Below are 82935 nucleotides of genomic sequence, written 5' to 3' on the forward strand. Positions count from 1 at the left end.
AAAAGAAATTTAGAAATGAAAACAGTTATAAAATGCAACGCAGACATAAAGCCCAGGCCTTTTAAATAAGGCTTTGGATTTTTGTTTTGCTTAAAACCGTTTTACTCACATAGACCAAATGGAAAAAGAAACAAGCGCTGGCTTTTGGGGTTATTAATCGAAAAACACCTTATTTCCCTGTATAATAAAAATTTGTGAAACTACTCTACATACAACATGAGAAGGAGGTATGATTGATGGAATGGACACTTGCCGGATTATTTGTCATATCGGCTCTACTACTAATTGTTTCTATTCTAAAATCAACTCGTGCAGCAAAGGCTCAACACAATCAAATCGATCAGATTCATATTTCAATAATGGAAGAAATCAATGCTCTTCAATCTTCTATCCGAAACATTGAGCTTGACCAGGAAGTGTTCATGAAGGAAGCAGGAATCCACATGTCTTCTGAAGAAAAACTTTTCATGCGTGAAGTGCTTGACTTATATGACCGCAAATATTCGATTGATAGTATTGCGGAAATGAAAAATGTTTCTTCAAGTACTATTCAGGAAATGCTTGCTCCTTATCAAGCCATGAAGGATGAAGGGAGAAAAGTTGCCAATGAGAATTAACTTATTGAGCAGCTTTGCTGCCGGAATGTTACTTACTACTGCCATTTGCTCAACTGTTTACTTTACTGCCGACACTCCGAAGGCTTCGGGTAAAACCGTAAAAGTTGAATTATCCGATGCCGAGATAAAAAACAAGCTGGAAACGAAAGGCTATGTCGTGCAAACGAAAGCGGAATACGACCAGGCCGTTGCGGATGCTAAGGCAGCAGCCCCAAAGCAACCGGCACCACCAGAAAACAAATCCACTGACAAACCTGTCACCAAAGTGATTATTAATGTTACGGATGGCATGACCAGTATCAATGTTGGAAGGATGCTGGTTGAAGCAGGAATTGTCAAGGATGCCTTTGCTTTCTCAAAGGATATCGAGAAGAAAGGGTTAATGAACAAGCTGCGACCCGGAGTTTTTGTCGTGGACACTTCCATGTCTTACGAACAAGTTATTTCAACGATATTCAAATAATGAACAATCATCATGCTGCAGCAATTGGCTGCAGCATTTTTTTACCACTTCACTTTTGCATCTTATTTGCTCCTGATACACCCACTGTTTTTTATATACTTCCTTTCAAAAATCCTTCCAGTCTCAAAAAAATGAGCCCGAAAATAAAGAACTGTCAAAATTTATTGACAACTAGATGCGTATACATTAATTTGAAAGAAATTAGGAAAGCGTTTTCAATTGGGTGTGATGCATGATTTTCTAAAAGGGGGAGAAAAAATGATACAAAGTATTAAAAAAGATTTTAACATGATGGCCATGCTATTGATTCCAATCGGAGTTGCCATCAACATTGTCGGATTTCAATTGACGAATGCGTTGAGACTACCAATCTTCCTTGACACGATTGGCACAATTCTCATCGGTGTCATTGCCGGACCATGGGTTGCCCTTATCGCCGGACTTGTCACAAACCTTATTAACGGAATCTTTGATCCAACTTTCATCCCATATGCATTGACGTCGATTGCTATCGGTGTAGGGGTTGGGTATTTATCGAAAATCGGTATGTTCAAAACGATTCCTAAAACCATTCTTTCCGGTATCATTATTACACTCATCGCAACAATTGTTTCTGCGCCGATTACTGTTTTGGCTTTTGGCGGCGTAACAGGAAACTCATCATCCCTGATTACGGCGGCATTCCTGGCTACAGGCCAAACGTTATGGACAGCTGTCTTCTCTTCTTCCATCATTACGGAGGTCGCCGATAAAATCATTTCAGTTTTGATTGTCTATTTCATCGTCAAGAAAATGTCTAACCGTTATTTATCGAAAATGAATTACGGGCACCTATATTTGTAAAAAAAATCAATCATCTAGGCCACTCCATCTCCCACAGATTGGCAGTCTGCTAGATAATACAGGATTAAACTAGAATCTGTCTTCCCCTTCCCCTTTGATTCCAAGGAATGGAAGGGGTACTTTTTTCTAAGAGGTGGTTGTGATGAACAAAAACTTTATTTTGAATCTCCATCCAATGACAAAGCTCTACTTTACGTTCTTTGTCATTGCGGCAGTCCTCATCTACCCTAGTTATCTGTTTGGATATGCAGTGTTTCCAGGGTTATTGATCGTCGCCGCTATTGCTGGGACACATATCTTCAAGGAGTTTATTGGGATAATTCTTAAAGCGCTTGTTATCCTGCTCATTCTCGTATTTCTCATGCAGCTCTTCTTTTACCCTGGCGAGACGGTAATTGGTGAATGGGGAATTTTTCAATGGACAAAAGAAGGCTTCGACCATGGCCTGTTTCTGACCTCGAAAATACTGGCGATTGGCTCCGCCTTCATTCTGTTTTTTAGAATTACCGAAGTGAAAGATTTCGTGAAGGCGCTTGAAGATATCGGATTGCCGCCGATGGGTGCATATATCGTTATGTCAACGTTACAAATCATCCCTGAGATGAAACGCCAGGCAAATACGATTATGGAAGCACAAAAGACACGCGGGGTAGAAACGGAAGGTTCAATGCTTGTCAGAGCAAAAGCATTCATTCCAATCTTTGCCCCACTTATCCTCTCCTCCATCGCGAGCACCGAAGAAAGAGCGATAACACTGGAATCACGGGCATTTTCGGCTCCTGTGAAAAAAACAAGCTTGCATAAGCTTTCGAAAGGACCGGCAGATCGGAAATTGCCTTTTGCATTTCTCCTCATCTGGGTTGGATTAATCATCTGGAGAGTGGTAACATGAATCCCATTATTGAACTTAAAAATGTATCGTACCGTTACCCGGTTGGTGATCACCAAGTTTTACAAAATATTTCCTTTAAGGTCGAAAAAGGCCAGTTTACCGCAATTATCGGTAACAACGGCTCGGGTAAAACAACCTTATGCAACACCATAAGGGGCTTCATCCCTCATTTTTATAGGGGAGAAATTGAAGGTGACGTTGTAGTTGATGGAAAAAACATAACCGATTACCAGTTAGGCCAGCTTGGGGAGAAAATTGGCTACGTATTCCAAAATCCATTTATTCAAATTTCCGGGGTAAAGGATACCGTCTTTGATGAAGTTGCATACGGCCTTGAAAACCTTGGGGTAGAGGAAAAGGAAATTCTTAGGCGTGTGGAGGAAATCCTGAAATTGGTGAAAATCGAGCATCTTCGGGATAAAAAGCCCTTTGAACTATCAGGGGGGCAACGCCAGCGTGTTGCGCTTGCCTCGATTATCGTCATGGATCCCGACATTTTAGTCATTGATGAGCCGACTTCACAGCTTGATCCAATTGGGACAGAGTACGTCTTTGACATCATCCGGCTAATGAAGGAAAAAGGGAAGACCATTGTGCTTGTCGAGCATAAAATGGATTTGATTGCCGAATATGCCGATACGATTATCGTTTTACACGATGGGGAAATTGTCCTGCAAGGGCCAGCACGGGAAGTATTCGCTAACCCGGATTTTTCGAAATACAACATCCAATACCCGCATGTAACGGAAGTTGCCCTGCAATTAAAAGAAGCAGGAATACCGTTAAAATTCGTTCCGATTCGTGTTGAAGAACTTGCGGAAAGCATAGATTGGGAGCCGGTGAAGGAGGTTACTCCATGACTGACGTGAGAATGCAAAACGTGAGCTTTACTTATCCGGACGGAACGAAGGCCTTGGAACATCTGACATTGACCATCCATGCGGGCCAAAGGGTGGCGATTATCGGACAAAATGGTGCAGGAAAAACAACCGCCGTAAAGCTTATGAATGGGCTTTTGAAGCCGACTGAAGGTACCGTTCATGTCGGTGAATGGAATACGAAGGACTATACGACAGCCCAAGTATCACGCAAAGTGGGGTATGTGTTTCAGAACCCCGATGATCAAATATTTCATAATGATGTAGAATCGGAAGTTCGGTTCGGTCCAAAAAACATGGGATTTGCCGATGATCGGGTCGAACAATTGACAGAATGGGCACTAAAACTATGCGGGATATACGACCTAAAAGGAGAAAATCCTTATAATCTTCCCTATTCAACAAGAAAATTCGTTACAATTGCTTCGGTGCTGGCGATGGACACGGACGTGATTATTCTGGACGAGCCGACAGCCGGGCAGGATAAGATTGGCTTGCAACGATTAAAAGATATTCTTGAAAATTTACAAGAAAAACGGAAAACAGTCGTAACAATTACCCATGATATGGAGTTTGTAACGGAACACTTCTCAAGAATCATCGTGATGGCGAATCGCCGGCTTGTAGCCGACCAGGCTTCAGAACAAATTTTTTATAATCAGGCAGTTTTGGATGAGAGCATGCTAAAGCCACCAGCTGTTACAAATATGGCTAAATTACTGGGCTTGCAAGAAGGTATTTTAACAAAACAGCAACTGCTCGCTGCGATTAAGGAACGGCTTCGTTCATGGGAGTTCGGCCTGGCTGATAATAAACCCTAAGTTTTTATATATTGCATTCGCGCCTTAAAGAGAGATTGGATAACCTCCAATCTCTTTTATTTTTTTTGAATGTCGATCAAAGGGAGCTTTCGATCTTGGAACCGAAAATTGCATGAAAAAGATGGCTATTTCAAATACTATCCCGTAGGATTCCTTCAAAAATACTGTTAGCAACTAAACATCTAGGAGGCTTTCAATGGAAACAGGTTATAAAGGGACCAACAAGTTGATTACGGGAATTGTGTTTGGGGTAATTACATTTTGGCTGTTTGCCCAAGCAATGGTTAACGTCGTTCCGGCGGTTCAAAAGGATTTGGGCATTTCATTGGGTATGCTTAATGTAGGCATTAGTCTGACGGCGTTATTCTCGGGGATGTTTATCGTTGCAGCTGGCGGTCTTGCCGATAAGGTTGGCCGGAAGAAAATTACCAATTTGGGATTAGTATTAAGCGTCATTGGTTCACTCTGTTTAATCCTTGCTAACGGGGCTGTGCTCCTGATTATCGGACGGGTCATTCAAGGGATTTCAGCTGCGTGTATCATGCCCGCAACGATCGCGTTAATGAAAGAGTATTTTGAAGGGGCTGAGCGTCAGCGTGCGTTGAGCTATTGGTCCATTGGTTCCTGGGGCGGTTCCGGGGTTTGTTCCTTTGCCGGCGGAGCGATTGCAACCTATATGGGCTGGAAATGGATTTTCATTTTTTCAATTATTTTTGCCCTTCTTGCCATGTGGCTGATTAAAGATACGCCGGAAAGTAAAGGTGAAGAGTCAGGAGCATTCAAGTTTGACTTTAGTGGGTTGGCCATTTTTATCATTTCGATGCTTGCGTTAAATCTTGTCATTACACGCGGTAAGGATTTTGGCTGGACAAGTCCTTTAACATTAGGTCTTGTGGTTGTCTTTCTAATTGGTTTAATTGTTTTCGTAAGAGTGGAGAAAAAGATGGATCATCCACTTATTGATTTCTCGCTATTTAAAAATAAACCTTACGCCGGGGCAACGTATTCAAACTTCTTATTAAATGCCGTAGCCGGTACGCTTGTGATTGCGAATACATATGTCCAGGTCGGCCGCGGGTTTACAGCTTTTCAATCAGGCATGCTGTCAATTGGCTATTTAGTTGCAGTATTGGGGATGATTCGTGTGGGTGAGAAAATTTTGCAAAGAACCGGCGCGAGAACTCCGATGATTTGGGGTGCAATCTTAACAACCATTGGTGTCGCGGTCATGGGATTAACCTTCTTACCAGATTTCATCTATACAGTCATCGTTTTCATTGGATTTGCTGTTTTCGGAATTGGGCTTGGCATGTACGCAACCCCATCTACAGATACAGCTGTTTCGAGTGCACCATCTAATAAAATTGGGGAAGCTTCCGGACTTTATAAAATGGCAAGTTCTCTTGGTGGGTCTTTCGGTGTTGCCCTTTCAACAGCTGTATATAGCGCGATTAAATCAGTGGATGCAGCGGCTACAGCGGGAATTATCACAAACGTTGTTTTTGCCATTCTTTCATTAATTTCCATTATGATGTTTATCCCCAAAAATCAGGGTGGGGATAAATCACCCCAGTCGAAAGGACAACCAACACCAGTTACGGAATAACCTCCATCAACTGCGTCTTTTCGCAAATGGCTAGTCCGTTCCAGGAACAGTTTCTTATTTTGTTTTAGCCCTCCGCACCTGGAGTTGTAGCTTTTTTATATATGGGGAAAAGGAGACGATTGCTATACAAAAGGAATTAATGGAAATGTTGCAAGCGCGAAAAGAGGAAATGGTTCAAATTCGCCGTTATTTGCATGAACAACCCGAGCTGTCTTTTAAAGAGGAAAAAACAGCGCAATATATTGCCGATTTTTACAACGGCAAGGATGTTGATATCCAGCGAAATGTTGGGAACGGTTATGGAATCATCGTAACAATCAAAGGTGGGAAGCCGGGGAAAACGATCGCTCTTCGTGCCGATTTTGATGCCCTTCCTATTGTTGAAGAAACGGATGTCCCTTTCAAATCGAAAAATGAAGGTGTCATGCATGCTTGTGGCCACGATGCCCATACTGCTTACCTACTTGTTTTGGCAGACTGTTTAATCCAATTAAAAGACAAACTTCCCGGCACGATTAAAATTGTTCATCAGCACGCTGAAGAAGCACCTCCCGGCGGTGCAAAAAGCATTGTTGAATCCGGTGTGTTGGATGACGTCGACAATATTTATGGCATCCACATTTTCCCGACCCATCCTTCCGGTTTTGTTGGGTACCACAGCGGTTATTCGCTCGCTGGAAGGTCCTTTTTCAAACTGGTCATTCAAGGGGTTGGCGGGCATGGCTCCTCGCCACACATGGCTAATGATGCGATTGTTGCCGCCGCCCATTTTGTTACGGCCATACAAACCGTGATTAGCCGCCGTTTAAATCCGTTCGATCACGGTGTTATTACCATCGGGTCGTTTGACGGGAAAGGAACCTTCAACGTGATTAAGGACAGTGTTCAGTTGGAAGGGGATGTTCGTTACATGACGGTGGAAAATCAGCAGCTAATCTCCAAAGAAGTGCATCGGATTGTCAAAGGGATCGAAGTGGAATTTGATGTACAATGCGACCTTTCCTATACAGCTGATTATCCGCCACTATACAATGATCCGAAAATAACCGCCGATGTCGTTGCCGCTCTTGAAAGCATGAATGACCCCGATATTAAGGAGGTTGGCGAATACCCAATGCTCTCGGGTTCCGAAGATTTTGCCTACTATCTCGAAAAAATTCCAGGCTGCTTCTTTTTCATCGGCTGTAAACCAAAGGGTGTGGAGAATGCTTACTTTAATCATCACCCGAAATTCGATATCGATGAAGACTGTCTTATTGTAGCAGCGAAATCGGTTGGACAAGTCGTTTGCAGCTATTATGGGCTCGAGTAAGGGCTAAGCGAAAGGAAGGTACTATAATGAAAAAACAATTAATGGAGATGTTGGAAGCACGTAAAGAAGAAATGATTCAAATTCGCCGTCACCTGCATGAAAACCCTGAGTTATCTTTTAAGGAAGAAAAAACAGCCCAATATATAGTGGATTTTTATAATGGTAAAGATGTTGAAGTCCAAACCAATGTTGGAAATGGTTATGGGATTATCGTGACGATTAAAGGCGGAAAGCAAGGAAAAACGATTGGCCTCCGCGCCGATTTTGATGCACTTCCAATCGTGGAAGAAACCGGGCTACCTTTTAAATCAAAAAATGAAGGCGTTATGCATGCTTGCGGCCATGATGGCCACACTGCTTACTTACTGGTTCTTGCTGATTGCCTGATCCAACTGAAAGATCAAATACCCGGGACAATCAAAATCATCCATCAGCATGCGGAGGAAGTACCTCCAGGCGGAGCAAAAAGCATTGTTGAGTCGGGGGCGCTCGATGACCTGGACAATATTTTTGGGATTCATTTACTTCCAATGAATCCAGCTGGTGTTGTAGGTTATCACAGTGGCTTTTCGATGGCCGGAAGATCGTATCTAAAATTAGGGATCCAAGGGGTTGGCGGCCACGGTTCTTCCCCGCATATGGCAAACGATGCAATTGTTGCCGGTTCGTATTTTGTCACAGCTGTTCAAACGATTATTAGCCGCCGTTTGAATCCGTTTGATATGGGGGTTATCACAATAGGTTCCTTTGATGGCAAAGGTACCTTTAATGTCATTAAGGATCGGGTCGAGCTTGAGGGTGACATTCGCTATATAAGTATGGAAGCAAAGGAGATCATCGAGAAGGAAGTCCACCGTATTGCCAGGGAATTGAAGCAGAGTTTGGTGTGAAATGTGAGCTAACCTATACGTCTGATTACCCGCCATTGTATAACGATCCTGAAGTTACAGAGGTAGTGAAAGCAAGCCTAGAAGCCGCAAATGACCCGGATATTAAGGAAGTTATTGAATATCCAATGATGTCACCATCCGAAGATTTTGCCTACTATTTGGAAAAAATCCCTGGATGCTTCTTTTACATTGGGGCTACACCAAAAGGGGTTGAAAAGCCATATTTCAACCACAACCCGAAATTTGATATTGATGAAGACGCGCTAATTGTTGCGGCGAAATCGGTCGGCTACGTAGTTTGCGGCTACTATGGATTAGACTAGAGCAGCCAATCGAGTGACTAGATGGGTATAAATGTTTTTTGTTCATGTACAAAGCATTTTTTAAAAATAGATGAAGCCCAATTTAGCTCTAAAGTGCTAATTGGGCTTCACCTTTTGAATAATCCTTGTGAGGGTCCTTGCAAACATTGAGTTATTCTTATAACCTTCTCTCGCCCTCAATGGTTGTAGTTGTCTCCTCAACTGAATGTCTAAAAATGATCTCTATTTGTTCAAGTATGCCCAGGCGTATTGAGCGTAGAGTTCGGCGCCTGTTGCAAGCGCATCTTCGTCGACGTTGAATTTGCCGTGGTGGTGGGCCCATTGTGTGTCTTTTTCCGGATTGCCGCTGCCTACGAGGGCGAAGCTGCCAGGAACTTTCATCATGTATTCACTGAAGTCTTCGCCGCCCATGGTTGGCTTTTCGTGATGGATGACCTCCGTGCCAAATGCTTCTGCCGCTGTTTTTTGAACGAGTTTTGCACTGTATTCATTGTTTATGACTGCCTGGGTGCCGCGGGTGTAATCAACCTTGGCTGTTGCTCCGTAAATTGCTGCCACTTGTTCTGCATATTGACTCAGTTGCTGCTGAATATAGTCCCTTACCGCAGGGTCGAAACAGCGTACAGTTCCCTCAATAACAGCATTTTCAGCAATCACATTGAACCGTGTCCCTACGGTCATTTTTCCAACCGTTAACACAGCTGGCTGCTGCGGGTCAATCGTCCTCGACACTACTGATTGAACATTCATTACAAAAGACGAAGCAACAATTGCTGCATCAATACAATCGTGAGGCATGGCACCGTGGCCGCCCCTTCCTTTAAAAGTTACTGTAAATAAATCCGCCGATGCGAAAGATGGTCCTGGCGTACAGGAAACCGTTCCTGTTGGCATCTGCGACCAAATATGGATACCGAAAACATTATCGACTCCATCCATCGCTCCTTGTTCGACCATAACTTTCGCTCCAGCCGCTACTTCCTCTGCAGGTTGGAAAATCAAACGGACATTGCCCGGCAATTCATCTTTAATGCCGTTCAGCGCTTTAGCAGCAATTAACAGCATCGCCGTATGGGCATCGTGTCCGCATGCATGCATTTTCCCCTCTTCTTTTGATGCATATGGCAAGTCCTTATTTAATTCTTCAACCGTCAAGGCATCCATATCGGCTCGCAAAGCAACCGTATCCCCTTGCCTTCCGCCTTCAATAGTTGCGATAACCCCTGTTGGTTCCGTTTTCTGGTAAGAGATGCCCAGATTCTCAAGGTACTCACAAACAAAGGCTGTTGTCTTGTATTCCTCAAACGATAATTCCGGTTCACTGTGAAACTTCCTGCGTAACTCGATTAATTCCCCATTGTATGCTTGAATCGCTTCTTTTAATTTGGCATGTATCATTTTATTCGGCCTCCGTTAACGTCTTTGCATTTTCAAGATAATATCTCTGTGGCGTTGCAAATTTTTTATTACAAGAATCCAACAAAGATGCCGGCCAGTATTACCGAGACAATTGTAACTGTAATAAAACCACCTACTAGCATTGGCGGCAGCATATGGCTTGTCAGCATTTCTCGTTCTTTTTCATCTTCAGTTAACGATTTAATAACTTCGTTTGTAATTATATAGTCAGCCGGGAAACCATATAAGGCCGTTAGTGAAACAGCAAACGCCATATGTTTGCTCACTTTTAACATTTTTCCGGCGATATAGGAGAATATATACATCCCTAAGACAGCCAGAATAATTGAGCCGATCAAAGGATATAGAATCTCCACCATCATACTCGGAGTCGCTTGTTTCAAGCCATCAAATATAAACAACATCAGTACCATTAGTGCCATTCCAAAGCCATTGGCTTTTTGTAACACCTGTTTTTCCAAAAAACCAGCACTTGAAGCGATTACCCCAAAAAGTAAACATAGAACAAACGGACTGATTGAAACAACCGGTGCTGCTATTGCTGAAACGAGATAGGCAAGAAAAGCAACGAATGCTAGCCTAAAGAGCTTAAAGAAGTCCGTATTGTATTTTTCCGGCAAGTTTTTAAAAAGCTTAAGCTCTGGTTGTGCTACGGCTGAAGCCGCTGCCACCTCTGCGGGTGCCGTTTCCTTTGCCTTAATGGCCGTAATTTCTCCACTGCGATACAGATTTAACAGCCTTTTCCCCTCTTTTTTTAATACGATGGAGGTGATTGGATAACCGGCGAACCCCTGCGCAACATAGATAACGATGGCAAAAACTGAAAGCGAAGCAAAGCCTGCCTCCCTTGCACCCTCCGACATGATAAGTGCGGATACTACTCCCCCAACTAATGGTGGTATCGCGACAACTACTGTCTTAAATCCAAACATAAGGCTTCCAATCGTCATTAATACGGCAATAATACCAAGGATTCCAAAAAGGGCGATAACAATGGTTTTCCATTGGTTTTTCAATTCATTCAAGGATAACAATGTACCCATGTTAGTAATAAGCAAATACATCATCATCGTAGCAACAACTGGCGGTACACCCGCTATTGATACAATGTCCTTCGGAAAAAACGTCCAAAAACCTGCGAGAAATAAAACTGCACAAACAAACATGGACGGAACCCATGCTTTCGTTCGAACAGCAACTAAGTCCCCTATCAATAGGATGCCTACAATAATAACAAGTGCCAACATTTGTGACATAATCTCACTTCGCTCTCTCTAAGATGTTAGAATATTTCGCCTTGCGAAAATAATGTAATAGTAGAATAATATTATAAATAGTATGTCAGGTCAATTTGAAATTTTTCCAATTCTCATTCATTTCGTGCAAAATCATGTGATTACTCGTTCTCTGCAACTGGGTTGATATGCAGATTTAAATTCTGCCCTAATGTATATGCTTGAAAATTTTATTCGAATAATTCTTCCTCAACGCATCCTTTATACGAACAGGCACTACCCAAATAAGGTAGCGCATGGGACTTTATCGTCGTAAAGCTCCTTTAATGGACTTCGAACCACATATCCTAATTCCCAAAATAAATTGTCGAGAAGTTTTACTTGTTCTCTAAAATATTAATGCCTTATCTTTATTAAGAACAGTTAAAATGTTGTTAATTTTATTTAGGAGGGATTTGAAAGATGAAGAAAATTTTTGCCGGTTTGTTTCTCGTTTTGTCCCTGATCGTTGTTTTTTCTGTTAGTGCTTCCACACCTTCACCAAAAGTGGAAATCAACGGGGTGAAAGTGTATTCACCTTATAACTATCAGAAAAAAGGTACCGTTTTTGTAGATGTTGATGCGTTTTTCACAACAGTAAACCAGGCCTATGCAATCAATCGTACTAAAAAAACAGTTACTTTTGAAAAACAAACCATTCCTATTCAAAACTTTAAAGAAGGATATGTTGCTTCGTTTGATGATTTAGTTAAATCCGTCAAAGGCGCAGGTTATACAACAATGGCAACTAAAAATAAAGATGGATCTGTTTATTTACTGGTCTTGCCGAAGGGTGTGATTAAACTAACGCCTAGTGTTCCTAAAATGGGGGAACATTGGGCTATTCCATCAACCATGCCATTGGGGCCCATTTATGGGGTTGAAAAAGGAAAACTAGTGTTTATCGAGCAAATGCCGGCACAGGAAGTGTTTGTCACGGGGAAAAATATAGTCAATTTAGATGGTATGAAAGGACTGCCTTCCCCTTCGATTAATCATACGAATATTGAATATCAAAAGGGCGGACATGAAGGATATCTAGTCGATCACTACGACATCCATCATTATTTCATAACACCAAAAGAACGAGATGCTATCAAAGGTGATATGCCACATTAATAGAAATAAAACCATGGGGATTTCTTACTCGGATTAAAATCAGAAAAGGATATTTCGTCCATTATGGGGACAGATATCCTTTTTTCTTGCTGATAAACAATATATAAACCACAAAAAACAGGACTACCACGGCCCCCATTCATGTCGATAAATCGTAAAACGTAAGAATATACGACGGGGCAATCAGTTCAGGAAAGAAAATAGACAATATATCATAAAGTGTTAAGGACATTATCGAAAAATCTTCGAGGCCTATTACCTAAGGGCACAATATTTTCAAAAAAATTATTTGGGCTTGGGAGTGGTAGCATGAAATTCGAATTTTCAATCGATATTCCTTCACCAAGGGAATTTGTATGGAGGGTCGCTCAAGATCCGTTATTACGCCACAAATGGGATGTCCGGATATCCAAGTATATTGTACATGAAGTCCAGGAAACAGGGGCTGAAGTAACCATCTATTTTAAAGTGCTTTTTTTTAGGCCAAAAGGAAAAGCAAAGTTCCTGAAATTTCAACCTCCTTCCCAATCCATCCTCAAGATTGAGAGTGTCTCGCCTCCTTTGGTCCCAACAGGTGGAGGGACTTGGATCATGGAAGACATCCCAGGCGGAACACGCATGATCACAAGGTTTCTTTTAGATTCACATCAAACAAAGTACTCACCTGATTGGTTCATAAAGTTTGTGGTAAGGAGGGACACAACTCGTTCCTTAAAAAAGCTTAAAAAACTAGTGTTGGAGCTATCGGAATATGAAAACCACGCGAAATGAAATCTGTAGCGAAGCAGGGACAGCAATAAGTGGGTGTGTGTTTGACAGTTGAATGATTAAACATAGAAATTGGCGTCTAAATTCTTTCAAGCAAACACTCTTCCGGCGGAAATTCAATGAATCCCTCAATGCTCGGCTGCCTAAGTGCCCCACCTTCTGTCCATTCGGCAAATTTAATCTTTACGGTCTTCTTCGGCCGTACCCAGATGGCGTCGGCACGGCGCTGCGGAATCTTTTCGAAAGGAAGACTTTCGGTTTCGAGCTCCTTTAATTCCCTCGTAAGCTCTTTCCAGTCGCCAACTGTCATTTTCCCCGTCCCCGTGTGCCCCACATAATGCAGTCTTCCTTTAGAATCATATAATCCAAGTAAAATAGAATTAACGGTGTTATGCCTTAGTGTAAAACCCCCAATAACCGCGATAACATCCCGGAAGTTTTTCACCTTGATCCAATCATCCCTCTTCTTCCCAATTGCATAAGGAGCATCGGTCCTTTTGATCACAATGCCTTCCATTCCTTGTTCCTTAATAGCATTAAATAAGCCTTCGGTCTGGCTGACTGACGAAACAAGCTGTACATGTTCATTCGGCGTGATGATAGAAGATAATAGCTCGGTCCTATCATGCAACGGCTTATCATTAATCCACTCACCATTTAAGTAGACAATGTCAAAAATCATATAGATAATCGGCACCGTTTCGGCCGCGCCCCTGATGCGGTCGATATTTCTCAAACCATCCCGCCTCATCACCTGTTGAAAAGAAGGCTTGCCATTCTCGCCTAAAGAAATCACTTCACCATCCAAAATGACGGAACGGCTGCCGCAATATTCACGAATGTTTGTGATTTCCGGATAGTGCATCGTCCGTTCATTCTTTTTTCGATTAAAAAGACGCACTCCTCCCCCATCCGCATAGGTAAGAACCCTGACGCCGTCCCATTTCACTTGCGCAATCCACTCTTCCCCGGAAGGGATTGTCAAACTGCTGACTGGCTCCATCGGTAAAATCGGTTCCAGATGTATCACTCCAATTATTAAATAATACATAGTTTAAACAAATCCGATTGAAAATATAGACAAAAAACAGGGGGTTATCTGGTGGAGGAAATAATTGTCGAGGGTGAAAAAATTGAAATCAGCCATCCGGATAAAGTCATTTGGGAGGCGCAAAGGATAACAAAGCTCGACTATATTCACTATTTACTAAATGTCTCCCACTATATGGTCGAACATGCAAAAGACAGGTTATTAATGGTTTGGCTCTACCCACATGGGATCGTTGGCAAGAAAATCGAAAAAAGGTCGGTTCCCCAGTCTGCACCGGAATGGGTCAGCCATATTTTCTATAAAAACAAGGAACGGATGCTATTGAATGACACTGCTACTCTCGTTTGGGCGGCAAACTACGGAGCAATCGAATTCCATGTCCCGTTTGACCGCCATGATAAGCCCGATTTCCCTCTGGAAATGGTATTTGATTTAGATCCACCAGATGATAACAGTTTTAACCTGGCCATAGAAGTGGCGCTTAAACTGAAGGAACTTCTTCAATCCCTCGGCCTGCAATCCATTCCTAGAACGTCAGGATCAGCAGGACTGCAAGTATTCGTTCCAATCGAACCCCTTTATACATTCGAACAAACAAGAAAGATTACCGCCTTTATTGCGAAGTATGTTCAGGAAAAAATGCCTGAGCGGGTTACGATTGAAAGAGTCGTTTCAAAAAGAGGAAACAAGCTTTATTTTGATTACTTGCAGCTATGGAAAGGCAGAACGATGCCAGTTGTATACTCGCCGAGAGCCAAACAATCCGCAACCATAGCGGCCCCGCTGTCCTGGTCTGAGTTGGAAAAAGACATACTACCTGCGGATTTTTCCATTTTAAACACAAAGAAAAGGATCGATGAAAAAGGCGATTTATTCAAGCCAATAACCACTGAAAAACTCAACCAATCCCTCAATGACATTCTAGACTTTATAGAAAAAAACCGATAAATGATTTAACAGTATGGAAAAAAGCGGCGGACAGTATCAAATCTAAATCTCAAAAAGGCAGTGGAGCGACCACTGCCTTTTGCAATGATTAAACTGATTAACATACAAAAACCCCGTGGGCCAAGAGGTGGGTTATCATATTTAGAAACTAGAACTCCTTCATTGGCCTTTAGTATATAATGGGGTATTCTTTTCATTTTCTCCAACTGATCTCCCAACTCTAATCCACTATTGCTACTTTAATAGCGGCTGTTCCAAGCTCCATTATAAACAACCATTCCCCACAAACTGCACGTTACATAGTCGATGCTGAAGATGCGGCTGAATTGTCAGCCTTTACACAATCAATAGCCACAACAAGCGCAATAATGATGGTCTCCATTTCATCGTTCAATACCTGAACTCTGTAGCTATCGCCCCATGTGAACCACTCCTTGTTCACTCTGCCGACGGCCTCTCCGTTCCGTACTACTTCGAAATCCATATCCCACCAGTTGCCTTGCACCTCGATGCCAACCCCTTCAATCGAATAGCGTGGTTTAAAGAAGGAAAACTCTTTCTGAATCGTCACCATCTCCCGCCCATTTACCTCAACAAAAAACTTCGGCAGGAAACTGAACATCTTTTTCGTAATAAGCGCCACTTCATCCCTATTTGCATTCAAAATAGAAAACGTTTTCGGGATTTTCATGAAACTCCCCTCAATAAAATAAACATCCTTTTCCTGCTGATCCTTCACCGTAAACTTTTCACTCAAACTAAATACCTTCTGCTTTATATACAACTCTTTCATCTTCATCCGCCCCTCTGCAGGATATTAGTAAAATATACGGCCGTTCTGCTTTATTGTTTCATCAAAAAATAATGTAGCCCCTCAGTACGAAACTAGAGGTAAAGTTGGCCTACTAAATAATTGTGTGGAGGAAGGGCGTCCTCCTTATATCCAACAATGCTTATGGAAAAAATAACGATAATCTCTCTTGTAATCCTTCCAAGACTTCTTCCGGTACTTCCCTAACCTTGATATCTCTACCCAGGAAAAGCAGCCAATTTGTTATCTCGGTTAATTCTTCTGAATTATAGACATTAATAAAGGTCCTTATAATCGCTGTTGTCTGGAAAGGATTTGTATAGGAAATTGAAACTTTTAAAGGATGGTATTTTTTGAACTGGGCGATTGCCTTTGGACCAAGTTGAATTACTAGGTTGATCACTTCTTCCTGCTTTCTTAGTTTTTCTAAAATTTTTTTCTTACTCCATCTATTTTTGGCAGGGTATGGTTCAACATCGATGAGATTGTCGACAGAAATAATTTGTCTCTTTTCTTCTTTTAAGTCAAAGCCTTCAATCAGCCATAGGCTTTTCTCACGATAAAGGTGCAAGAGATAAATCGAATAAGACTTTATTTCCATCTCTTCTTTAATGGTAATCAATAAATGGCTATCCAAAAGAAGGGTTTCGATGAGTTTTTCTAACATAGGGTGAGGGAGGTCTGACAGATCAAGCAGGTCGGGATTATGAGGGTTGGTCCCTTCAAAGAGTAAAATTTGATTTAAAAGAATAAGGTCATCCTGTTGATTTTCCGAAATGAGGCCCAGTAATTTTTCAGCTAGAGACTGGCGGCTCTTTAGATATGGAAGTTGTTGATTTCTTGTGGCCATAAAGGCAATAAAAAGAGCTTTGACCTCATTATCGGTAAAACGGACAGTGGGAAGGACAGAGTTGTTCATGACAAAATAACCCCCATCCCTTCCTACTTCTGCGACAAGGGGCATCCCCATGGCTTCAATTTCCCTGACATCTCGAATTGCTGTCGAACGTGAGATGTTAAATTCCCGCATGAGTTCAGAAATTGTAAAGTGGGCGCGGTTGTTGATATACCGCATGATGGTATTAATCCGTTCAACTTTTTTCATCGCCGCTCCTAAACAGTATCACTTTTTGACATGGTTTAAGGTTATTATAAACTCATCAAGTGAAAATACCAATCATTTGGTAAATATTCAAAAAGTGAGGTTTTGAAAATGGCAAATTATATTTTGGAGGAAAAAGACAGCTTTACTGTATTAGGGATTGGTACTGAGCTTAAAAGTGATTACACAGACTTTGCCGGAATAAACAAGGAAAAGGCAGATTTTTGGCAGGAAATCAAAGAAGATGGCAGACTTGACGCTTTAAAGGCCGTCGCCACCAATGACTACATTTTTACCGTGAACGAAGCGGTGAATAACAAGATGATGCATTATGCGGGTGTCATGACAGATGCGTCATTACCTGAAGCAACTAGAGTGATCCAGTTTCCGAAAGGGGAATACCTCGTTGTTAAAGGGGAAGCGAATACAGCCGAAGAGTTGAGCAATACACTTACTGGCATCGCCTTTGGCCAAGTTTTGCCGGAAGTAACGGAGGTTGCCTATGTTGGCGGACCAAATGCCGCGGTTGAGATGGAGAAACGAAATGGCATGGTATACGGTGAGTTCTGGATTCCTGTTGTCAGGAAATAAGGAGGGGTGGAGATTGTCCTATATCGTTGATTTTAAAAATGTATCTACGGTTGGCTTAGAGTCTTCACCTGTAGCAGAAGCACTTGCAGGTTTACGTGCGAATGAAGCCCGCTACTTTATGAACAAATACAAGCATGAATTTATGGTTGTACCAGCGAGCGGAAGCCAGGAAACCCTGGATTATGTGAACCAGATTTTAAAAGAAGAACGTGATATTGAGTTCGAGGCCAAACCATTGGAGACATCGCATTTTCAAGTGGAAAATATCAAAATGGCCTATATCTTTTATGCGGATGGCCTTGGGGTCAACGTCATGTATACAGTTAATGACCCTAAGAAGCGGGCTGTTGGTTTTAAGCTTTCCGAGGGAATGGAAGTACCAAAAGAGTTAGAGGGAAAGTTCAAGTTTGCAAGGCAGAAGTCTAAACTTGCTGGAACCATTCGCGGCTCGTTTTTCGTTATTAAAGGAGAATATTAATTAATTTCATTTATATGCTACACATGAATAATTTTTGGACTGTTAGGATGGCGGCAGGACTGCATATTAATTATTTGTTAGAACAGAACTGCTTGGTCGACATAAAATTTTATGATAGGCTGACTCAAAAGGTCGTGAAAGACGACCTTTTGGGCCAGCTTTTTTACTTATGGAAAAAGTATACACGGATATAAATGAATAAATTTTTTCGAAAGTAACCCACCTAGCTACATGTCATACCCGTTTACAAACAAAGCAATTGTTTCTTTTTCATCTTCTGTAAGTTCCCTTTTTACATACTTTTCGTACTCATTAAGGATTTTCTGTTTAACTCCACCGCAAATTTCTGTATACTTCGCAATTGTTCTCAGATTGGCTGCTTCCTGATTAAATTCCTCTTTTGATATCGGCTTTTGATGTGAAGGTATATATGTCTCTGCATCAAATGATTCCAATTCATCTAATAGCCGTAATGTTTCCTTGATTGTATAGTTGTCTTTTTTGGCATACATATTTGGATAAATGCAGTCAGCAAGAAAGAGAATCTTTTCTTCTTGGATATAAACGATTGCCGAGTCCGAAGCGTGATCGCCTCCAACGTATTGCACGATGCACGTTACCCCGCCAAGGTCAATTTCTACTCGCTTTTCAAACGTTACATCCGGCAAAACAATCTTGATATCCCGGTGATTCTTGAATTCCTCTTTAATTGCCTTGGCGCAAAACTCAATTTCTATTCCTTCTTTCACCCGCGCATCCAATGCCTCGTCTGACCAAGAAAATGGGATTAGCTTCTCCATTTCTGTTTTTGTTTTTTTGGAAGCTATCGAAACGGTATTAGGTAATGCTGATAGACCAAAGATATGATCCCAATGCCAATGAGTAAGTACAACTAAATCAGGATTCGGAACCTCCCTTTTTAAAAGCTCATTCACAAAATAATTAGTATGGGCCTCCGAGTTGCCCGCATCAATCATTAAAGTTTTGTTATTGCCGACTACCATCCCTAGTATAGGCCGATCGGTCACCGATATCGGGGTGATATACCAAAAGCTCTTTCCTATTTTATTTATTGAGTGCATAAAGGGCTGCCACCTTCCTTTTACAATATTTTTGGTTTAAAAGCGGCTGTTTACTCATATGGGAGTTTTAAAATGACTTACTATTATGAGGTTTACAGTACCTATTTAAGCTGCAGTTTTTTTACTTTTCACCAACTGTGGTACTTATCAACTTACAATTATACTTGATGATAGAAAATCGTACACTGTTGTAATAGGACTTAAATGAAACTATGAAGAAGAGGCTGGACCATAGATCGTTGAATGACGATTTTGGCCAGCCTCCTTTTTCATTGCATATACGACGATGTAGGTATCGTAAATCGATGTCTTTCATTCATGAAGTTGCAAATTTAAGGAGATTTATTTTTCTTAAACAGGGTGCCCATTAAATCTGCAAGGCATATCACGTTCATAAAATCAGTAATTATGTCCTTATTGCGCTGTATATCCACCGTCTACCAACAAATTTGCCCCCGTGACAAAGGAAGATTCATCGCTTGCTAGAAACAGTACCGCATTGGCGACTTCTTCGGGTTTGCCAAGGCGGCCAACCGGATGCAGTGATATTAAATGTTCCAGTGCTTCATCACCGAGACCGTCCAAAATATTAGTTTCAATATATCCCGGGCAGACCGCATTGAACCTAATTCCTTTTTTTGCATATGTGACAGCAGCGGTGCGCGTCATGTTGACAACGCCTCCCTTAGCCGCGGCATAGGCGGTAACAGATGGCTGTCCCACATGCCCAAGGATGGAAGCACAGTTAATAATCGATCCGCCGCCATTCTTCTCCATTTCCGGAATCGCATATTTACTGCAAAGGAATACACCGGTCAGGTCAACACTTAACGTATAATTCCAGCTGTCCAGGCTTACAGATTGGAGATCGCCCATATCCCCTACTCCGGCATTGGCAAATACGACGTCTAATCTCCCATATATATCAACCGTTTCTTTCATCAAATTCTTGATGTCTTCTTCTTTGGAAACATCTGTTTTTATAAAAATAGCTTCCCCGCCATTATCTTTAATTTTGTTGACCACTTTTGCTCCCTTTTCCGCATTGCGTGCAGCAATGACCACTTTTGCTCCCTCTTTGGCGAACAATAAGGCGGTGCTTTCACCAATCCCAAATGTACCTCCAGTAATCACTGCAACCTTGTCTTTCAAGCGCATTTCCATTCCTCCATTATCATGTTGTGTTTACTACCTTTGTGTATTTATTCACAAGCTATATTACATACCCAGTATAGCCCTTTCACCATTCTCGAAAATGTCGAAAAAAAGAATATTATGTAACTTTTTTGGGACAAATTGATGAAGTTTTTTAAGTATTAATTTTCGCATTGACATTTTTTGAAAAAAGTTCCTATTTTAAGAGTCATGAATGACTCTTAAAAAGGAGAAGGTCATTTTGCCGCCAATTGTTTCTCACCAGCATCGGGAAGAAAGAAAAAATTTAATCCTAAAGGCCGCCAAAGAGATTTTTATCAGCAAGGGTTTTAATGCGACTACGATACAGGACATTATCAACCATTCAGGTGTCAGCAGGGGAGGTGTATACACTTATTTCAAAAATACGGAGGATGTATTCATAGAAGTTTTAAGAAAAGGGATGAAGAAGATGTGCTGGATATGGAGAGTATTTATAGCTCAATAAATACGAATTGGGATGCATTGGCTCTTATTTTGGATACCGTCCAGGAAAACATTGTGAATCAAACTGATCAGTTGGTCCCGGCTATTTATGAATATAACTTCACCGTGGGCTGGGAGTCAAAGAACCATCTGCCCTTTCTCGAATCCCGAATCAAGCAAGCTTGGAATAGCATAGCCATGGTTTTGCAAAAGGCATCGATGAACAGGAGTTCACCCCTTCGTTCCCTGTCGAGGACATAGCCAAAACGATTGTTTCTTTTTATAACGGAATCTTTTTAAACTGCTTCCAGCTAGGAGTTGAAAAATTACAACTGCCGAATCAATTCTATGTTTTTCGAATTTTCTCTATAATTGTCTGTTTTTCAAAAACAGCTAAACGGAGGTTTTTTATGAAAAAAACAACATCAGGCGGAATCTCCGCCATCCTTGCAGGATTATGCTATCTTCTCACAGTTATTTTTGTATTGATTTCACCGCCGGGTGAAAATGCTGTCGTTGATCATGTAAACCACATGTATAAACTAATGATGGTCCATTATATACTGGGTTTCCTGGGGATTCTAGGCATTATGGTCGTGTTAACTATTTCTAGAACTATTGAAAAACAGACCGCTTCCAGTGAATGGTACTCTTACAGCAAAGTGATGGCGATTATCGGGTTTGCTTTGCTTGCGATCCTTCCTGCCTCTTTTCTCCCTCTCGTAGCCATGAAGGCGCAGAGAAAAGCGATGAGCCCGCGGGGTCTCGGCTTAATTCGCCGAACCCGCGGGCTCATCATCTTCGAGATGCCTGACGTCCCATACAGGGTTGCCAACGTCATCCCATGGGCATGGGCTTACTTACGTGAGTTTCCCTTGCCCTTATTGTTGTCCTTGCTGAGTTTGAAGTTCAACGGGACATCCTTTTCTAATGGTGTGTCTGCAGAGGAACCACCTACATGTACGCGGTACTTTCCATTAGCAGTTGCCCATTCTCCGTCAGCCCAGTTCGCAAGGTTGTCCGGTTCTTCCGGAACGAAATAAGAGAACGGGTGATTGGAGTCAGCATGGTTAATCCGTAGAGTTACCTGCTTGCTCTCACCAGGCTCAAGGTCAACCTTCTCGAAGTTGACAAGACGCTTTGTAGGCTGTCCTGCCTCATCCGGAAGTGTTAGGTAGACCTGTGCCGCTTCTTTACCGGCAACGTCACCAGTGTTCGTGATTGTGAAGGACACGTCAATACCAGACAGCGAGTCTTTTTTGCCATTGCCTTCACCGCGGACCTTCTTCACCTTAAGATCGTCATACTCGAAAGTCGTGTACGATAGACCATACCCGAATGGGAATACTGGCTTCACATTGTTAGCCTCATACCAGCGGTAGCCCATTTCTAGACCTTCAGTGTATTGAGCAATTAGCTGATCGGAACCATCACCGTAAGGGCCAGGTCCACCTACTTTACCAGTGTCTTGACGAGTTCCAGGGTATTGTTCTTCAGTCGCGAAAGCTGCTTCACGTTCAGTGGCTCCAAACGTCATAGGAAGCTTACCGGATGGATTAACCTTACCATAGAGAATGTTAGCAACGGCATTACCATCTTCCATACCTGGGTACCACGCTTGAAGAACTGCAGGTACCTTATCCAACCATGGCATAATCGACGTACCGGAAGTCTTCAGTACCACAACAGTATTCTCAGGGTTAGCTTCCATAACTGCGTCGATCACCGGCTCTTGCTCAGCCAAGCCCGATTTTAGGTTCAAGGCTGGGAATCCGAGGGTTTCACGGTCCACTGTCTCATGTGGGTTGTCGCCGACCATGAGAAGAACGACATCAGATTCAGCAGCTAACTTGGCAGCAGCTTTCGGGTCACTGCCATTGTTGTATGTCACTTTAGTGTTGTAGCCCAGCTCTTTGATAACATTCTCTAAGCCTTCTTTTGGTGTGACCGTATATGGAGTCACTACATAATCATTGTCGTCACGAACAGAACGTGGGGACATCTTTGCCTCACCAGCGAACGTATCAATGCCGATCAACGCGATCGACTTTGGCTCGCCGTCAAGTGGCAAGAAGTCGTTGTCGTTTTTCAATAGCACAGAGCCTTCCTCGGCCATCTTCCGTGCGCTAACCCCGTTAGCCATCGGATCAACGATTTCCGGCATAAATTTATCGAAAGGCTCATCCATGTGGCCAAACTCGATCATCTTGATGTAACGTGGACGAAGCAGATTATCAATGTCGTCCTCTGTTACCAGTCCAGCGTCGAGTGCTTTTTGGATTTTCTCTTGTGTGTAGTATTGTGGGGTCCAGTCTAACTCAACATTTGTACCTGCCTTGATGGCAGCTACTGTATCGTGAATCGCGCGACGGTCACTCATAACATAACCATCAAAGCCCCACTTGCCCCTTAGAGCATCTTGAAGCAGTTCAGAACTGTCACATGCATAAGTTCCGTTAACATCCGGGAATGAACACATCACGGAAGCTGGGTCAGCATCTCTGACGGTCATTTCGAATGGCAACATGTATAATTCGTTCATGGCCTTTGAAGGAACCTGGACACCCATCGTCCAACGCTCAGTTTCCTGTTCGTTTCCAGCCATGTGCTTAAGTTGTACATGGACTCCCTGATCCTGGATACCCTTTGTTTGCTCGATCGCAAGGGTACCTGTTAAATAAGGGTCCTCACTGAAGTACTCATAGTTCCGGCCACCGTACGGATGACGGATGAGGTTCATACCTGGTCCAAGGAACACGTGATGCGCGAAAGCTCGTGTCTCCTCACCAAGGATTCGGCCGGCCTCATAGTTTAGCTCGCGGTCGAATGTCGCAGCCAAAGCTGGAGTAGACGGAAGGCCAGTCGCCAGTGGGTCATTATGACACGATCCGCCCTTAACACCCGTACCACCGTTGGTCATACGTACCGTAGGGATACCGAGTTCCTCGATCCCTCTAATCTGGCGGCCTGTGTCTTGAAATTCACACCCAGGAAGAGTACCTTGTGGCGCGAATTCACCGCTCGTGTAACCGTGGCTTCCTTTCCTATTGATAACGACCGTCTCACCTTTATCGTTTTCATTGAAGCGCGAAATTGCGATTTGCTGGATCTTCTGTTCCATTGTCATTGCATCGAGAAGCAGCTCGGTGCGTTCTTCAGCGGAGAGCTTGGTGTTCATCCAGGGTTTTGTCCCTTCCGTTCCGCCGATCTCCGCATTAGCAGGAATTACTAATGAAGACATCAAAATAATTGCTGTTAAAATAATCAAATTAATACGTTTTAACATCCTAATCTTTCTCTCTCCTTAATACAATTTGTCTTTTATTTTTGAACTAGTATTTCATCACTCCCTTAGGACAAAATACTATGCTAGTATAATGAAAAAATGTTACGTTCGTATGAATGATTAATTACAGAACAGTAACAAAACACGGGAAATGGAACCAATATTGAGGATACTCTGGAAATTATACCAGTATAATCTAGATATAATTCTTCTGATATAAAAAGAGGACAGCTGACTGTCTCCTTCCTACGAATAGAACAATCAGCAGTCCCCTTATTTTATCTGGCTACGCTTGCAGCTTGCCGTCAATAGAATGATTCCACCTGAAACCCCCTTTTCCGCAGCAATATATTGTCATACCTATTATTTTGAACCCAAAAAAGGCGCTATTTTTTATAGCACCTTTATCTCCTAAAAATATATTTGGAAAGAAATCGCATTAAACTCCCTCTATTTATGGTATGGGTTCCCGGCTTTTTTAATCTGAAATGATCTCTCATGCCGGAGGAGCCATTCCTTTCTCCACAGTCCCCCCGCATAACCAGTTAAACTCCCATTTGTACCGATAACTCTGTGACAAGGAATAACAATGCTTAACTTATTTTTTCCATTCGCACTTCCTACTGCCCTGATTGCTTTTTCATTTCCAATGGAAACGGCAATATCCTTATAAGACCCTGTTTCCGCATAGGGGATTCCTTTTAAAGCTTCCCATACAGATTTTTGGAAGTCAGTCCCTACAAATTGATAAGGGAAAGTAAATTCAAAGCTGTTGCCCTTAAAATATTCATCAAGTTGGTTATAACATTCTCTTAAAACTTGAGGAGTTTCATCTTGTAAACCATTCACCTTTTTATTCTCTTCAGAAAACAAAATAGAGGTGATAGCTTCTTGAGTCCCGCTAATTTCTACTATGCCAATCGGTGATTCATAATCCAATTTATATAGTTTAGTCATATAAAGACCTCCAAAGATAAAAGGTAGCATATGCCTGCCATCTATCCCAATCTACTGCGTATTCTTTTGTTTCTTCCACAGTTGGTTTCCTCTCAAGACCTAATAGATTCTTTAGTGCATTATGAAGGCCGACATCGGCAACAGGGAAAGCGGAAGGATGGTGCAGGCATTTCATCATCACATAATCTGCCGTCCATGCACCGACTCCTCTTATCATTAGTAACGATTCTTTTATTTGCTGATAATCTTTTTTTTGAAGGAGTACTTCCTTAGATAATGCACTATTTTCCATAGCTTTAGCGATTCCTATGACATATTCAGACTTCCTCGTAGTAAATTGGAGCTTCCTTAAATCATCCACACCTATTGAAGCTATTTTTTCAAAGGAGGGGAATAACCAAAATGTTTGTCCTTCAGAGGTTAGACTTTCGCCATATTGTTCGACGAAACGTTTCTTTAATGTATAAGCAAATGTTAAATTAATTTGCTGTCCGATAATCGCCCATACTAATGCCTCAAATAAATCTGGAATGCACATAATGCGCAAGCCATAATATTTGTGAACAAGTGGGCTTAAAATTTTGTCTTGCCTGGCCATTTGATAAAATCCCTCTAAATCCCGATCCAAATCAAACCATTCCCAAATATACTCCGCTGCTCCTTTACGGCTGCTTTTAGATAGTGGGTTAACCGGGAATTCAACCTTTAAGCAACTTTTAAGGAAGCTGATTTTGCACAAAACCAAAGATTCATCAACTTTTATTAGTTTATATACCGAGCCCCCTTTAATTTGATGGAGCACTTCCTGATTGGACCTGGCTAAAAAAATCAAACACTCTTCAAAGTTAAATTCCTTTGGAGGATAAATCTCTATAAATGATTCATGATCAATCCAATTCATTTACGAATTCCTTTCGATATTCACTTGGTGAACAGTTTTTTAAGCTTCGGAACACTTTATAAAAATTGGAGGGGCTCTGGAACCCAACCTCATAGCAAATCTCAAGGTTTGTCAAAGTTGTGTTTTTCAAAAGGTGGGCTGCTTTGTCGATGCGTATTTTTTCTAAATAAGTACGTGGTGTCTCTGAAGTCTCTTGTTTAAATAAACGTTCCAAATAAAAGGGACTTAATCCAACTTGGTCGGCTATATCCTTCAATTTCAACGTTTGTTTGTAATGATTGATTAGGAACGTTGTGATTGTTCGAACATGCTCGATAGTAGGGGACTGTCCAACTTCAGGCTGGCATCTCTTGCAGGGGCGATAACCAGCCCGTTCAACTTCATCTATGTCTTTGTAAAATTCTACATTCATTTTTTTAGGCTTTCTTGATCTGCAGGAAGGACGGCAATATATTTTAGTTGTTTTTACCGCTGTAAAGAATAGCCCATCGTATTTACGATCACAAGCGATGATTTTCTCCCACATCTCTTCGAATGAAAGGTTGATAGTTGTCGCCATGTTTCTCCACTGCCTTCCTCAATTAGTGCTGGTTCAAGGCATTTACTATGCTAAAACGTCTTACTCTTTCCTGTTTAAGCTTATTACATATTCCAGGAGTTTCCCAGAAATAATAATTCCTTTTGACAACGCAGTTCAGGAGATGTATGAATCTTTTTGCTTTATTGCCTCCTAATACTATTGAAGCCATTCTAACAAGTAACCGACATCCATTTCGTCCTCATTCTTGCTCTTATGGTCTGTCTTGAAAAGACGAAAAATGAAGCGAATTTGCGCTCCATCTTTTAAGTCTGTTTATAGATGTATGAAATTTCAGGTGTAATTGTAAAATGATTTCCAAATGGACGAAACCACCTTTGACTGGCCAGTTACTTTTTTGGCTCCAATATAGGGAAGACCGTTGACTGAAATTTAGTTTTCGCTTCAAATAAATAAGCCAAACGAGGATTCCAGAAAAGAATGTCTCGTTTGGCTATTATCAAAGAATCCTAGGATGATTTGCAGATATTAATAAGAGGAACAAACAGGTAATAAGAGGGTTTTATTATATCAGGGATGAAATAGAAACTTCCTGACTTTTTTGATTTGTAACAAGTTCAAATAAATCCCAAGGATAACGGCTCGGTGGTCTTGAATAAACTTCTATTGGCTCCTTCCTGACAGGATGCTCAAAATGAATCGAATGTGCCCAAAGGGCAATTTGTTGTCCCGGTTTATTCAGATGTTCTCCATATTTTTGATCTCCGTAAATTGGGTGGCCCATTGTTGATAGTTGAACTCGAATTTGATGAGGTCTCCCCGTGTGAAGATTTACAGAAAGTAGACTTAATCCCTTTTTCGAAGCCATAACCTTAAAATCCAATACAGCTTTTTTTGCATTTGGATGATTTGGAGAAACAACCGACACCTTATTCTTCCGTTGATCCTTATGAAGATAATCGACTAGTTGTCCCCTTTTCTTGCTTGGGGTTCCATGAACAACCGCTAAATAATTTCGTGCTATCACATGTCGGCGAATCATATCCGATAATCTAGAAGCGGCCTTAGAAGTTTTCGCAAACACCATGACTCCACCAACAGGTCGGTCCAGGCGATGTACAAGTCCCAAATATACATTACCAGGCTTTTGGTAACGTAATTTCAAGTCATCTTTTAACATCGTTAACAAATTCAAGGCTGCCACTGCTATCTTCCTGTACAGGAACGTTGATTGGCTTTTCTACCAATAGCAGATGATTATCCTCAAATAATATTGGCGTTTTCATAGATTGTTTGACTCCTAAAGGCATAATGCCTCTATCATAGCATTTTTTCCTGATAACTCCTATCTCTATAGTAATTATTAATCTGGAAATCCCCGCTTCCAACGCTCCCTGATTTTATTTTGAAATAATAAAAAGACCTGACATGATATTGTCAGACCTCCACTATCCATAATTTTTGCCAAATCCGTATTCAATTGTTGCAGCAAATTTTTAGATTCCGTTGTGCCACCGTTTTAAAGAGTAATCTTTTTGGCCCAAAGTAGTAGACGCCCCTTAAAATGTGGGCAGTGTCTGGCAACACCTATAATGCAGCAGCTCCGCCATCAATTGAGATAACAGCGCCATGTATATAGGAAGACTCATCGCTCAGCAGGAAGGCGACCACATCAGCAACTTCATGAGGCTGGCCTAACCTACCCATCGGGACTGCTTCTGCCATTGCTTTAATCGCCTCTGCAGGAAATGCTTTTACCATCGGTGTTTCATTCGTACCTGGAGCAATCGCATTGATTCTGATATTTTCTCTTCCATACTCGCCGGCAATGGTTTTGGTAAGCCCAATCACAGCATGCTTTGTAGCTGAATAAGCACCTAAAGTAGGCATTCCGACCAATCCACCGAGTGAGGCTGTATTGACAATCACTCCGCCCCCAGTTTTTAGCATTTCATTCACCACAAATTTTATTCCGTAAAAGACGCCCTTTAGATTCACGTCAACTATGGCATTGAATTCTTCCACAGAGCATTCCAGCGTGCGGACTCCAGAACCAGAAATGCCGGCATTGTTAAAAAATAAATCGATTTTCCCAAAGTGGTCAATAGTTTCTGCGACATAATTTTTTACATCATCAACCTTACTTACGTCTGCTTGAATAAAGATCGCGTCACCGCCCCGCTCTTTACAAAGTCGAACCGTTTCTTCTCCTTTTTCTCTGGACAAATCGACTATCGAAATATTTGTCCCCTTCTCAGCCAGCTTTAGCGCCGTCTCTCTACCGAATCCACTGCCTCCACCAGTAATAATCGCTGTTTTTCCCTTCATGTAACTCACTCCAATTGATTATTTATGTGCTAAAGATAATATGCCCATTAAATCATTGTGAAATAATGAGCAATCTATTTTATTATAGCACTTACCTAAGAACGGTGACATTTCTTGCCGATTATGTCGATAAAGTGCCACAATTGGGGTCATGCAGCATTAGTTACAAAGTGAAAAATTTGTCCCTCTATGGTAAAAAAGCCGATGATCAATTAGATTCTGATTTAGATGTTCAGCATATTGTTGAATGTTAGAACCACTCCATTAAAATATAAATCTCATGTTTCCTCTTCCATTAAATAACATTAATTGCAAGTAGCCCAAAACCCATTCCTACAAGGGCACCAGCAAGTACATCTGAGGGATAATGTAAACCTAAGAAAACCCGTGAAACTCCCACGCAACATGCAAGTGGGAAAAGGATTAATCCAAGGATTGGCAAATGAAAGATAAAAGGAGTAATGATCGAGAAAATAGCTGTCGTATGACCCGATGGAAAGGAATGATCCTTTAGTGGATTTTTTCCCACCCGAGCATTGGGCAGAGATAGATATGGACGTGCTCGAGGATATATTTTTTTCGTAGAGAACACAAAGAGATGACTTGTCAGCAGAGATAAAGCACTTTCCAAGCCCCATAATTTAGTCGGAAAATCAAAGCACAAAATGAAGAAGACCGTAAAACTAATGGTTGCCGTCGCTCCGCCCAGATGAGTAATTTGATGGAAGAATAAATTTAGACCTTTTTGATCATAACGATTGTTAATCATTGAATAGATATTACATTCGAATTGATACAAGTGATGAACCAACTTGGCTATCATTTATTATCCCTCCTATCAATTTATTTGGATTATACCCTACCTTTGTAAGAGAAATATAAACGGAGTATAAATTTTGTGTTGATTATTTATAATTGACTCAAAAATTAGAATTTCAAAAAAGGCACCTCAATCAAATTAAAAGGATTGAGATGCCTTCCTTTACTCACATTTAAAGGATAATTTCATGCTTGTCACGATTGGCTCATCAAAAGATATACCCAATTTATTATAAGCATATAATACAGCCCCTAATACGGGTGGTAATGTGGGTTCTTTATACAAGAATTCCTTTTTACTTTGGCCTGATGATGCCAAGTGTTGTTTCATCAGATTCGTCATAAATGGGGAAGTTATGACTCCTCCCGAGAAAGATAAAGGCACTTTTTGAGATGAAAACATCGAGGAAACAAGATTGATTCCCCTGGCCAAAGAATTTATTACCTTATGACAGGAACTATACGCCACAGGAGATCCCTTTTCAGCAAAATGAACAACAATTGAAGACATTTTACTAAGTTTTTGAACAGCTTCAATATGATTGTTTAGAAAACCTTGTGAAGCCTGCAGCCGCAATGCGTCAATATTTTCTGTACCCCAATACTCTAAAACGGCCTTAATAAATTTCTGATCTTCTTGTGTGTTTTCTTGTGTAATAATGTCGTAGATCGCCTCGTAAGACAGGTACCTTGCACCTGCTAATGAATCATGGTGAAAATCATAATTTCTAATTACTTTCCCATCTTCATTTTTACCGAGGACAATCGAGCCTGTTCCTGCAATGGCAATAATGCCTTCTTCCCCTAAGAAAGCACCGTATTGGGCAATCTCAGCATCATTTAATAAAGATTTTGGCGCGTTTAAACCGCTGAGAGTTGTATATTTATTTGCCCATTTCTTATCCTCGGAATGATCTAATCCAGCGAATCCGCCTGCTATATAATGGACGTCTGCTGCTTGGCGATTTGCTTTTTGTAACGCCTCTGTTATTGCTGATTTCACATTGCCTTCAGGGTCTTGATTTTTTTCCGGATGAGATCCCGCTTTTTTTGAAAATGCCAAGAGGTGCCCGTTCATATCAGCAATGGCCACCCGAGTGAATGTGCCTCCACCATCAATACCGATAACAATTCCTTTATTCAAAAAGAATTCTCTCCTTTTACTTCCCTATTTTTTCACTCTATTAAAGTAACGATAGTGATAAATAAAGCAAAATATATCTATAACAAAACAAATTACATAGACTGTTATCAATTTAAACTCTTCTAACACCCAGGAATGGAATAGTTCAACTCCTGTTAATGAAGAATTTTTGAAGAATATCGAATAATTATTGCCGAAGCCTAAAAAAATTGAAAGAATACTCAACACACCAAACATAATAATAATGGCAATATAGTTGCTCTTTATTTTATTATTTCTTTCTTCGTTATCTTTAAACAAAAAAGAAAAAAAGCTAGTAATACTATTTATGATTCTTTGAAGCCAATTTTCACTTTTGAGAATGCTTGTTGTTTTTTTTGGCCTCCTTAAATACGTTTCCCATTCCAAAGCCAGTTCAGGAATATTAGCTTCTTTAGAAATTTGCCGGTTTATTTTGTCCTCAATCAGCTTTATATATTGTCCCGCCCGCGACATCCGGCGCACCTCGCCGTTCCAGATGAGGATGATTAAATTGCATAAAAAAGGAATAAAAAAAATAAATAGACTTTCAACGATATGATCCTTTGCCCATAGGTTTGCACCGAATGCGATTAACACACCGATGGCGGTTAATCCATAGTTAATAATAGACTGCTGGTGTTGCAATGCATTGGCCGATTCATTCCTAAGGGAATCATATTCTGTTAAAACGATGTCAAACCATTTTAGTTTGAATTCTTTTTCCATTTCATTTCGTTTCACCATATTGTGCTCCTTCATATCGCTTTACTAATTCCTGAAAAGTTATTTCAGATGTGCTATCGACATACCAATCAGGCTTCTCTTCAAGCAATGTTTCGCCAATCCCAACCGAAAACATCGGGGTTTTTTTAATCGCTTGCAGACCTGCTGCCCCGTCCTCAATTGCCGCACAATTTTCGGCTGATACTTTTAAATATTCAGCTGCCTTAAGAAAAATTTCCGGATCTGGTTTTCCTTTCGTTAGCTTTGTCGCGTCCACGATATAGTCGAACTTTTCAAAGAGACCTATTTTTTTTAATACCCTTTCACTATTTGTACTTGATGATGCAATAGCAATTTTGATATTATGCTCCTTTAATTCATCTATTAATCTTTTTATCCCGGGCATAACAGCCTCTTCATTTATTGCGTTTAATAGCTCTTTATAATGGCGATTCTTTTCCTCTGCTAAAGCCAACTTTTCACTAGTGGCCATTGTTTTCCCCGCTTGTTTGACCATAGCCTCTACAATATCCATTCTGCTAATTCCACGGAATTTTTCATTATCCTTTCTTGTAAAAGGAAGTCCAAGCATATTTGCCAATTTCTTATTAGCTAGATAATAAAACTCGTATGTATCTACAATGACCCCGTCCATATCAAATATGACAGCCTGTAATTTTTTTTTCACTTCCGTCACCTTCAAATCTATTAAAATAGATGCTTTTATATGTACTATTATAATACTTGATTGAGCTAGCTTAGTATGGAAAATTCAATTGTTTCCAACTTGTTCATTACAATTTGTTCTCTACAGAATGAAGCTAATTAGCACTAAAAGCAAAAGGCACTCTAATAAGTGCCTTCTTCTTTAAAACCCTAACTTATTAAGTACACCCACTTATTTCTAAGGAGGCTTAGGAGAGTCCTTAAAGCTACACTTAATAGGGTTTTATATTTCTAAGAACGGCGCCTAGTAAATCTAAACTAGTCACTGATATGAAAAAGACCGGTGTGAAGGTACTGCACCCCAAAAGTTAGATTGTTTACTCTAACTTTTGGGAGTCACTACCGAACCGGTCTTTTTTTTATGTTTCGTGTGTAGCCTATGTACTTTTTCAGTCAGCAAGACTAGTATTTTGGGTTAGACAGATTTTTTCAACTGTTCCCCTGGTTCCTTCTGCAGCTCTAAATTTATGATATTTTCATTGGCCACTTGATCCACCTTAAATTGTTCCAAATATCCGGCCTCTTTTAGGTGCCAAACATTCGCTAAAAAGGAAAACTCGACGGATTTAAATTTTAACTTATCTGTATAATAGTTCATAGATTCTACCGAACCGCTATAATTCTTTTTTAGCTTTAGAGATAACAAATTGCAAATGAATAAATTACTATCCTTATCAATCAAGTTATTATTTTTCATTTCCTTCTTTTTATCTTTTAAGATCTGTAAATAATCTTGGGAACTTATTGAATTTAATTTAACTAAAAAATAAAATTGAGGTTTTCCTCCCTCATATACCTCTCTACCGAAACCCAGGAAAATAACTTCGACAGAAGAATCACTAATCGTTTTTGTATCAATATATAATCTGCTATTCAATAGGCTTTTGACTTCATTTTTTAGCCCTTCATACGTAAGTTCTACCGTTCCATTTTTATCATGGCTGCTGATTAATGGTGAAGCAATCGATGCGGTTATTTTATTTTTAGAGTATGTAGCATTCGTTCCTCTTTTAGGGAGAATTGTATAGCCATCACTTAGCTGAACAATTCCATTAATCCCAATATGGTTTGACATTTTTGTCGTTTCGAACTTATTTAGGCGAGGTCCATATTCGAAGATTTTTCTAACGGATAATCCCGGTTCAAACTCATAGTCTATTGCTCGATTCGTTAAAAGATGATTGTAAAAATTACTTCTAGACGTCAAAAGTGTAAGGGTACGAGTGGTTTCATTCAATGTATACCCATCGAGCCTGATTGTTTCAAAATTTTTAATATAACTGCCCTTATGTGCTTTCATTATTTCAGAGTAGCTGCTCTTTATTAATGGATCGGGATCAAATATTTTGTTGGGGTCATCTTCAATCAAAATCTTGAAATCTTTTTGATTCACAAAGCAATCGTTATATAAAAATTCTATATTCGATTCATTAAGGATCAATTCTTTTTTATAATTATTTTGATAGATATCTTGTAAATATTTTATGCTATGAGTCGTCTTTAATTTATCTTCTTTAATCATGAGAAAATTCTCATAAAGAGACTTGATTAAATCCGAAATAAAAATACCAATTATGATGGGCAATAAGACATCAAGGGATTTTTGATGATAATAGTAATAAAGTCCTACTATAGTCAAAATGTAAAATGACGCTCTTAAGCCAATCACCTTTAGAAGCAGGGTTAATTTCTCAATAATTATAACCGTTACTAATTTCCCTATTTGCAATGAGACCTTAACCATTTTATCCATACTATTCTCCTATTATATGACCTACTTATCTCCTAATAATATATCATGTAATGTGAGAATAGTATCATTATTATTTAAATTGTATGTATACCTTTCGAAGTAATTTTTATAATGATTTTCCAATCGGTCGCCATTATTTAAATCCACAAGCAGCTCATTATTAGATAAGATCATTTGCCTTGAGTGATCGATATATAGGACATCTTTCGCAAAATAAATGTTCGTATACTTGTGATTTGCACGATATCTCCAATCAACCGTAATAGAAATATCGATATTATCCATTACGTATTGGTGCTTTGAATAGATATCTTGGTGGACTTTTTCATCATAAATATACGTTTTCTCCACTAAATGGAGTTTTCTAATATCCATAAAGCAGGATAACAAACTTAAGCAATTGATCCCGCTGTCAAACCAACTGCCTTCTAAACCAATATACTCATCTTTAATATGTAGATTTTCATCGGTATAAGGGTCCAAAACGGTAGACTCTATCCTTTTTATATCTCCAAAGGTTCCGATTTTGTCCTTGAGATACAATACTTCATTTCCATGCATCCAATGAAAGATTACATCAAATGAAACATTGTTTTTCTGAGCCAATTCAAAAAGAGCATTCAATTCTTCCATATTTAGTACTGCCGGTTTTTCTAAAATAACATTCTTTTTACGAAGCAAACAGTCCTTCGCTATCTCAAAGTGAGTATTGGGAGGTGTCGTAATAATAACAAGATCCATCTCTTCTTGCTTTAACATTTCTTTATAATTGGTATAAAAGAGAGCATTATATTTCCTAGAGGTTTCTTCTGCAGAATCCTTTAAATCACATAAAGCAAAAAGGTTATATTTCGGATTTTTATATACTGGATTGAGATATTTCCCAGCTATTCTTCCAATTCCTATAATACCTACATTCATTTTTTTCAATTAAAATCCCTCACATAAAAATATTTACTTAACCGAAATTTATATTTTTATTAATACGCTTTTTTCAAATGGCACAGTTTCCGTAGAATTCTTAGTAATACATCTAATCTTCTTCACTTGATATCCCAATACTAACGAAAATGAAATACAGGAGCAACCAGTCATTCTTCGGAAAGAAGCTTTTTATAATAAGTTTAAGAAAAGTGGTGCCTGCACTCCGTTTGATGTGTGACATCTCAACTAAAGCCGGGTTTGTTTGAATTCAGGTCAATCTTTTCGAGGCGGCTCTTGTTGCTTGGGAATAAGTGAAAAGTACGGTTCCCCTCCAAGCCGTTCCTGATGTTCAGCCTTTGCCTTTCGCAAGATGTCCGGATTTTCCATTACCTCGATTGCAGTACATGCGATTACTTTTCCAGCTTGTAGCATGCCTTTGTGGGCAATCGGCATGGCGCCTTGCGAAACAACCTGCCAAGTATGGAATGGAGTCCCAATTGCCCAGCAAGCTGTCATACACTGCATGGTTGGAACGACCCAGCTTACATCTCCAACGTCTGTGGAGCCTGACAGCATTATTTCTTTCTCGTTAAGCGGAGGAATGAAATCGGCTATGTGCTTCCCTTTTAGGTGTTCTACAGTAGGTTTATCCAATCCTATAAAAGCAGCTTCACGCTCTTCAGGGGATAGTGAATCTCTTATTTCTTTCGCATACGCTTGATCAAACTCATCATAGCTAGGAACACCAATCGCTGTTAAGTTCTCGTACATAACTTTTGCCAGAGTATGATTTGGAATAAGGTCAGAGGCAGCACCTTCAAAGATAACCTCCATCCTTGTTCCTGTCATCAAGGCCGCGCCTTTTGCAATATCATTTACTCTGGCATATAGTTCGGTTACCTGCTTTTTTTTCGGCGCGCGAATTAAATAAGCTACTGCTGCGTAGGCTTGTACAACATTCGGCGAGTTCCCGCCTGTATCGGTAATGGCATAATCAATTCTTGCTTCTGGTATGATATGCTCTCTTAAATAATTGACTCCAATATTCATCAACTCGACCGCATCAAGAGCACTTCGCCCCAAATGAGGGGAAGCGGCGGCATGAGCGCTCTTTCCGTGAAAAATAAACCGAACGGCGTAGTTCGCAAGTGAGCTGAAGTTCATAATAATGTGCTTTGTTTCCGGATGCCAAGAGAGGGCAAAATCAACATCATCAAACAGACCGGCGCGGGCCATATACGCTTTTCCAGAGCCATTTTCTTCGGCTGGACAACCATAATATCGAACCGTACCTTTCAAGCCCTTTTTTTCCATGTACTCCTTTATTGCTACTGTCGCAGCAAAAGCTCCGGTTCCTAATAAATTATGTCCACATCCATGTCCAGGTCCCCCGGCTATAATTGGCTCATGCTTTGTAAGACCCTTCTTCTGGCTTAAGCCCGGCAAAGCATCAAATTCACCCAAAATGGCGGCCACAGGCTTGCCGCTGCCAAAACTCCCAATAAAACCAGTTTGAAGTCCGCCAACATCTCTTTTGACCTGAAACCCTTCTCCTGCCAGTGCCTTGCACAAATAGTCGGCAGACTGTTGCTCTTCAAAATAGATTTCTGGCGTTTCCCAAATTTTATCACTTAACTGAATAAATGTTTCTTTTCGTTTTTCAATGCAGTCTGAAATAAACGTTTGTTTTTCCAAACCCAAACCCCTTCCTGCCCTTTAATCGTAGGCTTACTTCTTCTTTTTTTCGATTATATTTTATTTGTAAGCAATTGGCCTTTTTGATAATTTATTGTCAAAAGAGAAACAGCGCAGATAAATGCAAAAGCAATCAGCATCCAAAATGCCGCGTTGAACGAGCCTTTAAATGCATCAACGATAAATCCAATTGCAAGGGGCGTAAGGAACCCAGCAAGCTGCCCACCGGTGTTAACCAGACCCATACTGGAACCAGCTACTGATGATGGCATGTTTTTTAAGACTATTGCTGGTAATAAAATGATGACAAACGAAATAATCAGCATAATGATGGTTTGGAAAACAATAAAATTCGTTACATTTGAAGCCGTGAACATAAGGTAGAGAAGAATCGAAATACAAATGCAGGCTAATGCGCCAGCTGCTTTTTCCGCTCCTTTTGATAACTTATCAATCAAGTATCCACTTATATAAATGCCCAAAAGTTGGGCGACTCCTGGAATGGTCTGCAGCCATCCTAATGAAACAAGGTTTAATTCCCGAACATTCACCAAATAGGTAGGAATCCATGTGGCAAGGCCCCAGTTAACGGCGTATAAGGAAAAATAAGCAATAAATAAATTTAACATGAGGGGTGTCTTAAACAACTGCTTAAATGAACTTCTTTGAACAATCTCATTCTGTTTATTTGTTCTCTCTACGTCGTTTGGAAGCTTGATGTAATACCAATAGTATGCTGCAATCACGATACCAACGAGGCCAATCACAAAGAAAGTGGTCCGCCAGCCAATCGTTGTAAGCAAACCAACCGATAGAATTGGGATAATAAGTGCAATAATTCCCCCAGAGGATAGCATGATCGACATAGCACGGGCCCGCATTTCTTCAGGAAATATTTGCGAGATAATTTTTGAACTGGAAGGCTGGAATCCGCCTTCTCCAATCCCAAAAAGGAAACGAATAATGACCATCGACACCAATGACCAAGCAGCACCCGTTAGTCCGGTAAAAATAGACCACAAAATAACCGAGGCTATAAGTACTTTCCTGGCCCCAAACCGATCCGCAAGCCATCCCCCGGGAAGCTGCATAAGTGCATATCCTGCGAAAAAGCTGCTAAGCAAGATTCCTGTCGATGATGCACTAAGATTCAAGTCCTCTGTTATAGCCAAAACAGCATAGTTCATAATATACCGATCCAAATTTCCTAAAGCCCAACCTAAAAAAAGTAATGCCAATATCAGGTTCCTTTTTCGTGCTGACACCAATACCTTCCACCCCTATTTTCATCTATGCAACTGAATTCCCACCCTATTTTTCCCCAAAAAAAGAAAAAAACGACGGAAATTTCTTTTTCTAGGTATTCACTAGAAGGAATACACCCGTTCACCATAAAAAATGGAATAAGCACCTGACTTATGATAGCCAGGTGCTTATTCCACTTTTGTTTTTGAGTTTTAAACTTATAAGAAGGAAACTTCAATCATTGAGTTTATACTATCTTTTTACTGTTCTTCTTTTCAAATACCGTAACATAGAGCATCCCAGGAACCAGCACAACAGCAACAACTACTAATACAATGGCCATTGTATTCATATTTCCTTCATTGACTCCTGTAGCAAACGCCACACCATAAATACTAGAAGCAAGGATATTCCCGATAAACCTCGATGTCATGAGCAACCCAGATGCGATCCCACTTTCCGAAACACGAATAAAGGAATACAACAAATTTTGCAATCCGATATTCTGTATCCCATTACTAATCCCCGTAACCGCGAGCACGATGCCAATCCAGACTAAAGGAGAATGATCCTTAACAGTGAATAGCATGATAACCCCTACTAATCCTAGTAACACACTGGCCATTAACGGAATTCGAAATCCTTTCCTCTCTATCCATCTAGTCGCGATAGGTGTCATGATCATTGCAAAAATCGAAAGCGACAGCATCACGATTCCCGCCGTTTGAGAGCTTGCACCTAACGCACTTTGTATAAAAGTTGGGAAGCTTAACAGCACGGCAAAAAATATGACGGTTGATAAAATGTACTGGCCAAAAATAAGGGCCACATTCGAGTTTTTCTGGAAAAAATTCACATTGATAAATGGTTCATCCCTTCTTTTCTCGTATAGGTAGAAAATAACCGTTAGGATAAACGCAAGAATCAATGTTTTGATTTGAACAACTTGCTCGAGTCCAAGTAAAAAGACCATCCAAGAAGTAATAAATAAACTAAATAATATAATTCCAATCCCATCCAACTTATAGGATATTGCTGTATTTTTCTTATCTTTCGGGACAAACATCAATGTTAATCCTATTCCGATTGCTAGTATCGGCAAGTTCACATAAAAAATAACCGGCCATCCCCCGAACTGATTGAGCATTCCACCAATAGTTGGCCCGAATGCCGCTGACGTTGTTGCAAAAACAGCTAGTGTCCCGATTACACGGTTTTGATTGTGCTGTATGGTATTACGGATTATCCCAACTCCGGCTGGAAAGAGTGCCGAGGTGCCGATGGCTTGGATTCCACGCATCGCAAGTAACACAGGCATATTCGGAGATAACGGTGCCAAAATGGAGGATACCACCACAACTACAAGACCACTTAAAAAGATCAATTTCCTCCCATAAATATCACTCAACTTTCCAATCAACGGTGTAAAAATCGCACTAATGATAAAATAAGAGGCAATTAACCATGAAATATTAGTAGAACTCAGTTGGAAATCGTTTTGAATTGCTGGTAAAGCTACCGTAATCATCGTTGTATTTAATGGATTAAGGATAATGCCCAATGCCACAGCTAGAATGATAAATTTTTCGTTTTTTCCTACGGTCATTGCGATGTCTCCTCTAGATAGTATATCCCTTCATTTTAGTATAATTTATATCCTTAGCAGTCCAAAATTAAGACGCATGGGATAATGTCCCTGCGTCCGTAAAAAACTGCATTTCTTTATGGTATGGTTCCCAGTAAACAGCCTTAATGAGGGGCATCTGGGTGACGGCTTTCTAGCACTCAGAAAAGTGCCCATAAATTTAATTAGAAACTCTGTCATCTTTTTGAAGGGATTTTTGCAAGTGAATAAGCTCATTCCGTATACTTGGAAACCCTTCTATTTCAGGGACATTTTTAATCGAAGGTGACAGTTTTCGATCGGCGGCATTCGCCATTGTTTCACACACATAAAGCAATTGGGATAGTGTTTGGTCTGATAAAATCGGCCGTTGTTCAGTTTTCGAACAATTTTCCAGTAAATATCCTAAATGATCTATGGAAAATATCACTGGCCAGTAATATTCCAGTGCTTTTTTATCGACTGGAATCTCACCGGCAGCTGTATCATAAAGTGTTTTTAAATTATTTAAATTGGTTCGCATTTTCATTCTTTCTTTGCTTTTTCTCGCATTAAAACCAGTCCCTTGGTCAGAGAACAGTACCAATAAAAATTGCGCCTGGCTACGGACCGTTTTGGTAATTAAATGCGGGACACGGCTTGAGGCAGACCGCCTTCCTACGAAGAACACCCCAATTAGTCCAATAATACTGCCGATTAAAATATCAATGATCCTGGCAGATGCAAAATAACTAAAGGCAAAGTTCCCATGACTTGTGCTTTCCGCTATCAGCAAAGCATTCGGCGTAAAGAATAACGCAGCCAGACCATAATTTTTTACAATAAACAGCTCTGTAATGAACGTCAATAGCAGAATGAGTACTGCAATGATGTATCCATTCGGTTGAGCCATTAGAATCAAGCTTGCTATCATTATTCCGAGGATTGTACCAATTGCTCTTTGAATCGCACGGTGATAGGTGGCGACAATCGTAAAGCCGGACATAACCGCTACGCAGGATAAAGGTACCCAAAAAGGCCGTGTAAATTCAAACTCGTACGCTATTACAGCAGCGATAATGGTAAAAAGGCCGAACCGTACAGCAGTAATGAACACGATCGAGTTTTTATCAAAAGCACCAAGGAAAATGGTCCTTAGCGATGGGATGGAAATGTGAAGCTCATGATTAATTTTTGAAGTTGGTTCATTCATAATCGCATCCGCATCCGTTATTTCTTTGAATAACTTTAATACTGTTTCATCCATTCCTTCCGACAGAAGAAGTTTTTTAGAAGGAATCTCATTCCTATGCTTCAGGTCAAGCGAATGAGCGATTTCCCGGAGAAATTCCCCAAACTCTGGTGGCAATTTAACGGTTGTCGCCGAAAAATTTTCAAGGACATAGAAAAATAATGCGTTTGCTTGATCATTTAAGATGACTAAACGATTAAAAATGTCAGTATTTCGCCAAGGAATATATCCTGCCGCAAGTGTTTCTTCCGCTTCCCTCAAGCCTGACATAACTCTGTGCCTTGCCTCATTAAATTTCTCTGTACCAACTGAGTCAAGAAACCCGGCAAGTTCTGTATATACATTTTTCACAACACCCGTTTCAGGCCCATGGGGATTAAAAAACCAGCCAAGCATGGCAAGCACCCACGATAGTGTCCCTCCCAGAAATACAAGGCCGGCGCGCACCCATACAAGTTCCGGATGTACAGGCATACCGGTTGTCATCGCAAAAACTAACACGAAAAAGATCGCTGATGGCCCTTTAATTTTTAAAGCTCCAAAAATAAATATACCCACAGCTCCAATAATCCCCATCAAAACGGCTACTGCAAGTGGGTAAGGGGCAGCAATAGTCCCGAGGGCAGAGGCTAACGTCATCCCCAATACAGCAAAAAATATCTTTCTGGCTCTTTGGGCATAAGGGATATTGAACACATAAAGATATGCAAAGCCCCCCATTCCAGCGATCAACCCATATTCCAGATTCCCTACTAATAATCCAATAAAAACTGGCAAAGACGCTGCCAATCCTGCAGAAAACGCCTTTAACCACGGAAAAGGCTTCCTATTAACAGTTAATGCCTGTTTAAAAATCGATGGCGATTTGGGAGAGTCAGATTTTAGTGTTTCTCTCATACTGATCGCTCCTTTTCTTATTACAAAATTGGACCATTATCTAATTTCGGCTGAATTTCAAATTTCCCGCCAAAACACAATAGTTAAAGCAATTTTATGCTGTCCTAAATGAAGTGAAATCATTTAGGGCTTTTTTCACTTTTAATACTCAGGTTAATAATTGAAAATAAGCATTTGTACCTTTTCCCTCGCTTTAAAGATGACTGTAATTCTCCACTTCCCCATCACGCAAACCTTACTTTTTTTCTTATTATATCACCAAAATATTTCCCTTCTTTTTAAATCTTGTAAAGTTCGGTGTGGGTGTATTCCTTCATCCTTAGAAAACTTCCTAATTAGCTGAAAAAACCTCTATCTAAAAAGGCACGCCAAATGAAATAAGCGCCAAGAACATTGAATTGTTCTTTGACGCTTTTTGCTCTCAATACCTCAGCTTAAAACAACTGATATTTGTCGGCTCTTCCCATGATATTCATTCCTTATTTAAGCCATTAATGCATTTTGTAAATTCGTACTTATTAATTAGAAAGTCGGGAATAGAATGATAGTGGTTGTACTTTACGAATATTAGGGGGAGAGAATGTAATGAAAATATTACGGCTTGGCCATGCAATGTATATGTTTACAAGTAAAGAGGGGAAAAAGTACCTCGTGGATCCATTTATTGATTTAAATCCTGGATTTCCACAACAGCTAGATAATAAGGATTTTTATAATGCTATTGATTGTGTATTTTTGACACACGGACATTTTGATCATACAAGTGGGCTTTCTAAAATAGTGGAAAACAAACCTGACATTATGGTTGTTGCCCAATATGATTTGGCCATGATACTTCTGCAAAAGGGCATTAAAAATGTACTTCCGATTAATCTAGGTGGTTCGGTGTCCTTCGAAGATCTTAACGTCACAATGGTTCAAGCAAAACATACATCCTCATACGGGGAGATAGAAGGAACCCCACTATATGCGGGCGAGGCAGCTGGTTATATTTTTGACTTTGACAATGATTATACAGTTTACCATTCTGGGGATACAGCTCTTATGTACGATATGAAGTTGATTCAAGATGTGTATAATCCAGAGATTGCAATATTATCCTCATCAGGCCATTTTACAATGGGGCCAAAAGAAGCAGCCTATGCAGTGAAGCACCTATTGAAAGTTCAATACGTTATTCCAAGCCATACATTTCCATCTAAAAAAAGTGCCCCATCACCGGAGACCCTTGATCAATTATTGAACGCCTTTCCCGTAGTGGAAAATATGATAGATAAAGATAAAGACCTAAAAGAGTTGTTAAACGATTATCAACAAACCGAAGTGGTAACGATGGGATATGGAGAGGAAAGGGAATTTAAGAAATAGCCATATTATATAGAAAGTTTACCAATATTGTTGTCCTTCAGTTGAATGTGGCTTCACGGCCTCTAATATAACCAGGTAAATCATAGAACAGAGATGAGTTCTTTACATCTCTGTTCTTATTGCTCCTTTTGGCAACCTCTCTAATTTTAACCAATCGAGTTGTCTATTATTGTTCATAATTAAAACTGCATCTATTTATGGTATGGTTCCCCGTTGCATTTTTAAATGAGGTTAAAATTTTCCTTTATTATAAGAGAAAGAGTACGATTTCGCTTCGCTATACAGAAATCTCTTCAAAAATTACTTTGTCGTAAGATTCAATCTTAGTTTTTATATTGTGAAATAAATACTCCTTCTCCTTCCGGGGCTTTCTTGCAGAATACTGTAAGGTGTATACTTTCTCAGGACAAGATTCATATAGGTTGGAAATTTCGGCCTCAAAATCATAAGTTGTTATCCAATGGTATTCATCTAAACTCGTAATCTCGTTAGCTAATTTTTTATGGTCTTCATGAGAAAAAAAGTTAGTATAAAGATTCTTTCCTTGTTTGTAATAAGGTGGATCGAAGAAAATCAATGTGCTGTTAATGTCCATTCTTCCTTTTATAACTTTGTTTATTAAATCTACAGCATCGTAATTAAATAATGATATAGCGTGCCTCATTTTTGCTATATTGGATATTTTTTTTATTAGTGCAACTTTATTGAACCGACAATCTAATTTGTATCTGCCAGCTTGATCATGTCCTCCTATAGGACCACCACTTATAATTCCTGAATTATTTGTACGGTTCAAAAAAAAAGTAGCAAACCCTAAACCAAGTAAATCGGATGAATTTTTCTCAATAAATATTGCTCTTTGTTTATACCATTGTTTCATATTAATAGGTGTTTCTAATATTAAGTGTATAAATTCATTAGTAAAATTTATAACAGAGTACCACATAGCATAAATAGCTATATCGAAATCATTTATTACAATACTCTTCACTCTTTTGTTTAGCAGTAAATCTATAGCAATCCCTGCCCCCCCTGCAAAGGGTTCCACATAAGTTGCATTAATAATATTATTATTAGTCAATAAATGATTTATAAATTTTGTCATCTGCGACTTACCGCCTGGATATCTCAGTGGAGACAAAGTAGTTGGCATTAAACCACCTCTAGTCCCTTTCTTTTTTATTTGTTTATACTATTTAAATTATCTATTATATGTTTTAAAAACAACCGCCATCTGCGTTCTATATCCCACAAAACATCTGGTGAAGGGAGATTGTATTTACCATGTGTAATTGAGTTTAATTCATCGTGATCTTTTTTTCCAAAAGCTACATTGATAGTTCTTTGGAAATTCTGATTTATGTGTTGTAGTGATTTGTTACTCACGCAATAATTTAACAAATCAGTGAGTGAAGGATCCTTTTCTGGCCTCTTCCACTCATTTAAAAGGTTATTTTTTTTAAGATACTCTTGTAAAGTACATTCCAACAAAGTTCGAGTTAAATAAGTAGCACTTAATGTATAGGTAGATAACTAAGTCTATGTAATTCAAAGAGTGACCTTTTAATTCCTGGGTGCTCACCATGATAAACAATGCCTTGGAACAAGTATGAAATATTTTCAGGCTTTTGTTGTTTTATTGTTTCCAAAGGATAAGGTTGTAACGGACTTTCAGCTAAATCTTTTTGGTTATTTACTTCTTCAGATGGTTGGACCATAATTAATGAATCTTCCTTATTGTTCTCTACAGACTCGTTCACTTTAGATTGATCCGCCAATGCAAGCAATGGACTTTCTTGGTTGAGTTGATTCTCTATTATATTTTCTATCCCGTTTCCTTGTACTGTTGGGCTTAACTTATTTACAGATGTTTGATCTAGTTTAGTACTTCTAGTACCTAGCTCTTTATCTATACTTAATGTAGTTAATATTGGTATATTTCTCCAATTGATATTTTCAATAAAATACTTTTTATAAAAATCCTCTCGATCCTCTTTGTAATAAACATCGCTTACAGTAATTTCTTTATTTTTAAGCAGTTGTAATATGTAAAAAATTTTTTGTTCACTATCACTATTTATTAATTTTATTTCAGGAATTTTTTTGTTAATAATTACTCCTAACTGGGTTCTTAAATCAGGATCACTAAAAATACGTTCCATTGTTGAAAGGGAGCGCTCTACTTTTAATATATTATCCAAGAAATCAACCAAATAATTCTTATAGTCATCATTCATAAATCTATTCTGGGCCTTATAATCCCAAGGGAGTCGCCCAGCACCATTATTTTCCCCTGTATGCTTATTTTGAATTGTTTTTCTCATTAAAGTTTCTTCAGCAGGAATATCGTAAATAACACAATCAACAGAAGAGATAGGAGTAAAATTGAAGTCTTCTTTAATTTTTTTGATACGTTTAATTAAACGTTCTCTGTCTCTAATATCTACTGGTAAAATTTGAGGGTTATTTAAAAGCTTTATACAGGTAATCCGTCTGTTTCCATCCATTACCAAGTAATTATTTTGTTCTCCTTGTTCAACAACTATTATTCTTTCGGAAATTTCAAAACCATATTCTGCAATTGATTTCATTAAATTAAATAGTTTTTTTTCACTTTTAAATAATATTTTTATTGCGGCTGCTTCATCTTCTTGAAATTCATCTCGAGGATTCTCTTCATTAATATGAAGATCATTTATTTTAATAATTTTCGCTTTCATATATTACCACTACCTTCTTCTTAAAATAAATATAACACAGTTAATAATTGCCGCTTTTAGTTATAGTATTAAGTTCTTCTAAGAAGCAGTTAGGTTCCTATATAATGAAAACTTTTTTCTATGTTTAATGTTCAAATATATCCCTAATATTATTCTTCAATATCAATTGGAATACTTATTATGTTTAAACTTCCTCCATTTTCAATAAAATAATTAAAATACAAATTTAATATTCTTAATCGATTTTCAATAGAACTCTTTGAAATTGTACCTTGTTGTGTCAACCTATCATACTCTATTAAGGTTTCATCTTTTAATCCATTAGATATCCTATTTTTCATAATTAAATTTTCAAAACGACTTAAAAAAGTATGTAAATCTTCCCAATTGCGGCTTTCTAGTGTTTTAAATAATACATAATAAATTGGAATTTTTGATTTAGAATTTAATAATGGGTCACTCGAATTAAAAACGTTTGAAAAATCTTGAAGATTCAATTTAAAAATTTCCAATTTACGAGCTATTTCTTCTGTTGGTTGTCTGTTTTCTTTAAGTAGGGCATCAAGGTTTTTTTTATTTAAAGATAGAATTTCATTATTACTATCTAAAAAAAACAACTTGGTTAACAGGTCGAAATAATCATATCTTTTATCTTTAAATGTGAGCTTTATAAAAAAATTATGCTCTCTGATTAACTCTTTTAGCTTATTGGATAAGTAGCCTTGTATAGCATATCTTTTTTCTGCATTATTTAATTGTTTACCTTCATTTAATCGTAGAAAAAGTTCGTCAATTTTTTCCTGCTCATCTGTTATTACTAATGCTATATCTAACTTAAAGTTATCGAATAAATATTTTAACTTTGGGTAATATATTGCTATTTCGCTATAGTTCATGCCGTTTATTTTAATTTCAGGATCATCGAAAAACTCAAAGTTTTGACTTAAAGGAAACTTATCCTCCATAAATTCAAATATTGATAAAAACCTTTGTTTCCCATCAATAATTGCAAAAAGTTTTTCCTTAGGGTTTAATTCATTTCCTTTATTAATAAAATAATTCACGTAAAATTTTGGTATATCCATATTATTGAAAATACTATCAATCAACAATTGCTTACTTTCCGTACTCCAAATTCCCCCAATACGTTGATAGGGAGGATTAAAGTCTATATTCTTACTTATAAAATGTGTATACCACTCTAAAATGGTGGAAGTTGTTTTATTAATTGCAAACATTTTATACACCTCCAGCACTTAGCAAATTTTCTTTGTGTTCTCTAATAATAATCTTTCCGATAGCATCTAGTCCTGGATAAAGGCTACTTTCATTTATTCCAATGTTATATAGTTGTTTTTTTATAGTATCTATTGCACTTTTTTTAATTACAATTTTACTTAAAAATCTATCAGCATTATTTGTTTCTTCAAGTGCTCTGACACTAGGAGGTTTAGGGAATAAAGTGAAAACGCCCTTTTGTGCTATAATTCTTTCGCTATTAAGTGATCCTATAACAGCTATTGGATGGTTTATTGGAACACCGGGCGGACTTTCTGGCCCAAATATACTTGTAATATCCTCTGATTCTATATTGGGGATATTATTTCTAGTTGATTGGAAATTAAAATTTCTATTCAATTCGAGAGGATCAAGACACCAAACTACTGCATCAAATTCTATAGGATCTGTTGTGCTTCTATATTCAATGGCAAACATTAAGGCTATTAATGCATCTTCGCTCCAATCAAGTAGCCTTGTTGGTACGCCATGATGTTGCATTATAAATAACCAATCCCAAAATGAATTTGGTAATTTTTCTAGAAAAGGCACCGCTTTAGCTTTAAATTTCATATAAAAATCCATTTCATAATCTTCATCGGTACTATTTCTAAAGCTTGACGGAAGTAATTTATATTCAGTATTGTCTTTAGATTGCCCACGATACCAGAGCCTTTTGCTAGATTCTAAGAAAGATGCAATAGCTAGCAAATAACTACCAACGTCTTGAATCTCAACTCTATTCACAAAGGTCACCACCATTATAAAATAATTGTATTTTCAAGTTTACTATACTACATTAAATTCTAAATTTTTACTTTTTTCTTCGTTTTTTTCAAAAAAATAAAACAAAGCCATTCGACTTTGTTTTTAAATCTAACCTCATTTACTTATGATACGGTTCCCCCCGATTGATCCGAAACGCCCGATAAATCTGTTCAACAAGAATCAGCCGCATGAGCTGGTGAGGAAAAGTCATCCGTGAAAAAGAAAGCTTATCATTGGCCCGGCTCAAAACTTCCCCGCTAAGCCCTAGCGATCCTCCAATAATAAAAGCAATTTTGCTTTTACCGTGGAGGGCGAGCCTGTCCAGATTGGCGGCCAGCTCCTCGGACGATTGCATTTTTCCCTCGATGGCGAGGGCGATGACATGGGCATCGGCGCTGACCTTTGCCAGAATCCGCTCTCCCTCTTTTTTCTTCACCTGTTCCATCTCTGCTTCGCTCATTTCCTCGGGCGCCTTTTCATCAGTGACTTCAATGATTTCTATCTTGGCATAGGCGGAAAGCCGCTTCGTATATTCCTCGATTCCCTGCTTTAAATATTTCTCTTTCAATTTACCAACCGTTACAACAGAGATATTCACAATCCACAGCCCTTTACAAAATGGTTACAAACAGTTTACAAACACGTTATCCACAGAAGTTATCCACATGTCCACATTTTCTATCCACATCTTGTAGCAGATCATTCGTTCGCCACAACATATATTGCGGTATTTTGACAAAATTCACAGCTTGTTGATAAGTTATCCACATCAACTTTTTCCAAAATCGGAAAGGTTTCGTGCTCATCAACCACCATATCCAGCGCAAGCTCAACATGTTCTTCACAGCAATAAATCAAGTTTGTCCACCTCCATCTTTACTCTACAAACCACTTCGATGGCAGCTAGTTTTAGTTTCCACAGCCGGTAGCCAGTTATTCACATCATACCATACCCCTCAAACTCAGGCTCTTTCAACTTTTCCACAACAAAAAAACGGGATGGCCCATTTACAGACCGTCCCGTTCTCGTTTTAAATATCCCCTTCCCCAAGCTGAATAGTCGTTTCCATTTGCTTTCCCGCCCGGTAAAACTTGATTGTCATCTTTTCTCCGATCTTCTTTTTATTGTACAAGTGTCTCCGGAGATCGATGGCGTCCTTTATTTTTTCCCCATCCATCGATACGATTACGTCAAGTTCCTTGAGCCCCGCTTTATCGGCTGGCGAGTTCGGCACGACATGCCTGAGTGCTACCCCATAATTCACATCTCTTGGTAACATCAATTCCCCGTGTTGGAACGAAGTCGGCAGATCGGATACGGACCTGAGGTCGACCCCCATATACGGGCGGCGCACTTCACCGTATTTTTCAAGGTCCGCAATCACCGGCTTTGCATAATTGATAGGAATGGACAGCCCAATTCCTTCAACGGCACTTTGGGCAATCTTCATCGAATTGATGCCAATCACCTGGCCGGCAATATTGATAAGGGCTCCCCCGCTGTTGCCCGGGTTGATGGCTGCATCCGTCTGGATAACATCGGCCTGCCAGTCGGCAATCCCGTCCTGGTTAATATCGACTGGAATCGCCCGTTCAAGGCCGGATATAATTCCTTTCGTAACCGACCCCGAAAAGGTCAGCCCAAGCGGGTTTCCGATTGCGATGACCGGCTCGCCTGGCTTCAGGCTCTCGGAGTCACCAAATTCGGCAATTGTTTTAATCTTATCTGAACTGACTTCAAGGACGGCGAGATCCGTCCATACATCACTTCCCTTTAGTTTAGCAGGTATTTTATTGCCATCCGCAAGGGTTACTTCGAGCTCTTTCGCACCATCCACTACATGGTGATTCGTCACGATGTATGCTTTGTTTCCCGTTGCTTTATAGATAACTCCCGATCCGGTTCCGGCGGATTCCTCCTGTTCCTCACTGAACCAGAAGCCTCTCGATGTTCTGATATTGCTGATCCCGACAACTGCATCGGCAGCCTTTTCGACTGCTTTCGTTACATCGGTTTCCACATCTATAGCTACTTGTTTCCGGACTTCTGTTGTTGTTCCTCCAATGCCCGCCGCCGATTCCAGTGCCGGCTCATTTGTCGGCGCCACTTTATAAGGGAGCATTCCTGCATCCGAAAGAAAAGGAACAGAAAGAATAACGAGAAGCGCTCCTATTATTGCTCCGATAATACTGGTAAAAAAATACCCTTTTCTGCTCTTATTCGGCTCCGGCGCTTTATACCGGGTCTGGTAGTCCTGGTCATAATATCCCATGCAATACATCCTCCTTCAAAACTGCCGTACACAATGCCGCTTTATAAACTAATTATACTCCCTAAAAGGGATATATTTCGAATATAAAACGCATTCGATCATAGACACTTTTTCACTAGGCATATTTAATTTTGCAGTTGGATTTCCGCTCCTCGAGCGCATATATAAAGAAAAGAGCAAACATACATCCCAAGATGTACATTTACTCTTTTTATCGATCCTACACAGCGGTCAACACTGTCGGGATACGCGGGTCTGTATCATATAAATCAAACTGCTCGCCAATGCGAATGCCCCTTGTTTCAAGGGTCTGGGCAACAGACATCCTTGCCAGGTCCTTCATATTGTTGTCAAGGCTTAGGTGAGCCAGATAAATCCTCTTTGTATTGTCACCGGCAACCTCGCTCATCGCGATTGCCGCATCTTCATTGGATACGTGCCCGACATCGCTCAAAATCCGGCGCTTGACATTCCAGGGGTATCTTCCCATCCTCAGCATCTGGACGTCATGGTTGCTTTCAAACACATATGCATCCGCATTCGCAATTGTTCCCTTCATCCGGTCACTTACATAACCCGTGTCGGTAATCAGAACAAGCTTCTTTCCTCCCGAATGGAATACATAAAACATCGGCTCTGCGGCATCATGCGAAACGCCAAACGACTCTATATCGAGCGAGCCGAAGCTTTTGACCGTTTCCATCCTGAAAACAAACTTCTGTTCCGTTGGAATTTCCCCGATGCAATGCTCCATTGCCTTCCATGTCTTTTCATTCGCATAAATTGGAAGCTTGTACTTGCGCGCGGCGACGCCCAATCCTTTTATATGGTCGCTGTGCTCATGGGTGACCAGAATACCGGACAAATCGCGCATATCCCGGCCAATTTTCTGAAACAGTCCTTCCATTTGCTTGCCGCTCAGGCCCGCATCCACCAAAAACGAATGCTCGCCTGATTCCACATAGATGGCGTTTCCGGTACTCCCGCTAGCAAGCACACTAAATTGCAATGTCATTGTGTTCACTCCGTTAATTCGTTTTCCTCGCTCCCAAACGGGATGACCTGGCCCTCAAATGCATTGACATAGAGACTCTTACCATTATCAATCACAAAGCGCCATGTCGGGGCGAATACTTGTGAAGAGGCAAGCGGTACAATCGTGGAATAGCCAAGTTCCACTTTTGTTATCTTGCTTTTTGGCTCGATTAGCCCTTTTTGGACGAGGATTCCCAGTGCCTTTAGCGGCTGGATGACCTCTTCCTTCACATCCAGCTTCTTAATGTCTTCAAAATACGTCTGTTCGTACGAAACGATTTGATTCTTATCATTCAACTCGAAAACAATCTTACCGTTTCCATTAGCATTTTGGTACAAAAATTTATTCTGGTACTGCTGGAAATACGTGATAGTTTTTTTCCTATCGTCCTTTTCCCAATATTGATATTCTCTGCCAAACAAAATATTTTCATTGATGAACCCGGAAAGCGAAGTGGGTTCGGCATTTTCATCGAGTTGATAGGGCTCGGACAATTTTGAAACGAGGACGCTCTTTTCCCTTATGCTAATCGCCTGGTTCTTCAGTTTTTCTGTATCCTCTTTTGTAAATTCTTTAATTTTTGCACGGACATACTGATCCTTTATCGCTGCTTTGGGCATTGCTTCATAGGTGATATCAGCCGCCTTGAGCTGGTCCTCGACGGAAGTCTCCTTCATCATCTCAAGCTGATTGGCGCTATGCTTTGCCATTAACTGATACAAGAGGTAGACGTCCAGGATAAGAAAGGTAATGATGAAGATCGTTTTGATCCTACTCCAATCCATGCCGCATCACCCCCAACTCTTCCGTGCTGATTTGTACCCATTTCTTATTGTAGAGGTAGAACCAGGCGGGCTCAAGAGTGATAACGTTGGATACGGGATCCCTGTCCATCCTATAGCCTAGGATCAAGTCATCAAGAAGCTCCGGCTTGAACCCTTTTTGGCTTTGCAAAAACTCCAAGGCTTCCCTTCCGGACGGACGGACAACTTTTATCGTTTCAAGCGGAAGCTCCATAGCAAACGTTGGCCTTGTTAACCTTGTAATTGCATTTTTCCCCCAGAACTGATTAATTTCCGAAAGGCCTTCTTCATTGAATATTGGGTAACCATCCATGCTGTAAAGACGGAACGTTACCCTCTGCGAAGCTTCATGAAGGTAGACAAACCGGTAGGGGTCAGTCCAGCCGTAATGTTCATTGATAAAATCAATGCCCCGCCTTAACAGGTTTGTAGATCCGGACAAATACCCGTTATCTTCCGCGGGATTAATGAAAACAAGCAGATGCTTGTTCGTGTAAATATTCATTTTACTCGTATCGTTCGCATATTCTTCACCTGTACTGACAATGCTTTTTTGCACAAGGCTTGGGTTTTTGAAAAGGGCTTCTTTAAATTCCTCGGAGTCCAAATTTTTTGGCCAATACTTATATGCGCGCATTTCCGTTTCTTCTTCCGGCAGAAAAATTGTCCGCTTTTCAGTGGCCTCAAATGCAAAATAAGCCGGGTTCTGGCTGGCCCGTTCATAAAAGCTGCGATTGAACAGCGCCATAAGCGACGTGGAGATATAGCTGATATAAATCTCCCGGTTCCTCGAATTCGCAAAATAAACAACGCCTCTGTCTTTATGGAGGCTATTCATATCGATAACAATCCGGTCAAATTGGAAGGAAGGCAGCTTTTTTTCCTCGAAGTTCAGGATGTTCCTGAAAACCTCGACCGGCACCTCATGAGGATACACAATCTCAACTTTGCCGTTCCCATGTACTGCCTGTTTAAAAGTCCCCGCCTGTTCGGTATGGTTTTTCACATCAAAAAACATCCAACCTGACATTTCCTTCATCAGTTTGTCAATTTCATTGATACGTGAAGTCCCGTAATGCTTTCCTTCTGTATGATAAAGGATTCTGTCAGGCTTGATGATTTTGGACTCTTCTTTTCTCTCGCCCATTTTTACTTCTTCAACGTATTTCCCGCTAACAAGCAGGTCAAGGTTCGGCTGGTATGTCCATAAAGACCAGGTCAGCCCAATACTCATAAAAACAAGTAGCGTCAGCAAAATCGATTTTACAGTTTCATATTTCATGACCAGTCAACCTCTTCAGTCGGCTCGTAAGGCAAAGTGAAAATGATTTGCGTTCCTTTTCCTTCCTCACTTGTTGCCCAAATAGTACCGCCATGGGCATTTACCATTTCACGGGCTATCGCAAGCCCGAGGCCCGTACCGCCCAACTTCCGGGTCCTGGCCTTATCAACGCGGTAAAAACGGTCAAAAATCTTTCCGAGATTTTCTTTCGGAATCCCGATACCCTCATCCTTTATGCTAACCGTAATCTTCCCTTCCTCCTCAAGAACGGTAAAGATGACTTCCCCACCCTCAGGCGAGTATTTCAGGGCATTCGAAATGATATTATCAAGCACCTGGGTCAATTTATCCTCATCGATCTCAACAAAGAGCGGCTTGCGAGGCAGTATCCGGGTAAACCGGACATTTTCACGCTTTGCCATCTCGAACCGGTCGATGATTCTGCTGAAGAATTCGGTAAAATCAACCCATTCTTTCGATAGCCTGTAATCCCTACTGTCCATTTTTGACAATTGGAGCAAGTCGTTCACAAGCCTAATCATTCGTTCGGTTTCTGTCTGAGCCACATTCAGGAACTGCGGGCCAACCTCCGGGTCACCCATTACACCATCGGCCAAGGCTTCGAGATAGCTCCTCATCGTCGTCAGTGGCGTCCTCAGTTCGTGAGACACATTCGCAACGAACTCCCGGCGTTCCGTATCTATTTTTTCCTGCTCGGTTATATCATGGAGGACGGTAATCAGGCCGTTAACGAACCCAGTTTCTTTCTGGATGACAGACAGATTCGCCCTCAAAATATATGGGGTATGCTTAGTACTGTAATCAAGGATGATGGAATCCTTAATTTCCAGCAATTCTTCAAATGTATACGCCTCATCCAAATCAAGCACCGACACAATTGGCCGGGAAAGGACTGTTTCACGTGAAACGCCAAGCATTTTAGCCGCCGGATCATTGATAACGATGACCCTTCCCCTCCGGTCAGTCGCAATTACCCCATCGGTCATATAGGAAAGGACAGAAGAGAGTTTCCTCCGTTCCCCTTCTGTCGTCGCCTGGGCTTCCTGCAATTTTTTCGTCAGGTTATTGAATGTCATGGCAAGTGTACCAATTTCGTCGTAACCGTACACCTTGACCTTCCTTGAAAAATTGCCTTTGGCCATCGCCAACGCCTGTTTTTTCATATCCGTAATCGGCCGTGTGATCGTCTGGGCCAGCAGGATTCCAAGCGCTGCCGTAATCGCCAGCGCAATCGCGGTGCCAGTTGCCAAAATTCCATTGATTGTTTTCATTTGTTCAAAAACACTTTCAATGTTGGCAATAACCTGGATGACCCCAATGATTTTCCGTTCTGATTTTATCGGAGTGGCCAGTACCCATATCCGACGGCCATTTCCGTCAACGAGAATTTCGCTTTGTTCATCTTCAATGACAATGGATCGCTTGATCCTCATTTCCGTAGTCCTTTGCCCGATTACATCCTGGTCATTTTGCTTGGACGTCCCGAGAATTTTGAGCGAATCTGCTTCAATCAGCCTGACTTCAATAATATCGCCGACGGCAAATTCTTTTAAAATTCTCCTTATCTCCTCTTTGCTGTCCGTTTCCCCTGTTCCCCGTTCTTTTTGCATTTGTTCAACGAGGTTATAGCCAAGCATCGTTACCTGCCTTTTCAGGGACGTCTGGAAGTTTGCGGTAAGTGTTTCTTCAAGCTGCCTGACGAAATAAACCCCGATGATCTGCATGGCCACGAGGATTAGAAGTACATATATAAGCACAAATTTAAGATGGACTGAATTAAAAAAGCCGACTTTTTTCATTTAACTTACTCCTGGTCAGGGTTGCGCAAATAATAGCCGACTCCTCTTCTTGTCACAATCCACGCTGGGTGGCTCGGGCTGTCTTCGATTTTTTCGCGCAGCCGCCTCACCGTTACGTCCACGGTACGGACATCTCCATAGTAATCATATCCCCAAACAGTTTGCAGGAGATGTTCCCGTGTCATGACTTGTCCAATATGTTTGGCAAGATAGTGAAGGAGTTCAAATTCACGATGTGTCAATTCAATTATTTCGCCCCGTTTTGATACTACATAGGCATCCGGGTGGATGGTGAGCGATCCGATTTCTATTTCATTCGAAGAGTCATCTCCATTGGCCTGTCCAGACGGAAGCTGGTGCCTCCTCAGGTTCGCTTTTACCCTTGCAATCAATTCCCTTGTACTGAAAGGCTTCGTGACATAGTCATCGGCGCCAAGTTCAAGGCCAAGAACCTTATCAATCTCGGAATCCTTTGCAGTCAGCATAATAATGGGCATTTCGTGTTTTTTTCTGACTTCCCTGCACACTTCCATCCCATCGCGGAGGGGCAGCATGATATCCAGAAGTATCAGGTCCGGCTGAACCTCTTCAACCATAGAGATAGCTTCGTTTCCGTCGTATGCACAAAAAACATTGTAGCCCTCTTTTTTTAAATTGAACTGCAGTATATCGGCAATTGGCTTTTCATCGTCTACGACCAAAATTTTCTTCTCCATCCCAAAACTCCTTCCTCTTCCCGTTCTATTACATTTATCCACTCTTAACGGCAGCAAGCAAGAACCCCGAACAAGATTCAGAGAATCCAAAAGGAAAGGCGGGGAACCAACTGCCCGTAAAGGTTCAGATTGATGAACTCAAGCTTACGCTGTGTGTTTAAGCGGCTCAGTTGAACCAATCGGGTTCACTTTTATACTATTTAACTTTACCATTTTACTCGCCATAAATCATCTATTAGCAACAATTGCCTAATCGCAAAAAAGCCTCCGGATGTATACCGGAGACTTGTATTCTTATTCTTGCATTCTATCTTCTTATATATTTCAGCGGATTTTGGAGGCTGCCATTTTTATATACTTCAAAATGGAGGTGTAGGCCAGTCGAATCCCCCGTTGAACCCATGAGGCCTATTTTTGACCCCTTTGCAACTGTCTGCCCAACACGGACATCGATGGATGATAAATGTGCATAGACGGTTCGAAACCCATTGTTATGGTCAATGACTATTTTCTTTCCATAACCCCCGTCCCATCCGGCGGAAATAACCGTTCCATTGTCAGCCGCTTTGATTGTATGGCTTGAAGGCCTGGCGATGTCAATCCCCTTATGCATTTTTCCCCAGCGGTGGCCAATCTTGCTCGATACATATCCTCCTGAAGCGGGCCAGACGAACGAACCTTCGCCACGTGATGGAACAACTTTTGTTCCCCTGAGAATAATATGGTTAATAGGCTTTTGCGTAATTTTCTCGCTTACAACCGACTTATTAATGACCTGGCCTTCTTGTTCGGAAATTGCATAAGTGACTTCCCTGGCCCCATTTTGGCCTTCCTGTTTCACCTTTTTATCACCTTTGAACATCGACGCGCTATCAATTACTTCTGTTTTAAACGAAATGGTTTCCTTTTTGAAAACTTCCTTGTCGACTATTACTTCGAGATAAGGCTTGGGAACGGTTATGTTCAGTTCCTGGCCAATTTTAATAAGGGAATCTTCTTTCAAGCCGGGGTTCAGAGTAAGCAGCTGTGCCGTTGTAAGATTGGCACCCACGGCGATCGACCCAAGTACATCCCCTTCTTTTACTATATATTTCTTTTCTTCCAGCGTCCCTTTTTGCAGGAACTTCAACGCTTTTTCCGGTGTAAGGATTTTCTTTGGTGAAATTGTTGTCATCTGGACTTCCGCCTCATTGGAAAAACGGACATCAAGGACGCGTGTTTCATTTTCCTTTAAAGGAGGTAAAACCGTTTCAGGCTGGCTTTTCCTAGCCTCAACCTCCTCTAGCTGATCCTTGGTCACATATTTATACTTTAGCAGTTTAATGACCCGTTCAGCTGCTTCCTGGCTGTCCAGGTAAACGACCGGCTGGCCATCAATCACAATTGCTGCGGATTCCACTTCAAGTGTCATTTCCTGTGCAAGCTTTTGAACGGCTTCACGGTTGTTAGCCGTTGACCGGAAAACCTGTTCCGGAATATAGGTAATTTCAGAACCAAGTTTGAAGTTCTTATTCATCTTCTGCATATCCAGAACTTGCTTTTCAACCATGGCTTCGACAACATTTTTATCAGTCACGGTGCCTATGTATGTATGATTAAGATAAACATAGTATACAGTGGTAAGCTTTGGTTCGGCCTCCGCCTTTTCCCCGGCCGCCAGGAATAATGCCATGGCCGCCAATGCGGTAAGCATATATTTTTTTATGTGATTAATTGTCATATTCGGTTTTTTCGTTGGCAAGGAACATTCCTTTGAAAATAATTCCATTGTTATCCTCCCTGGGCGACAGAAACAAAACTTCTTAGTTTTTATAGTTTCAACTAATTTCCTATTGGGAAATATAAAATATTTTTGCACAATTTATACTTTACCATAAATTAATTTAAATAGATTATAAGTACTAATAATGTAACAAAAATGTATAATAGTTGACATTTACAGGAAAAAATTGGCGGCGAATTTTCTTTAAAATGGAGGTTTTCTTGAAAAAAACAGAGGAAAGCCGGGTCTAAAAGCCTATATACAGTGGGTTTTTAGGGGTTTCGACAATTTACGTAGTAAAAACGACTTAGGAAAGAAGAGTCAGGGTAGTTTTTGGTAAAATAAGGTTTTTTTATTACAGGATTGTTACGAATAAGGGTATTTTATTGGGAAATAAAAAGAAAAGCAGGGTTTTCTGCTTTCCACGTTGATGGCTCAGGACGGAATCGAACCGCCGACACAAGGATTTTCAGTCCTTTGCTCTACCGACTGAGCTACTGAGCCATATTTTGTTTTACTTTCTAAATAAAACGATCGTATTATGTATGGCACTTTTTAAAAGTGGCGGTCCGGACGGGACTCGAACCCGCGACCTCCTGCGTGACAGGCAGGCATTCTAACCAACTGAACTACCGGACCAGTATATGACCCCTACGGGATTCGAACCCGTGTTACCGCCGTGAAAGGGCGGTGTCTTAACCGCTTGACCAAGGGGCCATTTATCAAAAAATAAATGGTGAGCCATGAAGGACTCGAACCTTCGACCCTCTGATTAAAAGTCAGATGCTCTACCAACTGAGCTAATGGCTCGTACAAAAAAAATTTCCTAAAGATAGATTAACTTAGTCAGATGCTCCGTAGAACTCTCGTTGCTCTACCGACTGAGCTAATGGCTCCTAATAAAATAAACTATTATTCTCGTCTATCCGGCATAGTTGCCTTTTGCCGGTGGCGACGTTTTTTATAATAGCATACGCACTGAATATGAAGCAAGCAATTTTAGAAAAAAAATTAATTTAAACCTCTTTTGCAGTAATGTTTACTCTTTTTCCCTATACATCATTTTTAAAACATCAAAATGACTCTCAAAGACCGTGAATCAGTAGGACTCGAAATAAGAAAAAGAGTGGAACCCCCTCCTGAAAGGAGAAGGGTCCCGGTATCCATACTTACATACTTGTCCTCCAAGGGCTCCTGACAACATTTGTCTGTGAACGATCAGGGCCGACTGAGAAAATCGACAATGGGATGCCAGTCAGCTGGGAAAGCCTTTCAAGGTAATGGCGAGCATTCTCGGGCAGTTCGCCGAGCGTCTTGCAGCCAGTGATGTCCTCTGTCCAGCCCGGGAACTCTTCATAGACTGGTTCGCACTCCGCAAGCACCTTCAGGCTTGCAGGAAACTCTTCAATGATTTCTCCCTTGTAGCGGTAGGCCGCGCAGATTTTTACCGTCTCCAGGCCTGTCAGGACATCAATTGAGTTGAGTGACAAATCCGTAATACCGCTGACCCGACGTGCATGGCGGACAACGACGCTATCGAACCAACCAACCCTGCGAGGGCGTCCGGTTGTAGTGCCGTACTCGCGGCCAACTTCCCTGATTCGGTCGCCAATCTCATTCTTGAGTTCTGTTGGGAATGGGCCATCGCCGACACGAGTCGTATAGGCTTTGGAAACGCCGACGATATTCGTAATTTTTGTAGGGCCGACACCCGATCCAATTGTCACCCCGCCGGCAACCGGGTTGGATGACGTAACAAATGGATAAGTCCCCTGATCAATGTCGAGCATGACTCCCTGCGCGCCTTCAAACAGAACGCGGCGCCCTTCATCAAGCGCATTATTCAGGACAACCGAAGTATCGCAGACGTATTTCTTAATCTGCTGGCCATATTCATAATACTCATCAAGGATTTCTTCAGCTGTAAACCCTTCTGTTTCATATATTTTTTCAAAAAGACGGTTTTTCTCATCAAGGTTTCGGGTAAGTTTTTCTTTAAACTCATCCTTGTCCAGTAGATCGGCGATCCTGATGCCTACTCTTGCCGCCTTATCCATATAAGCAGGGCCAATCCCCTTTTTCGTTGTTCCAATCTTATTGGCGCCCTTTCGCTCTTCTTCAACTTCATCGAGCTTTATATGGTATGGAAGGATCACGTGCGCCCGATTGCTGATGCGAAGATTGTCTGTGGAGACCCCTTCTCCGTGCAAGTACTCCAATTCCTTGATAAGCGCCTTCGGATCGACGACCATGCCGTTCCCGATTACGCAGATTTTATCGTTATAGAATATCCCCGATGGTATTAGGTGCAATTTATAGGTAACGCCGTTAAATTTAATTGTATGGCCGGCGTTATTTCCTCCCTGGTAACGGGCTACAACTTCTGCATTTTCAGAAAGGAAATCAGTAATCTTTCCTTTTCCTTCATCGCCCCATTGTGTACCAACTACAACAACTGATGACATACAAGCACCTCCAAAATTGGTTACGTTTATATTGAGCAACAAACCATACCAATCTTATCAATTTCGCGGATGAAAAGTCAAGAAAATCCGAACATTAACTCCATTATAACTCTGTCATGTTCGTAATATACTAGTAATTTACTAGTTTCATCTCATTTCCAACGTTAATTTTCATTCAGATAATACACGAGGTTATCCGTCCACTTGCCGAATTCATATATGAACCCTTTCCTGACACATTCAAACTGCATGCCAACACTTTGTGCCAGACGCTCCGAGGCGATATTATCAACATTAATATGGGCTTCTATCCGGTGATAACCTAATTTTGTAAATGCAATTACCAATGCTTCCCTTACCGCTTCTTTTCCATACCCTCTGCCCCAGAACTGGTTATGGATTGTGTAACCGATCCTACCCCATTGGAAACCTTCTCTAGCCAAAGTAGAGAAATCAATCGTGCCGACATGCCGGCCATCCTCTTTCAAAAAAATTTCAAAGATATAGGCTGAATCTTCTAATGCCAATTGCTGATATTTATTAACAAGATTTACAAACCACTCTTCTGAGCACTCTTCCATATCAATAAGCCCATCATCATATTTGTGCTGGGAAGGCAGCCTGTCGGAAAACCCTTTTAACCAGGCTTCGTAATCTGAAGGTGTAATAGGCCTGATTATAAGCTTGGTTGTTTCGGAGGCGATTAAATATGTATCCATAAGTTCACTCCAAAAATGAAAATTGCCGGCCCATTAACAGGCCGGCATATTAAAACCGTTACGCGCCTGGAGGAATAGCCGAATCATCGAATCGGGTCTCCAGGTTGACGAACTTATTGTATTCTTTTACGAATGCCAACTGAACTGTGCCTGTCGGGCCGTTCCTCTGCTTGGCAATGATGATTTCTATGATGTTCTTATTCTCTGATTCTTTATCATAGTAATCGTCCCGGTAGAGGAACGCGACGATATCGGCGTCCTGCTCGATACTCCCGGATTCACGGATATCGGACATCATCGGGCGCTTATCCTGCCGCTGCTCTACACCACGTGACAGCTGGGAAAGGGCGATGACCGGTACCTCAAGCTCCCTCGCAAGTTGCTTAAGGGAACGGGAGATTTCCGATACTTCCTGCTGGCGGTTCTCGCCGCTCCTGCCGCTTCCTAGAATCAACTGAAGGTAATCGATCATAATCATTCCAAGCCCATGCTCCTGCTTCAGGCGCCTGCATTTTGAACGGATATCTCCAACCCGCACCCCAGGTGTATCATCTATGAAAATTCCTGCCCGAGACAGGCTGCCCATGGCCATTGTCAATTTGCCCCAGTCTTCATCCGTCAGGGAACCGGTCCTTAACCGCTGCGCATCGATATTTCCCTCTGCGCAGAGCATCCTCATCACAAGCTGCTCAGCACCCATCTCAAGGCTGAAGATGGCGACATTTTCACCGGTTTTAACAGCCACGTTCTGGGCAATATTCAATGCGAAAGCCGTTTTACCTACCGAAGGGCGCGCGCCAACAATAATCAAATCGTTTCGCTGGAAACCAGCCGTCATCCTGTCCAGTTCTCGGAATCCGGTCGCAATCCCGGTAATGTCCCCTTTACGGTTATGCATCATTTCAATATTGTCATATGTCCTTACAAGGACATCTTTAATGTTATGGAACGCACCTGCATTTTTGCGCTGGGCAACCTCCATGATGCTTTTTTCCGCTTCGGATAAGAGGAGTTCCACTTCATCTTCACGAGAATATCCATCCTGGGCAATCGTCGTTGCTGTCCGAATCAAGCGGCGCAGCAATGATTTTTCTTCAACGATTTTCGCATAATATTCAATATTGGCAGCGGTAGGCACGGAACCGGCCAGCTCGCTCATATAGCTGACCCCGCCAATATCTTCAAGGAGCTTCGCCGCGGCAAGTTCTTCTGTGACAGTGACTAAATCGACGGCTTTCCCCTCATCATTCAATTTAAGCATCGTATTGAAGATTTTTTGGTGGGCTGCCCTGTAGAAATCCTCTGGAATCAATATTTCGGTTGCCAGTGTCAAAGAAGCCGGTTCTAGAAAAATCGCTCCAAGCACTGCCTGTTCCGCTTCTATATTTTGGGGCGGCATGCGATCCGCAAATACATCATTCATCAAAAAATCCCCCCGTCCTCGAGGTAATACTGCTTAAAACCGCGAAAAAAAGTGACCAGCCGGGCCGATCACATTTTTTAAGCTACTCTATTATCTTATCATGTTCTCTGTCGAAATCTACCACTAAAAATTAGTTTCCTTCTTTTACATACACCTTGAGCGCCGCGGTGACTTCATGATGAAGCTTGACTGGCACCATTGTCTGGCCCAGGCTGCGAATGGCATCCTCTAGCTCCATTTTTCTTTTATCAATTTTAATTCCATGCTTCTTTTGCAATTCTTCCGAAATTTGCTTCGTTGTAATCGATCCGAACAGGCGGCCGCCTTCTCCGGATTTCGCGTTTAGTTCCACCGTGATTTTTTCAAGCTTTTCCTTTAGCTCTTTCGCTTCCGAAAGCTCCTGTGCCGCCATTTTCTCTTCTTTCTTCTTCTGGGCATTCAAATTGCTCATATTTGCCTGGTTCGCTTCGACAGCAAGACCTTGTTTAATAAGGAAGTTATGCGCATAGCCATCGGCGACATTTTTCACTTCGCCTTTTTTCCCTTTTCCTTTAACATCTTTTAGAAAAATTACCTTCATTCCGCTTTTCCTCCTTCAAAATAATCATCGATGGCTCGCCGCAGCATTTGCTCAGCCTCATCAATTTCTATATCTGTTAGCTGTGTGGCCGCATTGGTCAAATGTCCGCCGCCCCCGAGGCTTTCCATAATGATTTGTACATTGACTTCACCAAGTGAGCGGGCGCTGATGCCAATTTGCCCATCGTCCCTTTTTGACATCGCGAATGAAGCCTGGATGCCATCCATCGCAAGCAGTGTGTCCGCGGCCTGCGCCAGCATCACCTGATCATAAACCTTGCCCGCATCCGCTTTTGCAATCGCAATGCCTTCTCTGTAAAAATAGACGGATTCAATCAGCCTTGCTCTTTTTATATAAGTTTCAACATCTTCCTTCAAAAACCTCTGGACAAGAATTGTATCGGCTCCCAGTGACCTTAAATACGATGCCGCGTCAAACGTCCTCGCTCCTGTCCTAAGTGTGAAGCTCTTCGTATCCACGGTAATTCCCGCAAGCAGGGCCGTTGCTTCTATCATACTGAACCTGGCCCGTTTTGGCTGGTATTCAAGAAGTTCGGTGATGAGCTCGGCAGTCGACGACGCATATGGCTCCATATACACGAGCAGAGGATTGCTGATAAAGTCTTCCCCTCGCCTGTGGTGGTCAATAACGACAACATCGCTTATGGAGTCAAGAACCCTTTCATCAATGACAAGCGAAGGCTTGTGCGTATCGACAATTACAAGCAGCGTATCATCTGTAGCCAAATCAAGTGCCTGCTCCGGGGTAATAAAGCGCTCGAATAAATCGGGGTGCTGCTTTATTTCCTCCATCAGCCGCTGGATTCCTGTATCAATTTCTTCGTAATTCATTACGATATAACCATCTCGCTCGTTCATTTGGGCAACCTTGCTGATTCCTATTGCCGATCCCACAGAGTCCATATCAGGGAATTTATGCCCCATTACGATGACTTTGTCGCTTTCTGCAATCAACTCTTTCAAAGCGTGGGAAATAACCCTCGCCCTGACCCTCGTCCGCTTCTCTATCGGATTTGTCTTTCCTCCGTAAAACTTCACTTTTCCATTTGATTGTTTGATTGCCACTTGGTCTCCTCCGCGGCCGAGTGCGAGATCTAGGCTCGATTGGGCAAGCGTCCCCAGTTCTGGCAATGACGAGACACCTGCTCCTATGCCTATACTAAGTGTCAGGGCAACATTTTGTTTCATCGTCATTTCCCTGACTACATCCAAAATCGCAAAATTACCCTTTTCCAATGATTGAAGTATGCTTTCATTGAAAACGCCTATAAAACGTTCAGATGTAATCCGCTTCAAATAAATGCCATTGTCGTTCGCCCACTTATTCAGGATGGAAGTAACAAGATTATTGATGCTGCTCCGTGCCTGATCATCAAGCCCCTGGGTTAGTTCTTCATAATTATCAAGAAAAATAATAGCAATGACTGTCCGCTCGTCCCTATACATCTTTTCAATTTCAGTTTGCTCGGTTACATCAAAAAAGTAGAGGAGCTTTTCATCCACTTTATGAATGACCCGGAATTTCCGGTCATGGAGCGTAATCAGTTCTGTTTCCACATCCTGCTTAATCAAAGGAACTAGCGACTCAGCAACATCATAAAGGGACCTCCCCGCCAATGTCTCCTCATCAAAACAGGAAGCTAGAAAAGGGTTGGTCCACTGGATGCAAAGATCATCGTTAATCAGCATGATTCCGATGGGCATTTCCATGAGCGCCTCTTCCCCAACCTTCTTAACCCGGTAGGAAAGAGTGGAGATATACTCCTCCATTTCCTTCCGCTGGCGCCTATCGATTTGAAGCAAATAATAAAGAGCGGCTCCCGCCAGGACGTAGCCTGCTATGCTTATAACCATATGATAACGAGCAAGGATGCCCAAAAGCACCAACGTTAAGCATAGTAATCCGTAAAAAGGATAACGTATTGACCGCTTTTCCAAAAATGACGGCATTCTTTCAGCTCCCTGACAGAAATGTTCCAACGTTTCAGCGTCGGCAAAGTAGATCGCTTTTTATTTCAAAAGCATCCACATACCGAATCCTAATTTCATTATACCCAATATCTTATTCATGAAAAGAAAAACAACTGGTTTCACAAAATGTTCTAAATACAGAACGAATCATGATGGTTTTTATTCTTTTAGTAGTTTTTTTAAAAAAAAGAAACAAGGAGGAGGCCGTTCATCTTCCACAGCCTTCTTGTAAAAAAAGAACGTGAAAATGTTAAAAAGCAGCAAGGGAAATTTCCCTGCTGCTTTTCAAATCAGGCGATTATTCGCCTGCAACGTATGGAAGCAATGCCATTAAACGAGCGCGTTTAATCGCGATTGTCAATTTGCGTTGGTATTTTGCGTTTGTGCCAGTCACACGGCGAGGCAAAATCTTGCCACGTTCAGAAATGAACTTTTTCAATAGATCCACATCTTTGTAATCGATGTGTGTAATTCCGTTTGCAGTGAAGTAGCACACTTTACGGCGCTTAGCGCGGCCGCCTTTACGTCCCATTGCCATCGGTATGTCCCTCCTTTTTTTAAAAAATGTATAGTAAGTTCGTTATCGTCCTAGAATGGCAGGTCATCGTCGGATATATCAATCTGTCCGCTGCCAGCGAACGGATCATCATCCATCCGAGTATAGCCCTGCTGCTTTGCGGGTGCGGGCCGTTGATTCTGATTGTTGTTCCCAAAAGGATTACCCTGTTCCCTTGGAGCACTGCCATAGTAATCGTTGTTGTTGTCGTTTCTATTGCCGGAATTCCTTGGTTCAAGGAATTGAACGCTTTCCGCTACGACTTCTGTTACATAGACACGCTTTCCGTCCTGCCCTTCATAATTGCGGGTTTGAATACGGCCATCAATGCCCGCCAAACTCCCTTTTTTAAGGTAATTGGCGACGTTTTCCGCTGGTTTTCTCCATACCACACAGTTAATGAAGTCTGCCTCTCTCTCACCCTGCTGGTTAGAGAATGTACGGTTAACCGCAAGAGTAAATGTAGCCATCGGAACACCGCTTGGCGTATATCGAAGTTCAGGATCTTTCGTTAAACGGCCAACCAGTACGACACGATTCATCATCAGAATCAACTCCCTTGTCCAGTCGATGTTCCACGTGGAACATTTCTCCCGGAACGATTTATCTGTAAGGATTATTCTTCTTCTTTAATTACGATGTGGCGAATGATATCTTCGCTGATCTTCGCAAGACGGGAGAATTCTTCTACCGCCGCTGGCTCAGCATTCACCTTTAGGATTTGGTAGTATCCGTCGCGGAAATCATTGATTTCGTAAGCTAGACGGCGTTTACCCCAATCCTTGGCTTCAGCCACTTCCGCACCATTGTCAGCCAGAATAGTGTTGAAACGCTCAACAAGCGCTTTCTTGGCCTCATCTTCAATGTTTGGGCGGATGATGTACATAACTTCGTACTTTCTCATCACAGTCACCTCCTTTTGGTCTAAGCGGCCCATAGTGGGCAAGGAGCAATTTATCAATTACTCACAAGGTAAAAGTATACCATAGAAACGCCCAATGCGCAACTCACGCTTGAATGAAACGCAAAAAAGAAGGCGGCAGTCAGGAATTCCCGCCGCACACCTTCAAGTGTTTTTCGTTTTTAAACATTGAAACGGAAATGAATGATGTCGCCATCCTTCACTTCATATTCTTTTCCTTCCAAACGGACTTTTCCTGCCTCTTTTGCGGCATTCATCGAACCATTCGCTAGCAGGTCATCATAATGGACCGTTTCAGCCCGGATGAACCCTCTTTCAAAATCGGAATGGATGATTCCGGCGCATTGCGGTGCCTTCATCCCTCTCCTGAAAGTCCAGGCGCGGACTTCCTGGACGCCCGCGGTAAAATAAGTGGCAAGCCCAAGGAGGCTGTACGCCTTCCGGATCAGCTGATCAAGGCCGGATTCTTCAATCCCTAGCTCTGAGAGGAACATTTCCTTCTCTTCCCCTTCTAGCTCGGCAATTTCTGACTCAATTTTTGCACAAATCACAATGACTTCTGCATTTTCATTTGCTGCAAACTCCCGGACACGCTGGACATATTCATTCGAAGAAGGATCGGCCACATCTTCCTCGCCAACGTTCGCTACATACAATACTGGCTTGATTGTCAAAAGGTGAAGCTGTTTTGCAATTTTCAATTGATCTTCTGTAAATTCAACTGCCCTCGCAGGTTTTTCAGCTTCAAACGCTTCACGGAGCATGGACAGTACTTCAAATTCAGCTGAAGCATCCTTATCCTTTTGCTTTGCCAGCTTTTCAACACGGCCAATCCGCTTTTCCACCGACTCCATATCAGCAAGAATCAGCTCAAGATTAATTGTTTCAATATCTGAAATCGGATCGACCTTACCGGCTACATGGGTAATATTGTCATCCGCAAAACATCTAACCACCTGGCAAATCGCATCAACTTCACGAATATGGGATAGAAACTTGTTTCCAAGGCCTTCCCCTTTGCTGGCACCTTTAACAATCCCGGCGATATCGGTGAATTCAAAGGTTGTAGGCACAGTTTTTTTTGGCTGGACGAGTTCTGTAAGCTTGTTCAAGCGATGGTCCGGCACTTCGACAATTCCGACATTCGGGTCGATTGTACAAAACGGGTAATTGGCTGATTCGGCACCCGCTTGGGTTATTGCATTAAAAAGCGTGGACTTCCCAACGTTTGGAAGGCCTACAATACCTGCTGTTAACGCCATAGTTCGGTCACTCCTCTAATATAAACATAATCTATTGGAAAATTTAGCATTGAAATTGTATTTAAAAGCCCTACACAATTATAGGCATTCCTAATTAAAAACACAAGGTTGGCTTTCATTTGGCTTCCCAATAAAAACTGCCGGAAGAACCGGCAGTTTAGATGTCCTCAATCTTTTTTATTGCTACTAAGCAGTCATACAACGTGCTGCCCAGCCCATTATCGGAAGGAAGGCTTGATGTAAGGCTATTGACAGAGCCGCCAAACTTCTTCCAAATGCCTTCATCGATATTAATTGTTCCCGGATGTGCTTTTGGCAAAATGGAAACTATTCCGGTTACCTCTCCCCGCTCATTCCATACCTTTGCCTTATCACCATCCAAAAGTCCATGCCTATTCGCGATGTCTGCCGCGATTTCTATAACAACACGCGGTTCTTTCGGCAAGATATGATAATGCTGCGAATGGTTCGACCTTAGCGGGTGGATTGTCAAAAGCGAATATGGGAATTTGGCCGCTAATTCAGGCTTTGTCCATTTCGTTTCATTTGGCAATGATAGCTGGAGCTTTCCGTCCATTCCCTTTTGTCTTGCGAGGTTTGAAGTGAATTCATATTTTCCAGAAGGTGTGTTAAATCTTCCATCCGCCCATGGAACCTTAACAACCGGCAGTTCGAATGTATGGTGTTCCTTTAAAAATGCAAGAGTCAGTCCATCTTTATTCAAAGGCTCCAGGAACTTTTCCAGCCATTGTCCGGGTGTATAGGCAAAATCATCGCCAAAGCCAAGGCGGTTTGCCAGCTCAGTCCATATCCATAAATCCGGTTTTGCCTCTCCGGGTGGATCCATCAGTTTAGGCGCATAGTTAACATAATGATGGAACATGGAAGCATAATAAAGGTCTTCTTCTTCAAAAACGGCCGTAGTAGGCAGAACATAATCAGCAAGCATAGCTGTGTCAGTCATGAACTGGTCAATTACGACAACCGTTTCAACCTTTGAAAAAGCCTCCTCGACGATATTGGAGTCCGGAACCTGGGTTGCAGGATTGCCGCATGTGACAATGGCCATCTTAATTTCAGGATTTTTTTCGGACAGAATCATTTCAGCCTGCCTCATGATTGGGAATTGGCGAAATTCCTTTTTCCGCTCATTCAATGAAAGCCTGCCAGCCTGAAAGCTCTTTCCAACCTGAAGATTTGCATAATTGGCTCCACCGCCAGGAATGCCAATATTCCCACTGGCTGCAACGAGCGAATCAATAAACCTGATTGTATTGCCGCCATTCCGGTAACGCTGCATGCCGAGGCCAATATATGTTGACACAGGCCGATCGGCATAAATGGCCGACAGCCGCGTAATCGTCTCTTTTGGAACTTCTGTTTTTTCGCTAATTTCCTCTATCGTTATCGTATCAAGAAGGGCCTCGACATCACCAAAGCCTTCGGTGAATTGGTCAATGAAGGCGCGGTCTTCCTTTCCACCCCTGAGCAATTCCTTTAAAATGCCCGCAGCAAGCAGGCCGTCCATGCCTGGCTTGATTGAGATATAGTCATCTGCCAATTTCGCGGTGGCATTATATATTGGATCGATCACAAGGATGTGAATTCCCTTTTTCTTTGCTTCAAGGAGGCTTTGGTAGAAATGCAGATTCGTCCTCGATGCATTCCTTCCCCACACAACGATATGCCTGCTATTAAATAAATCGCCCGGCGCATGGCTGAGCGCGTCGCCAAAATCCCACATTTGCGCCTCTATGCCTGATCCCCAGCAAAGCGAACCAACCAGTTCCGTCACCCCGCCGAAAGCATTAAAAAAACGCTGGTCAAGGTTTTTCAAGAGCCCGCTGTTCGCATAATCATGGCTGTGGAGAACTGCTGTTGTGCCATATGTTTCCTTAATATGCGCCATCTTTGAAGCAATTTCATCTAGTGCCTGTTCCCATGATATCTGAACAAATTCACCATTTGTTTTTTTCAGAGGATGAAGCAGCCTGTCATCCGATTCAATTCTCTTGATTAAGGATCGGCCTCTGCCACATATTTTTCCTTTTGTAATCGGATGGTCAGGGTCGCCATCTATTTGAATAATCTTCCCCTTTTCCATTGTTACCTGAAAACCACAGTTGTCCCAGCAATTCAGCGGGCACGCTGATTTCACGATTGTTTGCAACTCCACACCCCCGCAAGCGCCTCTACATGTTTTTAAATACAAGGTTAATACATTTTTACAAAAAAAAGAAGCATGAAATTAATCTTCATGCTTCACAAGGATCTTTTTCATTTTTCTTGAAAATTCTTTCCGCGGTATGAGAACGCTATGGGAGCAGCCTTCGCATTTGATCCTGATGTCCATCCCAAGGCGAATGATTTTCCAGCGATTCACACCGCATGGATGAGGCTTTTTCATTTCCACTATATCATTCAGGCCGAATTCTTTTTGTTCCATCAGCTTTCCCCCCTGTCAGCGGCTTGGCCGCCTTTATTCTCGCGTGAATACATGACCATTCTTGGGAAAGGAATATCGATCCCGTGCTGGTCCAATCCACGCTTGATTTCTTTACGGATCATTCTTGCAACCGCAAAGTGTTTCATTGGCTTTGTTTCCGCCACAACCCTTAAGGTTACCTCTGTAGGGCTAAAGTTTTGCACCCCTACAAGTTCAGGCGGTTTCACCATATCCTCATGCACGTTCGCCAACTTCGCTATAATTTCCAGGATAATCTTTTCGGCTTTTTCAATGTCCTCTTCGTATGCAATTCCGATATCCACCACGGCCATGCTGTTATTTAAGGAGTAATTGGTCACTTGTGTAATGCTTCCGTTGGGCAGAATATGCACTTCCCCTGTCCAGCTCTTAATTTTCGTCGTCCGGAGGCCAATCGACTCCACAGTTCCTTCAAACGTATCTATCCTAATATGGTCGCCAACCGAGAATTGGTCCTCAAAAATAATGAAGAATCCGGTAATGACGTCCCTAACGAGGTTTTGCGCGCCAAATCCCACTGCCAGGCCAACAATTCCAGCCCCAGCGAGCATGGCCTTTACATCAATCGTCAGCTCGGTAAGAATCATCACAAACGCAATGAAATAGATGGCATACGAAAGAATGTTATCAAGCAGCTTTACAAGGGTTGCCTCGCGCCGTTCCGTTACCCTTAGCGGCATTTTAAGTCTTAAATCAAATGCTTTATGGATAGCTGCCTTTCCTATTTTGATCAGGATCCCTGAGACTATCAGAATAAGAAGGATTTTTATCGCTCCTTCTCCGATCGCGACCCATTTGTCTTCATCAAGGAATCTGTTATGTATCTTGTTCATTACTCTGTTAAATGAATCCACTTTTCCACCGCCAATCAATCAATCATTATCATTCTAGTTAGAAGCCGGAATTTTTTCAACTTTTCCCGGTCAAATCCCTTATTTTTCTAGTCCATTACTCCCTAAAACTCGGGATTCATCCTTCTTTCTACCCTGTTTAGCAAAAACATTTTACAGGTATGTATAGAGTACGAAATATATTCGTATACTGATACTATTCTTTATCTCCGCACCGGGAAAAGGTTTTACCCCACCTATATTTTCATTTCCTGCCCCGGACGTTTACCAGATAGCAATAGAAACGAATGCGTGTATGCTTTCCATGAAGGAGTGGGCTTTATGACATTTAAATCAGGCTTATTTGACAGGGTGCAGAACAGCCGGATTCACCATGAGGACGCCAAAGCTGAAGCAAAGCTTGCAGGTGAACTCATTTCACATTTGCCCCTGTTAACAAGCCGGCCAATTGTAGTGGTCTGCATTGGGACTGACCGGTCGACAGGGGATTCATTAGGACCTCTCGTTGGTAGCTTCCTTGAGGAAAAGAGATTGCCGTCTTTCCATATTTATGGAACATTGGATGACCCGATTCATGCAGTGAATTTAGAAGAAAAACTAAAGGAAATAACGGAAAAGCATTTTCATCCATTCATTCTTGCAATTGATGCTTGTCTTGGGCGTTTTAAAAGTGTAGGAATCATACAGGTTTGCGATGGCCCTGTCAAACCAGGGGCCGGAGTAAACAAGGAACTGCCTGAAGTTGGGGATATGCACATTACAGGAATCGTCAATGTGAGCGGTTTCATGGAGTTTTTCGTTTTGCAAAATACGAGGCTCAGCCTCGTTGTTAAAATGGCTAAAACGATTGCGAATGGAATCCATTTAGCCTCCAAATACCAATACAACCAGCTTGGCTGGTCGGAAATTCGTTGGAACAGGGAGCCGGGAGCAGCAATAAACGAACAAACAACCTAAAAACAGGAAAAGAGCGCGAGCCTTCTCCTGTTTTTTGTTTCCCTATGTAAGCTGATGGTAAAAATAGAGGCATCCAACTGCCAATGCCGTAACAAGTATGCCTGGGAGGAGGTTTGCAACCTTAATTTTCGTTATGCCGGCCAGATTCAGGCCGATGGCAAAAATCATTACCCCGCCGGTGGCCGTCATTTCCATAATGAATTGATCCATTAATGCAGCCGGGACTATCCTGTCTATCTGGGTCGCGAACAAAGCGATCGTCCCCTGATACAACATGACCGGAACGGCGGAGAATATAACCCCAATGCCAAGGGTCGTTGTCAGGATAAGCGAAGTAAAACCGTCAATAATCGCTTTAGTATAGAGAACATCGTGATCACCGCGTATTCCGCTGTCCAGGGCACCGATGATAGCCATTGCCCCGATCACAAAAATGAGTGTCGCGGTTACGAACCCCTGGGAGATGCTTCCCTTTCCGTTTGAGCCGATTTTCCGTTCAAGCCAAAGGCCGAGCCGGTTCAGCTTGCCATCCAGGTCCCAAGCCTCGCCAAGCACCCCTCCAAGAACAAGGCTCAAAATGACGATAAGGAAGTTTTGGCTTTTAAGGCCCATTTGCAAACCAAGTACCATCACCGAAAGGCCAATTCCGTGCATGACGGTCGATTTCATTCCTTCAGGTATGCGATGGAGAAGTTTGCCAAGCAATGTGCCTAGGATGATCAACAGCCCATTAACCAGTGTTCCCCATAAAAACATATCTTTTTCCCCTATCTGTTAAAAACTTGCTTCCTAAAAAAAGAAACCATCAAGTGATGGCCTAGTCGTTTGATTCGGGTTCCAAAAGATCCAGAAGCCTTTCCAAATCTTCTTTTGAAAAGAACTCGATTTCAATCTTGCCCTTGTTCTTTGTTTGTTTAATGTGGACCGTGGTCCCGAACCTTTCACGAAGCTGGTTCTCCCTTTCCCGGATGAAACGGTCCTTTTTCTTTTCCGGCTTTTTTGTTTCACGTGAAACATTTTCATTTAGCTGCTGAATAAGTTTCTCAAGCTGGCGGACATTCAGGCTTTCCTTGACCGTTTTATCAACAAGGAGAGAAAGTTTGGCCTTTTGCCTCAGCCCAAGAAGAGCCCTTCCATGTCCCATTGAGATGGTGCCTTTTGAAATAAGCTCCTGAATTTGTTTTGGCAGAGAGAGGAGGCGGATATGATTGGCGACGTGCGGCCGGCTCTTCCCAAGGCGTTTCGCCACTTCCTCCTGTGTGAGGTTTAGCTTTTCCATAAGCGTCTGGTAAGCTGCGGCTTCTTCGATTGGGCTTAAATCTTCCCTCTGCAAATTCTCAAGGACCGCCAGTTCCATCATCTGCTGTTCCGATAAATCCCGGACCACAGCCGGAACTGTTTCCAGCCCCGCTAATTTGGCGGCACGGTAACGGCGCTCCCCGACAACGATTTCATACCCTTTTATGCTTTTTCGGACAACGAGCGGCTGGAGGATTCCATGTTCCTGTATGGATTCTTTCAGCTCCTCGATAGCTTCGGGCTCAAAATGCTTTCGGGGTTGGTAAGGGTTTGGACGCAAGTCTTTAATTCTGATATCCTGGACGGATTCTTCAGATTCCAAATCCATATTGGCAAAAAAGGCATCAAGCCCTTTTCCAAGTCCTTTAGCCATTAGAAACCACTTCCTTTGCCAGATCTAGATAAACTTCAGCACCTCGTGATTTCGGATCATAGATGATAATTGGCTCCCCATGGCTCGGAGCCTCGCTTAAGCGTACATTCCTGGGAATAATAGTCTTATAGACTTTGTCCTGAAAATATTTTTTAACCTCTTCAATAACCTGGATTCCAAGATTGGTTCTGGCATCAAGCATGGTGAGGAGTACCCCTTCTATTTTCAGGTCCTGGTTAAGATGCTTTTGGACCAGCCGGACGGTATTCAGCAGCTGGCTCAGCCCTTCAAGCGCGTAATATTCGCATTGCACGGGAATCAGGACTGCATCGGAGGCAGTAAGGGCGTTGATGGTCAATAAACCGAGGGAGGGAGGGCAATCGATGATAATGTAATCGTACTCGTCCTTTACCTCTTCAAGGGCCCTTTTAAGCCTGACTTCGCGGGAAATTGTGGGTACCAGTTCGATTTCAGCCCCGGCCAGCTGGATGGTGGCGGGAATTGCGGACAGATTTTCCACAGATGTCGGCCTGATGACCTCTTTTGCTTCGACATCATCGACGAGCACATCGTAAATGCATTGCTCCACATCGGCCTTTTCCACTCCAATCCCGCTCGTTGCATTCCCCTGGGGATCAATGTCGACCATTAAGACTTTTTTTCCTATGTATGCTAAGCAGGCGCCCAGATTGACAGAGGTGGTCGTTTTCCCGACTCCTCCTTTTTGATTCGCGATTGCAAGTATTTTGCCCACGATGTCACCTACCTTTTTGCTTAAAAATAACTGGCTTTGCCAAAAAGTTTTGAGAAAGCCATGCATTCTATTTTATCATGAAAAATCATTGATGGAGGTTTTTTTATGAAAATAATCCTTCCATCAAAGGAATTGGGTACTAAAATGACTGAAATATCTAAGAAGGGAAAAAAATCGCTCAAATTTCCAGGGATGATACCTTCACTACCATTATATCGCCCAAGTGAAACACCGTCCATCTCCACAGGAACGTATGTTTCCTTTTTCAAAAGAGTCCCATTGTTCCTACATAAAAAAACGGACCTCAAAAGAAGTCCGGTTTGTGTTCTCTATTATTTTTTCTTTGGAATTTTAATAGTGAATTGGTAATACTCTTCGAATTCCTCTTCCTCTGAATCAAGGGGGATGCCGCTATCCGAAACCATTGTTAGCGACTGGCGGATTGTGTTGACGGCAATCCTCATATCTTTGCTGAACGCCTTTCGCTTCGGCTTTGGCTTTTGTTCCTGCTGCCCAAGAAGCTTGATGACCCTTTCTTCGGTTTGCTTCACGTTTAAATTTCTGGCTATAATTTCTTCCATTACCGCAACCTGTTTCGCCCCATCTTTTAAAGGAATGAGCGCGCGGGCATGCCTTTCGGAAATTTGCTTGTTCAATAGCGCATCCTGAACCTCCTGTGGAAGCTTCAGAAGCCTAAGCTTATTGGCAACCGTTGACTGCCCTTTTCCCAGGCGCTGGGCAAGCGCTTCCTGAGTCAAGTTATGGAGCGTAAGCAGTTTTCCATACGCAAGGGCTTCCTCGATTGGGGAGAGTTCCTCGCGCTGTAGATTCTCAATTAGCGCGACGGAAGCCGTTTCGGTATCGGACATATTTTTAATAATGGCAGGAACTTCTTCCCAGCCTAGTTTTTTCATTGCGCGCCATCTGCGTTCACCGGCAATGATTTCATAGCGGCCGCCTTCGAATTCGCGGACGACAATAGGCTGGATGATGCCATGCATATGGATGGTACGGGACAATTCCTCTATTTTTTCATCATCAAAAACCGTCCTTGGCTGAAACCTGTTTGGGACGATTAAATCTATCGCTATTTTCTTTATTTCTTCATTGCTATCGTCTGTCTCTATATCAATCTCTTTTTGAAGGTCAACTTGCTCTTCTTTTTCACCCCGGCCAAAAAAGCGTGAGAAAGAACTCTTCATCTCCTGCACCACCTTTAAAATACTCCCTCTTAACTAATTCTCTATTGTTCGAAAAAATCCTGCCGAATGGAATGGTGATTTCGCAATACCGCCAAACATGCTTCAAAAGAAAACAAAATCTATGCAATCGGCGATTTAGCAGGGGTTCCAGGCTTCCGCGGATATTTTTTGGGAGTTTGTTTTTCCTTCTTGATGACAATGATCGTCCTCTCGCTGTCCTCAAGCGGCAGTGAGAAGGTATTTGTTTCATGTGTCCGGCCGCCAAGAACGGTTATTGCCTTCTTCGCATCTGCCAGTTCTTCCTTTGCATTGGCAGCTTTTAAAGCGATAAAATGGCCGCCCTGTTTTACAAGCGGGAGACAAAGTTCACTTAATACTGACAGCCTGGCAACCGCCCTGGCCGTAACGATATCATATCTTTCCCGGTGCTCCGGATTCGTTCCGAATGTTTCCGCCCTGTCATGGACAAACCGTACATTGTCCAATTCGAGGACCTTTGCAAGATGGTTCAGGAAGGTAATGCGCTTATTTAACGAATCAACGATCGTTATATTCAGGGAAGGAAAGGCGATTTTCAAAGGGATGCTTGGAAACCCAGCACCCGCGCCAACATCGCAAAGGGAAAGGGGTTCTGAAAAATCAAAATAAAATGCGGCCGAAAGGGAGTCGTAAAAATGCTTTAAATAAACCTCTTCGCGGTCGGTAATCGCGGTTAGGTTCATCTTTTCATTCCATTCGACCAATGTTTTGAAATATGTATCGAACTGCCCAAGCTGGGTGGAGGATAGGGAAATCCCCCTATCCCCAAGCAGCCCGGCAAATTGTTCTACGTTCATAATTTTCATCCAACTCCGCTCTTATTCTGCTTTTATCCTTGCAACCCGGCCGTGCTCCAAATACACGAGGAGAATGGAAATATCCGCTGGGTTTACCCCTGAAATCCTTGATGCCTGGGCAATCGAAAGAGGCCTTACTTGTTTAAGGTTCTGGCGGGCTTCATTCGCAATCCCGGAGATGGCATCATAGTCAATGTTTTCCGGAATCTTTTTATTTTCCATCTTCTTCAGCCGGTCAACCTGCTGAAGCGACTTCTCAATATACCCCTCGTACTTGATTTGAATTTCTACCTGTTCCTTGATTTCATCCTCAAGGCTTATTTCCGGGGGAATGATGGATTCAATATGGCTGTAATTCATTTCGGTCCTTCTTAGGAAGTCGGCAGCGCGGATTCCATCTTTCAGCTCGCTGCCTCCGAGGCTCCGAATCAATTCCTGGACTTCCGCTGTAGGCTTGATAATCGTAGCTCTTAACCTTTTAATTTCCGTCTCAATCGCGTCATTTTTCTTTTGGAACTTCTCGAACCGCTCATCCTGGATCAATCCAATCCGATGGCCGATTTCCGTCAGCCTGAGGTCGGCATTGTCGTGGCGGAGAAGAAGCCTGTATTCAGCCCTTGAAGTCAGGAGGCGGTATGGCTCGTTTGTCCCCTTCGTAACCAGGTCATCGATCATGACGCCAATATAAGCTTCTGAACGGCTCAAAATAAGTTCTTCCTTGCCTAGTGCGTTCAACGCCGCATTAATTCCCGCCATTAATCCCTGGCCGGCTGCTTCCTCATAACCCGAAGTCCCATTGATTTGGCCAGCTGTATAAAGATTTTTCACCTTTTTCGTTTCAAGGGTCGGCCAAAGCTGGGTAGGAACGATGGCGTCGTATTCAATCGCGTAACCCGCCCTCATCATTTGCGCATCTTTTAAGGCCGGTATCGTTTTAATAATCTTGTGCTGGACTTCCTCTGGAAGGCTCGTTGACAGCCCCTGTACATACACCTCTTCTGTGTTACGCCCCTCTGGCTCAAGGAAAATCTGGTGGCGCGGCTTGTCATTGAACCTGACCACTTTATCTTCAATGGATGGACAATAACGCGGACCCGATCCTTTAATCATCCCGGAAAACATCGGGGAACGGTGAAGGTTTTCATCAATTATCCGATGGGTATGCTCATTCGTATAGGTTAGCCAGCAAGGCAGCTGGTCAGTGATATATTTTGTTGTTTCATACGAAAATGCCTGCGGGAGATCATCCCCGGGCTGAATCTCGGTTAGCGAGTAATCGATTGTTTTACTGTGGACCCGTGGCGGCGTACCTGTTTTAAAACGGACCAAATCAAAGCCCAGCTCCTCAAGGTGCTCGGACAGTTTGATTGAAGGCTGCTGGTTGTTCGGCCCGCTTGAATATTTAAGGTCGCCAATGATGATTTCACCACGCAGAAACGTCCCCGTCGTAATGATGACTGTTTTTGCCCGGTAAATGGCACCCGTTTGGGTGATCACCCCTTTGCAAACGCCATCTTCCACAATAAGCTTTTCAACCATTCCTTGAAGCAGGGTCAAATTCTTTTCGCTTTCAAGCGTTTTTTTCATTTCATGCTGGTAGGAAAATTTATCAGCCTGGGCACGAAGCGCGCGTACCGCCGGCCCCTTCCCTGTATTCAGCATTCTCATCTGGATATAGGTCTTATCGATATTTTTGCCCATTTCACCGCCAAGGGCATCGATTTCCCTGACTACAATCCCTTTTGCCGGCCCTCCGATGGATGGGTTGCATGGCATAAAAGCGACCATATCTAGATTGATTGTAATCATTAACGTTTTTGCGCCAATCCGGGCAGCAGCCAATCCGGCTTCACAACCTGCATGGCCCGCGCCGATGACGATTACATCATAATTTCCGGCCTCGTAGTGCATTTACGCTGCCTCCTTTTCATATAACATAAAACAGTTCCAATGAACTCAATTAAACATGAACAACAACCGAATTTTATTACATTCGTCGAAAAAAAAGAAAAAACACTATTTACCAAGGCAAAATTGGGAGAAAAGCTGGTCAATCAAGCTTTCATGGACACTTTCGCCAATGACCTCACCCAAAAGCTCCCACGAACGAGTCAAGTCGATTTGAACTATATCAATCGGAATACCGTTTTCAACCCCGTTAATTGCTTCCTCAACCGCATGTAACGCCTGGCCCAGGAGAGCAATATGGCGGCTATTCGATACGTATGTCATATCTCCCGCATCAATTGACCCAGCAAAAAACAAATCCGCAATCGCTTCTTCAAGTTCATCGATTCCCTTGTCCTCAAGGAGCGATGTCGAAACAATCCGCCTGTTTCCGGCAAGAGCCTTTACTTCCTCGATATCGATTGCTTTTGGCAAGTCGGTCTTGTTGACGATAATTATGGCGTCCATTCCTTCTACCGCTTTAAAAATATTCCGGTCTTCATCTGTTAGTTTGTCGGAATTGTTCAGGACAAGCAGGATCAAATCCGCTTCTTTTAGTACCTGGCGTGACCTTTCAACCCCAATTTTCTCGACAATGTCTTCCGTCTCCCTGATTCCGGCCGTATCGAGGAGGCGAAGCGGGACTCCCCGGACATTGACATATTCCTCGATGACGTCCCTTGTAGTACCTGGGATATCTGTAACGATTGCCTTATTTTCCTGTGCAAGGCTATTCAGGAGGGACGATTTTCCGACATTCGGCCTGCCAATAATGACAGTGGAAAGACCCTCTCTTAATATTTTACCCTGTTGGGATGTTTGTAAAAGCTTTTTAATTTCATCCCGTACATAACCTGATTTATCAAGCAACATATTGTGTGTCATTTCTTCAACATCGTCGTATTCTGGATAATCAATGTTCACTTCCACATGGGCGAGCGTTTCCAGAATTTCCTGTCTAAGTTTTTTGATAAGCCGGGAAAGTCGGCCCTCCATCTGGCCTAGTGCCACGTTCATTGCACGGTCCGTCTTTGCCCGGATCAAATCCATGACTGCTTCCGCCTGGGAAAGGTCAATCCTCCCATTCAGGAATGCACGTTTCGTAAATTCTCCTGGCTCCGCCAGCCTTGCTCCATTATTCAGCACGAGCTGAAGCACGCGATTGACCGAAACAAGTCCGCCATGGCAGTTAATTTCAATTACATCCTCTTTCGTAAACGTTTTTGGGCCCCTCATCGCCGAGACCATTACTTCCTCAACGGTTTCCCCAGTCTTTGGATCAATCAGATGTCCGTAATGGATGGTATGGGACGCAACATTGCCAAGCACTTTGCCGGACGGGCTCTTGAATAGTTTATCCGCAATTTTAAACGCCTCATCCCCACTCAGCCTGACAATGGCGATTGCTCCTTCACCCATTGGAGTCGAAATGGCCGCAATTGTATCAAACTCCATGTTTTCCACCTCTTTTCCTTTTAATTTCATCTATAGTTTATCTTCCGAATTGGTTTTCCCACTCACAACGGGCAGTAACGGCACGCCTCAAAATTCTGAGGCATCGAAGCCACCAATGAAAAAAACTTCGATTATCCCCAAAATAACAGAATAGCATACTGTTTCTTTCAAAAAAACTCATTTATCCACATGCGCCGTTTGAACATGTTTTATTTTAACTTATCCACATGTGAATAACAATAAAGCGAAGATACAATCAACACACTTCACCCTATCTTTAAGAACATTGCAGCCGTTAAGCTAGGTAAACAAATCTTGCAACAGTGGGAATTTTTATAAAAAAATCCCGCCTCCGGAATTTGAAGGCGGGATTTCAATTACTATTCAATTCAGTACCGTACCGGTGTAATGACGATGTGCCTGTGAGGCTCTGTGCCGTCAGAATATGTCTTTACCTTGCTATTTTCGGAAAGAGCGGTATGGATGACTTTCCGTTCGTAGGAAGGCATTGGTTCAAGTGTAACCGTTTTACCCGTTTTCACCGCTTTTTGGGCAAGGCGCTGGGCCAATTGGATCAGCGTCTCATTGCGGCGGTCCCGGTAATTTTCTGCATCAAGGATGACTGTAAGGTATTGTTCCGATAAACGATTGATAATAAGCTGAGTCAAATATTGGAGGGAGTTGAGTGTTTGTCCCCTCTTCCCTATCAATAACGCAATCTTTTCTCCGGAAAGGACAAAAGTAACGAGCTTGCCTTCCCTCTTTGCCTCGATTTCAATGGGCGCTCCCATCTGCTCGCTGACCTCGGAAAGGAATTTTTTTGCATCTTCAATCGGATCAGGTTTAAGAGTAACTTTTACAACAGCCGGCCTTGATCCAAAAAGGCCGAAGATTCCTTTTTTTCCTTCATCAACAATTTCTATTTCTGTGCGGTCTTTTGTTGTGTTCAATTGAGCCAGTGCTGATTGGACTGCTTCATCTACGGTTTGCCCGCTAGCAGTTATCTGTTTCACTTCTTTGCTCCCCCCGCGCCGCCGGTTGCTGATGACTTCTTCAGGTCCGGCCCTTTAATGAAATATGTCTGGACAATCATGAACAGGTTCCCCACTACCCAGTACAATGACAGGGCTGCCGGGAAGTTGATGGCGAAAATCAGGATCATAATCGGCATCATATAAAGCATCATTTGCATCTGTGGATTGCCTTCCATTCCGGCCATCATCATTTTTTGCTGAATGAACGTGGTGATGCCGGCGATAATCGGCAAAATGTAATACGGATCCTTATCGCCCAGGTCGAACCAAAGGAAGTTATGGTCTGCAATCGCTCTTGTCCTTGAAATCGCATGGTAAAAACCAATGAGGATCGGCATCTGGATCAGGATAGGCAAACATCCGGCCAGCGGGTTGACACCATGTTTCTGGAACAGGGCCATCGTTTCCTGCTGTAGTTTTTGTTGTGTCTTCTGGTCTTTTGAACTGTATTTCTCACGCAATGCCTGCATTTCCGGCTGGAGAGCCTGCATCGCTTTTGAGCTTTTTGTTTGTTTAATCATCAATGGCAAGATTGCAAGGCGGATCAGGATTGTTACAACAATGATCGAAAGCCCGAAGCTCCCCCATAAAATGTTCGCTCCTTCTGTAATCAGCCAAGAGAGCGGATAAACAATATACTCGTTCCAAAAACCTTTGCTGTTCGCATCAATTGGCTTATTTACCTCCATACAGCCTGAGAGCAGGAGAACCAATGAAAATAAACCTAAATACAGTAATTTTCGCTTACTCAACCGAAATTTCCTCCTTAAGCGGATGGGTATGTGAATTTATTTTTGGATGTCCTTTTAAAAAGGACATGCTACCTGAATCATTCTATCATTTTTTTAAAGGAAGTGCTTTCAAAATCTATGGAAGCGGGAAAAAATATCTTCTTTACCCGTCATTGTCGACTGGAAAGTTCCTTTTTAATACTTTTGCAAGCTTTAGGACGTGGGCGAGGCTTTTTTTGACCTCGAAGAAATCCATGTCCGCTGCAGGCTTTCTGGCAATGATGACATAATCATTTCCATCGGCAAGCCCTTCCTTCATTTCAAAAAAAGACTGTCGAATGTATCGCTTGATCCTGTTTCGGACCACGGCGTTTCCAATTTTTTTGCTCACGGACAAGCCGATCCGGAATGAAGGCTGGTTTTCCTTTTTCAGGACATAGACGATGAATTGCCTGTTTGCAGTCGAGCGACCTTTTTTAAAAACTGCCTGAAAATCGTTATTCTTTTTAATTCTATAATCTTTTTTCATGACTTCACCTTCCATCTTCGCCACCGGATGGCTGCCACCTCTATGTTTCATCCTCTCCCTCGAGGCAATCCGTTATTCGAAAGGCCGCGAAGGAGAAATAAAAGCGTTCAATCAATCCATTCCGCCCATATATGATTCTTAGAGTGGTTTTGGGTGAGCCCGAAGAAAATTGACTTTGATTTTCAATAGAAAAAAGACCACTGAGACGGTCAGTGGCCTAAGCTGATAATACTTTTCTTCCTTTTTGGCGGCGGCGCGCTAGTACTTTACGGCCGTTCGCTGAGCTCATGCGGCTGCGGAACCCGTGAACTTTGCTATGCTTCCTTTTCTTTGGCTGGTACGTCCTTTTCATCGTATGACACCTCCCTGAGGAATTGCTTATATGGACAGTCTAGCTTGCTTTAAATTTACGCTTGGTAAAGACAGTCTTAATTATTATAGAGACGCATGCAGGAAGTTGTCAACTATTGATTGTGATTTCTTACATCTTCCAGCCACTAAAAGGAAGGGCCCTTTTTCGCCATCCCTCTTTTCTCTTCTAACTTTACCTCGTCAAAACGCCACCTATTTATCCCTGTGGATAAATTCCGACAGATTTCTAGCCTTCTCCCTTGCTTATTGACAGGTTTTTCACATACCCTAGTATTGTGGATAAATTGAACCTGGATAAATCCGGTTCTTGTGGATAATTACTAAAACCCATTGCACCACTTACTTTTTTTTGATATTATATTTGTGTTTTCACTTCTAATAAATCACTGTGGACATCTTAATTGTCCACAGATTGTGGATAAGTTGTGGACAGGTTATCCAACCACTTTGTAAAAACTTGTCCACATCCCGTGGATATTGTCGAAACCTCTTATTCTTTCCTTATAATATGTTTTTCCACAAATCCATCACCTTGAATATTTATTCATGCGGGTTGTACAGCTTGTATAACAGACCCAACTATTCTACAAATATACAAGAACCTATTCTTGTGAGTATCAGAGATTAAGAGAGGGAGGGAAACTAG

Annotated in this window: 76 protein-coding genes, 4 tRNA genes and 2 pseudogenes; 18 read left to right on the forward strand and 64 right to left on the reverse strand. The window is 41.8% G+C overall.

Annotation, left to right across the window (positions count from 1 at the left end; translation table 11 throughout):
- The first annotated feature begins 236 nt into the window (after positions 1–236).
- The 9 genes and pseudogenes from V1499_RS22530 to V1499_RS22570 all read left to right on the forward strand — a co-directional run bounded on the left by V1499_RS22530 (position 237) and on the right by V1499_RS22570 (position 8645).
- Positions 237–617 (forward strand): hypothetical protein, encoded by a 381-nt coding sequence (locus V1499_RS22530; protein ID WP_409272759.1) that lies wholly within the window; start codon positions 237–239, stop codon positions 615–617.
- Positions 607–1080, forward strand: a complete 474-nt coding sequence (locus tag V1499_RS22535) for an aminodeoxychorismate lyase (protein ID WP_409272761.1) — start codon at positions 607–609, stop codon at positions 1078–1080. Before V1499_RS22530 ends, V1499_RS22535 begins: the two co-directional genes overlap by 11 nt.
- A 258-nt stretch (positions 1081–1338) precedes the next feature.
- Complete coding sequence (locus tag V1499_RS22540) at positions 1339–1923, forward strand: ECF transporter S component (RefSeq protein WP_409272763.1); 585 nt, start codon at positions 1339–1341, stop codon at positions 1921–1923.
- Between the two features lie 142 nt (positions 1924–2065).
- A complete protein-coding gene (locus V1499_RS22545; protein ID WP_409272765.1) occupies positions 2066–2815 on the forward strand; it encodes an energy-coupling factor transporter transmembrane component T family protein in 750 nt (249 codons plus the stop codon).
- Complete coding sequence (locus V1499_RS22550; protein WP_409272767.1) at positions 2812–3675, forward strand: energy-coupling factor ABC transporter ATP-binding protein; 864 nt, start codon at positions 2812–2814, stop codon at positions 3673–3675. Before V1499_RS22545 ends, V1499_RS22550 begins: the two co-directional genes overlap by 4 nt.
- On the forward strand, positions 3672–4514 hold the full coding sequence (locus V1499_RS22555; protein WP_409272768.1) for an energy-coupling factor ABC transporter ATP-binding protein: 843 nt from the start codon (positions 3672–3674) through the stop codon (positions 4512–4514). Before V1499_RS22550 ends, V1499_RS22555 begins: the two co-directional genes overlap by 4 nt.
- A gap of 196 nt (positions 4515–4710) precedes the next feature.
- Positions 4711–6120, forward strand: coding sequence for an MFS transporter (locus tag V1499_RS22560; RefSeq protein ID WP_409272770.1), 1410 nt, complete (start codon positions 4711–4713; stop codon positions 6118–6120).
- A gap of 139 nt (positions 6121–6259) precedes the next feature.
- Positions 6260–7432 (forward strand): amidohydrolase, encoded by a 1173-nt coding sequence (locus tag V1499_RS22565; protein WP_409272772.1) that lies wholly within the window; start codon positions 6260–6262, stop codon positions 7430–7432.
- A gap of 26 nt (positions 7433–7458) precedes the next feature.
- A pseudogene (locus V1499_RS22570) lies at positions 7459–8645 on the forward strand (M20 family metallopeptidase).
- 222 nt (positions 8646–8867) lie between these two features.
- On the opposite strand, the gene V1499_RS22575 reads toward V1499_RS22570, so the two are convergent.
- Entirely contained in the window at positions 8868–10043 is a 1176-nt protein-coding gene (locus V1499_RS22575; RefSeq protein WP_409272774.1) for a M20 family metallopeptidase, read from the reverse strand.
- A 68-nt stretch (positions 10044–10111) separates the two neighbouring features.
- Positions 10112–11320, reverse strand: a complete 1209-nt coding sequence (locus tag V1499_RS22580; RefSeq protein ID WP_409272775.1) for a hypothetical protein — start codon at positions 11318–11320, stop codon at positions 10112–10114.
- Between the two features lie 441 nt (positions 11321–11761).
- Here V1499_RS22580 and V1499_RS22585 point away from each other — a divergent pair, with 441 nt between their 5' ends.
- Both V1499_RS22585 and V1499_RS22590 read left to right on the forward strand, forming a co-directional pair.
- Entirely contained in the window at positions 11762–12457 is a 696-nt protein-coding gene (locus V1499_RS22585; protein WP_409272777.1) for a hypothetical protein, read from the forward strand.
- Between the two features lie 309 nt (positions 12458–12766).
- Positions 12767–13228: an SRPBCC family protein gene (locus tag V1499_RS22590; RefSeq protein WP_409272779.1), complete on the forward strand. Its 462-nt coding sequence runs from the start codon at positions 12767–12769 to the stop codon at positions 13226–13228.
- 76 nt (positions 13229–13304) lie between these two features.
- On the opposite strand, the gene ligD (V1499_RS22595) is transcribed toward V1499_RS22590, so the two are convergent.
- The gene (gene ligD / locus V1499_RS22595; protein ID WP_409272781.1) at positions 13305–14276 is read right to left on the reverse strand and encodes a non-homologous end-joining DNA ligase; all 972 of its coding nucleotides are present in this window, start codon (positions 14274–14276) and stop codon (positions 13305–13307) included.
- A 51-nt stretch (positions 14277–14327) separates the two neighbouring features.
- Here ligD (V1499_RS22595) and ligD (V1499_RS22600) point away from each other — a divergent pair, with 51 nt between their 5' ends.
- Positions 14328–15224, forward strand: coding sequence for a non-homologous end-joining DNA ligase (gene ligD / locus V1499_RS22600; protein WP_409272783.1), 897 nt, complete (start codon positions 14328–14330; stop codon positions 15222–15224).
- Between the two features lie 295 nt (positions 15225–15519).
- Here ligD (V1499_RS22600) and V1499_RS22605 read toward each other — a convergent pair whose 3' ends face one another.
- Together V1499_RS22605 and V1499_RS22610 are read right to left on the reverse strand one after the other, a co-directional pair.
- On the reverse strand, positions 15520–16017 hold the full coding sequence (locus tag V1499_RS22605) for an LURP-one-related/scramblase family protein (protein WP_409272785.1): 498 nt from the start codon (positions 16015–16017) through the stop codon (positions 15520–15522).
- 160 nt (positions 16018–16177) lie between these two features.
- Complete coding sequence (locus tag V1499_RS22610) at positions 16178–17140, reverse strand: helix-turn-helix transcriptional regulator (protein ID WP_409272786.1); 963 nt, start codon at positions 17138–17140, stop codon at positions 16178–16180.
- 108 nt (positions 17141–17248) lie between these two features.
- On the opposite strand from V1499_RS22610, the gene V1499_RS22615 reads away from it, so the two are divergent.
- Together V1499_RS22615 and V1499_RS22620 are read left to right on the forward strand one after the other, a co-directional pair.
- Complete coding sequence (locus V1499_RS22615) at positions 17249–17728, forward strand: GyrI-like domain-containing protein (protein ID WP_409272788.1); 480 nt, start codon at positions 17249–17251, stop codon at positions 17726–17728.
- 13 nt (positions 17729–17741) lie between these two features.
- On the forward strand, positions 17742–18206 hold the full coding sequence (locus V1499_RS22620) for a phage tail protein (RefSeq protein ID WP_409276367.1): 465 nt from the start codon (positions 17742–17744) through the stop codon (positions 18204–18206).
- Positions 18207–18433: 227 nt separating this feature from the next.
- Here the strand turns inward: V1499_RS22620 and V1499_RS22625 are convergent, their stop codons facing one another.
- Together V1499_RS22625 and V1499_RS22630 are read right to left on the reverse strand one after the other, a co-directional pair.
- Entirely contained in the window at positions 18434–19288 is an 855-nt protein-coding gene (locus V1499_RS22625) for an MBL fold metallo-hydrolase (RefSeq protein WP_409272790.1), read from the reverse strand.
- A 414-nt stretch (positions 19289–19702) separates the two neighbouring features.
- Entirely contained in the window at positions 19703–20446 is a 744-nt protein-coding gene (locus tag V1499_RS22630) for an SDR family NAD(P)-dependent oxidoreductase (RefSeq protein WP_409272792.1), read from the reverse strand.
- Between the two features lie 211 nt (positions 20447–20657).
- On the opposite strand from V1499_RS22630, the gene V1499_RS22635 reads away from it, so the two are divergent.
- Together V1499_RS22635 and V1499_RS22640 are read left to right on the forward strand one after the other, a co-directional pair.
- Entirely contained in the window at positions 20658–20930 is a 273-nt protein-coding gene (locus V1499_RS22635) for a TetR/AcrR family transcriptional regulator (RefSeq protein ID WP_409272794.1), read from the forward strand.
- Positions 20897–21169 (forward strand): hypothetical protein, encoded by a 273-nt coding sequence (locus tag V1499_RS22640; protein WP_409276373.1) that lies wholly within the window; start codon positions 20897–20899, stop codon positions 21167–21169. The genes V1499_RS22635 and V1499_RS22640 overlap by 34 nt, the downstream gene beginning before the upstream one ends.
- 595 nt (positions 21170–21764) lie before the next feature.
- Here V1499_RS22640 and V1499_RS22645 read toward each other — a convergent pair.
- From V1499_RS22645 to V1499_RS22720, 16 genes and pseudogenes are all read right to left on the reverse strand, one after another.
- Positions 21765–24194 (reverse strand): beta-glucosidase, encoded by a 2430-nt coding sequence (locus tag V1499_RS22645; RefSeq protein WP_409272796.1) that lies wholly within the window; start codon positions 24192–24194, stop codon positions 21765–21767.
- Between the two features lie 450 nt (positions 24195–24644).
- Positions 24645–25151 (reverse strand): methylated-DNA--[protein]-cysteine S-methyltransferase, encoded by a 507-nt coding sequence (locus tag V1499_RS22650; protein ID WP_409272798.1) that lies wholly within the window; start codon positions 25149–25151, stop codon positions 24645–24647.
- A complete protein-coding gene (locus V1499_RS22655; RefSeq protein WP_409272800.1) occupies positions 25144–26052 on the reverse strand; it encodes a DNA-3-methyladenine glycosylase family protein in 909 nt (302 codons plus the stop codon). Before V1499_RS22655 ends, V1499_RS22650 begins: the two co-directional genes overlap by 8 nt.
- The gene (locus V1499_RS22660) at positions 26039–26611 is read right to left on the reverse strand and encodes a bifunctional transcriptional activator/DNA repair enzyme AdaA (protein WP_409272802.1); all 573 of its coding nucleotides are present in this window, start codon (positions 26609–26611) and stop codon (positions 26039–26041) included. Before V1499_RS22660 ends, V1499_RS22655 begins: the two co-directional genes overlap by 14 nt.
- Before the next feature lie 544 nt (positions 26612–27155).
- Positions 27156–27876 (reverse strand): annotated as a pseudogene (locus tag V1499_RS22665) (RluA family pseudouridine synthase).
- A 301-nt stretch (positions 27877–28177) separates the two neighbouring features.
- Positions 28178–28918 (reverse strand): SDR family NAD(P)-dependent oxidoreductase, encoded by a 741-nt coding sequence (locus V1499_RS22670; RefSeq protein ID WP_409272804.1) that lies wholly within the window; start codon positions 28916–28918, stop codon positions 28178–28180.
- Between the two features lie 295 nt (positions 28919–29213).
- A complete protein-coding gene (locus V1499_RS22675; RefSeq protein WP_409272806.1) occupies positions 29214–29741 on the reverse strand; it encodes a phosphatase PAP2 family protein in 528 nt (175 codons plus the stop codon).
- 159 nt (positions 29742–29900) lie between these two features.
- The gene (locus V1499_RS22680; protein WP_409272808.1) at positions 29901–30881 is read right to left on the reverse strand and encodes a BadF/BadG/BcrA/BcrD ATPase family protein; all 981 of its coding nucleotides are present in this window, start codon (positions 30879–30881) and stop codon (positions 29901–29903) included.
- A 24-nt stretch (positions 30882–30905) separates the two neighbouring features.
- Positions 30906–31646: a hypothetical protein gene (locus tag V1499_RS22685; protein ID WP_409272810.1), complete on the reverse strand. Its 741-nt coding sequence runs from the start codon at positions 31644–31646 to the stop codon at positions 30906–30908.
- On the reverse strand, positions 31630–32313 hold the full coding sequence (gene pgmB, locus V1499_RS22690; protein ID WP_409272812.1) for a beta-phosphoglucomutase: 684 nt from the start codon (positions 32311–32313) through the stop codon (positions 31630–31632). Before pgmB ends, V1499_RS22685 begins: the two co-directional genes overlap by 17 nt.
- A 453-nt stretch (positions 32314–32766) precedes the next feature.
- Positions 32767–34104, reverse strand: a complete 1338-nt coding sequence (locus V1499_RS22695; RefSeq protein WP_409272814.1) for a hypothetical protein — start codon at positions 34102–34104, stop codon at positions 32767–32769.
- A 21-nt stretch (positions 34105–34125) separates the two neighbouring features.
- Positions 34126–35025, reverse strand: a complete 900-nt coding sequence (locus V1499_RS22700) for a Gfo/Idh/MocA family protein (protein ID WP_409276368.1) — start codon at positions 35023–35025, stop codon at positions 34126–34128.
- Positions 35026–35301: 276 nt separating this feature from the next.
- Entirely contained in the window at positions 35302–36723 is a 1422-nt protein-coding gene (locus tag V1499_RS22705) for a M20 family metallopeptidase (RefSeq protein WP_409272815.1), read from the reverse strand.
- Between the two features lie 53 nt (positions 36724–36776).
- On the reverse strand, positions 36777–37991 hold the full coding sequence (locus V1499_RS22710) for an MFS transporter (protein WP_409272817.1): 1215 nt from the start codon (positions 37989–37991) through the stop codon (positions 36777–36779).
- Positions 37992–38215: 224 nt separating this feature from the next.
- Entirely contained in the window at positions 38216–39574 is a 1359-nt protein-coding gene (locus tag V1499_RS22715) for an MFS transporter (RefSeq protein WP_409272819.1), read from the reverse strand.
- 199 nt (positions 39575–39773) lie between these two features.
- Positions 39774–41720, reverse strand: coding sequence for an FUSC family protein (locus tag V1499_RS22720; protein WP_409272821.1), 1947 nt, complete (start codon positions 41718–41720; stop codon positions 39774–39776).
- A gap of 585 nt (positions 41721–42305) precedes the next feature.
- Here V1499_RS22720 and V1499_RS22725 point away from each other — a divergent pair.
- Positions 42306–43088, forward strand: coding sequence for a metal-dependent hydrolase (locus V1499_RS22725; protein WP_409272823.1), 783 nt, complete (start codon positions 42306–42308; stop codon positions 43086–43088).
- A gap of 277 nt (positions 43089–43365) precedes the next feature.
- Here the strand turns inward: V1499_RS22725 and V1499_RS22730 are convergent, their stop codons facing one another.
- The 29 genes from V1499_RS22730 to V1499_RS22870 all read right to left on the reverse strand — a co-directional run bounded on the left by V1499_RS22730 (position 43366) and on the right by V1499_RS22870 (position 70803).
- Positions 43366–44241 carry a DNA adenine methylase gene (locus V1499_RS22730; RefSeq protein ID WP_409272825.1) on the reverse strand — a complete coding sequence of 292 codons (876 nt, stop codon included), beginning with the start codon at positions 44239–44241 and terminating at the stop codon, positions 43366–43368.
- 361 nt (positions 44242–44602) lie between these two features.
- Positions 44603–45808, reverse strand: coding sequence for a hypothetical protein (locus tag V1499_RS22735; RefSeq protein WP_409272827.1), 1206 nt, complete (start codon positions 45806–45808; stop codon positions 44603–44605).
- 149 nt (positions 45809–45957) lie between these two features.
- Positions 45958–47046 (reverse strand): DUF262 domain-containing protein, encoded by a 1089-nt coding sequence (locus tag V1499_RS22740; protein ID WP_409272829.1) that lies wholly within the window; start codon positions 47044–47046, stop codon positions 45958–45960.
- A gap of 1 nt (position 47047) precedes the next feature.
- Entirely contained in the window at positions 47048–47833 is a 786-nt protein-coding gene (locus tag V1499_RS22745; protein WP_409272831.1) for an FRG domain-containing protein, read from the reverse strand.
- A gap of 139 nt (positions 47834–47972) precedes the next feature.
- Positions 47973–48452, reverse strand: coding sequence for a 23S rRNA (pseudouridine(1915)-N(3))-methyltransferase RlmH (rlmH, locus tag V1499_RS22750; RefSeq protein ID WP_409272833.1), 480 nt, complete (start codon positions 48450–48452; stop codon positions 47973–47975).
- 101 nt (positions 48453–48553) lie between these two features.
- Complete coding sequence (locus tag V1499_RS22755) at positions 48554–48712, reverse strand: CxxH/CxxC protein (RefSeq protein WP_316572280.1); 159 nt, start codon at positions 48710–48712, stop codon at positions 48554–48556.
- 173 nt (positions 48713–48885) lie between these two features.
- Positions 48886–50127 (reverse strand): S1C family serine protease, encoded by a 1242-nt coding sequence (locus V1499_RS22760; protein ID WP_409272835.1) that lies wholly within the window; start codon positions 50125–50127, stop codon positions 48886–48888.
- 220 nt (positions 50128–50347) lie between these two features.
- Positions 50348–51142, reverse strand: a complete 795-nt coding sequence (locus V1499_RS22765) for an MBL fold metallo-hydrolase (protein WP_409272837.1) — start codon at positions 51140–51142, stop codon at positions 50348–50350.
- Between the two features lie 5 nt (positions 51143–51147).
- Positions 51148–51948, reverse strand: a complete 801-nt coding sequence (locus V1499_RS22770) for a two-component system regulatory protein YycI (protein ID WP_409272839.1) — start codon at positions 51946–51948, stop codon at positions 51148–51150.
- Complete coding sequence (locus V1499_RS22775) at positions 51935–53248, reverse strand: YycH family regulatory protein (protein ID WP_409272841.1); 1314 nt, start codon at positions 53246–53248, stop codon at positions 51935–51937. The genes V1499_RS22770 and V1499_RS22775 overlap by 14 nt, the downstream gene beginning before the upstream one ends.
- The gene (walK, locus tag V1499_RS22780) at positions 53245–55068 is read right to left on the reverse strand and encodes a cell wall metabolism sensor histidine kinase WalK (protein WP_409272843.1); all 1824 of its coding nucleotides are present in this window, start codon (positions 55066–55068) and stop codon (positions 53245–53247) included. The genes V1499_RS22775 and walK overlap by 4 nt, the downstream gene beginning before the upstream one ends.
- 5 nt (positions 55069–55073) lie before the next feature.
- On the reverse strand, positions 55074–55784 hold the full coding sequence (yycF, locus tag V1499_RS22785; protein ID WP_409272845.1) for a response regulator YycF: 711 nt from the start codon (positions 55782–55784) through the stop codon (positions 55074–55076).
- Between the two features lie 307 nt (positions 55785–56091).
- Positions 56092–57552: a peptidoglycan DD-metalloendopeptidase family protein gene (locus V1499_RS22790; RefSeq protein ID WP_409272847.1), complete on the reverse strand. Its 1461-nt coding sequence runs from the start codon at positions 57550–57552 to the stop codon at positions 56092–56094.
- Positions 57553–57977: 425 nt separating this feature from the next.
- Positions 57978–58050, reverse strand: a tRNA-Phe gene (locus V1499_RS22795).
- Positions 58051–58108: 58 nt separating this feature from the next.
- Positions 58109–58185, reverse strand: a tRNA-Asp gene (locus tag V1499_RS22800).
- A gap of 6 nt (positions 58186–58191) precedes the next feature.
- Positions 58192–58263: transfer RNA gene (locus V1499_RS22805), tRNA-Glu, on the reverse strand.
- Between the two features lie 17 nt (positions 58264–58280).
- Positions 58281–58356: transfer RNA gene (locus tag V1499_RS22810), tRNA-Lys, on the reverse strand.
- A gap of 359 nt (positions 58357–58715) precedes the next feature.
- A complete protein-coding gene (locus tag V1499_RS22815; RefSeq protein ID WP_409272849.1) occupies positions 58716–60011 on the reverse strand; it encodes an adenylosuccinate synthase in 1296 nt (431 codons plus the stop codon).
- 164 nt (positions 60012–60175) lie between these two features.
- The gene (locus tag V1499_RS22820) at positions 60176–60730 is read right to left on the reverse strand and encodes a GNAT family N-acetyltransferase (RefSeq protein ID WP_409272850.1); all 555 of its coding nucleotides are present in this window, start codon (positions 60728–60730) and stop codon (positions 60176–60178) included.
- A gap of 58 nt (positions 60731–60788) precedes the next feature.
- Positions 60789–62153 (reverse strand): replicative DNA helicase, encoded by a 1365-nt coding sequence (dnaB, locus tag V1499_RS22825; RefSeq protein ID WP_316572291.1) that lies wholly within the window; start codon positions 62151–62153, stop codon positions 60789–60791.
- Between the two features lie 130 nt (positions 62154–62283).
- Positions 62284–62733, reverse strand: a complete 450-nt coding sequence (rplI, locus tag V1499_RS22830) for a 50S ribosomal protein L9 (RefSeq protein WP_409272853.1) — start codon at positions 62731–62733, stop codon at positions 62284–62286.
- On the reverse strand, positions 62730–64703 hold the full coding sequence (locus tag V1499_RS22835; protein ID WP_409272854.1) for a DHH family phosphoesterase: 1974 nt from the start codon (positions 64701–64703) through the stop codon (positions 62730–62732). Before V1499_RS22835 ends, rplI begins: the two co-directional genes overlap by 4 nt.
- A 319-nt stretch (positions 64704–65022) precedes the next feature.
- Positions 65023–65262: a 30S ribosomal protein S18 gene (gene rpsR / locus V1499_RS22840; protein ID WP_053368607.1), complete on the reverse strand. Its 240-nt coding sequence runs from the start codon at positions 65260–65262 to the stop codon at positions 65023–65025.
- 50 nt (positions 65263–65312) lie between these two features.
- Positions 65313–65825, reverse strand: coding sequence for a single-stranded DNA-binding protein (ssb, locus tag V1499_RS22845; RefSeq protein ID WP_409272856.1), 513 nt, complete (start codon positions 65823–65825; stop codon positions 65313–65315).
- Between the two features lie 71 nt (positions 65826–65896).
- The gene (gene rpsF / locus V1499_RS22850) at positions 65897–66184 is read right to left on the reverse strand and encodes a 30S ribosomal protein S6 (RefSeq protein ID WP_066205283.1); all 288 of its coding nucleotides are present in this window, start codon (positions 66182–66184) and stop codon (positions 65897–65899) included.
- Positions 66185–66363: 179 nt separating this feature from the next.
- The gene (gene ychF, locus V1499_RS22855; RefSeq protein ID WP_316572295.1) at positions 66364–67464 is read right to left on the reverse strand and encodes a redox-regulated ATPase YchF; all 1101 of its coding nucleotides are present in this window, start codon (positions 67462–67464) and stop codon (positions 66364–66366) included.
- Positions 67465–67621: 157 nt separating this feature from the next.
- Complete coding sequence (locus tag V1499_RS22860; RefSeq protein ID WP_409272858.1) at positions 67622–69634, reverse strand: molybdopterin-dependent oxidoreductase; 2013 nt, start codon at positions 69632–69634, stop codon at positions 67622–67624.
- Between the two features lie 78 nt (positions 69635–69712).
- The gene (locus V1499_RS22865; protein ID WP_409272859.1) at positions 69713–69910 is read right to left on the reverse strand and encodes a DUF951 domain-containing protein; all 198 of its coding nucleotides are present in this window, start codon (positions 69908–69910) and stop codon (positions 69713–69715) included.
- Positions 69910–70803, reverse strand: a complete 894-nt coding sequence (locus tag V1499_RS22870) for a mechanosensitive ion channel family protein (protein ID WP_409272861.1) — start codon at positions 70801–70803, stop codon at positions 69910–69912. The genes V1499_RS22865 and V1499_RS22870 overlap by 1 nt, the downstream gene beginning before the upstream one ends.
- Before the next feature lie 318 nt (positions 70804–71121).
- Between V1499_RS22870 and yyaC the strand changes: the two genes are divergently transcribed.
- Positions 71122–71757 carry a spore protease YyaC gene (gene yyaC / locus V1499_RS22875; protein WP_409272863.1) on the forward strand — a complete coding sequence of 212 codons (636 nt, stop codon included), beginning with the start codon at positions 71122–71124 and terminating at the stop codon, positions 71755–71757.
- A gap of 42 nt (positions 71758–71799) precedes the next feature.
- Here yyaC and V1499_RS22880 read toward each other — a convergent pair whose 3' ends face one another.
- The 12 genes from V1499_RS22880 to rpmH all read right to left on the reverse strand — a co-directional run bounded on the left by V1499_RS22880 (position 71800) and on the right by rpmH (position 82269).
- Entirely contained in the window at positions 71800–72513 is a 714-nt protein-coding gene (locus V1499_RS22880; protein ID WP_409272865.1) for a DUF554 domain-containing protein, read from the reverse strand.
- Positions 72514–72574: 61 nt separating this feature from the next.
- On the reverse strand, positions 72575–73429 hold the full coding sequence (locus V1499_RS22885) for a ParB/RepB/Spo0J family partition protein (protein WP_409272867.1): 855 nt from the start codon (positions 73427–73429) through the stop codon (positions 72575–72577).
- Positions 73422–74183, reverse strand: coding sequence for an AAA family ATPase (locus tag V1499_RS22890; protein ID WP_316572302.1), 762 nt, complete (start codon positions 74181–74183; stop codon positions 73422–73424). The genes V1499_RS22885 and V1499_RS22890 overlap by 8 nt, the downstream gene beginning before the upstream one ends.
- 20 nt (positions 74184–74203) lie before the next feature.
- Positions 74204–74452 (reverse strand): hypothetical protein, encoded by a 249-nt coding sequence (locus tag V1499_RS22895; protein ID WP_409272868.1) that lies wholly within the window; start codon positions 74450–74452, stop codon positions 74204–74206.
- Positions 74453–74515: 63 nt separating this feature from the next.
- Positions 74516–75385 (reverse strand): nucleoid occlusion protein, encoded by an 870-nt coding sequence (gene noc / locus V1499_RS22900; protein ID WP_316572303.1) that lies wholly within the window; start codon positions 75383–75385, stop codon positions 74516–74518.
- 119 nt (positions 75386–75504) lie between these two features.
- Positions 75505–76221, reverse strand: coding sequence for a 16S rRNA (guanine(527)-N(7))-methyltransferase RsmG (gene rsmG / locus V1499_RS22905; RefSeq protein ID WP_409272871.1), 717 nt, complete (start codon positions 76219–76221; stop codon positions 75505–75507).
- Positions 76222–76242: 21 nt separating this feature from the next.
- Positions 76243–78132, reverse strand: coding sequence for a tRNA uridine-5-carboxymethylaminomethyl(34) synthesis enzyme MnmG (mnmG, locus tag V1499_RS22910; RefSeq protein WP_409272873.1), 1890 nt, complete (start codon positions 78130–78132; stop codon positions 76243–76245).
- Positions 78133–78237: 105 nt separating this feature from the next.
- Positions 78238–79623, reverse strand: a complete 1386-nt coding sequence (gene mnmE, locus V1499_RS22915) for a tRNA uridine-5-carboxymethylaminomethyl(34) synthesis GTPase MnmE (protein WP_409272875.1) — start codon at positions 79621–79623, stop codon at positions 78238–78240.
- Between the two features lie 389 nt (positions 79624–80012).
- Positions 80013–80636 (reverse strand): RNA-binding cell elongation regulator Jag/EloR, encoded by a 624-nt coding sequence (gene jag / locus V1499_RS22920; protein WP_409272877.1) that lies wholly within the window; start codon positions 80634–80636, stop codon positions 80013–80015.
- Positions 80633–81409: a YidC family membrane integrase SpoIIIJ gene (spoIIIJ, locus tag V1499_RS22925; protein WP_316572308.1), complete on the reverse strand. Its 777-nt coding sequence runs from the start codon at positions 81407–81409 to the stop codon at positions 80633–80635. The genes jag and spoIIIJ overlap by 4 nt, the downstream gene beginning before the upstream one ends.
- A 142-nt stretch (positions 81410–81551) precedes the next feature.
- A complete protein-coding gene (gene rnpA / locus V1499_RS22930) occupies positions 81552–81917 on the reverse strand; it encodes a ribonuclease P protein component (protein WP_409276369.1) in 366 nt (121 codons plus the stop codon).
- Between the two features lie 217 nt (positions 81918–82134).
- Entirely contained in the window at positions 82135–82269 is a 135-nt protein-coding gene (rpmH, locus tag V1499_RS22935; protein ID WP_115450926.1) for a 50S ribosomal protein L34, read from the reverse strand.
- Positions 82270–82935: the final 666 nt, after the last annotated feature.

This window comes from Neobacillus oceani (genome assembly GCF_046237595.1).
GTDB lineage: Bacteria > Bacillota > Bacilli > Bacillales > Cytobacillaceae > Bacillus_D > Bacillus_D oceani.

Coding starts and splice junctions, on each gene's coding strand:
- V1499_RS22530 (WP_409272759.1), top strand. CDS start 237: ATGGAATGGACACTTGCCGGATTATTTGTCATATCGGCTCTACTACTA.
- V1499_RS22535 (WP_409272761.1), top strand. CDS start 607: ATGAGAATTAACTTATTGAGCAGCTTTGCTGCCGGAATGTTACTTACT.
- V1499_RS22540 (WP_409272763.1), top strand. CDS start 1,339: ATGATACAAAGTATTAAAAAAGATTTTAACATGATGGCCATGCTATTG.
- V1499_RS22545 (WP_409272765.1), top strand. CDS start 2,066: ATGAACAAAAACTTTATTTTGAATCTCCATCCAATGACAAAGCTCTAC.
- V1499_RS22550 (WP_409272767.1), top strand. CDS start 2,812: ATGAATCCCATTATTGAACTTAAAAATGTATCGTACCGTTACCCGGTT.
- V1499_RS22555 (WP_409272768.1), top strand. CDS start 3,672: ATGACTGACGTGAGAATGCAAAACGTGAGCTTTACTTATCCGGACGGA.
- V1499_RS22560 (WP_409272770.1), top strand. CDS start 4,711: ATGGAAACAGGTTATAAAGGGACCAACAAGTTGATTACGGGAATTGTG.
- V1499_RS22565 (WP_409272772.1), top strand. CDS start 6,260: ATGGAAATGTTGCAAGCGCGAAAAGAGGAAATGGTTCAAATTCGCCGT.
- V1499_RS22575 (WP_409272774.1), bottom strand. CDS start 10,043: ATGATACATGCCAAATTAAAAGAAGCGATTCAAGCATACAATGGGGAA.
- V1499_RS22580 (WP_409272775.1), bottom strand. CDS start 11,320: ATGTCACAAATGTTGGCACTTGTTATTATTGTAGGCATCCTATTGATA.
- V1499_RS22585 (WP_409272777.1), top strand. CDS start 11,762: ATGAAGAAAATTTTTGCCGGTTTGTTTCTCGTTTTGTCCCTGATCGTT.
- V1499_RS22590 (WP_409272779.1), top strand. CDS start 12,767: ATGAAATTCGAATTTTCAATCGATATTCCTTCACCAAGGGAATTTGTA.
- ligD (WP_409272781.1), bottom strand. CDS start 14,276: ATGTATTATTTAATAATTGGAGTGATACATCTGGAACCGATTTTACCG.
- V1499_RS22605 (WP_409272785.1), bottom strand. CDS start 16,017: ATGAAAGAGTTGTATATAAAGCAGAAGGTATTTAGTTTGAGTGAAAAG.
- V1499_RS22610 (WP_409272786.1), bottom strand. CDS start 17,140: ATGAAAAAAGTTGAACGGATTAATACCATCATGCGGTATATCAACAAC.
- V1499_RS22615 (WP_409272788.1), top strand. CDS start 17,249: ATGGCAAATTATATTTTGGAGGAAAAAGACAGCTTTACTGTATTAGGG.
- V1499_RS22625 (WP_409272790.1), bottom strand. CDS start 19,288: ATGCACTCAATAAATAAAATAGGAAAGAGCTTTTGGTATATCACCCCG.
- V1499_RS22630 (WP_409272792.1), bottom strand. CDS start 20,446: ATGCGCTTGAAAGACAAGGTTGCAGTGATTACTGGAGGTACATTTGGG.
- V1499_RS22635 (WP_409272794.1), top strand. CDS start 20,658: ATGACTCTTAAAAAGGAGAAGGTCATTTTGCCGCCAATTGTTTCTCAC.
- V1499_RS22645 (WP_409272796.1), bottom strand. CDS start 24,194: ATGTTAAAACGTATTAATTTGATTATTTTAACAGCAATTATTTTGATG.
- V1499_RS22650 (WP_409272798.1), bottom strand. CDS start 25,151: ATGACTAAACTATATAAATTGGATTATGAATCACCGATTGGCATAGTA.
- V1499_RS22655 (WP_409272800.1), bottom strand. CDS start 26,052: ATGAATTGGATTGATCATGAATCATTTATAGAGATTTATCCTCCAAAG.
- V1499_RS22660 (WP_409272802.1), bottom strand. CDS start 26,611: ATGGCGACAACTATCAACCTTTCATTCGAAGAGATGTGGGAGAAAATC.
- V1499_RS22670 (WP_409272804.1), bottom strand. CDS start 28,918: ATGAAGGGAAAAACAGCGATTATTACTGGTGGAGGCAGTGGATTCGGT.
- V1499_RS22675 (WP_409272806.1), bottom strand. CDS start 29,741: ATGATAGCCAAGTTGGTTCATCACTTGTATCAATTCGAATGTAATATC.
- V1499_RS22685 (WP_409272810.1), bottom strand. CDS start 31,646: ATGGTGAAACGAAATGAAATGGAAAAAGAATTCAAACTAAAATGGTTT.
- V1499_RS22695 (WP_409272814.1), bottom strand. CDS start 34,104: ATGGATAAAATGGTTAAGGTCTCATTGCAAATAGGGAAATTAGTAACG.
- V1499_RS22700 (WP_409276368.1), bottom strand. CDS start 35,025: ATGAATGTAGGTATTATAGGAATTGGAAGAATAGCTGGGAAATATCTC.
- V1499_RS22715 (WP_409272819.1), bottom strand. CDS start 39,574: ATGACCGTAGGAAAAAACGAAAAATTTATCATTCTAGCTGTGGCATTG.
- V1499_RS22720 (WP_409272821.1), bottom strand. CDS start 41,720: ATGAGAGAAACACTAAAATCTGACTCTCCCAAATCGCCATCGATTTTT.
- V1499_RS22725 (WP_409272823.1), top strand. CDS start 42,306: ATGAAAATATTACGGCTTGGCCATGCAATGTATATGTTTACAAGTAAA.
- V1499_RS22730 (WP_409272825.1), bottom strand. CDS start 44,241: ATGCCAACTACTTTGTCTCCACTGAGATATCCAGGCGGTAAGTCGCAG.
- V1499_RS22735 (WP_409272827.1), bottom strand. CDS start 45,808: ATGAAAGCGAAAATTATTAAAATAAATGATCTTCATATTAATGAAGAG.
- V1499_RS22740 (WP_409272829.1), bottom strand. CDS start 47,046: ATGTTTGCAATTAATAAAACAACTTCCACCATTTTAGAGTGGTATACA.
- V1499_RS22760 (WP_409272835.1), bottom strand. CDS start 50,127: ATGGGATATTATGACCAGGACTACCAGACCCGGTATAAAGCGCCGGAG.
- V1499_RS22765 (WP_409272837.1), bottom strand. CDS start 51,142: ATGACATTGCAATTTAGTGTGCTTGCTAGCGGGAGTACCGGAAACGCC.
- V1499_RS22770 (WP_409272839.1), bottom strand. CDS start 51,948: ATGGATTGGAGTAGGATCAAAACGATCTTCATCATTACCTTTCTTATC.
- V1499_RS22775 (WP_409272841.1), bottom strand. CDS start 53,248: ATGAAATATGAAACTGTAAAATCGATTTTGCTGACGCTACTTGTTTTT.
- walK (WP_409272843.1), bottom strand. CDS start 55,068: ATGAAAAAAGTCGGCTTTTTTAATTCAGTCCATCTTAAATTTGTGCTT.
- yycF (WP_409272845.1), bottom strand. CDS start 55,784: ATGGAGAAGAAAATTTTGGTCGTAGACGATGAAAAGCCAATTGCCGAT.
- V1499_RS22790 (WP_409272847.1), bottom strand. CDS start 57,552: ATGGAATTATTTTCAAAGGAATGTTCCTTGCCAACGAAAAAACCGAAT.
- V1499_RS22815 (WP_409272849.1), bottom strand. CDS start 60,011: ATGTCATCAGTTGTTGTAGTTGGTACACAATGGGGCGATGAAGGAAAA.
- V1499_RS22820 (WP_409272850.1), bottom strand. CDS start 60,730: ATGGATACATATTTAATCGCCTCCGAAACAACCAAGCTTATAATCAGG.
- dnaB (WP_316572291.1), bottom strand. CDS start 62,153: ATGAATGATGTATTTGCGGATCGCATGCCGCCCCAAAATATAGAAGCG.
- rplI (WP_409272853.1), bottom strand. CDS start 62,733: ATGAAGGTAATTTTTCTAAAAGATGTTAAAGGAAAAGGGAAAAAAGGC.
- V1499_RS22835 (WP_409272854.1), bottom strand. CDS start 64,703: ATGCCGTCATTTTTGGAAAAGCGGTCAATACGTTATCCTTTTTACGGA.
- rpsR (WP_053368607.1), bottom strand. CDS start 65,262: ATGGCAATGGGACGTAAAGGCGGCCGCGCTAAGCGCCGTAAAGTGTGC.
- ssb (WP_409272856.1), bottom strand. CDS start 65,825: ATGATGAATCGTGTCGTACTGGTTGGCCGTTTAACGAAAGATCCTGAA.
- rpsF (WP_066205283.1), bottom strand. CDS start 66,184: ATGAGAAAGTACGAAGTTATGTACATCATCCGCCCAAACATTGAAGAT.
- ychF (WP_316572295.1), bottom strand. CDS start 67,464: ATGGCGTTAACAGCAGGTATTGTAGGCCTTCCAAACGTTGGGAAGTCC.
- V1499_RS22865 (WP_409272859.1), bottom strand. CDS start 69,910: ATGGAACAAAAAGAATTCGGCCTGAATGATATAGTGGAAATGAAAAAG.
- yyaC (WP_409272863.1), top strand. CDS start 71,122: ATGACATTTAAATCAGGCTTATTTGACAGGGTGCAGAACAGCCGGATT.
- V1499_RS22880 (WP_409272865.1), bottom strand. CDS start 72,513: ATGTTTTTATGGGGAACACTGGTTAATGGGCTGTTGATCATCCTAGGC.
- V1499_RS22885 (WP_409272867.1), bottom strand. CDS start 73,429: ATGGCTAAAGGACTTGGAAAAGGGCTTGATGCCTTTTTTGCCAATATG.
- noc (WP_316572303.1), bottom strand. CDS start 75,385: ATGAAGAGTTCTTTCTCACGCTTTTTTGGCCGGGGTGAAAAAGAAGAG.
- rsmG (WP_409272871.1), bottom strand. CDS start 76,221: ATGAACGTAGAACAATTTGCCGGGCTGCTTGGGGATAGGGGGATTTCC.
- mnmG (WP_409272873.1), bottom strand. CDS start 78,132: ATGCACTACGAGGCCGGAAATTATGATGTAATCGTCATCGGCGCGGGC.
- mnmE (WP_409272875.1), bottom strand. CDS start 79,623: ATGGAGTTTGATACAATTGCGGCCATTTCGACTCCAATGGGTGAAGGA.
- rnpA (WP_409276369.1), bottom strand. CDS start 81,917: ATGAAAAAAGATTATAGAATTAAAAAGAATAACGATTTTCAGGCAGTT.
- rpmH (WP_115450926.1), bottom strand. CDS start 82,269: ATGAAAAGGACGTACCAGCCAAAGAAAAGGAAGCATAGCAAAGTTCAC.